The sequence below is a fragment of the Streptomyces sp. NPDC006743 genome (assembly GCF_040703815.1).
Taxonomy (GTDB): Bacteria; Actinomycetota; Actinomycetes; order Streptomycetales; family Streptomycetaceae; genus Streptomyces.
The window spans coordinates 1-112,272 of the sequence record NZ_JBEYJA010000003.1 but is presented as its reverse complement, the minus strand read 5'-3'; the positions used below and the strand labels follow the sequence as shown (position 1 = coordinate 112,272).

Below are 112,272 nucleotides of genomic sequence, written 5' to 3'. Positions count from 1 at the left end.
GACGGCGCCGTCCGCGAGATCGCCGGCTGGATCCTCGGCCCCTCCCTCGATTCCCTCCCCCAGTAAGGAAACCCCCTCATGAGCACCAACTCCCGTCTGCGCACCTTCGGTTCGCGCGAGGTCGGCCCCGGCAGGCCCGTCTACATCTGCGGTGAGATCGGCATCAACCACAACGGTGAGCTGGAGAACGCCTTCAAGCTCATCGACGTGGCCGCCGAAGCCGGCTGCGACGCCGTCAAGTTCCAGAAGCGCACCCCGGAGATCTGCACCCCCCGCGACCAGTGGGACATCGAGCGGGACACCCCCTGGGGCCGGATGACCTACATCGACTACCGCCACCGCGTGGAGTTCGGCGAGGACGAGTACCGCCAGATCGACGCGTACTGCAAGGAGAAGGGCATCGACTGGTTCGCCTCCCCGTGGGACACCGAGGCCGTCGCCTTCCTGGAGAAGTTCGACGTCCCCGCCCACAAGGTGGCCTCCGCCTCCCTGACCGACGACGAGCTGCTGCGCGCCCTGCGCGCCACCGGCCGCGCGGTCATCCTGTCCACCGGCATGTCCACCCCGAAGCAGATCCGGCACGCGGTCGAGGTCCTCGGCTCCGACAACATCCTCATGTGCCACGCCACCTCCACCTACCCGGCGAAGGCCGAGGAACTGAACCTGCGCGTGATCAACACGCTGGAGAAGGAGTTCCCGAACGTCCCGATCGGCTACTCCGGCCACGAGACCGGCCTGCAGACCACGCTCGCCGCGGTCGCCCTCGGCGCCGCCTTCGTCGAGCGCCACATCACCCTGGACCGGGCGATGTGGGGGTCCGACCAGGCCGCCTCCGTGGAGCCGCAGGGCCTGACCCGCCTCGTCCGCGACATCCGCACCATCGAGGCCTCGCTCGGCGACGGCGTGAAGAAGGTCTACGACTCCGAGCTGGGCCCGATGAAGAAGCTGCGCCGCGTCACCGGTGTCGTGGCCGAGGCGGAGATCGCCGCGGCGGCGGGCGAGCCGGTCGCGGTGTGAGGCCGAGCCCGTCCAGCCCCTCACCCTCACGCGACGGAACGGTCGTACGCCGATGAGCCCCCGCGCCGGCACCGCCGGCCCCGCTTCCCCCGGCACCCCGCCCCCCACCCGCACGCTCGCCTTCGTCGAGAGCCCGGTCCAGCTCCTGAACGTCCTGGAGTGGGCGCACGCGCACGGCCTCTCGGCCCCGGCCCGGCGCCCGGCCACGGAGGACGGCCACAGCCCGCCGCCCGCGTCCGCCGGGCCCGTCCGGGGCCTGCTCACCCTCGTCGTGCTGGCCCCCACCGACCCGATGACCCGGGGCCAGCTGCGGCGCATGGCGGAGCTGGCCCGGGACGAGGGGCACGAGGTGCGGTGGGAGGAGGCGCGGGGCGGGGCGTCGGCGCCGTTCCAGACCGTCGGCGGGCTGGCGGGGGAGCTGCGGCGGGCGGAGCGGGTGGTGATGGGGGACCCGTTCTCCCGCTACGTGCAGCTGCTGCTGACGATCACGAAGGCGCGTGACCTCGTGGTCGTGGACGACGGCACGGCGACCATGGAGTTCACCGCCCAGCTCAGCCGCGGCGAGCGGCTGGTGCGCTGGCACCGCAAGGGCGGCCGGCCCGGCCCCCGGGACCTGCTCTTCGCCCCGGTGTCCGCCGCCGCCCGCCGCCGCCTCGCCCCCGGCGCCGGCCGGGGCGGGCGGCGGGTGGAGGTCTTCTCCTCCATGCCGATCGACGCCGTCCCGGACGGGGTGAGCGTCACCGCGAACCGGTTCGTGTGGACCCGGGCCCGCTTCGGGCCGCCCCGGGTCACCGCCGGCGCGGACCTCGTGGGCACCTCGCTGGTCGAGACCGGCGTGGTGGACGGCGACCGCTACCTCGCCGCCGTCCGCGCGCTGGCCGAGGCGCACGGCGCCACCCGCTACTTCGCGCACCGCCGCGAGAGCGCGGAGAAACTGCACCGGCTGGCGGTGGAGACCGGCCTGGAGGTGGTCCGTCCCGAACTGCCCCTGGAGCTCATAGCCCGCCGCGGCCCCATCGGCCGTACGGTCCTCAGCTTCCCCTCCACGGTCGTGCACACGCTGCCGCTCGCCCTGGCCGGCACCGGCGTCCGCGTGACCGTCTGCGACATCGACCCGAGCTGGCTGACGGCGACGGCCTCGCCGCGCGCCGAGGGCTTCCTGTCCGGGGTGACCGGGACGGCCCCCGACGTGCACCGCGTCACGAGCGCGGCCCTGCCCGACCGGACGGCGCCCCGAGCCCCGTAGCGGCCGGTGTCCGGGGCCCGCCGGGCCGCCGGAACGTCCAGCAGGCGAACATTTCGGGCGTGATCCGGACGGTACGTGGTATGTCTGGAGGAAAGAACAAAAGACGTACGCTCGGCCGCTCAAGGCGGGCGAGTGTACCCATCCCCGCCGACACCTATGCGCCGACGGTCGGTCATTCTTTCCCCTGACGGGCTGAACTTTTGTTGATCGAGGGGTAGTTGACCGGCCCGGCGTCATACCCTTCAGAGGGTGAACCAGCTGATGTCCCCAGAGTCCGAGGCCGACCATCCCGCGGAGACCGCCCTTCCCGGCACCCTGCCGGAGGCACTGTTCGCCGAGCTCGTCGCGTTCCGCCGCGACCTGCACATGCACCCCGAGCTAGGCAACCAGGAGTTCCGTACCACCGCCGCGATCAAGGCGCGGCTCGAGAAGGCGGGACTCAGGCCCCGCGTGCTGCCCTCCGGGACCGGACTCGTCTGCGACATCGGCAGGGAGCCCGGCGACGACACGGGCATCGGGGAGGACGCCGGGGACGGCGACGGCGCCCGCGACATGCTCGCGCTGCGCGCCGACATCGACGCGCTGCCGATCCCGGACACCAAGAGCGAGTCCCCCTACCGCTCGACGGTGCCCGACCGCGCCCACGCCTGCGGCCACGACGTGCACACCACCGTCGTGCTCGGCGCCGGACTGGTCCTCGCCGGTCTGCACCGCGAGGGGCTGCTGCCCCGGCCCGTGCGGCTGGTCTTCCAGCCCGCCGAGGAGGTGCTGCCCGGCGGTGCCGCCGAGGCGATCAAGGCCGGCGTGCTCAGCGGCGTGAGCCGGATCATCGCCGTGCACTGCGACCCCCGAGTGGACGCCGGGATGATCGGCCTGCGCCAGGGCGCCATCACCTCCGCCTGCGACCGCCTCGAGGTCTCCCTCGACGGCCCCGGCGGGCACAGCGCCCGGCCGCACCTGACGACCGACCTGGTCACCGCCGCCGCCCGCGTCGTCACGGACGTGCCCGCGCTCGTCGGCCGCCGGATCGACACCCGCGCCGGGCTCGCCGTGACCTGGGGGCGGATCGAGTCGGGCCACGCCCCCAACGTCATCCCGCAGCACGCCGAGCTGGCCGGCACCGTGCGCTGCCTGGACATCAACGCCTGGCGGCACGCCCCCGACATCGTGGTCGCCGCGATCGACGAGGTGGCCAACCTGCACAAGGCCAAGTCGGAGATCAACTACGTGCGCGGGGTGCCGCCGGTCGTCAACGAACCGGTGGTGACCGAACTGCTGCGTGAGGCCATGACGGCACGGCGCGGCGCGGACTCCGTGGAGGGCACCGAGCAGAGCCTGGGCGGCGAGGACTTCTCCTGGTACCTGGAACAGGTCCCCGGCGCCATGGCCCGCCTCGGCGTCCGCACCCCCGGCGAACGCACCCTGCGCGACCTGCACCAGGGCGACTTCGACGCCGACGAGTCCGCGATCCGGGTGGGCGTGGAACTGTTCACGGCGGCGGCACTGCTGCACCCGACCCACTGATCGGCCGCGCCCGCCGCACTGAACGGCCGCGCCCGCCCACGGGACGGGTGCGCCGGCGTGCTGAGCGGGCGCGTCCGGCCGAGCGGGTGGGCCGGCGCGCGGCGCGGGCGGGCCGATGGGCTGAGCAGTCGCATCGCATCCGGGAGCACTGAGCGTGCGCGAGCACCCCGGGCCGCACCCCGGCCCGGACCGAGCGCGTCCGCGTCGCCGCCCCCGCCCCGGACCCGGCCGCACAGGAAACGCCCGCCCCGCGCGCCCGGGCCGGTGCCGCCGCGTGGTCCGCGGCCGGGGGAGCGTGCCTCCCGGCGCCTCCACCGAACCCCTCCGCCCCTCCGCCCCGCCGCTGCCGCGACGGCGGTTTCCGGCCACGGTGGTGTCGTCCGGCGGAGGCCGGCGGCCGCTCCCCGGACGGGCCCGGAACCCGCGCGCACATGCGCGGGACCCGGCGTTCAGACGCCGTTTGCCTCGAATCGATAACGGCTTTGGAAGAGGTCTTTTTCTGACATCTACGCGCGTTACGATGCCGAGGCCGACGCCGCCAGGGCGTCTCGGCTCGAGCACCGCAACGGTGCTCACATCAAGCGCCGACACGGCGCTCAGGTCAGGTGAAGGAGCCTTCCCGTGCGCCGGGTTGCCAAGCTTTCCGCTGCGTGTATCGCCTCCGCAGCACTCGCACTGACTGCCACCGCCTGTGGCAGCACCTCCTCCGACAGCGCCGGCTCGTCCTCGTCCTCGGGCGACGGCGGCAAGGGTGTCAAGATCGGTCTCGCCTACGACGTCGGCGGCCGTGGTGACCGGTCCTTCAACGACTCCGCCGCGCGCGGTGCCGACAAGGCCGAGAAGGAGTTCGGCGGTTCCGTCAAGGAGCTGACCGCCAAGACCTCCGACACCGAGGCCGACCGCGAGCAGCGCCTGTCGGACCTGGCGGACGCGGGTTACAACCCGATCGTCGCCGTCGGTTACGCCTACGCGCCCTCCATGACCAAGGTCGCCGCGAAGTACCCGAAGACCACCTTCGGCATCGTCGACTCGGTCGTGAACGGCAAGAACGTCGACAGCATCACCTTCACCGAGGAGCAGGGCTCCTACCTCGCCGGTGTCGCGGCGGCGCTGAAGACGAAGAAGGACCACGTCGGCTTCATCGGCGGCGTCGACGTCCCGCTGATCAAGAAGTTCGAGGCGGGCTTCGTCCAGGGCGTCAAGGAGACGAACCCCAAGATCAAGGTCGACACCCAGTACCTGTCCCACGGCTCGGACACCTCCGGCTTCGCCAGCCCCGACAAGGGCAAGGAGGCCGCGCAGGGCATGCTCGACAAGGGCGCCGACGTCATCTACACGGCGGCCGGCTCCTCCGGCAACGGCGCGATCGAGGCCGTCAGCGGCGCCAAGGGCGCCTGGGCCATCGGCGTGGACTCCGACCAGTTCAACATCCCGGGTCTGGCCAAGTACAAGAACTCGATCCTGACGTCGGTCGTCAAGAACGTCGACGTCGGCGTCTACGACCTCATCAAGTCCGTGCGCGACGGCAAGCCGCTGGCGGGCAACAACGTCTACTCCCTCGCCAAGGAAGGTGTCTCGCTGTCCACCAGCGGGGGCTTCCTGACCGACATCCAGCCCAAGCTGGACGCCGCGAAGAAGAAGATCGTCGACGGTCAGACCAAGGTCAAGACCACCCCGTGACCTGACGGTCCCGGTCGGTCGTCGGATCTCGGCTCGGCGGGGGGTGCCCGCTCCGGCACCCTTCGCCGAGCCATAACAATGTGTCAACTCTACGCGTGTAGCACCGAGTTGCCGCGCTAGCGTCGCCGACGCCTGCCCTCCCCTACGCAGCCCCTTTCCCCGAGGAGAGTGCGCCATCAACGCGTCCAGCCCTCCCGCTGCCGTCGAACTGCGCGGCATCACCAAGCGTTTCCCCGGCGTCGTCGCCAACCGCGACATCGACATCACGGTCCGCACGGGCACCGTCCACGCACTGTGCGGTGAGAACGGCGCCGGCAAGTCCACCCTGATGAAGATCCTCTACGGCATGCAGCAGCCGGACGAGGGCACCATCACGGTCAACGGTGAACAGGTCGTCCTCAGCAATCCGGGTGACGCCATCGCCCGCGGCATCGGCATGGTCCACCAGCACTTCATGCTCGCCGACAACCTCACCGTCCTGGAGAACGTCGTCCTGGGCGCGGAGAAGCTGCACGGCATCGGCGGCCGGGCCCGCGCCCGGATCAAGGAGATCTCCGACGCCTACGGCCTGGGCGTCCGCCCGGACGTGCTGGTGGAGGAGCTGGGCGTCGCCGACCGCCAGCGCGTGGAGATCCTCAAGGTCCTCTACCGCGGCGCCAAGACCCTCATCCTGGACGAGCCGACCGCCGTGCTCGTGCCGCAGGAGGTCGACGCGCTCTTCGACAACCTGCGCGAGCTGAAGGCCGAGGGCCTCACCGTCATCTTCATCTCCCACAAGCTGGGCGAGGTGCTCTCCGTCGCCGACGACATCACCGTCATCCGGCGCGGCACCACCGTGGGCACGGTCGAGCCGGGCGAGACCACCCCCCGCCAGCTCGCCGAGCTGATGGTCGGCAGCGAACTGCCCACCCCGGCGACCGAGGAGTCCACCGTCACGGACGTCCCCCTGCTCACCGTGGACGGCCTGCGCCTGACGCAGACCGACCTGGACGGCATCGAGCGGGTCATCCTGGACGACGTCTCCCTCACCATCCGCAAGGGCGAGGTCCTGGGCATCGCCGGTGTCGAGGGCAACGGCCAGTCCGAGCTGGTCGAGGCGATCATGGGCATCCGCAGGCCCGACACCGGCACCATCACGCTCGACGGCGCCGACATCTCCCGCACCTCGACCCGCGGCCGCCGCCAGGCCGGCATCGGCTACGTCCCCGAGGACCGCCACCGCCACGGTCTGCTCCTGGAAGCGCCGCTGTGGGAGAACCGCATCCTCGGCCACGTCGCCGAACGGCCCAACTCGCGCGGCGCCCTCCTCGACATCAAGGCCGCCCGCGCCGACACGGAGCGGATCGTGCGGGCCTACGACGTCCGCACCCCCGGCATCGAGGTCACCGCGGCCTCGCTGTCCGGCGGCAACCAGCAGAAGCTGATCGTCGGCCGCGAGATGAGCCACGACCCCAAGCTGCTCATCGCCGCCCACCCCACCCGCGGCGTGGACGTCGGCGCCCAGGCGGCCATCTGGGACCACATCCGCGAGGCCCGCCGCGAGGGCCTGGCCGTGCTGCTGATCTCCGCGGACCTGGACGAGCTGATCGGGCTCTCCGACACCCTGCGGGTGATGTACCGCGGACGCCTGGTCGCCGACGCCGACCCCGCCACGGTCACCCCCGAGGCGCTGGGCTCCGCCATGACGGGTGCCGCCGCCGGCCACCTGGAGCAGACAGAGGACGACGTGCGATGAACAAGCTGACCTCACGCATCGACAAGGAGCGGCTGCTCCTCGGGATCGCGGCACCGCTGCTGGCGGTGGTCGCCGCGCTCGTCGTCACCACACTGGTGATCCTCGCGACCGGCAAGAACCCCGCCGACGCGTTCAGCGACATGATCACCTACGGTTCGGCCAGCGACAGCCAGGTCTACATCCTGAACAAGGCGACGACGTACTACCTTGCGGGCGTCGCGGTGGCCGTCGGCTTCCGGATGAACCTGTTCAACATCGGTGTCGACGGCCAGTACCGGCTCGCCGCGTTCGTGGCCGCCGTCCTCGGCGGCGCGCTGAGCGCGCCCGGCTGGATCGCCGTCCCGCTGATCATCCTCTGCGCGATGGCGACCGGCGCCCTGTGGGCGGCCATCGCCGGCATCCTGAAGGTGACCCGGGGCGTCAGCGAGGTCATCGCGACCATCATGCTGAACTCGATCGCCACCGCGGTCATCGCCTACCTGCTCCAGCCCGGGAAGCTCGGCGAACTCCAGCAGGGCGGCACCCTCGTCTCCACCAAGCCGCTGCCGAAGTCGTCGTACTTCTTCGGCTTCGACACCGGCGCGGCCGGCGAACTGTGGGGCTTCATCGTCATCGCCGCGCTCGTCGGCGTCGCCTACTGGTTCGTGCTCGGCCGCACCCGGTTCGGGTTCGACCTGCGCACCGTCGGCCAGTCCGAGAGCGCGGCCGCCGCGAGCGGTGTGTCGGTGAAGAAGATGGTCGCCACCAGCATGGTCATCTCGGGAGCGGTGGCCGGTCTGATCGGCATGCCGACCCTGCTCAACGACAGCCACCAGTTCAGCAACGACTTCCCGGCGGGCATCGGCTTCACCGGCATCGCCATCGCGCTGCTCGGCCGCAACCACCCGATCGGCATCGCGCTCGGCGCCCTGCTGTGGGGCTTCCTGGAGCGCACCACGAACCACCTGGAGTTCCAGGGCTACGACAAGGAGATCCTCGGCGTGATCCAGGGCGTCATCGTCCTGTGCGTCGTGATCGCCTACGAGGTCGTCCGCCGCTACGGCCTCAAGCGCCAGCAGCAGCGGGTCGGCGCCGAACTCGCCGCCCAGGCCATCGCTCCGAAGACGAAGCAGGAGGTGGCGGGATGACTGCCACGATGACTGACGCGCCGCCGCCCGTGGCGCCCAAGGCGGACAACGGCTCCCGGCGGTCGGGCCGCTCCTTCGGCCAGATCCTCATGCTCGTCGCCGGCGCCCTGCTGCTCGTGGCCGCCGTCCGGGTGATCACCGGCGCCGACCAGCTCGACTCCGCCGGACAGGTCGGCGCCGCACTCGGCCTCGCCGTCCCGATCGGCCTCGCCGGCCTGGCGGGCCTGTGGTCCGAGCGGTCCGGCGTGGTCAACATCGGCCTCGAGGGCATGATGATCCTCGGCACCTTCGGCGCGGGCTGGGTCGGCTGGCAGTCCAGCCCGTGGCTCGGCCTGCTGTGCGGCATCGGCTTCGGTGTCCTCGGCGGTCTCGTGCACGCGGTGGCGACCGTCACCTTCGGCGTCGACCACATCGTCTCCGGTGTCGCCATCAACCTGCTGGCGCTCGGCGCCACCCAGTACCTCGCCAAGCTGTTCTTCGCCGACGGCAAGGCCGCCGACGCGGGCGGCAACCCCAAGCAGTCCCCGCCCGCGGACGCCCTGCCGCACGTCACCGTGCCCGGCCTCTCCGACGGCCTCGTGTCGCTGGAGAAGCACCACTGGTTCCTGGTCTCCGACCTCGCCGGCATCATCGGCGGCCTGGTCACCAACCTGTCCGTGGTGACGATCCTGGCCGTGCTGCTGTTCGCCGGCAGCTGGTGGGTGCTGTGGCGCACCCCGTTCGGTCTGCGGCTGCGCTCCTGCGGCGAGAACCCGGTCGCCGCCGAGTCCCTCGGCGTCAACGTCTACACCTACAAGTACGCGGCCGTGGCCGTCTCCGGCGGCCTCGCGGGCCTCGGCGGCGCCTTCCTCGCCCTGGTCACCTCCCACACCTACCTGGAGGGCCAGACCGGCGGGCGCGGCTACATCGGCCTCGCAGCGATGATCTTCGGCAACTGGCGTCCCGGCGGCCTCGCGATGGGCGCGGGCCTGTTCGGCTTCTCCGACGCGCTGCAACTGCGCAACGGCGGCGAGACCGTGCACGCGCTGCTGCTCCTGCTGGTCGTGCTGCTCGCCGCGCTGGCCGGCTGGAAGCTGTACCGCAAGGCGCTGGTGCAGGGTGTGGTCAGTGCAGTCATGGCCGTCCTCGTCCTGCTGTGGTACCTGTTCACGGACGAGGTGCCGAGCGACTTCGTCGGCGCCACCCCGTACGTCGTCACCCTGCTGGTGCTGTCGCTGTCGGCGCAGCGGCTGCGGATGCCCAAGGCGGACGGACTGCGCTACCGGAAGGGACAGGGCAAGTGACACCGGACGCGACGACCGTCGACTGGGACGCCCTGCGCGAGCAGGCGCGGGCGGCGATGAGCCGGGCCTACGCGCCCTACTCGGGCTACCCGGTCGGCGTCGCCGCCCTGGTCGACGACGGACGCACCGTCACCGGCTGCAACGTCGAGAACGCCTCCTACGGGATCGGCCTGTGCGCCGAGTGCGGTCTGGTCTCGCAGCTGCAGAACACCGGCGGCGGCCGGCTGACCCACTTCACCTGCGTGGACGGCAACGGCGACATCCTCGTGCCGTGCGGGCGCTGCCGCCAGCTGCTGTACGAGTTCGGCGGGCCGGACCTGCTCCTGGAGACCCCGGCGGGCATCCTGCCGCTGTCCGAGATGCTCCCGCAGGCCTTCGGGCCGGACCATCTCGCCAAGTAAGCCCCGTGCGGCCCCCCGGCGCCCACCGCGGCGCCGGGGGGCCGCACCCTTGGGAACCCCCTTCGCACCCTGGAAGGAAGCGAACGCCATGGCCATGGACGCCATCTCCGTCATCCGCACCAAGCGGGACCGCGGCGGACTCAGCGACGAGCAGATCGACTGGGTCATCGACGCGTACACCCGCGGGGAGGTCGCCGACGAGCAGATGTCCGCGCTCGCCATGGCCATCCTGCTCAACGGCATGGACCGCCGGGAGATCGCCCGCTGGACCGCCGCGATGATCGCCTCCGGCGAGCGGATGGACTTCTCCTCGCTGTCGCGGCCCACCGCCGACAAGCACTCCACCGGCGGCGTCGGCGACAAGATCACCCTGCCGCTGGCCCCGCTGGTCGCCGCCTGCGGCGCGGCCGTCCCGCAGCTGTCGGGCCGCGGTCTCGGCCACACCGGCGGCACCCTGGACAAGCTGGAGTCGATCCCCGGCTGGCGCGCCCTGCTGTCCAACGAGGAGATGCTGTCCGTGCTGGACGGCGTCGGCGCGGTGATCTGCGCGGCCGGTGACGGCCTCGCGCCCGCCGACAAGAAGCTCTACGCACTGCGGGACGTGACCGGCACGGTCGAGGCGATCCCGCTGATCGCCTCCTCCATCATGTCCAAGAAGATCGCGGAGGGCACCGGTTCGCTGGTCCTGGACGTGAAGGTCGGCTCCGGCGCCTTCATGAAGACGATCGGGGACGCCCGTGAACTGGCGTCCACCATGGTCGGTCTCGGCACCGACCACGGTGTGCGGACGGTCGCGCTGCTGACGGACATGTCGACCCCGCTCGGCCTGACGGCCGGCAACGCGCTGGAGGTCCGCGAGTCCGTGGAGGTCCTGGCGGGCGGCGGGCCGGCGGACGTCGTCGAACTGACCCTGGCACTCGCCCGCGAGATGCTGGACGCGGCCGGCCTGAAGGACGCCGACCCGGCCAGGGCCCTGGCCGACGGCTCCGCGATGGACGTCTGGCGCCGCATGATCGCCGCGCAGGGCGGCGACCCGGACGCGCCGCTGCCCACGTCGAAGGAACAGCACGTGATCAAGGCCGCCTCCGCCGGCGTCCTCACCCGCCTGGACGCCTACGACATCGGCGTGGCCGCCTGGCGGCTGGGCGCGGGCCGCGCCCGCAAGGAGGACCCGGTGCAGGCGGCGGCGGGCGTGGAACTCCACGCCAAGCCCGGCGACCCGGTCACCGCGGGCCAGCCCCTGCTCACCCTGCACACGGACACCCCCGAGCGTTTCGAGTACGCCCTGCAGGCCGTGGCCGGCTCCTACGACATCGCACCGGCCGGCACGGACTTCACCGCGTCCCCGGTGGTGCTGGAGCGCATCGCCTGACCCGCCGCTCCGTACCCGGCCGAACGGGTCCGGTGGACCGCCACCGGACCCGTTCGGCATGTCCGGCACCGGCCGCGGTCCGCCGGTTGCTCACCCCAGCAGCGCGGCCACCGCCACCAGGACCGGCACCGCCAGCACCGTCGACAGCAGGATCGACTCGCGGGCCAGGGTCTCACCGACCTGGTAGCGCCCGGCGTAGGTGAACAGGTTCTGCGCCGCGGGCAGTGCCGAGGTCACCACCACGTCCAGCAGGGCGGCGCCGTGCATCCCGAACAGGCCCGCCGCCAGGGCCCAGGCGGCCACCGGCTGACCCACCGACTTCAGCGCCACCGACAGCAGCACCGGATGCCGCTCCCGTCCCCGGCCCGGGGCCGCGCTGCCGCGCAGGGCGATGCCGAAGGCCAGCAGGACGGCCGGGACCGACATGTGGGCGATCAGCGTCAGCGGCTCCATGACCGGGCCGGGGACGCGCACCCCGCTCGCGGAGACCAGGACGCCGCTCAGCGCGCCCACCGCGACCGGATTGCGCAGCGGCGTGAGCAGCCGCCGCCACAGCGGGCCCTTCTCGCCCGCGCCGGACAGGTCGAGCACCGTCAGCGCGACCGGCGTGACGACGATCTGCTGGAACAGCAGGACCGGCGCCACCAGCGAGGCGTCACCGAGGACGTACGCGGCGATCGGGATGCCCAGGTTGCCGGAGTTGACGTAACTGGAGCACAGGGCGCCGATGGTGGTGCGGCCCACGCCCCAGTGCCGTACGACACCGACCACCGTGAACACGCCCGCTGCCGCCGCCGTGCTCATCGCGGTCACCAGCAGCCGGCTGGAGAAGACCACCGACAGGTCGGCCCCCGCGAGCGTCGTGAACAGCAGGGCCGGGGTGGCGACCTGGAAGGCCAGCCGGGTCAGCACCTCGCGGCCCTGGTCGCCGAGCGAACCGCGCCGCCCGAGCACGTAACCGACCGCGATGACGACCGCGATGACCGCGAACCCGGTCAGCACCCCCTGCACAGGGCCCCCTCGGCGGACGGGAGACCGGCGCGTATCCGGGATTGCGGGGGCGGGGCTGATCGTCGGCGCATGCCGCCCACCCTCCGGGGCGGCGGCGGAGCGGGTCAATGTGATCTCCGCCGGGGCCCGGCGCGTCAGCGGCGGGGTCCTCCGGCAGCCGCTGCGGCAAGGGCGTGCCCACCTCCGGCGTCTGCTCACGCCCGGCGCGCGACGGCTCGCCGGCGGGGGCCGGCCGATGAGTTCCGCCGGGCCCGCCGGTCTACCCGACGTGGATGCCCAGACACCCGCCGTGCTCGTGCTGCCCGGCCCCGTCGCACGTGAGGAGGTGGCCGGGCTCTGCGCCGACGTGCGGTCGCTGCTGCAGGCCGGACCGGCCGCGGTCGTCGTCTGCGACGTCGGCGGGCTCGGGCCGCCCGGACTGGCGGCCGTCGACCTGCTGGCGCGGCTCCAGCTCGCCGCCCGGCGGGCCGGCGGCCGGATCCGGCTGCGCGACCCCGATCCCGCGCTACCCGCCCTGCTGGACCTGGTCGGCCTCGCCTTCGAGGTGGAGGGGCAGCCCGAAGAGCGGGAACCACCGCTGGGTGTCCAGGAAGCAGTGGAACCCGGTGATGCGGCCCGCTGAGATCTCCAGGACCTGCACGGCCCACGGGGCGAACCCGCCCTTGTCCGGGTCCGGCTTGTACTGGGCGAAGGCGGGCAGGCCGTTGGCCTCGACCGGCACCAGCCGGGAGTTCGCGCAGGCCGCGCCCATCGTCGTCATGAAGCCGGTGATGTCCGCCGGGCCGGTGAGCCACAGGTCGAACGGCGGCATCGTCATGATCGCGTCCTCGTGCAGCAACGCGGTCAGGGCCGTCATGTCGTACCCCTCGAACGCCTTCACGTAGCGCTCCAGGAGCTTTCGCTGCTCCTCGTCCAGCGGGTCGGACACGTCGGCGCGGGCACCGGCCTCCTCCCGCTCGGCGAGCGTGGCGCGGGCCCGCTGGAGCGCGCTGTTGACCGAGGCGACCGTGGTGCCGAGCAGCTCGGCGACCTCGCTCGCCTTCCAGGCCAGCACCTCCCGCAGGATCAGCACGGCCCGCTGCTTGGGCGGAAGCTGCTGGAGCGCGGCCATGAAGGCCAGCCGTACGGACTCCTTGGCGACCGCCGCCTCCGCCGGGTCCTCGACGGCGGGCAGCACCCGGCTGTCCGGCACCGGCTCCAGCCACGTGTTGTCGGGGCGGGGCGCCAGGGCGGCCCGGGCCAGCGGCGTCGACTCGGTCAGGTCCATCGGTCTGGCCCGCTTGCCGCCCGCCGTCAGCATGTCCAGGCAGACGTTGGTCGCGATCCGGTACAGCCAGGAACGGAGGCTGGAGCGGCCCTCGAACCGGTCGTGGCCGCGCCAGGCGCGCACCATCGTGTCCTGGACCGCGTCCTCCGCCTCGAAGGACGAACCGAGCATGCGGTAGCAGTAACCGGTCAGCTCGACCCGGTACTTCTCCAACTGCATGTCCAGGTCCGCCGGCGCCGCCGTCCCGTTGCCCATCGTCGTCCACCCACCCCTGTGGCCGTCCCGTCCGGGTGCGTCGTCGCACCCGGCACTCCGGAAGCTACCGCAGCCCACTGACAATGGCCCGCGGACTCGGAGAAACGGCAGGCCGGAGGGGGTCGGCGCGGGACCGGTCGCCGCGGGACCGGCCGGCGCGGCCGGCGGCTACGCGGCCGCCGGCCCGGGGCGCCCGCCCCGCGCGGCCGACCGCCGGGCCGCCCGCGAGCCGAGCACCGTGATCGTCACGACCCCCGCGACCGCCAGCAGTCCCACACCGACGGTCCCGCTCCAGCCCTGGGCGTGGAAGGCCGTCGCGCCGACCGTGCTGCCGACGCTGGAACCGATGTAGTACGCCGACTGGTAGAGCGCGGAGGCCTGCGCGCGGCCGTGCGTCGCGGTCCTGCTGACCGCCGAGGAGGCGACCGCGTGACCGGCGAAGAAGCCCGCGGTGATCAGGACCAGGCCCAGCAGGACGAACGCCACCGAGTCCGTCAGGGACAGCAGCAGACCCGCGGCCGTGGTCCCGCCCGCCAGGTACAGGGCGCCCCGGCGGCCCAGCCGGCCCACCAGCCGGCCGGCCGTGGAAGCCGACACCGTGCCCACCAGGTACACCAGGAAGATCGACCCGATGATGCCCTGCGGGAGCGAGAACGGCGCCTCGGTCAGGCGGTACCCGATCACCGTGTAGACGCCGCCGAACACCGTCATGAACAGCGCGCCGATCGCGTACAGGCGCCGCAGCAGCGGGTCGGCCAGGTGGTCGCGGACCGTCCCGGCCAGCACGCGCGGGCGCAGCGAGCCCGGCGTGAAGTGGCGCGGCGCCGGGAGCAGCACGCGGAAGGCCACCGCGCACCCGACCGCGATCACCCCGACGATCCCGACGGCGACCCGCCAGCCCCACTCCTGGGCGACCCAGCCGGTGATGACCCGCCCGCTCATCCCGCCGACGCTGTTGCCCGCGACGAACAGACCGATCGCGGTGACCAGCGCCTTGGGGCGGACCTCTTCGGCCAGGTACGCCTGCGCCGAGGCGGGCAGTCCGGCCAGCGCGGCCCCCTGCAGGGCCCGCAGCGCCACCAGCGCGCCCAGCGACGGGGCGAAGGGCACCAGCAGGCCGACCACCACCGCGACCGCCAGCGACGCCGTCATCACCGTGCGCCGCCCGAAGCGTTCCGAGAGCGCGCTCATCGGCAGGACGAAGAGCGCCAGACCCCCGGTCGCCGCCGCCACCGTCCAGCTCGCCTCGCTCGCCGCCACCCCGAACTCCCCGGAGATCAGCGGGAGCAGGGCCTGCGTGGAGTACAGCAGGGCGAAGGTGGCGACCCCGGCGAGGAAGAGCGCGAGGCTCATCCGGCGGTAGCCGGGGCCGTCCGGCGCCATCCGGGAGTCGGCGGCGGGGGAAGCGGCGGGCGCGCCGGAAGTGGCGGCGCGGGCGGCGGGAGAGGCGGCGGGGGCGGCGTTCGCGGCGTCCACGGCGGTGGACGCCCCGGTATCGGCGGGAGACATGCTTCGACGGTAGGAACCCCGCGTTCATCCGTCCAATGCACACACTCGCCATAATCGTTCCCATGGTGCATCAGCGGAGGTCACAGCGGCGCGTGTCACCGTCCGGTGACACAGAAGTCATGCGCGGGAACGGTGAGGAGGAGGTCGCGCGGCTGCTCGCGCCGCGGCTCGCCTACTTCGCCGGTGTCGCCCGCACCGAGCACGTGACGCGCGCGGCGCAGGAGATGCGGGTCCCGCAGTCCACGCTGTCACGGGCCATGGTCCGCCTGGAACAGGACCTCGGCGTCGACCTGTTCGCCCGGCGCGGCCGGACCGTGTCCCTCACGCCCGCCGGACGCACCTTCCTCGGCTCCGTCGAACGCGCCCTCGCCGAGGTCCGGCGCGCCGCCGAGGAGGTGCGCGCCGACGCCGACCCGGCCACCGGCAAGGTCGCCTTCGGCTTCCTGCACACCATGGGCGCCGAGACCGTGCCCGGCCTCCTCCAGGCCTTCCGCGCCGACCACCCCCGCGTCCGCTTCAGCCTCGTGCAGAACTACGGCGAGGCCATGCTGGAGCGGCTGCGCGCGGGCGAACTCGACCTCTGCCTGACCTCACCCGTCCCCGACGCCCCCGACCTGGTCGCCCGGCGCCTGGACGAGCAGAAGCTGCGCCTGGTCGTCCCCGCCGACCACCGGCTCGCCGGCCGCCGCCGCATCCGGCTCGCCGAGGCCGCCGAGGAGACCTTCGTGACCCTGGAGCCGGGGTACGGCATGCGCCGTATCGCGGACGCGCTGTGCCGGGAGGCGGGCTTCACCCCGCGGATCGCCTTCGAGGGGGAGGAGACGGAGACGCTGCGGGGCCTGGTGGCGGCCGGGCTCGGGGTTGCCCTCCTCCCGCCGCCCGCCGTGCCCCGGCCGGGCGTGGCCGAACTGACGGTCACGGCGCCGCGCGCGGTGCGCGAGATCGGCGTGGCCTGGCTGGAGGGCCACCCGGACACACCGCCGGTGGCGGCCTTCAAGAAGTTCCTGCTCTCCCGGCGGGGCAGACTGCTGCCGTAGCCGGTGCCGTCAGGGGCCCGCGCGCCGACGCGACGGGCAGTGCCCCGTTCCGGCGCGCGCGGGCGCGGCGGCCGGGCGGAGGGGCCTGGCCGCGACGGTCCGGTGGCCGGGCGGGCCGGTTCCCGCCGCGACGGTGCGGTGGCCGGGCGGGCCGGTTCCCGCCGCGACGGTGCGGTGGCCGGGCGGTGCGGCCTCGGCCACGACGGTGCGGTCACTGCCGCAGCGTCTTCCCGAACCCCGCCGCCAGCGGCATCCGCAGCCCCAGCGGCGGTGGTGCCGCCAGCGCGTCCCGCACCGGCCGCGACAGGTCCCGGCCGAACAGCGCGCCCATCACGAAGTTCGCGGTGAGCGCGGCCACTTCGTCGCGGTACTGCCGTAACCCGTGCCCGTCGGCGTGGACCTCGAACCGGCACACGTCCCGGTTCGCCTTCTTCGCACGCTCCGCGAAGCGGAAGGACAGCTCGGGGTTGGTGCGTTCGTCGTTCGTGCCGTGCACGACCAGCACCTGCCGGCCGGCGAGCTGCTTCACCGGTTCGGGCGAGGCGGCGACGTCGTCCTCGGGCAGCCAGGGGGCGATCGCCACCACCGAGTTGACGGCCTCGTGCCCGGCCGCGTGCAGGGCCGCCCGGCCGCCCATGTCGAGACCGGCCAGACACACGGGGACGTCTCCGTAGCGCCGTACGGTCTCCTCCACGGCCCAGGCGGCGTCGTGCGCGAGGTGCGCCTCGCTGCCGTTCCAGCCGTGGTAGCGGTAGTGCACCACGTGGGTCGCCAGGCCGTCGGCGCGGCCCACGCGGGCCAGCCGGCGCCCCAGGGCGCGCACCGGGGCGGCCGTCAGGGCGTGGGGTCTGCGCGCGGACACCTCCCGGCCCGCCGGGAGCAGCAGCACCGCTCCGCTCACCGCGGTCGGCTCCGGGCCGAGCGTCCTCCCCAGCCGGGCCGTGCGAACCGGCGTCGCTTGCTGTGCCATGACAGAACAGTGTCAGAAGGCCGGGTGTACGCGACCCGTCCGTGCGGTCACCGTTACGTATCGGCGTGGATGTGTGGATGTACGGACGGGTACCGGCCACCCGAGCGGACGCCCCCCCCACGGCGAGGTGCGTACGGCGAGGACGCACGGCGGTACGCGCGGGACGCCGGTGTGCCGCCTACGGCTCTCTCTACGCGCGTAGGAGTTAGAGTGCGGAAATGACGAGCCAGCCTGCCCTTGCGGGGAGTGCCCCGAGCCGTGACCAGATCCGCCGCGCGCCCAAGGTCCTGCTGCACGACCACCTCGACGGCGGGCTGCGCCCGGCGACCGTCGTGGACCTGGCCCGTGCCGCCGGCTACGCGGACCTGCCCGAGACCGATCCGGACAAGCTCGGCCTGTGGTTCCGCGAGGCCGCCGGCTCCGGCTCGCTGGAGCGGTACCTGGAGACCTTCTCCCACACGGTCGGCGTGATGCAGACCCGCGACGCGCTCGTCCGGGTCGCCCGCGAGTGCGCCGAGGACCTCGCCGCGGACGGTGTCGTCTACGCCGAGGTGCGCTACGCCCCCGAGCAGCACCTGGAGGGCGGCCTCAGCCTGGAGGAGGTCGTCGAGGCGGTCGACGAGGGCTTCCGGCAGGGGGAGAGGGCCGCCCGCGCGGACGGCCGCCGCATCCGGATCGGCGCCCTGCTCACCGCCATGCGGCACGCGGCCCGCTCCCTGGAGATCGCCGAACTCGCCGACCGCTACCGGGACTCGGGGGTCGTCGGCTTCGACATCGCGGGCGCCGAGGCCGGTCACCCGCCCACCCGGCACCTGGACGCCTTCGAATTCCTGAAGCGGGCCGACAACCACTTCACCATCCACGCCGGGGAGGCCTTCGGGCTGCCCTCCATCTGGCAGGCGCTGCAATGGTGCGGCGCCGACCGGCTCGGCCACGGGGTGCGGATCATCGACGACATCCACGTCCGCGAGGACGGCAGTGTCGAACTCGGCCGGCTGGCCGCCTACGTCCGCGACAAGCGCGTCCCGCTGGAGCTGTGCCCCAGCTCCAACCTCCAGACCGGAGCCGCCGTCTCCTACGCGGAGCACCCGATCGGTCTGCTGCGGCGCCTGCACTTCCGCGTCACGGTCAACACGGACAACCGGCTGATGTCCCACACCAGCATGAGCCGGGAATTCGAGCACCTTGTCGACGCATTCGGTTACACGCTCGACGACATCCAGTGGTTTACCGTCAATGCGATGAAATCAGCGTTCATTCCTTTCGATGAACGACTGGCCATGATCAATGACGTGATCAAGCCGGGGTACGCGGCCCTGAAATCCGAATGGCTGTTCCGCCAGACCGCCCCCACCAGGGGTTCTTCGACTCACGAGGACTGATTGAAGAGAAAGTGCGGGCCGGGCCGGGTGAAACGGTTTTGTCACCCGTTGGGATTTTGATGTTTGCGGTGCGACACCCGACATGTTTACGGTCGAGGACCGCTCAGTCCCCCCGTCTTCCAGTCAAGGACGCATTTTCATGAAGCAGTCTGCTGTCAAGACCCTCGGTGTCGCCGCCCTCGGTGCCGCGTTCGCCGCGGCCGGCGCGGGTGCCGCGAACGCCGCGCCCGCCGCCCCGGACGCCGGCCAGGCGCTGGGCACCGTCAGCAAGGCGCTCCCCACGGAGAACGTCACCAAGACGCTGCCGGGGGCCGGTCAGGCACTGGACCAGGCCAAGCCGGCCGTCGCGACGGGCCTCGCCGCGGCCCAGCCGGTGGTCCAGAGCATGCTGGAGCACGGCCCGACCGCCCCGGTCGCCGGCCTGCTCGGCGGACTGCCCGTCAACGGCCTGCCCACGCACGGCCTGCCGGTGAACGGTCTGCCGCTGGGCTGAACCGCACCCGCTCGACGGCTTCGCCGGTACGCCGCCGGGGCGCACCCCTTGGTCCGGGGTGCGCCCCGGCGGCGTCCGGTCACCGCGGCTACCACGCCGTGCGGGCCGCCTTGTCCTCGGCGGGCAGCAGGATCCACAGCGCGATGTAGAGCAGGAACTGCGGGCCCGGCAGCAGGCAGGACAGCAGGAAGATCACGCGCATCGTCGTCGCGGAGGTGCCGAAGCGCCGGGCCAGCGCGGCACACACTCCGCCGATCACGCGGCCGTTGGTGGGGCGGGAAAGGGCGCTCATCTCGGTGCCTCCGTGGACTGTCGGTGCGGAGCCTCCCCGTCGGCGGCCCCGTCTGACCACCACGCTACGGAGACGAAGGGGGCAAAGCGTCGCTCCACGGGGCGATCCCGACCCTGGGAATCGTCGGGGTCCGCCCCTGAGAGGTGTCCTCCTGACGTACCGCCCACCCGTCGCGCCGCTCTGCCCCGCGGCGCAGCAGGGCGCGTGCCGCGGGGACGACCGCGAGGTGGGCGAGGGCCACCCCGGCGGTGTTCAGGAGCAGGGTGTCGACGTCCACCACCCGCCCGGGCACGCCGGTCTGCAGCAGGGCGATCCCCAGGGACACCAGGGCGCCGGCGGCGGTCGTACGGACCCCGGACGCCACCGGGGAGACGGCCAGGACCCTGCCGTGCACGAGCGGCAGCAGCACTCCCAGCGGGGCCAGCAGCACCAGCCCCTCCCCGATGCGCCGGACCGCCTCGGTGCCGCCCAGCGCCAGGTCGGCGCGGATCGTGGTGAGCGGCCGCAGATTCGCCGGCATCACCCACGGGACGTCCAGCGGCCGCAGCATCAGCCAGGCGACGAACGCGAGATGGGCGACGAGGAGGACACCTCCTGTCACGCGGACGCGGAACGCGGCGCTGCCGCCGATGGAGCCTTGAAGCTGCACGCCCCCCAAGACGCGCCCCCTCGCACGATCGGTTCCGGAAAACCCGTCTCCCGCCCCGATGAGTCCCACACCACACGGCCTGCGGCCACCGGACCCGCGCGCCACGGCGGGCGGCGGGACACCGGGGCGCGAGAGCCACGGGCGGCCGGGGCAGGGGCACCCCGGGCGGCCGGGCCGCGACCGGAGCCCGGCCGGGCCCGGCGCGGTGCGCACGGCCCGGGCGGCCCGGGCAGGGGGTCAGGCGGGGGTGACGTCCGCCGACGGGGGTCTCGTCGTGCCGGGGCGGGAACGGAGGTCGTCCGTGCACTCGTAACGGTGCAGGCGGTCCTCGGCGGGGCCGCCGAGGACCACCGAGCCGTCGCCCTCGGCCGCCGCCGAGTCGGACAGCGTGCAGACGATCTGCGCGAGCGCGTAGGGGTCGAGACGGCCCGGCGCGGTGCTCAGCCGCAGGCTGTCCTCGGGGTCCTTCGGGCGCGGCCCCGACACGGTCAGACCGGCCGGGACGTGCGTGGTGTACCCGGCCGCCTTCTCACTGGCCGACGGCGGCGCCGCGAGCTGGCTCAGCAGGCCCTGCGCCACGATCAGCCGCCGCCGCGCGTCCGCCGTGCCCTCCGGCACCGGCACCACCCGGTCCACGGTCACCAGCGACGAGCCGCACAGCAGGAACGCCTGCACCGGCACCCCCCGCGAGGTCTGCGTGGCCAGGTCGGGCTGGGACAGCGAGCACGGCACCCGGGAGGGTGCCCCGCCGAAGTCCGTGGGCACCCCCGTGGGACGGATGCCGCACCCGGCGAGCAGCAGGGCCAGGGCGGGCAGTGCCAGCAGCGGCCGGTGGGCGGACGTCCAGCGTCCGCGGGTTCCGCGCGCCCTCACCGGGCACCCCCCTTCGTGCCACCGGCCGCGCCGGTGCCCTCGCCGTCGCCGCTTCGGTCCCCGGCGCCCTCCGCGCCCTCCTCGGTGAGCGCCGAGGCGTCCCGCGGCAGCCGCAGCGTGAACACCGCACCGCCCTCGGGCGAGTTGGCCGCGGTGATGTCACCGCCGTGGATGTGGGCGTTGTTGAGGGCGATGGACAGCCCCAGTCCGCTGCCCTCCGAACGCGGCCGGGACGCGCTCGCCTTGTAGAACCGGTCGAAGACGTGCGGCAGGACGTCCTCGGGGATGCCGGGGCCGTGGTCGCGTACCTGGATCACGATCTGCGCGTCCTCCTCGGTCTCCCCGGCCGACTCCCGCACCGACACCCGCACCGGCGAACCGCCGTGCTTGAGCGCGTTGCCGATCAGGTTGGCGAGGATGACGTCGAGGCGGCGCGGGTCCAGCCGGGCGTGCAGGCCGCGCTCGGCGTCCAGCTCCACCGCGTCCAGCCAGGCCCGCGCGTCGATGCACGCGGTGATCTGGTCGGCGAGGTCCACGTCGTCCAGCACCAGCCGGGCCGTGCCCGCGTCGAAACGGGTGACCTCCATCAGGTTCTCGACCAGGTCGTTCAGCCGCCGCGTCTCGCTGACCACCAGCCGTACCGCCGGTTCGATCATGGGATCGATGCCGCCGCCCTCGAACTCCAGCTCCTCCTCCAGCACCTCCGTCACGGCGGTGATGGCGGTCAGCGGCGTCCGCAGCTCATGGCTCATGTCCGCCACGAAGCGCCGGGACGCCTCGTCCCGGGCCGCCATGTCGGCGACCCGTTTCTCCAGCGCCTCGGCCGCGTTGTTGAACGTCCGCGAGAGATCGGCCAGTTCGTCCGTGCCGGACACCCGCAGCCGGGTGTCGAGCCGGCCCTCGCCGAGCCGCCGCGCGGCGACACCGAGCCGGTGCACCGGCTTCAGCACGGTCGTCGCGGCCGCCTGCGCGAGCAGCGCCGCCCCCACCAGCGCCAGCGCGGTCGCGATCCCCAGCGACCAGGCCAGCGAGTTGAGGTCCTTGGCCTCCGGCTCCAGCGACTTGAGCATGTAACCGGTCGGACCGCCGCCGATCACCCTGGTCCCGGCCACCAGGTACGGCGTGCCGTGCTCGGTGACCCGCTGCCAGTACAGGTGGTACGCCGAGGTGTTGCCCGAGGAGAGCGACTGCTCCTTGTTCACGGCGGTCCGCAGCGTCTTCGGCACGTCCTGGAGCGAGAAACCGCTCAGCCCGCCCGAACTGGCGTACACCGCGCGGCCGTCCGTGTCCTGGCCGACCAGCAGCACACTGAACCGCTGGCTGCTGCCCGCCATCTGGCCGGCGGTGTGCTGCAACTGGTCCTGCGAGGGGTGCACCGGCAGCGTGCCCGCCCGGTTCTGCATCTCCTGCCGGAAGTCCCGCAGCACGGCGTCCTGCGCGCGCGTCAGCACCGCCTCACGGTTGAGCCAGTACGCGATCCCGGACGCCGAGACGGCGGCCGTCAGCGCCACCAGCGCGAAGACGACGACCAGCCGCAGCCGCAGACTGGTGAACCGCCACCTGGACAGCACTCCCTTGCGTCCCGCGGACCAGCCGCCGGACCCCCCTTGCTCCTTGGTCACTGAGGCGCGTCCAGGCGGTAACCGACCCCGCGCACGGTCCGGATCAGCGTCGGCGACGACGGCACGTCCTCCACCTTGGCCCGCAGCCGCTGCACACAGGCGTCCACCAGCCGCGAGTCACCGAGGTAGTCGTGCTCCCACACCAGCCGCAGCAACTGCTGCCGGGACAGCGCCTGACCGGGCCGCCGGCTCAGCTCCAGGAGCAGCCGCAGCTCGGTCGGGGTCAGCTGGAGGTCCTCGCCGTTCTTCGTCACCGTCATGGCCGCGCGGTCGATGACCAGGCTGCCGAAGGCCGCCGCGTCGTTCGCCTCCCGCTCACCGCGCCGCAGCACGGCCCGGATCCGGGCGTCCAGCACCCGCCCCTGCACGGGTTTGACGACGTAGTCGTCGGCGCCGGACTCCAGGCCCACCACCACGTCGATGTCGTCGCTGCGCGCGGTGAGCAGGATGATCGGCAACTGGTCCGTGCGCCGGATGCGCCGGCACACCTCGAACCCGTCGATGCCGGGCAGCATCACATCCAGCACGATCAGGTCCGGCCGCTGCTCGCGCAACAGCTTCAGACCGTCCTCACCACTGGCAGCGGTGGCCACCCGGTGTCCCTGGCGCGTCAGTGAGAGCTCCAGGGCCGTCCGGATGGCGTCGTCGTCCTCGATCAGCAACAGGGAAGGCACGGGCCTCATTCTGGCCCATGCGGGGCCGGGGTTTCGACACCCGTACGGCTCTGTACGGACCGGCCGGCGACTTGAGGCCCTGTGACAGGTCTGTGACAGTCGGCGGACACGGCCATGAAGTGCCCCGGGCAGGATTTTCGACACCAGCAAGGAATGATCCGAACACCAGAGGTCCACCGACGGGGGGCGCGAGATGAACACGCTGCACGGCACCAGCACCAGCGCAGTGGTCACGCGTCTGCACGACGTGACCCGCGGATCGGAGAAGACCGGTGCGGCGGGGGCGCGGGGATGCGCTCGCGGCACCGGGCGTCAGCACACCGCGTACATGACGGTGGTCGACGCGCACACGGGGGAGAACGGGGGAACCGCGTACGGGGAGGCCTCGGGGGAGCGGTGCAGCCCGTCGGAGGCGGAGTTCACCGCCTACGTCCAGGAGCGCCGCGCCTCCCTGTACGCCACCGCCTACCACCTCACCGGTGACCGTTTCGAGGCCGAGGACCTGCTGCAGAGCGCGCTGTTCTCGACCTACCGGGCGTGGGACCGGATCAGTGACAAGGCGGCCGTCGGCGGATACCTCCGCCGCACCATGACCAACCTGCACATCAGCGCCTGGCGGCGCCGCAAGCTCAACGAGTACCCGACCGAGGAACTGCCCGAGACGCCCGGCGACACGGACGCGATGCGCGGCACCGAACTGCGCGCCGTCCTGTGGCAGGCGCTCACCCGGCTGCCCGAACTCCAGCGCACCATGCTGGTCCTGCGTTACTACGAGGGCCGCACGGACCCGGAGATCGCCGACATCCTCGGCATCAGCGTCGGCACGGTGAAGTCCAGCATCTGGCGCTCGCTGCGCCGGCTGCGCGACGACGAGGTCCTCAGCTTCGGCCGTGACCACGAGGAGTCCTTCGGCGAACTGGTCGCCTGACCGGCCCGCCGCAGGCTGGGGGGGGAACGGGGGAAGCAGGGGGAAAGGGGGACCCACGGGGGAAGTGGGGAACCCACGGGGGAAACAGGGGAAAAGGGGAACCCACGGGGGAAGTGGGGAACACGGGGGAGCGGGGCTGGAGGGCCGGGGGGTCCGTCCAGTCCCGCTTTCGCGCGCCCACCCGGCCGCTGTCCGGCCGTCGCAGCGCCGCTGTCCGGCCGCCCTTGCGTTCGCCGCCGGTCCCTCGTTACGCCGTCGTTCGCCTCGGCATCCGGTGTCCGACCACTGTTACGCCGGCCGTCCGAGTCGGCGTTCGCCCTCCGGCCGTCGCAGCGCCGTCGTCCGGCCGCCCTTGCGTCGCCGCCGGACCGTCGCAGCGCCGTCGTCCGGCCGTCGTCACGCCGCCGTCCGCGTCGGCATCCGGCGGCCCGCCGCCGCGGCCGCCAGCCGTCCCAGCGCCTCGTCCCGGCCGCAGGCGTGCGCGCCCAGGGAGACCTGGCGGGCGACGATCGCCCGCTCCGCGCGCATCAGCCGCCAGCCGCGGCGCAGCAGGAACGGCACCGACTTGCGGCCCTCCCGCAGATCACGCAGGAAACGGCGCCGGAAGGTCGTGACCGGGCCCCGGGTCAGGCACAGCGCGTCGGCCAGCACGCCCCGTTCACGGCAGCGCTCCACGATCTCCGCCGCGAAGACGCCCTCCGCGACGAACAGCGGCGTACGCCCGATGTGCAGCGTCTCCTCACCGGTGCGGGCGCTGCGCCCGAGGTCGTACACCGGTACGCCCGTGGAGCCCGTGGCGCACAGCCGGGTGATCGCCTCGACGGCGACGTCGGCGTCCCACGAGGCGGGATGGTCCCAGTCGATGTCCGAACTCCCCGCCACCAGCGGCAGCGTCGGGTCGTCGCCCTCCTTGTAGAAGTCGTCGAGACGCAGCACGGGCAGCCCGGAACGGGCGGCGACCAGGGACTTGCCGGAACCCGAGGGGCCGCACAGCAGCACGACACGGGCGGGGGACGGGGGATGAAGGCTCACGGAACACCAGTTTGACGCATGGCGGCCTTCCTGCCGAGCCCGCGGGTCGGCTTTGGCGGGTGGCTCGTGTCTCAACTACCCTGTGCGCTGTTTCCGTTACTCAGTGCATCAGAAGGTGGCACCAGAAATGGCCCGACACGCGTCCGCGTCCGTTCCCCGTCCCACCGTCCGGCGCGTGCTGATCGCCGTGGCGACCGCCGGCGCGGCCCTGGGCGCGGGCGCCTCCACGGCCGCGGCGGAGAGCCTCCCGGTCCTGAACGGCGAGTACCAGACCGGCTCCGTCGGGAAGATCGACCCGCAGGCGGGACTGCGGGCGCTGACGGGCACGGTCGGCTACGTCACCGGTCCGGTGGCCGGTCTCAAGCCGAACCCGCTGGCGGGCACCGGCGTCGACCCGCTGGACAACGGGGTCGGCACCAAGCTCGCCGACTTCCAGCCGCTGACCTCGCAGATGCTCACCCACCCGGTGGCGCAGGCCCCGTCGGTCGGGAGCATCCCCGTGCTGGGGCAGGTGCTCGGCGCGGTGCGCTGACCGGCCGGCGCTCCCGACGACGCGGAGAGCCGCGCCTTCCCCGGACGGAGGGAGGGCGCGGCTCTCGTCCGTGCGGCCTGGGCCGGTCGCCACGGCGCTGCCGGTGCCGTCAGTACGACGAACCCGAGGCGCCGAGCGAACCGGTCGGGTGCCAGACCGTCTTCGTCTCCAGGAACGCCGTCATGCGGTCGGTGCCCGGCGTCGCCGACCAGTCGTCCACAGGCTGTGGACGCAGGACGCGCTTGAGGTTGTCCGCAGCCGCGATCTCCAGCTCCTTCGCCAGCGCCTCGCCGGCGCCCGCGAGGTCGATCGCGTTGACGTCCTGGTGCGCGGCGAGCGGCGCCGCGATCTCCGCCGTACGGCCGGAGAGCACGTTGACCACTCCGCCGGGCAGGTCGGAGGTGGCCAGCACCTCGCCCAGGGAGAGGGCCGGGAGCGGGGACCTCTCGCTCGCGACCACCACCGCCGTGTTGCCGGTGGCGATCACCGGGGCGATCACCGAGACCAGGCCCAGGAAGGACGACTCCTGCGGGGCGAGGACGGCCACCACACCGGTCGGCTCGGGCGAGGAGAGGTTGAAGAACGGGCCCGCGACCGGGTTGGCGCCGCCGGTCACCTGGGCGATCTTGTCGGTCCAGCCCGCGTACCAGACCCAGCGGTCGGTCGTGGCGTCCACGACCGCCGCCGCCCTGGACTTCGACAGGCCCTCCGCGTCGGCGACCTCGCGCACGAACTGCTCGCGGCGGCCCTCCAGCATCTCGGCGACGCGGTACAGGATCTGGCCGCGGTTGTAGGCGGTCGCGCCCGACCAGGCGCCGAACGCCTTGCGGGCGGCCACCACCGCGTCCCGGGCGTCCTTGCGGGAGGACAGGGGCACGTTCGCCAGCCAGTTGCCCTTCGCGTCGCTCACCTCGTACACCCGGCCGCTCTCGGAACGCGGGAACTTCCCGCCGACGTACAGCTTGTAGGTCTTGAAGACGGAGAGTCGCTCAGTCTTGTCGGTCTTATCGGACATCGAGGTACGCCTCCAGGCCGTGGCGGCCGCCCTCGCGGCCGAAGCCCGACTCCTTGTAGCCGCCGAACGGCGAGGCCGGGTCGAACTTGTTGAACGTGTTGGACCAGATCACGCCCGCGCGGAGCTTGCCCGCGACGGCGAGGATCCTCGACCCCTTCTCGGTCCAGATGCCGGCGCTCAGGCCGTACTGGGTGTTGTTCGCCTTGGCGACCGCCTCGTCCGGCGTGCGGAAGGTCAGGACCGACAGCACCGGGCCGAAGATCTCGTCCCGGGCGATGGTGTGCGCCTGCGTGACGTTCGTGAACAGCGTCGGGGCGAACCAGTAGCCGGAGGAGGGCAGTTCGCAGGCCGGGGACCAGCGCTCGGCGCCCTCCGCCTCGCCCCGCTCGGCGAGCGCGGTGATCCGGGCCAGCTGTTCGGCGGAGTTGATCGCGCCGATGTCCGTGTTCTTGTCCAGCGGGTCGCCGAGACGGAGCGTGCCCAGGCGGCGCTTGAGGGAGTCCAGCAGTTCGTCGTGGACCGACTCCTGGACCAGCAGCCGCGAGCCCGCGCAGCAGACCTGGCCCTGGTTGAAGAAGATGCCGGTGACGATGCCCTCGACGGCCTGGTCGACCGGGGCGTCGTCGAAGACGATGTTGGCGCCCTTGCCGCCCAGTTCCAGCGTGAGCTTCTTGCCCGTGCCGGCGACCGTGCGCGCGATCTCCTTGCCGACGGCCGTGGAGCCGGTGAAGGCGACCTTGTTCACGTCCGGGTGCGCGACGAGCGCGGCGCCCGCCTCGCCGTAGCCCGGGAGGATGTTGACGACACCCTTGGGCAGGCCCGCCTGGCGGCAGATGTCCGCGAAGAAGAGGGCGGACAGGGGGGTCGTCTCGGCGGGCTTGAGGACGACCGTGTTGCCGGTCGCGAGCGCCGGGGCGATCTTCCACGCCAGCATCAGGAGCGGGAAGTTCCACGGGATGACCTGGCCGGCCACGCCGAGGGGCCGCGGGTTCGCGCCGAACCCGGCGTGGCCGAGCTTGTCGGCCCAGCCCGCGTAGTAGAAGAAGTGCGCCGCGACCAGCGGGAGGTCCGCGTCGCGGGTCTCCTTGATCGGCTTGCCGTTGTCCAGGGTCTCCAGGACGGCCAGCTCACGGCTGCGCTCCTGGATGATCCGGGCGATGCGGAACAGGTACTTGGCGCGCTCGGAGCCCGGCAGCGCCGACCACTTCTCGAACGCCTTGCGGGCGGCCTTCACCGCGCGGTCGACGTCGGCCTCGCCCGCCTGGGCGACCTCGGAGAGGACCTCCTCGGTGGCGGGGCTGACCGTCTTGAAGACCTTGCCGTCGGCCGCGTCCGTGAACTCGCCGTCGATGAACAGGCCGTAGGAGGGGGCGATGTCGACGACCGAGCGGGACTCGGGAGCCGGTGCGTACTCGAATGCGGATGCCATGGTGATCAGTCCACCGTCACGTAGTCGGGGCCGGAGTAGCGGCCGGTGGCCAGCTTCTGACGCTGCATCAGCAGATCGTTCAGCAGCGAGGAGGCGCCGAAGCGGAACCAGTGGTTGTCCAGCCAGTCCTCGCCCGCGGTCTCGTTGACCAGGACCAGGAACTTGATGGCGTCCTTGGAGGTGCGGATGCCGCCGGCCGGCTTCACGCCCACCTGCACACCGGTCTGCGTCCGGAAGTCGCGCACCGCCTCCAGCATGAGGAGCGTGTTGGCGGGGGTCGCGTTGACCGCGACCTTTCCGGTGGAGGTCTTGATGAAGTCCGCCCCGGCGAGCATGCCGAGCCAGCTGGCGCGGCGGATGTTGTCGTACGTCGACAGCTCGCCGGTCTCGAAGATGACCTTCAGACGGGCGGCCGTCCCGCAGGCCTCCTTCACGGCGGTGATCTCGTCGAACACCTTCAGGTACCTGCCCGCGAGGAACGCCCCGCGGTCGATGACCATGTCGATCTCGTCCGCGCCCGCCGCGACGGCCTCGCGCACGTCGGCCAGCTTCACGTCCAGGGCGGCGCGGCCCGCGGGGAAGGCGGTGGCCACCGAGGCGACCTTGACGCCCGAACCGGCGACGGCCTCCTTGGCGACGGCCACCATGTCCGGGTAGACGCAGACCGCGGCCGTGGTGGGGGCCGTGCGGTCCGTCGGGTCGGGATGGACCGCTTTGGCGCCGAGCGCCCGGACCTTGCCCGGGGTGTCCGCGCCTTCCAGCGTCGTCAGGTCGACCATCGAGATCGCGAGGTCGATGGCGTACGCCTTCGCGGTGGTCTTGATGGAACGGGTGCCGAGCGAGGCGGCGCGCGCCTCGAGGCCGACCGCGTCGACGCCGGGCAGCCCGTGCAGGAAACGGCGCAGCGAGCTGTCGGACGCCGTGACGTCGGAGAGCGGCGGCGCGGAGGGTGCAGTCGTGGGCATGGTCACCAGGTGAGCATATCTACGCGCGTAGCGGCTGTACACCCCCGGCGGTGTGGGGCGGGGCACCTGGGGGGAGGGGGCGGGGAGGAGGGGGCAGGGGGGAGCAGGAGGCGGGCGGGTGGCGGGTCGGGGAGTGAGGGGCGGTCTGCGGGCTGGGGTGGTTGCTCGGCGGTGGTGGGTGCGGTGGCGGGGTGGCTGGACGGAGGCGGTCCGCGGGTGGGGTGGTTTCGGTGGTGGGGCGGCTGCCGGGTGGTGGTGGGCGGCCGGAGGGAGGCGGTGCGCGGGGTGGGCGGTCGCCCGTGTGGGGGCGGCGTGGTGCGAGGGGCGGGGTCGGGCACAATCGGGGCCATGACGACGCCCGAGCACGAGTCCCCCGCGCCGCAGCCGCCGGCCCCCGAGTTCCAGGACCGGGTCCGCCGGTCGTCCGGCGCCATCGGGGGCGGTGTCCTCCTGCTCGCCATCATCCTGTGGCTGGGTCTCGACGCGATGTTCAGCGGCAGCGGCCGCACGCCGTGGCTGGCGCTGGCCGGGATGATCCTCACCGTGCCGCTCGTGATCGCCTTCACCTTCCGGCCCGCCGTCTACGCCGACGGCGACCGGCTGCGCGTACGCAACCCCTTCCGCGTGATCGTGCTGCCCTGGAGCCAGGTCGCGGGCCTGCGCTCGGGGTACTCCAACGAGGTGATCGCCGCGTCCGGCGCGAAGTACCAGCTCTGGGCCGTGCCCGTCTCGCTGCGGGCGCGCAAGCGGGCGGCCCGGCAGGAGGCGCGGGCCGCCGCCGCGGGGGAGCCCGGGGCCACCGGCCGCGGCGGGCTCTTCGGCCGGGGAGCCGTCGGCGGGCTCGGGGGTCTCGCGGGGGGCGCCCCGAGGACCGGGGGCACCGCGGGCGCCGGCGGCCCCATCCGGGCGGAGGGCGACCAGTTCATGAACGACCTGCGCGAACTGCAGGAGTCCCGCGCGCACGCCGAGAGCGCGCAGGGCGAGGTGACGGTCCGCTGGGCCTACGAGATCGCCGGGCCCGCGCTGGCCGGTGCGGTGGTCCTGGCGATCCTGCTGGCCGTGGGCTGACGGGCCGGCCACCGAGCCCCGGTACGGCGCGGCGGGCCCCGGCTCCGGCCGGGGCCCGCTTTCCCGTCAGATGCCTGCCGCCGCCGACAGGTCGCGCTTGATCGCGGCCAGCAGCTCGGCGGCCTTCTCCCGGGCCGCCGGGAGGCCCGCGTGGTCCGCCACCGGGACCACCACCTCCAGGTAGCACTTCAGCTTCGGCTCCGTGCCCGACGGGCGGACGATGACCCGGGCGCCGTCCAGGGTGTAGCGCAGGCCGTCGGTCGCCGGCAGCTTCTCCGTGCCCTGCGTCAGGTCCTCGGCGCGGGTGACGGGCAGGCCCGTCAGCGCGGTCGGGGGCTGCTCGCGCAGGCGGCGCATCGCGTCGGCGATCAGGGAGAGGTCCTGCACGCGGACCGAGAGCTGGTCCGTGGCGTGCAGGCCGTGCTCCACCGCGAGGTCGTCGAGGAGGTCCAGGAGGGTGCGGCCCTCCTCCTTGAGCCGGGAGGCCAGCTCCGTGATCAGCAGGGCGGCGGTGATGCCGTCCTTGTCCCGTACGCCCTGCGGGTCCACGCAGTAGCCGAGGGCCTCCTCGTAGCCGTAGCGCAGGCCCTCCACGCGGGCGATCCACTTGAAGCCGGTGAGGGTCTCCTCGTAGGGCAGGCCCGCCTTCCGGGCGATGCGGCCGAGCAGGGAGGAGGAGACGATCGACTCCGCGAAGGTGCCGTGCGCGCCGCGGGCGACCAGGTGGGCGGCGAGCAGCGCGCCCACCTCGTCGCCGCGCAGCATGCGCCAGTGCGCGCCGTCCTTCACGGCCGCCGCGCAGCGGTCCGCGTCCGGGTCGTTGGCGATGATCAGGTCCGGGCCGGTCTCGCGCGCCTTGGCGAAGGCCAGGTCCATCGCGCCGGGCTCTTCCGGGTTGGGGAAGGCGACCGTCGGGAAGTCCGGGTCCGGGTCGGCCTGCTCGGCGACCAGGTCGGGCGCGGGGAAGCCCGCGCGGGCGAAGGCGGCGAGCAGGGTCTCCTTGCCGACGCCGTGCATCGCCGTGTAGACGGTGCGGGCCGTGCGGGGGGAGCCCTGGGCGAGGACGGCGTCCGTACGGGCCAGGTAGGCCTCCAGGACGTCCTCGCCGAGCGTCTCCCAGCCGGTGTCGGGGCGGGGGACCGCGGTGAGGGTGGTGATCGCGTCGATCTCCGCCGCGATCTCCGCGTCCGCGGGCGGGACGATCTGGGAGCCGTCGCCCAGGTACACCTTGTAGCCGTTGTCCCGGGGCGGGTTGTGGCTGGCGGTGACCTCCACGCCCGCGACCGCGCCGAGGTGGCGGACGGCGAAGGCGAGGACGGGGGTGGGCAGGGGGCGGGGGAGCACGGCCGCGCGCAGGCCGGCGCCGGTCATGACGGCGGCGGTGTCGCGGGCGAAGTCCGCCGACTTGTGGCGGGCGTCGTAGCCGATGACGACGAGGCCGGCCGTGTCGGTCCCGTGGGGGGTGCCGTGCTTCTTCAGGTACGCGGCGAGGCCGGCGGCGGCGCGGATGACCACGGAGCGGTTCATGCGCAGGGGGCCCGCGCCCAGTTCGCCGCGGAGGCCGGCGGTGCCGAACTGGAGGGTGCCGGCGAAGCGTGCCGTCAGCTCGGCCGTGTCGCCCGCCTCGATGAGCGCGGCGAGTTCCGCGCGGGTGTCCGCGTCGGGGTCCTCGGCGAGCCATGCCTCGGCCCGGGCCATGAGGTCGTCGTCGTGCACGTCGGGTCAGCCTCTCGTGTCGTCGGTGGTGCGGGGTGCCTGCGGTGCGCTGTGCGGTGGGGTGCGCGGTGCGTGGTGTGGCTTGCGGGGGGCTTGTGAGGGGTGGTGCCGGGGGTGCGGGGTGCCTGCGGCGGCCCGTGCGGGGGGTGGGGGTGCGCGTAGCGCGTGCGGGGGGGTGGGTGGGGCGGGGCCGCGCCGGGGGGTGTCCGTCCTCGGAACGGCGCGGAATCGGTCACTTGTTCACAGTGCCCGGGTTGACGCGCCAACCGCTGCGGGCGGACACCCCCCGGCACGTCCCCTCCCCGCCGTGCGCGGCTGCGGGCAGGACCTCCCCGGCCTCCGCCTCCGCCGTCGTGCCCGCGGGGCACGGGGGCTTCGGGTCCTCGCCGTCGTGCGTGGGTGCGGGCAGTGCCGGCGCGCGCCTCCGCCTTCGGGCGCGGCGCCGTCGGCGTTCGCTCGCCGTGGGCCCCCGCCCTCGTGCGTGGGGCTACAGGCGGTCCAGGACCTGGGCCAGCAGGGAGCCCATGCGGGTGGCGCTGTCGCGGCCCGCCTGGAGGACCTCCTCGTGGTTGAGGGGTTCGCCCGTCATGCCGGCGGCGAGGTTGGTCACCAGGGAGATGCCGAGGACCTCGGCGCCGGCCTCGCGGGCGGCGATCGCCTCCAGGACCGTGGACATGCCGACCAGGTCCGCGCCGATGACGCGGGCCATGCGGATCTCGGCGGGCGTCTCGTAGTGCGGGCCGGGGAACTGGGCGTAGACGCCCTCCTCCAGGGTGGGGTCGACCTCCTTGCACAGGGCGCGCAGGCGCGGGCTGTAGAGGTCGGTCAGGTCGACGAAGTTGGCGCCGACGATCGGGGAGGTGGCGGTCAGGTTGATGTGGTCGCTGATCAGGACCGGCTGGCCGGGGCGCATCCCTTCGCGCAGGCCGCCGCAGCCGTTGGTGAGGATCATCGTCTTGACGCCGGCCGCGACGGCGGTGCGCACGCCGTGGGCGACGGCGGCCACGCCGTGACCCTCGTAGTAGTGGGTGCGGCCCAGGAAGACCAGGGCCCGCTTGGAGCCCGTGCTGTACGAGCGGATCCTGCCACCGTGGCCCTGGACCGCCGGCGGCGGGAAGCCGGGCAGCTCGGTGACCTGGAACTCGGCGTCGGGGGTGCCCAGGGCGTCGACGGCCGGTGCCCAGCCGGAGCCCATCACGAGGGCGACGTCGTGGGTCTCCGCGCCGGTGAGTTCCCGCAGGCGCGCGGCGGCGGCGTCGGCGGCGGCGTAGGGGTCGCCCTGGATGTCGTCCGGAAGAAGAGATGCGTTCACGCGGACGAGGGTAGCCGGAATTCGCCTACGCGCGTAGATGACGGAGCTCACGGGAACGGGATCGTTGCCTTGTCGTTTCCGACAAGGCCCCCGTCCCGGGGTCTCAGCAGGGACGCTTGCGCAGTTCCATCACGTAGTCGTGCGGGGCTCCGGCGGACTCGGCGGCGTCCGCGATCTCGCCCAGGTAGCGGGCGGAGGGCAGACCGCCCTCGTACGCGTCGAGGACGTACGTCCAGGCCTTCTCCTCACCCTCCAGGGTGTGCACCCGCACCCGCGTGCGCCGGTAGATGTCCAGGCCGACGCCCTCCCAGCGGTCCAGGGACTCCTCGTCCATCGGGGCGATGTCGTAGAGGGCGACGAAGACCTGGGAGATCGGGTCCTCGACCAGGGTCGCCAGCGCGCCCTCCCAGCCCAGCTGCTCGCCGCCGAAGGTCAGCCGCCAGCCGTTCAGCCAGCCCGTCGCGCGCAGCGGCGAGTGCGGAGCGCGGCGGGACATCAGCCGCGCGTCGAGATTGCCGGCGTACGCGGCGTAGAGCGACATGCGTCGAAGGGTACGGCAGCGGCGCGGGCGGCTCATCCGGGGCGGAAGCCGTCTCCCGCACCCGGCGGTGCCCCCGGGGAGGAGCACCTTGAGGAGTGCGGGACAATGGAGTACGTGACTCGGATCGTGATCATCGGTGGCGGACCCGGCGGATACGAAGCGGCGCTGGTGGCCGCTCAGCTCGGCGCGGAGGTGACCGTCGTCGACTGCGACGGTCTGGGCGGAGCGTCGGTGCTGACCGACTGCGTGCCGTCGAAGACCCTGATCGCCACGGCCGAGGTGATGACCACCTTCGACTCCTCGTACGAGGAGCTGGGGATCATCGTGGCCGACGACACCCCGCCGCTGGAGCAGGCCGCCCGGGTCGTCGGGGTCGACCTGGGCAAGGTCAACCGGAGGGTCAAGCGGCTCGCGCTCGCCCAGTCGCACGACATCACCGCGTCCGTGACGCGCGCGGGTGCCCGGGTCATGCGCGGCCGCGGACGGCTCGAGGGCATGCAGGCCCTGGACGGGTCGCGCAAGGTCGTCGTCACCACGGCCGACGGCAGCGAGGAGACGCTCACCGCGGACGCGGTGCTGATCGCGACCGGCGGCCACCCGCGCGAGGTGCCCGACGCGCAGCCCGACGGCGAGCGCATCCTCAACTGGACCCAGGTCTACGACCTCACCGAGCTGCCCGAGGAACTCATCGTGGTGGGCTCGGGCGTCACCGGCGCCGAGTTCGCGGGCGCCTACCAGGCGCTGGGCTCCAAGGTCACGCTGGTGTCCTCCCGCGACCGCGTGCTGCCCGGCGAGGACCCGGACGCGGCGGCCGTCCTGGAGGACGTCTTCCGGCGCCGCGGCATGAACGTCATGGCCCGCTCGCGCGCCGCCGCGGCCAAGCGGGTCGGGGACCGGGTGGAGGTGACGCTGGCCGACGGCCGGGTCATCACCGGTTCCCACTGCCTGATGGCCGTCGGCGCCATCCCCAACAGCGCGGGGCTCGGCCTGGAGGAGGCCGGCGTCAGGCTGCGCGACTCCGGGCACATCTGGACGGACAAGGTGTCGCGGACGACCGCCCCGGGCGTCTACGCGGCCGGTGACGTGACCGGTGTCTTCGCGCTGGCGTCGGTGGCGGCGATGCAGGGACGTATCGCCATGTACCACTTCCTCGGCGACGCGGTGGCCCCGCTGAACCTGAAGACCGTCTCCTCCAACGTCTTCACCGATCCTGAGATCGCCACCGTCGGCTACAGCCAGGCCGACGTGGACGCCGGCAAGATCGACGCCCGCTGTGTGAAGCTGCCCCTGCTGCGCAACCCGCGCGCCAAGATGCAGGGCATCCGGGACGGCTTCGTCAAGATCTTCTGCCGTCCGGGTACGGGCATCGTGGTCGGCGGTGTGGTCGTGGCGCCGCGCGCCTCGGAACTGATCCACCCCATCTCGATCGCCGTCGACAACAACCTGACGGTCGAACAGATCGCGAACGCCTTCACCGTGTACCCGTCTCTGTCGGGGTCGATCGCCGAGGTGGCCCGGCAGCTGCACGGGCGCAAGTCGGCCGGCGAGGCGTGAGGGCGGCGGGGACGGCTCCGGCCTGCGGCCGGATCCGACTCCCCGCCCTGCACGGGGAGTTGCGGACCATGCGCGCGGCATAGGCGCATGGACTGCGGCTTATACCACTCCGCGTGCCACCTTGCGAACAACTTCTGTTATTCGGTGCAAACTGCTGAAAGCAGACGGTCGCTGGGGTTACTGTCAGTTTCGTGTTCGCTGCTGAACGTCGCCAACTCATCCTCGAAATGGTGCGAGCGAACGGTGCGGTGTCGCTCCGTGAACTCGCCCGTGTCGTCCAGACCTCCGAAGTGACCGTACGGCGGGACGTGCGGGCACTGGAGGCGGAAGGACTCCTCGACCGCCGGCACGGTGGTGCGGTACTGCCGGGCGGGTTCACCCGTGAGTCCGGCTTCCCGCAGAAGTCGCACCTCGCGACCGCCGAGAAGACGGCCATCGCCGACCTCGCCGCGGGTCTCGTCGAAGAAGGCGAGGCCATCGTCGTCGGGGCCGGTACGACCACGCAGGAGCTGGCCCGCCGGCTCGCCCGGATCCCCGGGCTGACCGTGGTCACCAACTCGCTGCTGGTCGCCCAGGCCCTCGCCCACGCCAACCGCGTGGAGGTCGTGATGACCGGCGGCACGCTGCGCGGCTCCAACTACGCCCTCGTCGGGTCGGGTGCCGAGCAGTCGCTGCAGGGGCTGCGGGTGTCCAGGGCGTTCCTGTCGGGGAGCGGGCTGACCGCCGAACGCGGGCTGTCCACCTCCAACATGCTGTCGGCCTCCGTCGACCGGGCCCTCGTCCAGGCCGCCGCGGAGGTCGTCGTCCTCGCCGACCACACCAAGCTGGGCGCGGACACCATGTTCCAGACCGTCCCGACGGAGTTCATCACCCGGCTGGTGACGGACGAGCCGCCCGCCCACGACGACCGCGCGGGCACCGAACTGCAGGCCCTGGCCGACCAGGGCGTGCAGATCGCGGTGGCCGGTCCGGCGGGAAACCCCGTGGGCGAGCAGGCTCCGGCCCGCGGTGAGCGCCGCCGGGACGTCCCGCTGCCCGGCCCGCGCCGCGGCCAGGTCACGGGCCCGGCCGCCACCCTGCGCGCCACGGGGCTGGGCGGCCAGGACCAGTCGGCGGGTGCCGAGCGGGCGGCCCGGGTCGCGGACCTGCGGCGCCGGTGAGCGCCCCCGGGACCGGAGGCCGTGAGGCCGCCTCCGGTCCCGGGCGGCCGTCGGCGGCTGCCGCCGGCGGACCCTCGCACGACAGGCGCCCGGCCACCCGCTCGTCGCGGGCGGCCGGGCGCCTGTGGTGTGCCGCGGGTGTCAGTCCTTGATCTCGCAGATCGCGGCACCCGAGGTGAGGGAGGCGCCGACCTCGGCGGTGAGTCCCTTGACGGTGCCGTTCTTGTGGGCGTTGAGGGGCTGCTCCATCTTCATGGCTTCCAGGACGACGATCAGGTCGCCCTCCTTGACCTCCTGACCCTCCTCCACGGCGATCTTGACGATCGTGCCCTGCATCGGGGAGGCGAGCGTGTCACCGGAGGCGACGGGCCCGGACTTCTTCGCCGCGCGGCGCTTGGGCTTGGCGCCCGCGGCCAGGCCGGTGCGGGCCAGGCTCATGCCGAGGGAGGAGGGCAGGGAGACCTCCAGGCGCTTGCCGCCGACCTCGACGACGACCGTCTCGCGGCCGGTCTCCTCGTCGGCGTCCGTGTCGGCCGCAGCGGTGAAGGGCTTGATGTCGTTGGTGAACTCGGTCTCGATCCAGCGGGTGTGGACCGTGAAGGGGTCCTCGGAGCCGGTCAGTTCCGGGGCGAAGGCCGGGTCGGTGACGACCTTGCGGTGGAACGGGATCGCGGTGGCCATGCCCTCGACCTGGAACTCCTCCAGGGCGCGGGAGGCGCGCTCCAGGGCCTCCTTGCGGGTGCGCCCGGTGACGATCAGCTTGGCCAGCAGGGAGTCCCAGGCCGGGCCGATCACGCTGCCGGCCTCGACACCGGCGTCGAGGCGGACACCGGGGCCCGTGGGGGCGTCGAAGCGGGTGACGGTGCCGGGGGCGGGCAGGAAGCCCCGGCCCGGGTCCTCGCCGTTGATGCGGAACTCGAACGAGTGGCCGCGCAGCTGCGGGTCGCCGTAGCCCAGTTCCTCGCCGTCGGCGATGCGGAACATCTCGCGGACCAGGTCGATGCCGGCGACCTCCTCGGTGACCGGGTGCTCGACCTGGAGGCGCGTGTTGACCTCCAGGAAGGAGATCGTCCCGTCCTGGCCGACGAGGAACTCGCAGGTACCGGCGCCTTCGTAGCCGGCCTCCTTGAGGATGGCCTTGGAGGCGCGGTACAGCTCGGCGACCTGGGCCTCGCTCAGGAACGGCGCCGGGGCCTCCTCGACCAGCTTCTGGTGGCGGCGCTGCAGGGAGCAGTCGCGGGTGGAGACCACCACGACGTTGCCGTGCTTGTCGGCCAGGCACTGGGTCTCGACGTGGCGCGGGCGGTCGAGGTACCGCTCGACGAAGCACTCGCCGCGGCCGAAGGCGGCCACCGCCTCGCGGACCGCCGAGTCGTACAGCTCGGGGACCTCTTCGAGGGTGCGGGCGACCTTGAGGCCGCGGCCGCCGCCGCCGAAGGCCGCCTTGATGGCGATCGGCAGGCCGTGCTCCTCGGCGAAGGCCACGACCTCGTCGGCACCGGAGACCGGGTCGGAGGTGCCGGCGACCAGGGGGGCGCCGGCGCGCTGGGCGATGTGCCGGGCGGCGACCTTGTCACCGAGGTCGCGGATGGCGTGCGGCGGCGGGCCGATCCAGATCAGGTCGGCGTCCAGTACGGCCTGGGCGAACTCGGCGTTCTCCGAGAGGAAGCCGTAGCCGGGGTGGACGGCGTCCGCGCCGGACTCCTTGGCTGCCTTGAGGACCTTGTCGATGTCCAGGTAGCTGGTGGCGGGGGTGTCACCGCCCAGGGCGAACGCCTCGTCAGCGGCGCGGACATGCAGAGCGTCCCGGTCCGGGTCCGCGTAGACGGCCACGCTCGCGATCCCGGCGTCCCGGCAGGCCCGGGCCACGCGGACAGCGATTTCGCCACGGTTGGCGATGAGCACCTTGCGCACGATTGAGGCTCCCTCCTTGAAACAAGCCGAGTTTAGGGACTGCCGACACGGCACTTCGACCCGTCCCCAATGGTGAGCTTGCCCACACGGAGCGTGATTCGAGGCTCGCTCGACCCGCGAAAGCCCTAGTCGCACCTCGGTACGCAGGGCTCCTGCGGAAAACCCTAGCCCCACGGTGTGGTCAAGGTCTCTGTGAGGGCGTGCTGCGGCCCACTTCGTTTCTTTGTGGAGTCCCTACGAATGGCCCAATGAATCTTTGCCCTCGGCAGAACCCTTGTCCCCAGGTTTACCCGTTAGTAGCGTTCGCGCTGTCTGAGGGTACTGGCGGTAACAGGGCTCCGGGTGGAGCGGCGGTCGGAAGTGGGTGGAACCGGTGGTGCGCAGACCGGTGGCATGGGTCGTGGCGGTCGTGCTCTTCGCGGAGGCGCTCGGCTTCGCGGCGGTGAACTGGCTCCTCGGTGAGGTAGTCCACCGGCAGCGGATGTCCCTGGCCGGTCTGGACTCGAACGTGATGTCGACGTCCTCGAAGATCGGCGGAGTGGTCTTCGGCCTCTACCTCGCCCTGTGCGCCCTGGTCGCCCTGCTCGTCGCCGTGCGCGGCCGCCGCCCGGCCGGGTTCGGGCGGGTGCTGCTGATCAGCGCGGCCGTGGTGCACGCGCTGCTGGGCGCCTTCGCGTGGGGTCTGCTGGGCTGGACGGCGTTCCTGGCCATGATCGTCGTACTGGCGCTGATCGTGCTGCTCCTGATGACCTACGACCAGGGGGAGGCGGAGGAGGAGCGGCCCGGGCCGCGGCCGGACGCGCCGGCGAGCGGCCCCCGGGGCGGCCCGCACGGCTCCTCTCCAGCCGCCCCTGGCGCCGAGCCCACGGCCTCCTGAGCGGCCCGCTCAGCTCTCCCGGGGCGGCGCCCACAACGCGGTGATGCCCACGCCCAGTTCCCCCAGCAGCCGGCGCACCAGGGGCAGGCTGAGGCCGATGACGTTGCCGTGGTCGCCGTCGATGCCGTCGATGAAGGGGGCCGAGCGGCCGTCCAGGGTGAAGGCGCCGGCCACGTGGAGGGGCTCGCCGGAGGCGACGTACGCGGCGACCTCCTCGTCGGTCGGCTCGCCGAAGCGGACCACGGTGGAGGCGGTGGCCGAGGTGTGGCGGCCGGTCGCCGTGTCCCACACGCAGTGCCCGGTCTGGAGCGTGCCGGCCCGGCCGCGCATCGCCTTCCAGCGGGCGACGGCCTCCTCCGCGTCGGCGGGCTTGCCGAGCGCCCGGCCGTCGAGGTCGAGCACCGAGTCGCAGCCGATCACCAGGGCGCCCTTGACCTCCGGGCGGGCCGCCACCACGGAGGCCTTCGCCTCGGCGAGGGCCAGCGCCAGCTCGGCGGGGGTGGGGGCGGTGATCGCGTCCTCGTCGACCCCGCTCACGATCACCTCCGGGTCCAGCCCGGCCTGCCGGAGCAGCCCGAGCCGGGCGGGGGACTGGGAGGCGAGCACGAGTCGGCGGCGCGGCTGGTCAGTCATGCGGTCAGGGTATCGGCGGGGCCCGCGCTCGCGCTCACCTCAGCCCGATCGCGAACATCGCCACCACCATGGCCAGCGCCATGAGAACACCGAGCCGCCGCAACATCGCCTGCATGTCGCGCAGTTCCTTCGGAGGCTCGTTCTCGGGGTCGGACCACAGCATTCCTCGATGGTCCGGCCGGGGACGGGGCCGGCGCCTGAGTACGCGTACTCAAGTTGGTGCCGGGCCGCCCGCGCGGTGCCCGCGGACGGTGCCGGGCCGGTCCCGGCGGTCAGCTGGGCCAGTACGTCCGTGACCAGGCCGCCGGGCCCGGGCGGGGGGTGCGGTGGGCGGCGAGGCGGGACGGGTCGGCCCAGGAGTCCCGGGGGCCGGGCGCGCCGGACGGCTGGACGGCCGCCGCCGCGGCGCGCGCCCGGACCACCGCCAGTGCGGCGGCCAGCTCCTCCGGGGTGGGGTTGCCTCGTAGGACCTTGATGGTCACAGCGGCTCCTTACAGGGCTCAGAGGGGGATGTTGCCGTGCTTCTTCGGAGGCAGGGATTCCCGCTTGGTGCGCAGTTGACGCAGGCCGCGGACGATGTGGGCCCGGGTGTCGGACGGCATGATCACGGCGTCCACGTAACCGCGTTCGGCGGCGACGTAGGGGTTGAGCAGCGTGTCCTCGTACTCCTGGATCAGGCGGGCGCGGGTGGCGTCGGCGTCGTCACCGGCGTCGGCGATGGTGCGGCGGTGCAGGATGTTGACCGCGCCCTGGGCGCCCATGACGGCGATCTGGGCGGTGGGCCAGGCCAGGTTCAGGTCCGCGCCCAGGTGCTTGGAGCCCATCACGTCGTAGGCGCCGCCGAAGGCCTTGCGGGTGATGACCGTGATCAGCGGGACCGTCGCCTCGGCGTAGGCGAAGATCAGCTTGGCGCCGCGGCGGATGATGCCCTCGTGCTCCTGGCCGACACCGGGCAGGAACCCGGGCACGTCCACGAAGGTGAGCACCGGGATGTTGAAGGCGTCGCAGGTGCGCACGAAACGCGCGGCCTTCTCGGAGGCGTCGATGTCCAGGCAGCCGGCGAACTGCATCGGCTGGTTGGCGACGATGCCCACCGGGTGCCCCTCGACGCGGCCGTAGCCGGTGAGGATGTTCGGGGCGAACAGCGGCTGCGTCTCGAAGAACTCGGCGTCGTCCAGGACGTGTTCCACGACGGTGTGCATGTCGTAGGGCTGGTTCGCCGAGTCCGGGACGATCACGTCCAGCTCGCGGTCCTCGTCGCTGACCGTCAGATCGGCCTGCTCGGGGAAGGCGGGCGGCTCGGAGAGGTTGTTGGACGGCAGGTACGACAGCAGCTGCTTGACGTACTCGACGGCGTCCTTCTCGTCGGCGGCCATGTGGTGGGCCACGCCCGAGGCGGAGTTGTGGGTGCGGGCGCCGCCCAGCTCCTCGAAGCCGACGTCCTCACCGGTCACCGTCTTGATCACGTCCGGGCCGGTGATGAACATGTGGCTGGTCTGGTCGACCATGACCGTGAAGTCGGTGATCGCGGGCGAGTACACCGCGCCGCCCGCGCACGGGCCCACGACCAGGCTGATCTGCGGGACGACACCGGAGGCGTGGGTGTTGCGGCGGAAGATCTCGCCGTAGGCGCCGAGCGAGGCCACGCCCTCCTGGATGCGGGCGCCGCCGGAGTCGTTGATGCCGACGACCGGGCAGCCGGTCTTCAGCGCGAAGTCCATCACCTTGCAGATCTTCTGCCCGTACGTCTCGCCCAGCGCGCCGCCGAAGACGGTGAAGTCCTGGGAGAAGACGGCCACCGGACGCCCGTCGACCGTGCCGTAGCCGGTGACCACACCGTCGCCGTAGGGCCGGTTCGTCTCCAGACCGAAGTTCGTGGAGCGGTGCCGGGCGAACTCGTCCAGCTCCACGAACGAGTCGTCGTCCAGCAGGAGTTCGATCCGCTCACGGGCCGTCAGCTTGCCCTTGGCGTGCTGTTTCTCCACGGCCCGCGCCGAACCAGCGTGCGTCGCTTCCTCGATGCGCCGCTGGAGATCCGCGAGTTTGCCCGCGGTGGTGTGGATGTCGGTCTCTTGGCGCTCTTCCGGCTCGGACATCGGGATCGCGGCTCCCTGCCTGCTCAAAAGGGGGGACGGTTACTCATCCGTAGACTAATGGGGCCCCCACCGTTCGGCAGTGCGGCGTTTCCCACACCTAGGGTGGGTTGCATGACGCCGCGAGATGCAGCAGACGACAGCCACGGCAAGCCCGGCGACCCGGCGCGGGGAAGCCGCTGGTCCGACCTCGACCGCCCGCCCCTGAACGTCGCGGCACTGCGCCGCGGACTGGTGCGCGAGGGCGGCCTGTGGTCCGAGGTGCGGGTGGTGCAGCGTACCGGTTCCACCAACGCGGACCTGGTGGCCCGGGCGGAGGCGGGGGAGGCGGCCGAGGGCGCCGTCCTCGTCGCCGAGGAACAGACCGCCGCGCGCGGCCGCCTGGACCGCCGGTGGAGCGCCCCGGCCCGCTCCGGGCTGTTCTTCTCGGTGCTGCTGCGGCCGGCCGAGGTGCCGGTGGCCCGCTGGGGCTGGCTGCCGCTGCTCACCGGCGTGGCGGTCGCCGCCGGACTGTCCCGCTCCGCCGGTGTCGACACGGCGCTGAAGTGGCCCAACGACCTGCTGGTGACCGTCGGCCACGAGGAACGCAAGGCCGGCGGCATCCTGGCGGAAGGGGCCGGGGACGGCGGGGTGGTCCTCGGCGTCGGCATCAACGTCACCCTGCGCGAGGACGAACTGCCCGTCCCGCAGGCGGGCTCCCTGGCCCTGGCCGGGGCCGTGAGCACGGACCGCGACCCGCTGCTGCGCGCGGTGCTGCGCTCGCTGGAGGAGTGGTACGGGCGCTGGCGGGAGGCGGGGGGCGACCCGGCCGCCGCGGGTCTGCAGGAGACGTACGCGGCGGGGTGCGCGACCCTGGGACGTAAGGTGCGGGCCGAGCTGCCGGGTGACCGTTCGGTGGTCGGTGAGGCGGTCGCGGTGGACGGCGACGGCAGGCTCGTCCTGGCCACGGAGAACGGCGTGCAGGAGCCGGTGGGCGCGGGCGACATCGTCCATCTGCGGCCGGCCTGAGCGGGAAGGGGGTGCGGGACGGGCGGGCGGCCCCGGCGCGCCTGCGCCCCGCCGCCGAGGCGGGCGGCCGGCGCACGGTCCCGCGGCCCCTGGACGGCCGGCGCGCGAGGCGGGTGGTCCCGCCGCCGGGCGGGCGACGGCCCAGCTCAGCTCCCTGCGCGGACCGCTGTGACGGAGTGAGCTGGCGCACACCTGCCGTAGAGTTGAGGCCGGTCGATACCTGACCGTGACAGATCGGAAGGGCAGCAGGCGTGACCGTCGACGACACGGGCTCGGGTGCGCAGGACGCGGACGGCCGGGTGGACCCCCACGCCGCCGACTCCGGCGAGGACCCGCTCGCGCTCCGTCTCGAACAGCTCATCCTGGGCGCGGAACGGCGCTACACCCCCTTTCAGGCGGCCCGCAGCGCCGGTGTCTCCATGGAACTGGCCTCGCGCTTCTGGCGGGCCATGGGCTTCGCCGACATCGGCCAGGCCAAGGCGCTGACCGAGGCCGACGTCCTGGCGCTGCGCCGGCTCGCCGGTCTGGTCGAGGCCGGGCTGCTCAGCGAGGCCATGGCCGTGCAGGTGGCCCGGTCCACGGGACAGACCACCGCCCGGCTGGCCGAGTGGCAGATCGACTCCTTCCTGGAGGGGCTGACCGAGCCGCCCGAGCCGGGCATGACGCGCACCGAGGTGACGTACCCGATCGTCGAGCTGCTCCTGCCCGAGCTGGAGGAGTTCCTCGTCTACGTCTGGCGGCGGCAGCTCGCCGCCTCCGCCGGGCGGGTCGTGCAGGTCGCCGACGACGAGGAGATGGTCGACCGGCGCCTGGCCGTGGGTTTCGCCGACCTCGTCGGCTTCACCCGGCTGACCCGCCGGATGGAGGAGGAGGAGCTGGGCGAGCTGGTCGAGGCCTTCGAGACGACCGCCGCCGACCTGGTGGCCGCGCGCGGCGGGCGGCTGATCAAGACGCTCGGTGACGAGGTGCTGTACGCCGCCGACGACGCGGGCACGGCGGCGGACATCGCGCTGCGGCTGGTCGAGACCATGGAGAACGACGAGACGATGCCGGAGCTGCGGGTCGGGATGGCGTTCGGCACGGTGACCACCCGAATGGGCGATGTGTTCGGCACGACCGTCAACCTCGCCTCCCGGCTGACGTCCATAGCCCCGCGTGACGCCGTGCTCGTCGACAGCGCCTTCGCCGAGGAACTGATCCGCACGGGCGATTCCCCCGCCTCCGAGGCGCAGGCGGCCGAGGCCGCTCAGGCCGCGGAGAAGGAGGGCGAGGAACCGCCGGTGTACCGCTTCGCCCTGCAGCCGACCTGGCAGCGGCCGGTGCGCGGGCTCGGCGTGGTCGAGCCCTGGCTGCTGACCCGCCGGGCCGAGCCGACGCCGTGAACGGGGTCGGGGGCTGAGGGCCGGGTTCTGCGCGCCGGGCTCTGAGTCCCGGGCTCTGAGTCCCGGGCTCTGTGTGTTCTGTGCTGGGGTCAGGTCGGGGGTGTCCCGTGCGGGGAGTCGGGCCGTGAGCGGTCTGCGCCGAGTCTCAGGTGCCGGGTGCCGGGTGCCGGGTGCCGGGGGTGCCGGGCGGCGGGCGGCGGGTCGCGGTGTGCCGGTGTGCGTCAGCCGAGGCCGATGCACACGCCGATGACCGGGATGCACAGGTCTCCGTCGCTGCCGCTGCCCGCGCCGCCCCCACCGGACGACGGCGGCGAAGGTGCCGGCGTGCGGGTGCTCGGCGCGGGTGCCGGTGTGGAGGGGTGGGGCGCCGGGGCGTGGGACGTGCCCGCCGGCGCGGACGGGTGAGCGGGAGCGCCCGGCGCAGGCGTGGTCCCGGGACGGTGTGACGCGGGGCCCGCCGCGGCGGCGCCCGCCGCCTGCGCCGGGCCGGTGGACGGGACCGGTCCCGTGCCGTACCCGGGGGCGGGCGGTGCGGGAGCGGTGCCCGGGGCCGCCGCGGCGCCGACGCCGCCCATGGGGAGCGCGGCGGAGGGCAGGGCCGACGGCCCCTTCCCGGCCCTCGCGGTGCCGGTCGCGGTGAGGGCGGCGCCGGACGACGGGGCGGCCGTCGTCCCGCCCTGACCGGGGTGCCGGAAGGGCTCCGCCTCGGCGGTCCCCGGACCGCCGTGCCCGTACTCCGGGGCTAGGCGTACGAGGCTCAGCACACCGGCGGCGAGGGCCAGCGCGCTCGCGGTGAACAGCGCCTTGCGTGGCCGGCGCCGTCGGTGCCGCCCCCGCAGGCGCGGGCCCCGGAAGGAAGCGCGGCGGGCGGATCCGTCAGGGGCGGCATCACGGGGATCTGCGGCGCCGGGGGCGCCGTCGCCCGGGTCTGTGCGGTCGGGGGTGCTGCCTCCCGGGCCTGTGTTACCGGGGGCGCCGTCTTCGGGGGCTGGGCTGTCGGGGGCGCCTTCTCCTGGGCCTGTGCGGTCGGGGGTGCTGCCCCCCGGGCCCGCGTCACGGGGGGCGCCGTCTTCGTGGGTTGGGCTGTCGAGCGTGCCTTGCCCCGGCCCTGTGCGGTCCGGGGCGCCGTCTTGCGGGCCTGGGGCGCCCGAGGTGCTGCTCCCCGGGTCCCTGTCGGCGTCGCGGTCGCCGGTGGTTATGGCGTCCTGCCGTGCGGTGCCGGTCGTGTCCGTCCTCATCGCGCTCCTCCCCGATGCGCTCGCGCCCCCCGTTGCGCCGTGGCGGACGCACGTTATGCGGTGGCGCAGGGGTTTCACGCCGGTCGGCCGGAATGTCACTCGAACGGGGTGCCGGGTCTCGACAGGCAGCCCCTTCCCCCCGTACCGGCGCGGCTGAGATGATCGGAGCGGTGATCTGTTAACCCGCGTTAACCGGAGGGTGTCATGAGCGAGGAGCGGTTCGGGGAGTTCGTGCTGGTACGGCGGCACGGCCATGTCGCGGAACTCGTCCTCGACCGGCCCAAGGCCATGAACGCCGTGTCGACGGACATGGCCCGGTCGATCGCCGGGGCGTGCGCGGCGCTCGCCGCCGACCCGGAGGCGCGCGTGGTCGTCCTGTCCTCCTCGCACGAGCGGGCGTTCTGCGTCGGGGCCGACCTCAAGGAGCGCAACTCCTTCACCGACGCCGACCTGCTGCGGCAGCGGCCGGTGGCGCGCGGGGCGTACACCGGCGTACTGGAGCTGCCGATGCCGACCGTCGCCGCGGTGCACGGATTCGCGCTCGGCGGCGGGTTCGAGCTGGCGCTCTCCTGCGATGTGATCGTGGCCGACCGTACGGCCGTGGTCGGGCTGCCGGAGGTGTCGGTGGGTGTGATCCCCGGCGGCGGCGGCACGCAATTGCTGCCCCGGCGGGTCGGCGCGGCGCGTGCCGCGGAGCTGATCTTCACCGCGCGGCGGCTGGAGGCGGCCGAGGCGCGCGACCTGGGGCTGGTGGACCTGCTGGTGGAGGAGGGCCGGGACCGCGAGGAGGCGCTGGAGCTGGGGGCCCGGATGGCGGCGAACTCGCCGGTGGGACTGCGTGCGGCCAAGCGGGCGCTGCGGCTGGGGCAGGGGCTCGACCTGCGAGCCGGTCTGGAGGTCGAGGACGCGGCCTGGCGTTCGACGGCCTTCTCGGCGGACCGTGCGGAGGGCGTCGCGGCCTTCAACGAGAAGAGGGCCCCGCGCTGGCCGGGTGAGTGAGCCCTTCCCCGCGCGTTCTTCCTTCCAGGCCCGTTGCTCGCGCGCCGGTTCCTTGGGCGCCCGTCCCGTCCGGACGGTCCCGGGCGGGTCCGTCCCTTCCGGGTCCGTCCGTGCCGGGCGGTCTCCGCGGGTTCTGCCGCCGGGATCACCGCACCGGGTCCGTCCGTGGTCGTGATCACGGCCTCTGTCAGCCCTACCGATGTCCCGAATCGGGTGAAACCTCCCTAGCCTGGGGTGATGGGCGAGAACAGGCGACTGGCCGCCGTCGTGGCGTTGGCGCAGGGGATGGCCGCGGCGCACACGCCGCGGGAGTCGTGGCGGGCGGCGGCGCTCGGGGCGTGCCGGGCGCTGGAGGGCAGTTTCGCCGCGCTGTCGGTGTGGGAGCGCGAGCGCGGGCGGCTGCGGGTGCTGGTGAACGTGGGGGACCGGGCGCCCGAGGAGGAGGAGTTCCCGGAGGGGGAGGCGTACCCCGTGCACCAGTTCCCGGAGATCGCCGAGTTCCTGCACGAGCGGTGGGCCTCCGGCGGCGAGCCGGACGCGTGGGTGGAGACCGCCGAGGGCCCGGCGGCGGGACAGCCCGGCTACTGCCACCAGCGCGTCGCGGCGCTGCGCCGGCGCGGCCGCGGCTGCTGCGTGGTCGCGCCGATCGTGCAGCACGGCCGGGCCTGGGGTGAGCTGTACGTCGCCCGCCCGGCCGGCCGGACCGTCTTCGACCGGTCCGACGCCGACTTCGCCACGGTCCTCGCCGCCGTGGTGGCGGCGGGCCTCGCGCAGACGGAACGGCTGGAGGAAGCCCGCAGGCTGGCGTTCACGGACCCGCTCACCGGGCTCGCCAACCGCCGCGCCGTGGACGTACGGCTGGAGGAGGCGATCGAGCGGCACCGCGAGGACGGGGTCGTCGTCAGCCTCGTCGTCTGTGACCTCAACGGGCTCAAGCGGGTCAACGACACCCTCGGCCACGCGGTCGGCGACCGGCTGCTGGAACGATTCGGCTCGGTGCTGTCGCTGTGCGGGGCGACGGTGCCCGGCGCCCTCGTGGCACGGCTCGGCGGCGACGAGTTCTGTCTGCTCGCGGTCGGCCCGGCCGCCGACGAGGTGGTCAAGGCGGCCGACGAGCTGTGCCGGCGGGCGGCCGAGCTGGAGCTGGGGGAGGGCGTCGCCTGCGGAGTGGCGTCGACCGAGGACGCGATCGGCCCGGTGCCCTCGGCCCGCCGGCTGTTCCGGCTCGCCGACGCCGCGCAGTACCGGGCCAAGGCGCTGCGGGCGGACCGTCCGGTCGTCGCCGGCCGGGAAGGCCCCGCGGACCCGGTGGTCCGCCTGGCCGACGAGCCTCCGGCCGCCCCCGACGCCCCGGCCGAGCGGCGCCGCTTCCGGGGGCGCCGGCCCTGACCTGCCCCGGGCGGGGCGGCCCGGCGGCCGTGGTAAGGGTCACCCCCCGGACCCACTAGTGACATCTCCGCATTCACTGCGTACGCTCCTGAATATGGATATGCACACTGTGGTGGTGGGGACGTCGGGGGTCACCGCGTCCGACGTCCTCGCCGTGGCGCGCGACGGCGCGCGCGTCGAACTGTCCGGGGAGGCGGTGGCGGCCCTCGCGGCGGCCCGCGAGATCGTGGACGCGCTGGCCGCCAAGCCCGACCCCGTCTACGGCGTCAGCACCGGCTTCGGCGCCCTCGCGACCCGGCACATCAGCCCCGAACTCCGCGCCCAGCTGCAGCGCAACATCGTCCGCTCGCACGCCGCCGGCATGGGCCCGCGGGTCGAGCGCGAGGTCGTACGCGCCCTGATGTTCCTGCGCCTGAAGACCCTCTGCTCCGGGCACACCGGCGTCCGCCCCGAGGTCGCGCAGACCATGGCCGACGTCCTCAACGCGGGCATCACCCCGGTCGTGCACGAGTACGGTTCCCTCGGCTGCTCCGGCGACCTCGCGCCCCTGTCGCACTGCGCCCTCACCCTCATGGGCGAAGGCGACGCGGAGGGCCCCGACGGCACCGTGCGCCCGGCCGGCGAACTGCTCGCCGAGCACGGCATCCAGCCCGTCGAACTGCGCGAGAAGGAGGGGCTCGCCCTCCTCAACGGCACCGACGGCATGCTCGGCATGCTGGTCATGGCCCTCGCCGACCTCGACACCCTCTACAAGTCCGCCGACATCACCGCGGCCCTCTCGCTGGAGGCGCTGCTCGGCACGGACAAGGTCCTCGCCCCCGAGCTGCACGCCATCCGCCCGCACCCGGGCCAGGGCGCCTCCGCCGCCAACATGCTCGCCGTGCTCGCCGGCTCCCAGCTCACCGGGCACCACCAGGACGACGCGCCCCGCGTGCAGGACGCGTACTCGGTGCGCTGCGCCCCGCAGGTCGCCGGCGCCGGGCGGGACACCCTCGCGCACGCCCGTCTGGTCGCCGAGCGGGAGCTGGCCTCCGCCGTCGACAACCCGGTCGTGCTGCCTGGGGGCACCTCCCAGTCTTTCGGCACTGAGGGAGGGCGCGTGGAGTCCAACGGCAACTTCCACGGCGCCCCGGTCGCCTACGTGCTGGACTTCCTCGCCATCGCCGCCGCCGACCTCGGTTCCATCGCCGAGCGCCGCACCGACCGGCTGCTCGACAAGAACCGCAGCCACGGTCTGCCGCCCTTCCTCGCCGACGACGCGGGCGTCGACTCGGGCCTGATGATCGCCCAGTACACGCAGGCCGCGCTGGTCAGCGAGATGAAGCGGCTCGCCGTGCCCGCCTCCGCGGACTCGATCCCGTCCTCCGCCATGCAGGAGGACCACGTCTCCATGGGCTGGTCGGCGGCGCGCAAGCTGCGCACGGCCGTCGGCAACCTGACCCGGATCATCGCGATCGAGCTGTACGCCGCCGCGCGCGCCGTCGAGCTGCGCGAGGGGCTGGCCCCGGCCCCGGCCAGCCGCGCGGTCATCGACGCCGCGCGGGAGGCGGGCGTGGGCGGTCCGGGCCCGGACCGCTTCCTGGCGCCGGACCTGGCCGCCGCCGACGCCTTCGTGCGCGACGGCCGCCTGGTCGCCGCGGCCGAGACGGTGACCGGCCCCCTGCGGTGAGCCCGGCCCGGCCCGCTCCACCGGCCGGAGCGGGCCGGAGCCCCGGCCGGAGCGGAGACCGGCCGGAGCCCCGGGAGGGTCAGAAGCCGAGGCGTTCGCGGCGCACCGAGTAGACGACGAAGCCGGCGCCCGCCGCGAGGAAGAGCGACCCGCCGACGACGTAGGGAGTGGTGTCGACGCTTCCGGTGTCGGCCAGTTCCGTGCCGCCGGCGCCGGCCGCCCCGCCGGTGCCGTCCGTGCCGTCGGCGGTGGCGGTGTCCCCGGTGCCGGAGCCCGTCGCGCCCGCCCCGGCCGCGGCCCGGTCCGCCGTCGTACCCGCCGCGCGTCCCCGCTCCGTAGCGTGCGCCGTCGGCACCGCGTCGGCCACCGCTCTCGCCGGTGTGTCCCCCGACGCGCTCGCGGAGGGGACGAACCACAGGGCGCCCAGCAGGGTGCCCGCGGCGGTGGCGGTCAGGAGCGTACGGCGAGCGGTTGACACGGAATATCGATCCCCTTGTGGCACTGGCGAATTGGCCGTGTGGGGCGATGTTAGTGAAAGCCACGGGTCACGGGAAAGTCACGGGAGGTTTGACATGCGGCCGGCCCGAGCACGCCACCCGATCAGTAGCGCTTTGTGCTGATTCGCGCGCGCCATGAGGGCGCGGCGCCCCCTTGTGACCGAAGACACTGCCCCCGCACCGAGGGGCGCGCGGTCCGGCGCGTGCGGTCCGGCGGGGCGCCGGGCGGCCGCCGCCGGGGCCCGCCGCCGGCTCCGCGACCCCGCCGTGCGCGACCCCGCCCCCACCGGCCGTGACCCCGCCTTTCCGGGCCGGGGGCCCGGCGAGGATGATGGCAGGACCCTCGCGCGACCCCGCCCGCACAGCGCCCCCGTGCCCGCCCCCGCGGCCCGGCCGACGTGGCGAGGCACACACCGGGGCGGCCTGGGGAACGGGACGAAACGCTCGTAGCGTTGATGATTCGCGACGGGGGGTTCGAGGGGTCTCGGGGAATACGGCAACGATGGAGAAGCGTGTGATGACGAACAGCAAGCGGCGCAGGGCCATGATGGCCTCGTCCGCTCTGCTCGGCGGTGTTCTGGTGCTCTCGGCCTGCTCCGGCAGCAGCGACGCGGCCGGCGGGAACAGCGACGACAGCTCGCAGGCCACTGCGGACAAGGCCGCGGCCCAGCAGACGTCGGAGGCCCAGATCAAGATCACACCGGCGGACGGCTCCGACAACGCGTCCATCAACAACTCCGCCGCGGTCGCCGTGACCAAGGGCACGCTGACGGACGTCACCATGACCACCGCGGACGGCAAGGCCGTCAAGGGCCGGATATCGGCGGACAGGACGAGCTGGAAGCCGAGCGGCCCGCTCTCCCGTTCCACCACCTACAAGGTCGCCGCCACCGCCACGGACGCCAAGGGCCGCGCCGCCCACGAGAACGCCTCGTTCACCACCGTCGCCCCGGCGCACAGCTTCATCGGCACCTTCACGCCGGACAACGGCACCACCGTCGGCGTGGGCATGCCCGTCTCGATCAACTTCGACAAGTCGATCACCGACAAGGCGACGGTGCAGAAGCACATCACCGTCTCCTCCTCCAGCGGCCAGGAGGTCGTCGGGCACTGGTTCGGCGCCAACCGCCTCGATTTCCGCCCCGAGCAGTACTGGAAGGAGGGCTCCACCGTCACGCTGAAGCTCGACCTCGACGGCGTGCAGGGCGCCCAGGGCGTCTACGGCGTCCAGCAGAAGACGGTCACCTTCCACATCGGCCGCAACCAGGTCTCCTACGTCGACGCCAAGACCAAGCAGATGAAGGTCAAGCAGGACGGCAAGACGGTCAAGACCATCCCGATCTCCGCCGGCTCCCCCGAGCACACCACCTACGAGGGCGCCATGGTGATCTCCGAGAAGTTCACCCAGACCCGGATGAACGGCGCGACGGTCGGGTTCAAGGACTCCGACGGCAAGGGCGAGTACGACATCAAGGACGTGCCGCACGCCATGCGCCTGACCAACTCGGGCACCTTCATCCACGGCAACTACTGGGGCGCCCCGTCCGTCTTCGGCAACGCCAACACCAGCCACGGCTGCGTCGGCCTGGAGGACGAGAAGGGCGCCAAGGACCCGAGCACGCCGGCCGCGTGGTTCTACAACCACTCGCTGCTCGGTGACGTCGTCGTCGTGCAGCACACCGGCGACAAGACGGTCTCCCCGGACAACGGCCTCAACGGCTGGAACATGAGCTGGTCCCAGTGGAAGGCCGGCTCCGCCGCCTGACCCGCCCTCAGCCGTCCCACCGGTGCCGCCCCTGGAGGGCGGCGCCGGTGTTCTCGTGAGGGGGAGGAAGCCGGGGCGGGGCCGGGCCGCTCTCCGTGCGAGCCGCGCGCCCGGTCCGCCCGGCCGCCGGCCGCCGGCCGCCCGGTCCGCCCGCCCGGCGTCACGCCGAGGGCGCCGGGCTCCCGCTCCCCGTCCGGGTCGCGTCCGCACCCCAGCTGGCCAGCAGGCGCAGCGACTCCGCGGACGGGGAGCCGGGCTCGGCGTGGTAGGCCACCAGCGACTGTTCGGCGTCGTCGGCCAGTTTGAAGGTCTCGTAGCGCAGCGCCAGCTCACCGACCAGGGGGTGGCGCAGGCGCTTGACGCCGTGGCTCTTCTCCTTGACGTCGTGAGTGGCCCACAGGCGGCGGAAGTCCTCGCTCTTGACGGACAGTTCACCGACGAGGGCCGACAGCCGCGGGTCGTCCGGGTAGCAGCCGGCCTCCATGTGCAGTGCGCACACGATGTCGATCGCCTTCTGCTCCCAGTCGACGTAGAGGTCCCGGGTGTCGGGGTGCAGGAAGACCATGCGGGCCCAGTTCCGCTCGGCGGCGGGCAGCCGGGACCAGTCGCCGAAGACGGCCGCCGCCATCGGGTTCCAGGCCAGCAGCTCCGCGCGCCGCCCCACCACGTACGCCGGGACGGTCTCCATCGTGTCGAGCAGCTGCCGCAGCGAGGAGCGCACCTGCTGCGTCGGCGCCGTCTGCTTCTTCTTGTGCTTGGGCTTGGCCAGATGGGTCAGGTGGGCGTGCTCGGCGTCGGTCAGGCGCAGCGCGCGGGCGATGGAGTCCAGCACCTCCGCGGAGACGTTGCGGCCGTTGCCCTGTTCCAGGCGGGTGTAGTACGCCACCGAGACGCCGGCCAGCTGGGCCAGCTCCTCGCGGCGCAGACCGGGCACCCGGCGGTGGCGTCCGTAGTGCGGCAGGCCCACGTCCTCCGGCTGGAGCCGGGCCCGGCGCGTGCGCAGGAACTCGCTCAGCTCGGCACGCCGCTCCAGCCCCGCACCGGCCCCGGCGCGCGCACCGGTCTCCACGCCGGCCCCGGCGCGCGCGCCGGTCCGCGCGCCGCCTTCCGCCGCGGCCGTTTCGCGCTTTTCGTCCATACGTCCAGTATCCCTGGTCCTACGCACCGCATCCTGCCCCCGCCAGTGGTAGGCACGGCGGACGTACGCAGAACCGTGGTCTGGGCGGTCGGCCCGCCAGGAGGCACGCTGGACGACGTGCCCGGCCGGAAGGCAGCCGGGCACGCCAACCGCTAGGAGACCCCTCGGCATGACCACTGTCGCCGCATACGCCGCCCCCGCAGCGAAGGCGCCGCTGGAGCGCACCACCATCGAACGCCGGGCAGTCGGCGAGTTCGATGTGCTGATCGACATCAAGTTCGCCGGTATCTGCCACTCGGACATCCACCAGGCCCGCGAAGGCTGGGGCCAGGCGATCTTCCCGATGGTCCCCGGCCACGAGATCGCGGGCGTCGTCTCCGAGGTCGGCCCCGGCGTCACCCGGTACGCCGTCGGCGACCGCGTCGGCGTCGGCTGCATGGTCGACTCCTGCCGCGAGTGCGACAACTGCGCCGCGGGCCTGGAGCAGTACTGCCTGCGCCGCCCGACCTGGACGTACAACGCGGTGGGCAAGGACGGCGAGCCGACCTACGGCGGCTACTCCGAGAAGATCGTGGTCGACGAGAACTACGTCGTCCGCATCCCCGACGGCCTGGCCCTGGACGTGGCCGCGCCGCTGCTGTGCGCCGGCATCACCACGTACTCCCCGCTGAAGCACTGGAACACCGGCCCCGGCAAGAAGGTCGCCGTGGTGGGCTTCGGCGGCCTCGGTCACATGGGCGTCAAGATCGCCCACGCGCTCGGCGCGGAGGTGACCGTCCTGTCCCAGTCCCTGCGCAAGCAGGACGACGGTCTGCGCATGGGCGCCGACCACTACCACGCCACCAGTGACCCGGCGACGTTCGAGAAGCTCCAGGGCTCCTTCGACCTCATCCTGAACACGGTCTCGGCGCCGCTCGACTTCCCCGCGTTCCTGTCCCTGCTGCGCACGGACGGCGCGCTGGTGAACGTCGGCCTGCCCGAGGAGCCCGTGCAGATCCCGCTCTCCGCCGTCGCCGGAGGACGGCGCAGCCTGAGCAGTTCCAGCATCGGCGGCATCGCCGAGACCCAGGAGATGCTTGACTTCTGCGCCGCGCACGGCCTCGGCGCCGAGATCGAGCTGATCGGGGCGGGGGAGATCAACGAGGCGTACGAGCGGGTACTCGCCAGCGACGTGCGCTACCGCTTCGTGATCGACACGGCGACGATCTGAGGCACCCGGCGCCGCCCGGTCCCGCGCGCGCGTGGTGACCGGGCAGGCGCGCGTCAGTGCGGCAGGGTCGCCGGGCTGCCGCCGTTGGCCTCGTAACCGGCCACCGCCAGGGCGCGGTAGACGGCGAACTCCGCCGCCGGGTCCTCGGACAGCGTCCAGGGCAGGGCGCCGACGTGGCCGTCGACGTGTACGAGCTGGTTCATGGCCTCCGCCCAGCGTTCGGAGCGGACCAGGAAGAAGATGAGCAGGTGGCGCACGTGCGCTGCCATCGGGTCGCCGGGGCGGGCCGAGTGGAGGGCGTGCAGGGCGCCGTGGACCGCCTTGGTGACGACCTCGCTCTGGTAGAAGCCGCGGACCAGGTTCACCTCGGGAAGGTGCTCGAAGACCGCGAACAGCGGCATCGCGGCGAGCAGCGAGCCGCGCGGGGCGCGGGCCGCGGCGGCCTGGGCGAACTCCATCGCCAGCTGCCGCGAGCCGTGCCACTTCTCGCACCAGTAGTGCAGCGCGGCCAGGTGGGCGCCCATGTGGGCCGGGGCGCGGTCGAGGATCTTCAGCCAGAGCTGCTCGAACTCCGGCCGGGAGTAGGAGAGTCCGCGCGCCACCGACAGCTCGATGATGTAGGGGACCGGATCGCCGGGTGCCAGCAGCGCGGCCTCGCCGCACGAGACGCGGGCCTCCTCCATGATGATCCGGAACTCGTCCGTCCCCGGCGTCGACGTCCGCCACGCCTGCTGCACCAGGAACTCGGCGTGCACCGCCGCGCCGCCCGCGTCCTTGGGGGACTGCGCCCGCCACACCCGCAGCCACTGCCCGCCGGGCGTCTCGCTGACCCCGCCCGGACGCTGCTGGAGTTCCAGCGCCGCGGCACCGGCGAAGGCCTGGACGCGCTGCCAGCGCAGCTCGCCCTCCGCCTCGGTGCCCGCTAGCAGCTGGGAGGCGGCGTGGTGGTCCTGGGTGCGCTGCACCAGGTCCAGCACGTCCAGCAGGTCCTGGTCGGGACCGGGCATGCGGACGTCCAGCTCCTCCTGCCGTACGAACCCGTAGTCCGCCGGGTCCGCCGCGTCCGGGTGCCCCGGCGGGACCTGCTCGATGACGCCCCGCCTGCGCCGCAGGAAGGGGAGCAGCACGAAGCTCAGCAGGACCAGCGCCGTCAGCACCCAGAGAATCTCCATGCCTCAAGCGAACCAGACGGCGCCGGCAATTGGCCAACCTGCGCCCGGACCTGTGGAAAACCCCGCGCGCCCGCCGTCCCGCGCCCGGGCGCCGGGAGCACTACCCTCGGCCCCATGAGCGACGAGCACATCAGTCAGCACTTCGAGACCCTCGCGATCCACGCGGGCAACACCGCCGATCCCCTCACCGGCGCGGTCGTCCCGCCGATCTACCAGGTCTCGACCTACAAGCAGGACGGCGTGGGCGGTCTGCGCGGCGGTTACGAGTACAGCCGCAGCGCCAACCCGACCAGGACCGCCCTCGAGGAGAACCTCGCCGCCCTGGAGGGCGGCCGCCGGGGCCTCGCGTTCGCGTCCGGACTGGCGGCCGAGGACTGCCTGCTGCGGACGCTGCTCGCCCCCGGCGATCACGTGGTGATCCCGAACGACGCCTACGGCGGCACGTTCCGCCTGTTCTCCAGGGTCGTCTCCCGCTGGGGCGTGGAGTGGTCGGTGGCCGACACCAGCGACCCGGCCGCCGTACGGGCCGCGATCACCGAGCGGACCAAGGTGGTGTGGGTGGAGACCCCCTCCAACCCGCTGCTCGGCGTCACCGACATCGCCGCCGTCGCCCAGGTCGCCCGGGACGCCGGTGCGAAGCTCGTCGTGGACAACACCTTCGCGACGCCGTACCTGCAGCAGCCGCTGGCGCTGGGCGCCGACGTCGTCGTGCACTCGCTGACCAAGTACATGGGCGGCCACTCGGACGTCGTCGGCGGCGCGCTGATCGTGAGCGACGCCGCACTCGGCGACGAACTGGCGTACCACCAGAACGCCATGGGCGCCGTCGCCGGTCCCTTCGACTCCTGGCTGGTGCTGCGCGGCACCAAGACCCTCGCGGTGCGCATGGACCGGCACAGCGAGAACGCCGCCAAGGTCGCCGACATGCTGTCCCGGCACCGGCGCGTGACGCGTGTCCTGTACCCGGGGCTGCCCGACCACCCCGGTCACGAGATCGCCGCGAAGCAGATGAAGGCGTTCGGCGGCATGGTCTCCTTCCGGGTCGAGGGCGGCGAGGAGGCGGCGGTGGAGGTCTGCAACCGGGCCAGGGTGTTCACCCTCGGTGAGTCCCTCGGCGGCGTCGAGTCCCTGATCGAGCACCCGGGGCGCATGACCCACGCGTCCGCCGCGGGCTCCGCCCTGGAGGTCCCCGCGGACCTGGTCCGCCTCTCCGTCGGCATCGAGAACGTCGACGACCTGCTGGAGGACCTGCAGCAGGCCCTCGGCTAGTACGCCGGTCCGCCGGCCACCTGTTCACCGCCGGCCGCCGGCCGGTGAACAGGTGGCCCGGTGATCAGACGGCCCGGTGGTCGCAGGCCCGGCGGCCCGCCGGCCCGGCTTCACCAGTCCGTCACGGGCGGGGTCGTCTGCGAAGGCGGCTGTGCCCAGGGGCGGGCCGTCAGCGCCCACACGGTGAAGGCGACGGCCGCGGCGCACAGCAGCAGCCACAGGGCGCGGCGGGCGAGCGTACGGCGGCGCAGCATGCGGGCGCCGCGGCGCACGGCGGCGTCGTACAGCCCGGCGGGCACCTGGGGCTGTGTCTGCTCCAGGATCCGCCGTACGGCCGCCTCGCGCTCCACTCTGTTCACCACGCCCCCCGTCGTCCGCCGGTGCCGGTCACGGCTCGTCTGCGCTCGCGCGCCTGTTCGATCTCGGTGCCCCGTTCCGTGCGCCCGGCGGGGACGGGCGGTCCGCCCCGGCTACGACGGGGCCACCTTCGGGCCGCGTACGGCGGGGGCGGCGCGCGCGGGCGCGTGCGTGAGCGCGGCGATCGCCCGGTCGCAGATCACGCGGACCCGTTCGGTGGGCAGACCGAGCAGGGCGGCGGCCTGCTCCTCGGCGACGCCTTCGTACAGCCGCAGGACGACGACCAGGCGTTCCTGGGCGGAGAGGGCGGCCAGGGCGCCGGGCGGGGCGGGACGGCCACGGCCCCGCACGCCGTGCCGGTGCCAGGCCTCCCGGGCGAACCGGGTCGCCAGCGACTGCCGGGCCCGCTCGTAGGGGTCCTCGCCGCGCAGCCGGTCCCAGCACGCGTACGTGTGCGCGAGGGACAGGGTCAGCAGGCGCCGCGCGCGCGGGTTGTCCCGCGGTGCCTCCGCGGTGAGCAGGGTGGCGGCGTGCAGCAGCCGCCCGGCGGCGCCCGCGACGAACGCCTCGAACTCCCGGGCCCGGCGCGCGCCGGGGGACGCCTGCCGCTCTCGCACCGCGCCTCCTGCCGACGGCCGTCGTGGGAAGGGGGACCACGGCCGTGACGGGACGCGAGAAACCGGTGCGGCCGGACCCCCGGGTCTCATATCAGGCCAGGGGCGGCCCGTCGGTCAAGAGCCGTGCGGACGGCATGTGGCGCCGGGGGCGGCCCCGCACGAGCGTGCCCGGGCCCCGGCGCGCACCCGGGCGGCGGTCAGGACGCCGGTCCCGCCTCCCGTGCCGCGCCGCCCTGCGGCGCCTGGCGGCCGGAGAGCGCGTGGTTGAAACGCGTCAGCAGGGAGCAGAAGGCCGCGCGCTCCTCGGGCGTCCAGTCCTCGGTCAGCTCGGCCATCAGCCGGCGCCTGGAGGTGCGGACCTCCTCCAGCCGCGTCAGCCCGCGCGGGGAGAGCTGGAGCACCACCGCCCGCCCGTCCTCGGGGTGCGAGGTCCGCTTCACGAGCCCGGTGTCCACGAGCGGCGCCACCTGACGGGTGACCGTGGAGGAGTCGATGCCCATGCTCGCGGCGAGCGCCTTGACGCCCATCGGGCCTTCCTTGTCGAGGCGGTTGAGCAGCAGGTAGGCGGCGCGGTCCATGGAGTTGCGGACCTGCCCCACCCCGCCGAGCCGGGTCTGTTCCGCACGGCGGGCGAACAGCGCCACCTCGTGCTGGAGGGTTTCGAGGAGACCGGTGTCACCGACGCTCGTCATGTCCATCGACATTTCAGGTGTTGTGGGCATGGCCGGAGGCTCACTTCTGACGGGCTGCTGGGTTGGGGGACAGGGTACGCGGCCGGACGGCGGGGCGTACCGGCGCTGCGCGAACCGGTCTCGCAGGTTGGTCACGGGCGACCCGGCGCGGTCGTGAACTGCGAGACTTCCATCATGAGCTACGGCACGGCTGAGTCCTTCCCGCCCGTCACGCTGGACGATGTGCGCGGCGCCCAGAAGATGCTCTCGGGCGTGGCGCGGGTGACCGCCATGGAGAGCAGCAGGCACCTGTCCGAACTCGCGGGCGCGCCGGTCCTCCTCAAGTGCGAGAACCTTCAGCGCACGGGGTCCTTCAAGCTGCGCGGCGCCTACGTGCGGATCGCCGGCCTGCTGCCGGAGGAGCGCGCCGCGGGCGTGGTGGCCGCGAGCGCGGGCAACCACGCGCAGGGCGTCGCCCTGGCCTCGCAGCTGCTCGGGGTGCACGCCACGGTGTTCATGCCCAAGGGCGCCCCGCTGCCGAAGATCAGCGCCACCCGGGGCTACGGCGCCGAGGTGCGCCTGCACGGCCAGGTGGTCGACGAGACGCTGGCCGCCGCGCAGGAGTACGCCGCCGAGACCGGCGCGGTCTTCATCCACCCCTTCGACCACCCGGACGTCATCGCGGGGCAGGGCACCGTCGGACTGGAGATCCTGGAGCAGTGCCCGCAGGTGCGCACGATCGTCGTCGGCATCGGCGGCGGCGGGCTCGCGGCCGGGATCGCGGTCGCGGTGAAGGCGCTGCGGCCGGACGTGCGGATCATCGGGGTGCAGGCGGCGGGCTCGGCGGCGTACCCGCCCTCGCTGGCGGCGGGACGGCCGGTGGCGATCGGCAGCCCGACGACGATGGCCGACGGCATCAGGGTCGGGCGGCCGGGCGACGTGCCGTTCGGCATCGTCTCCGAACTGGTGGACGAGGTGCGCACGGTCGGCGAGGACCAGCTGTCCGCGGCCCTGCTGCTCCTGCTGGAGCGGGCCAAGCTGGTGGTGGAGCCGGCCGGGGCCAGCCCGGTGGCGGCGTTGCTGTGCGCCGAGGGGGGAGAGGGCGCCGAGGAGGCCTTCGAGGGGCCGGTCGTGGCGGTGCTCTCCGGCGGCAACGTCGACCCGGTGCTGCTCCAGCGGGTCCTGCGGCACGGGATGGCGGCGCAGGGCCGCTACCTGGCCGTCACGCTGCGGCTGACGGACCGGCCCGGCGCCCTGGCCACCCTGCTCGGGGTGCTGTCGGCGGTCGACGCCAACGTCCTGGACGTCAGTCACGTACGGACCGACCCGCGGCTCGGGCTCACGGAGGCCGAGGTGGAGCTGCACCTGGAGACGAAGGGGCAGGCGCACTGCGCCGAGGTCGGCCAGGCCCTGCGCGAGGCCGGCTACACGGTCATCGTCTGAACCGCCGCCGTCCCGCGGCCCGCGCCGGCCTGCGCGGCGGTCACGAGTACAGCCGCGGCGCCGGGCGGCGTCGCCGGGGCGGCCGTGCCGGGCGGGACCGCGCCGGGTGCGGCCGCCGCCCCGCGCCGGGTACGACGAAGCCCCCCGCGCCCGGCGGGGCGTGCGGGGGGCCGGTCTCCGGGACGGGTGCGCGTCTCCGGTGCCGCGTGCGCGGTCAGCCGTTGTACGGCTCGGCCTTGAGGATCGTCACCGAGGCCTTCTTGCCGTTCGGCAGCTCGTACTCCGCGTCCTCGCCGACCTTGTGGCCGATCACGCCGGAGCCGAGCGGCGACTGGGGCGAGTAGGTCTCGATGTCGGCGCTCGCGTACTCGCGCGAGGCCAGCAGGAAGGTCAGCGTGTCGTCCTCGTCACCGTCGAAGGCGATCGTGACGACCATGCCGGGCGCGACCGCGCCGTCCGCGGATGCCGGGGCCTCGCCCACCTGGGCGTTCTCGAGGAGCTGGGTCAGCTGGCGCACGCGGAGCTCCTGCTTGCCCTGCTCCTCCTTGGCCGCGTGGTACCCACCGTTCTCGCGCAGGTCGCCCTCCTCGCGCGCGGCCGCGATCTTGGCTGCGATCTCGGTGCGCGCGGGACCAGTAAGGTACTCAAGCTCGTCCTTGAGCTTGTTGTACGCCTCCTGGGTCAGCCAGGTGACGTTCTCGCTGGTCTGGGTCACAGGTGCTCCTCGTCGGTACTGGGAATACAAAGCATCGCCCTACCCAGAAGAATGGTCCCTCATGGATGGGCGAAACCACGAGCCTAACAATTCAGGGGCGAAAGGGGGAGGACATAAGCCATCTAAATTGCGTCAACGCAGGTCAGCGGTCGTGTATTCCGGTAGGAGCGCGGGTGTGGCCCCGCCCGGACCGCGTCAGTCGGCGTGGCAGCCCAGCAGCTCGCCGGTCGTCCCCCGGGCCGTGGTGCGCAGGGTGAGGACCTTGTCGACCTGCTTGGCGCGCTGGTCGAAGCGGAAATCGGCCCGGCCCACCTCGGTGCCGTCGGCCGCCTGCGAGCGCAGCGTGCAGTAACCGCGCGCCCCGGCGTCCTTGTGCACCTCCAGGTGGATCTGCACCGCGTCGTCCGACGCCTGGAACGAGACGACCTGGGCGCTGATCTTGTTCTGCCCCACGTAGTGGTAGGCGAAGTAGCCGATCAGGGCGAGCAGCAGGGCCCCGAGGACGGCACCGGCGATCTTGAGTTTGCGGTCGGCGCGTTCGTCCGGGGAGCGGCCGTAGCGGCCCTCGGGCAGCCGGGTGCTCGCCGTACTCATGATCGTCCTCTCGGCAGGGGCGGGACGGTCGTCCCGCGAGGGGCCCCGGAGCCCCGCTCCGGAATTATTCGCCCCCCGATTCGGTCACTATAGAAGCCCCGGACCGCCGCTCGGCCGCCACCCCGCACCGACGGGGCACCGGCGCGGCGGCCGTGCAGCGCCCGACGACGCCGGGCACCGACTTGACCTTGAGGAATGAGCCTTGACTGACCAGCTGCGACTGATGGCCGTGCACGCGCATCCCGACGACGAGTCGAGCAAGGGCGCGGCCACCATGGCGAAGTACGTGTCCGAGGGGGTGGACGTGCTGGTGGTGACCTGCACGGGCGGAGAGCGCGGCTCCATCCTCAACCCCAAGCTCCAGGGCGACACGTACATCGAGGAGCACATCCACGAAGTGCGCAAGAAGGAGATGGACGAGGCGCGCGAGATCCTCGGCATCAAGCAGGAGTGGCTCGGCTTCGTCGACTCCGGCCTGCCCGAGGGCGACCCGCTGCCGCCGCTGCCCGAGGGCTGCTTCGCCCTGGAGGACGTCGACAAGGCCGCCGGCGAGCTGGTGCGCCAGATCCGCTCCTTCCGCCCGCAGGTGATCACCACCTACGACGAGAACGGCGGCTACCCGCACCCCGACCACATCATGACCCACAAGATCTCGATGGTGGCGTTCGAGGGCGCGGCGGACACCGAGAAGTACCCCGAGGAGGAGTACGGCCCGGCGTACCAGCCGCTCAAGCTGTACTACAACCAGGGCTTCAACCGCGCGCGCACCGAGGCGCTGCACAAGGCCCTGCTCGACCGCGGCCTGGAGTCCCCCTACGGCGAGTGGCTGGAGCGCTGGGAGAAGTCCGGCCACAAGGACCGCACGCTGACCACCCACGTCCCCTGCGCGGACTTCTTCGAGATCCGCGACAAGGCGCTGATCGCCCACGCCACGCAGATCGACCCCGACGGCGGCTGGTTCCGGGTGCCGATGGACGTCCAGAAGGAGGTCTGGCCGACCGAGGAGTACGAGCTGGCGAAGTCGCTCGTGGACACCTCCCTGCCCGAGGACGACCTCTTTGCGGGCGTCCGGCAGCACTGAGGGACAATGCCTGACATGAGCGCAAGCGCGAGCCTGGCAACGACGCATCTGGTCACCCTGGCCGAGTTCGACAAGAACAAGGTCACCCCCGGCGTCCTCGGTTTCATCGTCTTCGCGGTGATGGCCCTGGCGGTGTGGTTCCTGATGAAGTCCATGAACCGCCACATGGGCAGGGTGGACTTCAAGGAGGCCCAGGAGGCCGACCAGAACCCCACGGGCAAGGGCGGCCCCGGCCGCGCCCACCCCTCCGAGGGCTGACCTGCCGCCCAGCGGGTGATTCCGCCCACCCCACCCGGGGCGCGGAGTCACCCTCCGTCATGCCCGCGCACGCCCGCGCGCCGCTGCCTCACCCCCGCGCCGGTGCCGCCTGCACGCCCATCACCTCACGGGCGTGCCGGTCCGGGACCATGCCCAGGCGCCAGGCCTGCCAGCCCGCCTCCAGGCTCACACCGCGCTCCAGGACGAGCCGGTACGCCTCGATGCAGCCCTCCAGCTTCCGGTCCCGCAGCGGATGGCCGGCCCGGGCCAGCGCCGCCAGGTCCTCCTGAGCGACCGCGGTACCGACCTCCACACCGCCGGGCGCCGCGAACGGCAGCAGCGTGCAGCGCAAGAAGCGCGCCCAGTCCTCGCCGCGCCGGTCGCCGTAGGAGGAGAACAGCGCCAGCGCCTCGTCGCACAGCGCGAGGGCCTGCGGGGTGCGGGCGTTGCCCGCGTCGACCACGGCCAGCTCCAGGCACGTCCAGGCCTCGCCGTGCGCCACCCCGATGCGCTGGAAGTCGGCGCGCGCGTCCACCAGGAGCTGACGGGCGAAACCGGAGTTGCGCAGCGAGCCGGTCTGCGCCGCCCGCTGGTCGCGGGTGACCCGGGCCGAATGGTGGCGGGCGCAGGCCAGACCGTAGACGTCGCGCATCCGGGAGAACATCGTGCGGGCCCGTTCCAGCTCGCGCACCGCCTGGTCCAGGCCGCCGGTCTCCTCCAGCGCCTGCCCCAGGTAGTACAGCGTCCACGCCTCACCGCGGGCGTCCTCGTTGTCGCGGTGCCGGGCGGCCGCCCCGCGCAGCGCCTCCACCGCCTCCGCGGTCTCCCCGGCCAGCAGCCGGGCGCGCGCCAGCTGCGTCAGCGCCCACGCCTCGCCGCGGGCGTCGCGGGTGCGGCCGTACCGCTCCAGGGCCTCGCCCAGGTGCGCCTCCGCCTCCTCCACGTCGCCCTGGCGCAGCGCGAGCTGGCCCAGCTGGAAGTGCGCCCACGCCTCGCCGTGCACGGACCCGCCCTCACGGTGCAGCACCAGGGAACGCGTCAGCAGGTCCAGCGCCTCGGCCAGGTTGCCCCGGTCGCGCTCCACGGCCGCCAGCGCGTGCATCGTCCACGCCCGGTCGGTCGCCAGCTCCGGCACGTCCTGCAACGCCATCGCCTCGCGCAGCCGGGCCGCGGCCTCGGTCAGGGCGCCCTGGTGGTGCAGGGTGATGCCGAGCGAGTTCAGCGCGCGGGCCGCGCCCGCCTCGTGGTGCGCCTCGCGGTACAGGTCGACGACGGAGGCCAGCGTGGCGCGCGCCTTGTCCAGCTCGCCCAGCTGCCGGGCCGCGATGCCGGTGCGCCACTGCACCGAACGGACCAGCAGCCCCTGGTCGACGGCCTGGGTCAGCTCGCTGATCTCACCCAGCCGGTACAGGTCGCCGCGCAGCAGGCAGTAGTCGCACAGCGCACCCAGCAGGTTCAGGACGGCCGCCTGGTCCACGTCCTCCGCGTGCCGCAGGGCCGCCGTGATGAAGCTGGACTCGTCGTCCAGCCAGCGCAGCGCCTCGTCCAGGGAGGTGAAGCCGTGCGGGCTGAAGCGGTCCGAGCGGGTCGAGTTGTTGCCGTCGACCAGGCGCAGCACCGAGTCGGCCAGCTCGGCGTAGTTCCCGATCAGCCGCTCCTGCGCGGCCGTCCGCTCGGCGGGGTCCTCCTCGTCCAGCAGCCGCGCGTGGGCGAAGGACCGCACCAGGTCGTGCAGCCGGTGGCGGCTGCCGCGTACGTGGTCGACCAGACCGGCGCGGGCCAGGGCCGTCAGGTGCCGGGTCGCCTCCGCCTCGTCCGTGGCGAGCAGCGCGGCCGCCGCCGCGGCGCCCAGCGAGGCGCGGCCCGCCAGGGCGAGCCGCCGCAGCAGCCGGCGGGCCGGTTCCGTCTGATCGGTGTAGCGCAGCCACAGGACCCGCTCGACGGGATCCACCGGGCCGTACGCCGCGAGGTCCGTGGCCAGCCGGCGCGGCGAGCGCGGGCCGAGGGCGGAGCCCGCGATCCGCAGCGCCAGCGGCAGCCCGCCGCACAGCGCGCGGATCCGCTCGGCGGAGTCCGCGTCGTAGGGACCGGATGTGTCCTCGGCGGCGGCGCCCAGCAGCTCCTCGGCGCCCGCCTCGTCCAGGGCCTCGACCGGAAGCTGGTACACCCAGGCCGGCAGGTCGGCGGGCAGCTCCAGCGGGGTGCGGGCGGTGACCAGGACCAGGCCGTCGGAGCGCTCGGGCACCAGGGCGGCCACCTGGGCGGCGTCCGAGGCGTCGTCCAGCACGATCGTCACCGGCAGCCCCGTCAGATGCTGGTCGTACAGCTCGCCCAGCCGCTTGACCTGCTGGTCGGGCGAGGAGCGGTCGCGGAACAGGAGCTGCTCGCGGGGCGCGCCGAGCCGGTTCAGCAGGTGCAGCAGCGCGTCACGGGTGGTCAGCGGCGGCTCGTCGGCGCTGTCCCCGCGCAGGTCGACGACGACCGCGCCGCGGAACTGGTCGCGCAGCTCGTGCGCCGCGCGGACGGCGAGGGTGGAGCGGCCGGAGCCGGGCGCGCCGTGCAGGACGACGACCGTCGGCCGGGTCTCGGAGTGGGCGCGGGCCGCCTGCACCCACTGCCGGATCCGCGCCATCTCCTGCCGGCGCCCGGCGAACACACCGTCCGGCTCGGGCAGTTGCCCGAAGGACTGCTCCAGCACGCTGCGCCTGCGGGCCGCCGCGCTCTTGTCCGCGCCGCGCAGCCGGGGCGCCGCCTTCTTCGGCGCGGCGGAGGCGGTGAGCACGCGCTGCTGGTCCAGGAACGGCCGGATGCCGCGCACCTCCAGGGCGGTGAGCCACTGCAGCCGCAGCTGCTCGGCGCCGCCGGGCTGGCCGGCCGCGCCCGCCCGCCGGTGGGCCGCCGGCAGATGCGCGGCGCCCACCTTGACGACGGTGGCGGCGGCGCCCGCCACGGCGGCCACGGCACCCGCGCCGAGCGCGGCGCCAGCCCCGGTGCCGAGCGCCACGTCGCCCACGGCGGCGGCCAGCGCGGCAACCACCGCGACCATCAGGGGAGTTCCGGCGCCCTCGCGCGCGTAGCGCTGCCCGAAGGTCAGCTGCCCGGCCGCCGCCTCGTCCAGCGCCCGGGTGTACGCCTCGTACTCCTCCTGGGCCGGCCGGGCGAGGACGTCCAGCGCGGCCTTGGCGCGCGACAGCAGCACCCCGCCGTCCACCCGCCCGCCCGACCGGCGCACCTCCTCCTCCACGGCCCGGGCGAGCAGCCGTTCGGCCTCCGCCCGATGAGCGTCCCGCATGTCCCGTCCCCCTCCGGCGGCAACTCCTGTGCCTACGAGTGTCCTTCGGGCGGGGCGCGAGCGCGAGGGGGTGGCGATCACTGGCGCCGTCTTCGTGACTTTCGTAAGACTCGCTCGTTTTTATGACTGTCGATCTGATGGTCGGAAGGGAGAACGTGAACGACGTTCCTACGCACTGGCGGAGCGAACTCCTCGACGTCGCCTCCTACGCCCGGATATCCGAGGATGTCCGGCAAAGGGACGGTCACGGAGTCCGCCACCAGCTGCGGATCAATGAGCGCACGGCGCACGAGCACGGTTGCCGGGTGGTGGCCGCCTACGTCGACAACGGGCGCTCCGCGTCCAAGGAAGGCATGGCGCGGCCCGGGTTCGATCGGTTGCTCGAGGATCTGGTGCGGGGGCGGACAGCCGAGGGCCAGGAGGTACACGGAGTCGTCTGTGTCGCCGACGATCGCCTGTATCGACGCCCCGAGGATCTGGCCCGATTCTTCGCCGCCCTGACAAGCCGGCCCGGCCGGGTGTACCTCGATCCGAGTGGTTTCAGGGATCCGTACACGCACGAGGGCCTGCTGCAGGCGGTGCGGTCACTCGAAGCGGCGGTCACGGAAACACGGCTCAGGAGCGACCGGGTGCTGAACTGGCACTGGGCCCGTGCCATCGAGGGCGTGCCGCACAGCGGGCCGCGGCCCTTCGGATGGCGGGAGGACAGGACCACCCGGCACCCCCAGGAGGCAGCCTTGGTCGAGCAGGCGATCGACGAGCGGGTCGCCGGAAAGGCGGTCCGGGCGATCGCCCGGGAGTGGTTCGACCTCGGCGTCACAGGAACCCGGGGTGGCAGGCCCAATGGGCAGACCGTCACACAGGTCATCACAGCGCCCAGGGTGTGCGGATACCGGTCCAGCCGGGGGCGGCTGTTGCTGGTGCCGGAGACGGGGGAACCCGTGACGGGGAGCTGGGAACCCATCGTGGCGCCGGACCGGTGGCAGGCGGTGTGTGCGACGTTCTCACCCGGCAGCTTGTACCTGCACAGGGGTAGCGGGACTCCCCGACGCACAGACGAGCGACGCCCCGCTCCCCGGCACCTGGCCACCGGCTTCCTGCGCTGCGGCGCGCAGCGGACCGATGGCACGTTGTGCCACGGCCCTCTGAGCGCGCAGAAGGGCAGGAGCCGCAGGAGTCTCTACGTCTACTCGTGCCGGTCCTGTCAGCGGTGCAGCATCAGCGGTCCACTGGCAGATGAGGCTCTTGAACGACTTCTGCTCTCCGGATCACCGGCAGGGCCGCGCTTGACGGAGGACACGCGCGGACGCTGGAAGTCCGGCGAGCTGGCGGAGAGGCGGCAGATCGCCGGATCAGTCCTCGTGCACTGCGCCGTCCAGCCGGGTGTGAAGGGGAAGCAGGAGTGGGACTTCTCCCGGCTCGCCCCCGTCTGGCGCTGAGCCGGCCGGGGCGACGGGTCTCCTGGGGACGAAGCGCAGGTCGTTCTGCGACCTGCCGCCCCTGTCGGGCAGGATGGGACCATGCCGAATCGACTGGCTCAGGAAACCTCTCCCTATCTCCTCCAACACGCCGACAACCCCGTCGACTGGTGGCCGTGGTCGTCTGAGGCGTTCGAGGAGGCGCGGCGGCGTGGTGTGCCCGTGCTCCTGAGCGTCGGCTATTCGAGCTGCCATTGGTGCCATGTCCTGTCGGCGGAAAGCTTCGAGGACGAAGCGGTCGCCGCCTATATGAACGAGCACTTCGTCAGCGTCAAGGTCGACCGGGAGGAGCGGCCCGATGTCGACGCCGTCTACATGGAGGCCGTGCAGGCGGCCACCGGGCAGGGCGGCTGGCCGATGACCGTGTTCCTGACGCCCGACGCCGAACCGTTCTACTTCGGCACCTACTTCCCGCCCGTGCCCCGGCAGGGGATGCCGTCCTTCCGGCAGGTGCTGCAAGGCGTGCGGCAGGCCTGGGAGACCCGCCGGGACGAGGTCACCGACGTCGCCGGGAAGATCGTCCGCGACCTCGCCCAGCGCGAGATCGACTACGGCGGTACGCGGACCCCGGGCGGCGAGGAGCTGGGGCAGGCGCTGCTCGGGCTGACCCGCGAGTACGACCCGCAGCGCGGCGGGTTCGGCGGCGCGCCGAAGTTCCCGCCCTCCATGGTGATCGAGTTCCTGCTGCGCCACCACGCCCGCACCGGCTCGGAGGGCGCCTTGCAGATGGCCCGGGACACCTGCGAGCGGATGGCCCGCGGCGGCCTGTACGACCAGCTCGGCGGCGGCTTCGCCCGCTACTCCGTGGACCGCGACTGGGTCGTGCCGCACTTCGAGAAGATGCTGTACGACAACGCGCTGCTCTGCCGGGTCTACGCCCACCTGTGGCGCACCACCGGCTCGGAACTGGCCCGCCGCGTGGCCCTGGAGACCGCCGACTTCATGGTCCGCGAACTGCGCACGGAGCAGGGCGGTTTCGCCTCCGCGCTCGACGCGGACAGCGACGACGGGCAGGGACGGCACGTGGAGGGCGCCTACTACGTGTGGACGCTCGAGCAGTTGCGCGAGGTCCTCGGTGACGAGGACGCCGAACTCGCCGCCCAGTACTTCGGCGTCACCGAGGAGGGCACCTTCGAGCACGGCGCCTCCGTCCTCCAGCTCCCCGTCCGCGAGGGCGTCCACGACGCCGAGCGCATCGAGGCGGTCCGCCGCCGTCTGTCCGCGGCGCGCGCCCGGCGGCCCGCGCCCGGCCGGGACGACAAGGTCGTCGCCGCCTGGAACGGTCTCGCGGTCGCCGCCCTCGCCGAGACCGGCGCCTACTTCGACCGTCCCGACCTGGTGGAGGCCGCCCTCGGCGCCGCCGACCTGCTCGTACGGCTGCACATGGACGAGCACGCCGGGCTGACCCGCACCAGCCGGGACGGGCACGCCGGGGAGAACGCCGGGGTGCTGGAGGACTACGCGGACGTCGCCGAGGGCTTCCTCGCGCTCGCCTCGGTGACCGGCGAAGGGGTCTGGCTCGACTTCGCGGGCCTGCTCCTCGACCACGTCCTGACCCGGTTCACCGACCCGGAGTCCGGCTCCCTGTACGACACCGCCACCGACGCCGAGAAGCTGATCCGGCGCCCCCAGGACCCCACCGACAACGCGACCCCGTCGGGCTGGACGGCCGCCGCGGGCGCCCTGCTCGGCTACGCGGCGCACACCGGTTCGCAGCCGCACCGCGCCGCCGCCGAACGGGCGCTGGGCGTCGTCCAGGCGCTCGGTCCGCGCGTCCCGCGCTTCGTCGGCTGGGGTCTGGCCGTGGCCGAGGCGGCGCTCGACGGGCCGCGCGAGGTGGCGGTCGTCGGGCCGTCCCCGGCCGACGAGCGGGCCCGTGCCCTGCACCGTACGGCGCTGCTGGCGCCCGCGCCCGGTGCCGTCGTCGCCTACGGCACCGAAGGCAGCGACGAGTTCCCGCTGCTCGCCGGCCGTCCCCTGCTGGGCGGCGGGCCCGCCGCGTACGTCTGCCGCAACTTCACCTGCGACGCCCCGACCGGCGACCCCGAGCGGCTGCGCGCGGCGCTGGGCGGGTGAGGCGCCTGCGTCAGGAGGTGAAGGCGAGGATGAGGATCGCCAGCAGCGCCTGGGCGGCCCACTGGAGGACGGCGGCCCCGGCGCGGGCAGAGGCCCGCCGGCGGGGGAGCACCAGCGCGGCCACGCCGGCGGCGGCGGAGGCGAAGAACAAGCCGTAGAGGACGCCTCCCCCGCCCTGGTGGCAGCCCTGGGTGGAGTCGCCGTACATCAGGCACTGCGTGCCGTGCTCGGTGGAGAGGGCCAGCAGCCGGCAGCCGACGACCATGGGCACGAGCAGGCCCAGGCCGACGGCGGCCCACACCGTGCTGGTGGTCCCGGGCTCCCCGGCTGCCGCGTTCCGTGTCGTCGCTGTCATGGCTCCAGCCAACCGGAGCGGGCCGCCGCGCTGATCGGTGCGCGTACTCAGCTCCCCTGCGCGCGCGTACTCATCGCCTGTTCCACGATCGCCGCCAGCTGGTCGTGGTGGGCGCCCTTCCAGTACGCGCGTCCGCAGGCGCGGCACTGCGCGAAGACGTCGTAGGTGCGCTGGGTGCCGTGTGCGAGCTGGTCGGCCACCTCGTCCTTGGTGGCCGCTCTGAGCAGGCCGTTGCAGGCGGTGCAGCGGGTCCAGGGCCGCAGCTCGGGGTGGAAGCGGCCGAGGACGTCGCGGAGCTGGTCGTCGGGGCGGGTGCTGTAGACGAAGGCGCCCGCCCACAGTTCGCGGCGGCGCAGCAGGCCGCGGTCGCGGCTGAGCAGGACCCGCTTCTCGGCCGCCGAGCGGGCGGCGAGGGCGGGGTCGCCGATGTCCGTCGACTCGTACGCCGTGTCGACGCCGAGGAGGCGCAGGCGGCGGGCGAGGGTGCCCAGGTGCACGTCGAGGAGGAACCGCAGGGGTGCGCCGGGGACCCGCTGGGGGCGTTCGACGGCGCGCACCCGCACGGCCTCGCCGGCCCGCGGGACGTGCGCGGCGGGCACCTCGCGGCCGTCGACCAGCAGCGTGCCGACCTCGGTGAGGGGGACGCCGAGGGATTCGACGACGTGGCCGAGCGAGGAGACTCCGTCGGTGACGACCGCGGTGGCGCCCCGGCGGCGGGTGTGCGGGACGAACACGTGCAGGCCGGGGGCGAACTCGACGTGGATCTCGGGACCGTTCACCTGGTCAGGATGGCACGCGGGCCCGCCGGTGCCTCAGCGGTTTTCCGGGGGCAGGCCGTGTTCGAGGACGGTGAGGGTGCGGTCGACGAGGTCCGCGAGGTCGTCGCGGTGGCCCCGCTCGGCCCAGAACAGGACGGTCTCCGTCAGCGCGCCGACCAGGGACATCGCCCAGGCCCGCACCTCCAGGCTTTCCGGGTCGCGGCCGGTGCGCTCGGCCGCGGCGGTGCAGAGCAGATGGCCGGTGACCGACATGCTCTCCATCATCCGCGAGCGCACCGCGGGCACCTCGGCCATCAGCCGGGTGCGCAGCCGCGACACCTCGGCGTCCGGGTCCACGCCGCGGCCGACGGCCGTGTGCAGCACATGGCGGACGGAGCGGGTCCAGGGCTCGTCGGCGGGCCGGGCGCGCAGTTCCCGGGCCAGCAGCGGGTCCCACTCGTCGGTGAGGACGATGTCCTCCTTGGTGGGGAAGTACCGGCAGACGGTCGACGGGGAGACCTCCGCCCGTTCGGCGATCTGCTCGATCGTGGTGGCGTCGTACCCCTGCTCCCGGACCAGCGCGTACGTCGCCGCGCGGATCGCCTCACGGGTCCTGATCTTCTTCCGCTCGCGCAGGCCGAGCGGGGGGCGGCCGGCGGGCGGGGCGGGTGCGGCGGGGGAGGCGGGGGAGTGTGCGGCCGTCATGGGCCCATTGTCCGGCACGGGGCCCGCCCCGGCCGCGGCCGGCGGTGGCCGGCCCGCGCCCGCCGGGGCGGGCGCCGTGTGCCGGGGCGGTGGCTATCCGTGCTGGTAGGCGACGAGGGAGATGCCCACGTAGTGCACGGCGAAGGCGGCCAGCGTGAGGGAGTGGAAGACCTCGTGGAAGCCGAACCAGCGGGGGGAGGGGTTGGGGCGTTTGATGCCGTAGACGATGCCGCCCGCGCTGTAGAGCAGGCCGCCGGCGATCACCAGGACCAGGACGGCGATGCCGCCGCTGCGCATGAAGTCGGGCAGGAAGAAGACGGCGGCCCAGCCCATCGCGATGTAGCACGGGGTGTAGAGCCAGCGCGGGGCGCCGACCCAGAAGACGCGGAAGACGATGCCCGCGGCGGCCGCCGCCCAGATGCCCCACAGCAGCCACTGGCCCTTGCCGCCGGGCAGGAGCAGCAGGGTGAGCGGCGTGTAGGTGCCCGCGATGATCAGGAAGATGTTCGCGTGGTCCAGGCGGCGCAGGACTCCGCCGAGGCGGGGGCTCCAGTTGCCGCGGTGGTAGAGCGCGCTCACGCCGAAGAGCAGGCAGGCGGTGAGGACGTAGATCCCGCAGGCGATCCGGCCCCGGGTGGAGTCGGCGAGCGCGGTGAGCACCAGGCCCGCTATCAGCACGGCCGGGAACATTCCGAGGTGCAGCCAGCCGCGCAGCTTCGGCTTGACCGGATGCGGCAGGGAGAGCGCGGCCGGACCGCGGCCACCGGCCGGCGTGTCCAGGGGCGCGTCGGAGGCGGACGCAGTCATGCGCCGCATGGTACCCACCTCCCGGTAAGTCACGCGTCAGCGCAGGGGACGGAATGCGGCGATCGCGGCCGAACCGGGCGAACGCAAAAAGTCCTTCAGCCGAAGTCAACGCGGACGCAAAGAACCCCGGAAAACCGTGGGATTCCTCACCCTGCTCACCTGTGCGGCCCTCTGGACAGATGGGCGCGTGCGTCGGATGATCAAATGAGTGCGGTCGGCACCGGATGAGCGGCTACGAAGCATCCGGGTCGCAGCCCCCACGGGGCGACAAGACAAAAAACCCCTCATTTAGGAGCAATCGTGGCGCGCGACATCGCGGCTCCCCCCGTCCTCCCGACCAACCACAAGGACCTGATCTCGTGGGTCGACGAGATCGCGGAACTCACGCAGCCGGACAGGGTGGTCTGGTGTGACGGATCCGAGGCCGAGTACGAGCGACTGTGCGGGGAGCTCGTCCAGAAGGGCACCTTCCGGAAACTCGACCCGATCAAGCGCCCCAACTCCTACTACGCGGCCTCGGACCCCTCCGACGTGGCCCGCGTCGAGGACCGTACGTTCATCTGCTCCGCGAAGGAGGAGGACGCCGGCCCCACCAACCACTGGAAGGCCCCCGACGAGATGCGGGAGATCTTCCGGGGCCGGGGCGGCGAGGGCGGGATCTTCCGCGGCTCCATGAAGGGCCGGACGATGTACGTCGTCCCGTTCTGCATGGGCCCCCTCGGCTCCCCGCTCTCCGCGATCGGCGTCGAGATCACCGACTCCGCCTACGTCGCCGTGTCCATGCGCACCATGACCCGCATGGGACAGCCGGTCCTCGACGAACTCGGCGACGACGGCTTCTTCGTCAAGGCCGTGCACACCGTGGGCGCCCCGCTGGAGGAGGGCCAGGAGGACGTCCCCTGGCCGTGCAACTCCACCAAGTACATCTCGCACTTCCCCGAGGACCGCGAGATCTGGTCCTACGGCTCCGGCTACGGCGGCAACGCGCTGCTCGGCAAGAAGTGCTACGCCCTGCGCATCGCCTCCGTCATGGCCCGTGACGAGGGCTGGCTCGCCGAGCACATGCTGATCCTCAAGCTCACCCCGCCCACCGGCGAGGCCAAGTACGTCGCCGCCGCCTTCCCCAGCGCCTGCGGCAAGACCAACCTCGCCATGCTGGAGCCGACGATCTCCGGCTGGACCGTGGAGACCATCGGCGACGACATCGCGTGGATGCGGTTCGGCGAGGACGGCCGCCTGTACGCGATCAACCCGGAGGCCGGCTTCTTCGGCGTCGCGCCCGGCACCGGTGAGCACACCAACGCCAACGCGATGAAGACGCTGTGGGGCAACTCGGTCTTCACCAACGTCGCCCTCACCGACGACGGCGACGTGTGGTGGGAGGGCATGACGGAGGAGACCCCGGCCCACCTGACCGACTGGAAGGGCAACGACTGGACGCCCGAGTCCGGCACCCCGGCCGCGCACCCCAACGCCCGCTTCACCACCCCCGCCGCCCAGTGCCCGATCATCGCGCCGGAGTGGGAGGACCCCAAGGGCGTGCCGATCTCGGCGATCCTCTTCGGCGGCCGCCGCGCCAGCGCCGTGCCGCTGGTGACCGAGTCCTTCGACTGGAACCACGGCGTGTTCCTCGGCGCGAACGTCGCCTCCGAGAAGACCGCCGCCGCCGAGGGCAAGGTCGGCGAGCTGCGCCGCGACCCGTTCGCCATGCTGCCGTTCTGCGGCTACAACATGGGCGACTACATGGGCCACTGGATCGAGGTCGGCAAGGACAAGGACCAGTCCAAGCTGCCGAAGATCTACTACGTGAACTGGTTCCGCAAGGACGACCAGGGCAGGTTCGTCTGGCCCGGCTTCGGCGAGAACAGCCGCGTGCTGAAGTGGATCGTCGAGCGCCTGGAGGGCAGGGCGGAGGGCGTCGAGACCCCCATCGGCATCCTGCCGACCGAGGCGGCGCTGGACACCGACGGCCTGGACCTGTCCGCCTCCGACCTGAAGTTCCTGCTCACCGTCGACAAGGACGTGTGGCGCGAGGAGGCCGCGCTGGTCCCCGAGCACCTGAACACCTTCGGTGACCACACGCCCGAGGAGCTGTGGGAGCAGTACCGCGCGCTGGTCGAGCGCCTGGGCTGACCCGCCCGCCCCCCCAGAACTCCGCGGCCGACCGCGACCTGCCCTGACCTGCACAGTCGCTCCGGTCGGCCGCGGCAGGACCCGGTCAGGGGCCGGCCCCGCACAACGGCGTGCGGGGCCGGCCCCTTCCGTGTGCCCTCACCCGTTCGGCCCAGTCGGCCGTATGGCCGGGGCGGCCGCGGGTACCCGGGAGTCCTCCCGGTGAAGGAGGGTGATGAGGGCATGGCTGGAGACGGTGACTTCTACAAGCACGACCGTCCCGACAACCCGGACCTGGCCGAGGACCGCCCGCGCGGCGGCGGCCCCGAGGAGCCGCAGGGGCGCGGCAACTGGCCGGTCTGGATGGTCGTCCTGGCGATCCTCGTGCTGTTCGTGCTCTTCGTCGTGATCTTCGGCTGACGGTGGGTCTTTGGTTGACGCGAACGCGTCACGTGGCTGCGGTGCCGGGGGCGCCGTACCGCTGGGACGCGCGCCGGCGCGCGGTCTACAGCGCGCGCTGGAGCAGGAGGGTGTCGAGCCGGCGGCCGTGCTTGTACCCCACCCCGGTGAGCCGGCCCGCCTCGGTGAACCCGAGGCGGCGGTGCAGCGCGGCCGACGCCTCACCGCCCGGCTCGGCGACGACCGCGATCATGCGCTGCGCCCCGGCGTGCGCGCACCCGTCGATCAGCGCGCCCAGCAGGGCGGCGCCGAGCCCGCGACCGGTGGCGTCCGGGGCGAGGTACACGGTGTCCTCGACCGTGTGCCGGTACGCCGGCTTGGGGCGGTACGGACCGGCGTACGCGAAGCCGAGGACGCGGCCCGCCTCTTCGGCGACCAGGAACGGCAGCCCGCGGGCGGCCAGTTCGGCGCGCTTGGCCTCCCAGTCCTCCAGGGATCGGGGCGTCTCGTCGAAGGTGGCGACGGTGTGCAGGGCGTAGTGCCCGTAGACGGCGGCGACCGCGGGGAGATCGGCGGGGCGCACGGGCCGGACGGCGGCGCCGGGAACGGCCGCGTCTTCTCTCTCGCCTGACACGTCTTCTCTCTCCCGCCGGGGTGCGGACACGGCATCGTGTGGCCTGCGGCCCGTGGTCCAGGGGCCGCGACGGCAGGCGAAGTGTAGGGCACCCGGTCCGCGCGTCGCTGCGGGTGCGCGCGGACCGGGGCCGTCGGTGGAGCCCTCGGCGGGGGCTACTGGGCGGCGCCACTCAGTTCCTGGGCGTTCCCCCGGGGCTCCCGCCCGTGCGGCTCGCCCGGCGCCGTCGCCTGCGCGGCGGCGTGCGCGTCCATCCGCTCGGCGGCCAGGATGGCCGCCGCCGTGTCCGCCCGGGAGGCGGCGACGACCAGGGCGCGGCCCGCGAGCGCGTGCGCCCGCCGGTGCAGCGGACCCGGATCGGTGACCGCTGCCACCGAGGCGCGGACCGGGGCGCGGCCGCCGCGCAGCCGGGTCACCTGGGCGGCGAGCCGTTCGGCCGCCGCGTCCAGCCCGGCCTCCGGGGCCAGGGTGCGCAGCTCGTCCGTGACGGCGAGCAGGGCCGCGAGATGGCCGGCGAGCTGGATGTCCAGCTCCTCCTCGCGGGAGCGGTGGGGGAAGTCGGAGGTGGTGCCGGCCATCGTGCTGTGGACCGACTTGCCGCGGATCGGTTCGTACATGGGACGGCCTCCTGTGCTCTGACAGAAAGCATCCTACATTAGAACCCGTCTAAAGTTGAGTCGGGTCGCGGAACCGGACCGTAGGCGCACCGAGCGTGAGCGTCAGACCTGGCTGTAGCCGTCCAGGAAGGTGCCGATCCGGGTCACCGCGTCGCGCAGGTCGCCGGCCGTGGGCAGGGTGACGACGCGGAAGTGGTCGGGTTCGGGCCAGTTGAAGCCCGTACCGTGCACGACCATGATCTTCTCGCGGCGCAGCAGGTCGAGGACCATCCGCCGGTCGTCCTTGATCTTGAAGACCTCGGGGTCCAGGCGCGGGAAGAGGTACAGCGCCCCCTTGGGCCGTACGCAGGTCACGCCCGGGATCTGTGTGAGCAGTTCGTGGGCGGTGTCCATCTGCTCCTTGAGCCGGCCGCCGGGCAGGACCAGGTCGTTGATGGTCTGCCGCCCGCTGAGGGCCGCGACCACGCCGTGCTGCCCCGGCATGTTCGCGCACAGGCGCATGTTCGCCAGGATGGTCAGGCCCTCGATGTAGGAGTCGGCGTGGGCGCGCGGGCCGGAGACCGCCATCCAGCCGACCCGGTAGCCCGCCACCCGGTACGCCTTGGACATGCCGTTGAAGGTGAGGGTCAGCAGGTCCGGGGCGACGGAGGCCGTCGGGGTGTGGGTGGCGCCGTCGTAGAGGATCTTGTCGTAGATCTCGTCGGAGCAGACCAGCAGGTTGTGCCGGCGGGCGATGTCGGTCAGTCCCTTGAGCACGGCCGGGTCGTAGACCGCCCCGGTCGGGTTGTTCGGGTTGATGATCACGATCGCCTTGGTGCGGTCGGTGACCTTGCGCTCCACGTCGGCGAGGTCGGGCATCCAGTCGGACTGCTCGTCGCAGCGGTAGTGCACGGCGGTGCCGCCGGACAGCGAGACGGCGGCGGTCCACAGCGGGTAGTCCGGCGCCGGGACGAGGACCTCGTCGCCGTCGTCGAGCAGGGCCTGCATGGCCATCACGATCAGCTCGGAGACGCCGTTGCCGATGAAGACGTGCTCGACGTCGGTCTCGATGCCGAGCGTCTGGTTGTGCATGACGACCGCGCGGCGGGCGGCCAGCAGGCCCTTCGCGTCGCCGTAGCCGTGGGCCGTGGAGACGTTGCGGAGGATGTCCTCCAGGATCTCCGGCGGGCATTCGAAGCCGAACGCGGCCGGGTTGCCGGTGTTCAGCTTCAGGATGCGGTGACCGGCCGCCTCCAGCCGCATCGCCTCCTCGAGCACCGGCCCCCGGATCTCGTAACAGACGTTGGCGAGCTTGGTCGACTGGATCACCTGCATGTATGGGAGCTTACGGCCGGGTAACGCCCGGTGGCTCGTGTTTTCCGCCACTTGAGACACGCGTCGGGGCCGCGGCCGCGGATTCCGGCCGAGGGATGACCCCATGACGGCGGGACGGGTCCTTGTCGGGGCCCGCGCGCCGCCATCACAATGCGCATGACAAGACAGGCGGCCGGAAGATCTCCGGTCGCTCATGTCCGCAGAGGGGACCCCCACATGAACAAGCCTCTCCTGGCCGCGCTCGCGACCCTGGTGATCACCGGGGCGGGTGTGGCACCCGCGGCGGCGGCGCAGACCACGAGCGCCGCGCCCGCCTCCGCGAAGGCGGCCCAGAGCAGCGCGCAGGCGACGCCCGGCCACGCGCAGACGGCGCCCGCCGCCAAGGCCGTCGACTTCGCCGGCACCGTGGCGCTGAGCAACTGCTCCGGCTCCGTCATCCGCTTCCCCGCCTCCGCGGACAGCGACCCGGCGCTCGTGCTCAGCAACGGCCACTGCCTGGAGACCGGCTTCCCGGCGCCCGGCGAGGTCATCGTCGGCCAGGCCTCCAGCCGCTCCTTCGGGCTGCTGAACTCGGCGGGCTCCCAGGTGGCGACGCTGCGCGCGAGCAAGGTCGTCTACTCGACGATGACCGACACCGACGTCACGATCTACCAGCTCACCCGCACCTACGCGCAGATAAAGAGCTCCTACGGCATCAGCCCGCTCACCGTCAGCGACGCCCACCCGGTCGCCGGCACCGCCATCAAGGTCGTCTCCGGCTACTGGAAGCGCACCTACAGCTGCGCCATCGACGGCTTCGTCTACCGCCTCAAGGAGGGCGGCTGGACCTGGAAGGACTCCGTCCGCTACACCTCCGCCTGCAACACCATCGGCGGCACCTCCGGCTCGCCCGTCATCGACACCGCCACCGGCAAGGTGGTCGCCGTCAACAACACCGGCAACGAGGACGGCGAGCGCTGCACCGAGAACAACCCCTGCGAGGTCGACCAGAGCGGCAACGTCACCGTCCGCCAGGGCATCAACTACGCCGAGGAGACCTACCAGATCCCGGCCTGCTTCACGACCGGCAACCGGCTGGACCTGAACGCCGCCGGCTGCGTCCTGCCCAAGCCGTAGCCCCCCGGGGCGGGCGGTCACGCCTGGGTGCGGCGGACCGCCCGCCCCGCCAGGACGTCCGTGCGCCGCCCGTCCTCGATCACGAACCGGCCGTCGATCAGGACGTGGGGGATCCCCGTCGGCAGCGCGCGCGGCTCCTCGAAGGTCGACCCGGCCGCCACCGTGGCCGGGTCGAACAGCACCAGGTCGGCGCGGTGGCCCTCCCGGACGACGCCCCGGTCCGCCAGCCGCAGCCGGGCCGCCGGGCGCGAGGTGAGGTGCGCGACGCACTCCTCCAGGGACAGCACCCCCAGCTCCCGTACGTACCGGCCGAGGTACTGCGGGAAGGTGCCGTAGGCACGCGGGTGCGGCTTGGTGCCCTGGAGGATGCCGTCGGAACCGCCGGTGTGCACCCGGTGGCGCATGATCGCCCGCACGTTCTCCTCGTGGCCGACGTGCTGGAGGATCGTGGTGCCGAGCCCGTCCTCCACCAGGAGGCGGCGGGCGACGCTCCAGCAGCTCTCGCCGCGCCGGGCCGCCGACTGGGCCACCGTGAGCCCGACGTGCCCGGCGAGCGCGGGGTCGCTCACCCCGGAGATCTCGATCGTCTCCCACTCCACCGGCACCCCGTGGCAGCCGTCCGAGCCGGTGACCTCCAGGTGGTGGCGGATCCGCTCGGCGGTCGCCTCGTCGGCGAGCCGGCCGAGGATCCTCTCCGGGCCGCCCTCGCTCGCCCAGCTCGGCAGCAGCGCGACCAGGGTGGTGCAGCCCGGCGTGTAGGGGTAGGTGTCGAGGGAGATGTCGGCGCCCGCCGCGAGCGCGTCGTCGAGCAGCGCCAGCAGTTCGGGCGCCCGGCCCTTGTTCGGGCCGAAGTTCATGGTGGCGTGCGCCAGGTGCAGCGGGCAGCCGGCCGCCCGGGTCAGGGCCACCATCTCCGCGTACGCCTCCAGCGCGCCCGCGCCGTAACTGCGGTGGTGCGGGCAGTAGTAGCCGCCGTGGCGCGCCACCACCCGGCACAGTTCGGTCAGTTCGGCGTCCTCGGCGTACATGCCGGGCGTGTAGGTGAGCCCGGAGGACATGCCGACCGCGCCCTGCTCCAGGCCCTCGGCGACCAGCTGCCGCATCCGGTCCAGCTCCCGCGCGGTGGCCGGGCGGTCCTCCCAGCCGACCGCCAGGGCGCGCACGGTGCCCTGCGGGATCAGATAGGCCGCGTTGACGGCGATGCCCCGGCCGTCGAAGCCGTGGTCGAGCCGGTCCAGGTACTCGCCCACCGAGCGCCAGGAGAAGTCGATGTCGTCGCCGTGGCCGTTCCACCCGGTGATCGCCCGGCGGACCTCGGCGAGCGTCCGGTCGTCGACCGGGGCGTACGAGAGGCCGTCCTGCCCGATCACCTCCAGGGTGACGCCCTGGGCGGCCTTCGCGCTGTGGTCGGGATCGCGCAGCAGGGCCAGGTCGCTGTGGGCGTGCATGTCGATGAAGCCGGGGCAGAGGACCAGCCCCTCGGCGTCCAGCTCGCGCCGGGCGCGGGGCCGTGCGCAGCCGGCCGCCGCGGCCTCCTTGACGATCGACACGATCCGGCCGCCCCTGATCGCCACGTCGGCGCGGTAGGAGGGTGCGCCGGTGCCGTCCACGACGTCCGCGTCCCGGATGACGAGGTCGGTGAGGTCGGCGAGTTCGACCGGATCCATGGGTGACTGCCTTTCCTGACTCCTCGGAGTCCTGCCTCTAGAAGAACGTACGGATGTAGTCGACGACCGTGCCGTCCGCCTCGGCCACCGGGATCAGCTGCCACTTGTCGAAGGACGTGCACGGGTGGGACAGGCCCAGGCCGATCCAGTCGCCGACCGCGAGGTCCGCCTCCGGGTCCGTGCCCAGCCAGGTGTGCTGGTCGGACAGGCCGGTCACGGTGATGCCGGCCGCCGGGCGCTCGGTGCCCCCGCGCCGGACCACCTGGGCGAGCGGCAGGTCCAGGTCGTAGGCCGCGTCCCGCTTGCCCGCGTTGGCGAAGGCCTGCCCGCCGTCGGGCCGGGAGACGACCTGCGCCCACAGGCGGAAGGCGGGCTCCAGGGCGCCCTCCTGCGGCACCCGGTTGAACGGCGTGATCTCGCGGTAGTGGCCGTCGTCGTGCGAGACGTAGGCGCCCGAGCGCAGCAGCTTCAGCACCGGCCGGGACAGCCCGGGGATCTCCGCGAACACCTCGGCGACCGCGTCGAACCAGGCGCTGCCGCCCGCGCTCACCACGATCTCCTCCGCCCCCGCGAAGCGGCCCGCCCCGTCGAACTCCACGGCGAGGCCGACGAGCCGGCGCAGCCACGCCCGCACCCGCTCGGGGTCGGCGCGCGGCACCTCGCCCTCGTACCCGGCGACCCCGGCCAGGCGCAGGGTGTCCGTGGCGGCGACCGCGTCGGCGACCGCCGCGCACTCCGCCTCGGTACGCGCCCCGGTGCGCGCGCCCTCGCCCGCGCCCAGCTCGACCACCACGTCGAGCGGACGCCCGGCGCCGGCCTCGCGCAGCACCGCGTCCATCAGCTCCACCCCGCGCACGGAGTCGACGTAGCAGACGAGGCGGAAGGAGGGGTCGGCGGCGAGTTCGGCGGCACTCCAGCGCAGCGCGGCCGGGTCCACCAGCTCGTTGGCCAGGAAGATCCGCCGGAACCCGAAGGCGCGGGCCACCCGCACCTGGTGCGGCACGGCCAGGGTGATGCCCCACGCGCCGTGCTCGAGCTGCCGCTGGAAGAGCCGCGGCGCCATGGACGTCTTGCCGTGCGGGGCGAAGGCGAGGCCGTGCCGGGCCGCGTAGGTCTCCATCAGCTTCAGGTTGTGCTCCAGGCGCTCGGCGGACAGCGCGAGCACGGGCGTGGTGAAGCCGCCGGTGAACAGGTTGCGGCGCTCGGCCGTCAGCTCGCCGACGGTCAGGCCGTCCGCGTCCGGCGGGAGCCCCTTGAACCGGTGGTCGACCCGTTCCTCGGCCAGGCGTGCGAGCGCCTCGGTGTCCATGGACCCTCCTGATCTGGTGCGTTGCAAAATATGCAACGTGCATTGCACGGACCGCTTAATGCTGTCTAACATCTCGGCCACGCGAGGTCAACGAAACGCCCCGCACCCCCGCACCCCCGCACCGAGGAGCTACGAGCATCGTGACCGGCACCGGACCCCGCAATGGCACCGACGACGTGGACGTCGTCGCGCTCGGCGAGTCCATGGTCACCTTCCTGCCCTCCCGCCCCGGCCGCCTCGCCGACGTCCCCTCCTTCACCCGCGCCATCGGCGGCGCCGAGTCCAACGTGGTCTGCATGCTCGCCGCCGCCGGACACTCCGCCCGCTGGGTGAGCCGGGTCGGCGCCGACGGCTTCGGGGACCACCTGGTCGAGACGATCGGCGCGTACGGCGTCGACGTGACCTTTGTGGCACGCGACCCCGACCGCCCCACCGGGATCTACTTCCGCACCGCGGGCGACCGGGCCACCGACGCCCACGAGGTGGCCTACTACCGGGCCGGCTCGGCGGCCTCCGCGATGGCCGCCGGCACCGTGGAGGCGGCGGCCCTGCGCGCCTGCCGGATCCTGCACCTGTCCGGCATCACGGCCGCCCTGTCCGCCGACTGCCTCGGCCTGCTGCGCGAGCTGACCGCCCCCCGCCCCGGCCGCCCCCTGGTCTCCTTCGACGTCAACTTCCGGCCCGGCCTGTGGCGGGACGCCGAGGGACCGCGCGTGCTGCTGGACCTGGCCCGCGGCGCCGACCTCGTCTTCGTCGGCGAGGACGAGGCCGAGGCCGCCTGGGGCGCCACCGGCGGCCCCGGCGCCATCCGCTCCCTGCTGCCCGAACCGGCGGTCCTCGTCGTCAAACAGGGTGCCGAAGGGGCCACCGTCTTCCACCCCGGCGGCAGCACCTCCGTCCCCGCCCTGCGCGTGGACGTCGTCGCGCCCGTCGGCGCCGGGGACGCCTTCGCCGCCGGATTCCTCTCCGCCACCCTGCGCGGCCTGCCCGTACGCGACCGCCTCCGGCACGGCCACCTCATGGCCGCCGCCGCCCTCACCGTCCCCGGCGACCTCGCGGTCCCCGCCGCCCGCGACCACGCGGACCGGCTGGCCGCCCTGGACGAGGCCGCGTGGGGGAGACTTCGACTCGGCCCCGGCTGGACACGCACCGCTGAAGGGGCCGAGAAGGAGGTACGTACGCCATGAGCCAGACCGTCGACCGCGCACTGAGCATCCTGCCGCTGCTCGCCGAGGGCCCCGCCGACCTGGGACAGGTCGCCGACCGCCTCGGCGTCCACAAGTCCACCGCGCTCAGGCTGCTGCGCACCCTGCACGAACACGGTCTGGTCTACCGCCAGTCCGACCAGCGCTACCGGCTCGGCGCGCGCCTGTTCTCCCTCGCGCAGGAGGCGATGGAGAACCTCGACATCCGCGAGATCGCCCACCCCCACCTGCTGCGCCTCAACGAGACCTGCGGCCACACCGTGCACCTCGCCGTCTACGAGGAGAACGAGGTGCTGTACATCGACAAGGTCGACAGCCGCTACCCGGTGCGCATGTACTCGCGGATCGGCAAGCCCGTCGCGATCACCGTCGCCGCGGTGGCCAAACTGCTGCTGGCCGACCTGCCCGAGCCCGAACGGCGCGCCATCGCCGACAAGCTCGACTACCCCCTGTACACGGCCCGTTCGACCCCCAGCGCCACCGCCTTCCTGAAGGAGCTGGCGACGGTGCGCGAACAGGGCTGGGCCACCGACCTCGGCGGCCACGAGGAGTCCATCAACTGCGTCGCCGCCCCCATCCGGGGCGCCGACGGCCGGGTGGTCGCCGCGATGTCGGTCTCCGCGCCGAACGTCGTCGTCACCGCCGACGAACTCCTCACCCTGCTCCCGCTGGTGCGCCGTACCGCGGACGCCATCAGCGGCGAGTACTCCGGGAGAACCCCCGTACCCACCCCCGCAACCACACCGGACAGGGACACCGCATGACCGAGAAGACCGCGCTCACCCCGAAGACCCACACCGTGCCGCCCGCCAAGTTCTCCCACGGGGTGAAGAAGGGCAACATCCTCCAGGTCGCCGGCCAGGTCGGCTTCCTGCCCCACGAGGAGGGCAAGGCCCCCACGCCCGCCGGCCCCACCCTGCGCGAGCAGACCCTGCAGACCCTCGCCAACGTCAAGGCGATCCTCGAAGAGGGCGGCGCGAGCTGGGACGACGTGATGATGATCCGCGTCTACCTCACCGACGTGGACCACTTCGCCGAGATGAACGAGATCTACAACGCCTACTTCGAGGAGCAGGGCCTCACCCAGCCGCCCGCCGCCCGCACCACGGTCTACGTCGGTCTGCCCGCGGGACTCCTCATCGAGATCGACGCGCTCGCCGTCCTCGGCTGACGCCTCCCCCCCTCGCACCACCGCACGTCCCCGCCCGGCGCGGCGCCCGTCCCTTCGGGTGCCGCGCCGCGCTCCTCCCTGCCCGAAAGCTGTATGTACTTACGCAGAGGACCCCCGTATGTCCCACCCGCTCGCCGCGGCAGCCCCGCAGACACCCCCGCACACCGGCGGCCTGCTCCTCCTCGTCGACGGCACCACCGGCCTGCTGCTGGTGGCCGGGATCGGCATCGCGCTGCTGCTGTTCCTGATCATCAAGGCGCGGCTCCAGCCGTTCGTCGCGCTGCTGGCCGTCTCCATAGCCGTCGGCCTGCTGGCCGGCCTGTCGGTCACCGAACTCTTCGGCACCGTCCAGCGCTCGGACGCCGTCTCCACCATCGAGTCCGGGATGGGCGGCATCCTCGGCCACGTCGCCGTCATCATCGGCCTGGGCACCATGCTCGGCGCGATCCTGGAGGTCAGCGGCGGAGCGGAAGTCCTCGCCTCGCGCCTGCTGGGACTCTTCGGCGAGCGACGCGCCCCCCTCGCCATGGGCCTGACCGGCCTGATCTTCGGCATCCCCGTCTTCTTCGACGTCGGCATCTTCGTCCTCGCGCCGCTCGTCTACGCCGCCGCCAAGCGGGGCGGCAAGTCGGTCGTCCTGTACTGCATGCCGCTGCTGGCGGGCCTGTCCATGACCCACGCCTTCCTGCCGCCGCACCCCGGCCCGGTGGCCGCCGCCGGACTGCTGCACGTGCAGCTCGGCTGGATCATCCTCATGGGCGTCGTCTGCGGCATCCCGGCGGTGCTGGCCGCCTGGGCGTACTCGGCGTGGATCGGCAAGCGCGTCTTGGTCGAGGTGCCGCAGGACATGGTCGAGGCGGCCGAGGAGGCCAAGCGGGCCGTCCTGGCCGAGCAGCGGGCCTCCGGGGTGGAGCCGCGGGAGACGCCGGTGCCGCTCGGCGCTGTCCTCGGCATCATCGGCACCCCGCTGGTCCTGATCGTCGCGGCCACCTTCTCCTCCATCGCCCTCGCACCGTCCACCGGACGGTCGGTGATCGAGTTCTTCGGCCACCCGTTCGTGGCGCTCACCATCGCCCTGGTGCTGGCCTACTACCTGCTGGGCATCCGCCGCGGCTGGTCGCGCAAGTCGCTGGAGACCGTCTCGACCGCCTCGCTGAAGCCGGTCGGCAACATCCTGCTGGTCGTCGGCGCGGGCGGGGTCTTCGGTGCCGTCCTCAAGGCCAGCGGGGTCGCCCAGGCCCTCTCGGACACCTTCAACGGCGTGGGCCTGCCGGTGATCGTGCTGGCGTACCTGATCTCGGTGGTGCTGCGGGTCGCGCAGGGCTCGGCGACGGTGGCCATCGTGACCACGGCGGGCATCGTCGCCCCGCTGCTGTCCGAGGGGCACCACTCCCAGGCCTTCGTGGCGCTGGTCATCATGGCGATCTCCGCCGGCTCGATCTTCGCCTCGCACGTCAACGACGGCGGCTTCTGGATGGTGGCGAAGTACTTCGGCATCAGCGAACGGGACACGCTGAAGACCTGGACGGTCCTGGAGAGCGTGCTGTCGCTCGCGGGCTTCGCGGTGGCGGCGGTGGTGAGCCTGTTCGTGTGAGCGGCGCCCGGGCGTCCGGTCGGTGCCCGGGGGCCCGGGCGGTGCCGGTGCGTCCTGGCGGTGCCTGTTCGGGTGAGCGGGCGCCGGACGGGCGTACGGCCGTCCGTGCCGCCGCGGACCGCGAGTTGTAGGGGTCTGATAACGAAGTAGGGGCTGGCTGTCCCCGGCACAGGATCGTCGACCATACTGCCCGCTGTGGAGCAGCGCATAGGTTCGAGCAGCCAGCCCCTGAAGAGCGAGCCCGTGAAGGGCGCCGGATTCGACCCGGCGTTCGTCCCCGGCCTCACCGCGCCCGCGCCCGCCCCGGGCGCGGCGGCGGAGGAGCCGGAGCGGACACCCGCGGCGGACGGGGCCGCCCCGAAGGCCGCGGCGCCGGTCGCGGACGCCGCCGGGGAGGAGTCCGCCGCCGAGGCCGGGGCCGACGAGAGGGCCGCCGAGGAGGAGGTCCCCGACGGGCCGGTCTTCGAGGCCGCCGACCGCCGCGCCCGGATCGTCGCCGACCACCGGGGCGTGCGCCTGGCCCTGGACGACCAGGAGTGCGAGTTCCGCTGGGACGAGATCGGAGCCGTGGAGACGGCGACCGCGCGCTTCGGCAAGCGGTTCACCGTCGTCGTCCACACCCCCGACCGCCGCTGGTACCCCATCGAGATCGAGGCCCCGGCCCGGTCCCGCTTCAGCGTGTGGGAGACGGAACTGGACGCCGTGCTCGACGCGTACTTCGAGGACGGCGAGGCGGAGAAGGCCGGGGCGGCCGACTCCGCGGACGACTCCGAGGCCGCCGCTCCGGCGGACGAGGACTGACGGCCGGCTGAGCGGCGGGCGGCCCCGGCAGACCGCCGGGGCCCGCCCGCAGCGCGGCCTCAGCCGAGCGTCAGCCACTTCGGGTCGGTGGCGATGCGCTCCAGCTGCTTCAGGGTGAGCGCCGGCGCCTCCCGGGTGGCCGGGGTGTTCTGCGTCCCGGCGTTGAAGGCGCTGATCACCACGCGGCGGCCGTCCGGACGGATCGTGTCCACGGTCCACATGACGATCCCGTCGATGCCCTTCTCCCCGGGCTGCCGGTGCACGGCGACCTTGGTGCCGTCGGGCAGGGTCCGGGCGTCCGGGCCGAACAACTGGTTCTCGACGTCGCGCATGTCGGGCTGCACGTTGATCTGGACCATGCTCCGGCCCCGGCCGTCGTCGACGACCACGTATCCGAAGCCCGGGTCCGCCGACCCCTTCGCGACGACCTTCAGGCCGTGCGGCACCATGCGGGCGAGCGTCGCCGAGACCGAGCCGGCGCGGGCGGGCGGTGCGGCGTTCGTCCGGGGATCGACGGGCACGGCAGCGGCCAGGGCGAGCCACTCGCGCGCGCTGACCAGCTTCTTCAACGCCTCACTGCCGAGCGGTGGTTCCTCACGGGTGACCGGCGCGTCCTTCTCCGCGGCGGCGTTCCACTCCTGCACGCCGACGTGCACGCCCTGGGGCGTGACGAGGTCGGCGGTCCACAGCTTGGTGCCACCGCGACGGTTCGGGTACTCGTACCCCTTGAGGATCACGAGCGAGGAGCCGTCGGCCTGCTTCGTGGCGGAGCAGGCGTCGTAGGCGATGAACACCGGGTCGGGGCACTGGGCGTCCTGGCGGGCCTCCTCGGTCCCGGGCTTCAGCCGGGTCAGCGAGACGGAGACGGCGGCCTTGCCCCGCCCGTCGTCGTAGACGACCTGGGCGTAGGGGGCCACGCTGTTCCCGGCGACCGGGGTGTCCGTGCCGCGCCCCTGCTCGCCGCTGAACCGGCCCGCGGGGAGCAGCTTCTTCAGGGTGCGGACGAAGTCGTCGGCGGACACGGAGGCGGCGGAGGTGTCCGTGTGGGTGCGGGCGGAGGGGTGGGTGGCCGCCGCCTCCCGCTGCCGCGGGCCGTCCCCGGGGCCGCCCGGCAGGAGCAGGGCGCCGCCGAGCCCGACGAGGGCGACCCCGGCGACCCCGCCCGCAACGGCGGCCCGGCGCCGTGACCTGAGCCGCCGCCCGCGTGTCTCGCCCCGCGCGACGAGCGACTCCCGGTCGGCCTCGAACCGTGCGCCCGTGTCCCGCAGGACGTCGGCGAGCTGCCCCTCGAAGGGGTCGTGATCGGGGACGGACATGGCGAACCACCGCTTCCTGCACCGTGATGGACGTGAAGTGACGTGACGTGATCTGACGTGGTGTGACGTGGTGTGACGTGGATCGATGTGAGGGGGTGTGAGGGGGTGTGAGGTGACGTGATGGGGGCGTGGGAGGACGTGAGGTGGCGCGCCGGGTGAGCGGGCCGCGCGGGGCGCCGGTCAGCGGCCCGCGTGCTCGCTGAGGGAGTCGCCGAGCAGCACCCGCAGCCGGGCCAGCGCGCGCACGCAGCGGGTGCGCACGGCGGCGGAGCTGGTCTCCATCACCGTGGCCGTCTCCTCGACGCTGCGGTCCTCCCAGTAGCGCAGGACGACCACGGCCCGGTCCTTGGCGGAGAGCTGCCCGAGAGCCTCCAGCAGGGTCAGCCGCAGCGGCGCGTCACCGCCCGGGTCCGGTCCGGCGATCTCGGGGAGCACGTCGGTGGCTCGTTCCCTGCGGCTGCTGTGCCGGCGCTGGTGGGCGAGGAAGACCCGGGTGAGCACGGTCTGCACGTACCCGGCCGGATTGCCCACGCGGCAGACGCGCTTCCAGCGCACGAACACCCGGCCCAGCGCCTCCTGGACGAGGTCCTCGGCGAGGTGGGTGTCGCCCCCGGTGAGCAGGCAGGCCGACCGGTACAGATGCCCGGCCCGCGCCGCCGCGAACTCCGGGTACCCCTCGTCCCCGGCCTCGTCGCCGCCGCCCCACCGCATACGCCCCCCCTGTGGCTCCCGCGCCCTCCTGCGGCGCCCTCACCTCATTGATGCGGTGAGCCACCCGGAATGTTTCACGCGGCGGCGCAACGGTCCACGGGAGCGGGAGCGGGAACGCAAGCGGGAGCGGGAGCGGAAGCGGAAGCCGGGCACGGGGCCGGGACCGGGGCACGGGAGCTGGAGGCCGGAACGGTTCGCGGGGGCCGGACACCGGAAGGGGGCACGAAAAAGTGCGGCGCCGTCGGTGACGGCGCCGCACTGCGAGGGGATCAGGTCACGGTCACGGCATCGCGTGCACGTGCGCGCCCACCGAGTTGGACCAGGCGTTGCCCGCCGCCGCGTCCCAGTTGGTGGACCAGGTCATCGCGCCGCGCACGTCGGGGTAGGCCTTCGAGGGCTTGAAGGTGCCGCAGTTGGTGAGCTTCGTCAGGCAGTCCAGGGCGTTGTTGACCAACGTCGGGGAGACGTAGCCGCCGCCGGCGCCGCTCGGGGAGGCGGGCAGGCCGAGGCCGACCTGGGAGGGCGCGAGGCCGCCTTCGAGCTGGATGCAGGCGAGGGCGGTGAGGAAGTCGACCGTGCCCTGCGAGTAGACCTTGCCGTCGCAGCCCAGCATGGAGCCGCTGTTGTAGTACTGGGTGTTGACGACCGTGAGGATGTCCTTGATGTTCAGGGCCGTCCTGAAGTAGCCGGCGGACGTCGACTGCATGTCGATGGTCTGCGGGGCCATGGTGATGACCAGGTTCGGGCCGGCCTTCGCGGACAGCGCGCGCAGCGCCTGCGTCATGTAGGTCGGGTTGAGGCCGTTCTCCAGGTCGATGTCGACGCCGTCGAAACCGTACGTCTGCATCAGGGAGTAGACCGAGTTCGCGAAGTTCGCCGCCGACGCCGAGTCGCCGACCGACACCGTGCCCTTCTCGCCGCCGATCGAGACGATGACCTTCTTGCCGGCCGCCTGCTTGGCCTTGATGTCGGCCTTGAACTGGTCGGCCGTGTAGCCGTTCAGGCCCGCCGAGTCGAGGTTGAAGGTGACCGCGCCGGGCGTGGTCGTGGCGTCGGCGAAGGCGACCGCGATGATGTCGTAGGCCGCGGGGACGTCGGAGATCTTCTGGACGGTCGCGCCGTTGTTGAAGTTCTGCCAGTAGCCCGTCACCGCGTGCTTGGGCAGACCGGTGCCGCCACCGCCGCCGGTCCCCGCCGTCGTGGCGGTCACCGCCGCGGACTTCGCCGACTCGCCCGCCGCGTTGGTCGCGGTGACCTGGAAGGAGTACGCGGTCGAGGCCGTCAGGCCGGTCACCGTCGCGGAGGTGCCGGTCACCGCCGCCACCTTGGTGCCGTCGCGGTAGACGTTGTAGCCGGTGGCGTTCGTGACGGTGTTCCAGGACAGGGAGACCGAGGACGAGGTGGTGGCGCCCGCCGTGAGGCCGGCCGGGGCCGCCGGGACCGTCGGCGCCGGGTCACCGCCGCCGCCCCCGTCGGGCCCGGAGACCGACAGGTCGTCCGCGTAGTAGGCCGCCTGGCCGTACCAGCCGTGCAGGTAGACCGTCACCGAGGTGGTCGAGGAGCCGGTGGTGAAGGTGGTGGAGAGCTGCTTCCAGGCCGTCGTGTCGGGCGTCCACGTCGAGACGTCGGTGGTGCCCGTGCCGGTGGCGCCCAGGTAGGTGTACCCGCCCTGGACCCAGGCGCTCAGCGTGTAGGTCGAGTTGGGTCTGACCGCCACGGTCTGGGTGCACTGGGCGTTGTCCTGCCCGGCCGGGGTGGCCTTCAGCGCGGCCGTACCGGCGTGCACGGGCGAGGAGACGGTCGTGCCGCTGCCGGCCGAACAGGTCCAGTTGCTCAGACCCGCCTCGAAACCGGCGTTCTTGGCGTTGTTGACGTCGGCCGCCGATGCCTGGCCGATGCCCGCGAGGGAGAGGGCGAGGGCTGCGGTGACGGCTCCGGACCAGATGCCGAGCGGCCGAAGCCGTCGGGTGCCGGGCGTGCCTGGGGCGCGGTCCACTGGGGCCTCCGGGGAGAGGAGAGGGAAGGGGAGACGGGGAGGGAGAGGGGGAGAGAAGCGGGGAAGGGATCGGGCGGGGAGTCCGGGGGAGTCCCGGGGGGAGAGAGTCATGAACTGCTGTGCCGCCGTTGGTCGTACAAGTTGGTCCAGACCAATTGCGTTGTCAAGAGGTCCAGACCAAAATCGCGTCCCTCGCTCCGGCCGGTCCGGGTCAACGGACCGGCGGCCCGCCACGCTTTCGGGCCCGGTCGCAAGGGACAACCTGCCCCGTTTTGACGTGACTTGTGCGACCGCAGTTGCCACGGAGCTGACGAATCGCTGTTCTCCGGTCACAGGGGCGTGGTTACAGTGCTCAAGTAGTCACGCAGTGAAGTCAACTCGGTGCGCCGGAGGAACGACGGCGGCCCGACAGGCGGCAGACGGGGAGCTGGCGTGTCAACTGCGATCGCTGTGACCGGCGCGGACATGGCACTGCCCGCGCAGGACGAACGGACCGTGCCCGCCGCCGTCCTGCCGGACCTGGACCGTGAACCGCTCGAACGGACGCTCGACGGCGTACGGGCCCTGCTCGACCAGCACAGCCACCTGATCGTCGTCTGCTCCCGCGCCCTGCCCGCGGCCGCTAAGCGCCGGCTGCACACGGTCCGCTCGCTGCTGGAGAGCGACCGCATCGCGCTCTTCCGCCCCGAGCTGCCGCCGCTCGCCGTCGCCGTCCTGGCCCGCCAGTTACGGCAGCTGGCCTCCTGCGACCTCAGCCCCGGCGTGCTCGCCTCCGCGGGCCGCCTGCTCACCCACTACGTCCACTGCGGAGCGGTCCTCAGCTCCGTCACCCGCCTCGACCGCGTCCCCGTCGATCTCAAGGCCCACGCCCGTTCCTGGGTGCCGGGCAGCCAGTTCGGCGTCGTCGCCCACCCCGTGCCGCACCTGGTGCGCATCGGCCCCGGAGCCACCCTGCCCGGACCGGACTTCGGCACCTGGATGCTCGTCGCCAAGGGGCAGCTCCAGTCCGACTGGATCGGCGCGCACCTCGCCCCGGCCTGGAAGGTGCTCGGCCTGCGCGAGGCCGCGCTGCCGGCCGAGTCCGCCGCCTGGTGGGGCACCGGAAGACTGATCGAGTTCTGCAGCTATCTGCCCGACCTGCCGGTCCTCTACCAGCTGGTCACCTCGGTGCGGCAGAGCGTGTGCCACTGGTGCGGCGTCGACGTCATCGGGGACCGCTGCGTCTTCTGCTCCGCCGTCCCGCCCGATCCCGGCGGCGGCCAGGAAGACGGGCGGCGGGGCGAGCACGCGAGCCCCGGGACGTACGCGCCGTACGGGACCGCCCCGTGAGCCGCACACCCGCAGGGTGAGCCCGCACCGCCGCCAGCCTCCGACATCCGCCGAGTCCGCCCGGACCCACCCCCCAACGAGGTCGTACGGTTCATGAACTCCCGTCAGCGCCGCGGCGTGATACTCCTGGTCCTGTCCGTCGTCTGCGCCCTCGGCGCGTTCGCGGGCGTGCTCTCCGTCATCGGCGACGTCAAGTCGAAGGTCGGCCCCGAGGTCACGGCGTACCAGCTGAAGGCCGACGTGCAGCCGTACACCCCGCTGGCCGCCGGCCAGTTCGAGAAGATCCGGATGCCCAAGCGGTGGCTGTCACCGAACGCGGTCACCGACCTCGGCCAGGTGCGCGGCAAGATCGCGGTCACCACCCTGCGCCAGGGCTCCCTGCTGCAGAGCGACATGATCGTGAACCAGCCCGCGCTGCGGCCCGGGCAGCAGGAGGTCGCCATCATGATCGACGCGGCCACCGGTGTGGCGGGCAAGATCACGCCGGGCTCCACTGTCAACGTGTACGCCACCTTCCCCGGGCAGCGGCAGGGCGACCCCGCGCAGTCGAAGATCATCGTGACCGGCGCCAGGGTCCTCGACGTCGGCCGGATCACCGCCCTCGACCCGAGCGCCGACAACCGCGACCGGCAGCCCACCGAGGCCGTCCCCATCACCTTCGCGCTCTCCACCATCGACGCCCAGCGCATCACCTACGCCGAGTCCTTCGCCCAGCGGGTCCGGCTCGCGCTGGTCGCGCCCGGCGGCGGCACCGACGTCCCGGCCAAGGACCGGACCTACGAACTCGCGAACGACAAGTGAGAGGCCCGCAGCCATGCCCACCAGGATCCTGCCGGCAGTCGGCGACGCGGACGCGGTCCGGTCCCTCACGACACTGCTCAGCCAGCTCCCCGACGCGGAGCCGGTGACTCCCGTCGCCGACTCCACGCAGCTCGTCGACACCCTCGCGCGCCTGGCCGCCGAATCCGTCGACGAACTGCCCGAGATCGTGGTCGTGCACGAGCGCGTCGGCCCCGTCCCGGCGCTCGAACTGGTCCGCGAGGTGGCCCTGCGCTTCCCGGCGGTCGGCGTCATCCTCATCACCTCCGACGCGAGCCCCGGCCTGTTCTCCGCCGCCATGGACTGCGGCGCGCGCGGACTGGTGTCGCTGCCGCTGAGCTACGAGGAACTGGCCAGCCGCGTCCAGGCCGTCGCCCAGTGGTCGGTGGGCGTACGGCGTCACCTCGGCCACGGCGGCGACGTGTTCCCCGGCGTCGGCGGGCGCCTGGTGACGGTGAGCGGGGCCAAGGGCGGCGTCGGGGCCACGCTGACCGCCATCCAGCTCGCCCTCGCCGCCCAGGCCTGCGGGCAGAGCACGGCCCTGGTCGACATGGACCTGCAGACCGGCGACATCGCCTCCTACCTGGACGTCCAGTTCCGCCGCTCGGTCGTCGACCTGGCCGCCATCAGCGACATCTCCCCGCGCGTCCTGGCCGACGCCGTCTTCCGGCACGACACCGGCGTCGCCCTGCTGCTCGCCCCCGGCGAGGGCGAACGCGGCGAGGAGGTCACCGACCGGGCCGCCCGCCAGATCGTCAGCGCCCTGCGCTCCCGCTACGAGGTCGTCGTCCTGGACTGCGGCGCACAGCTCGGCGGAGCGGGCGCGGCGGCCGTCGAGATGGCCGACACCGCCCTGCTCGTCACCACCCCGGACGTCGTGGCGGTGCGGGCGGCCAAGCGGACCGTGCGGATGTGGGACCGGCTTCAGGTCCGCAAGGCCGAGGAGACGACGGTCGTCGTCAACCGCCACACCCGCGCCACGGAGATCCAGCCCGCGCTCATCGGCAAGATCACCGGCACGGCGGTGGCCGGTACGACGGTCCCCGCGAACTTCAAGGAGCTCCAGGCCGTGGTCGACGCCGGCCGCCTCCACGAGCTGGACGCCCGCAGCACGGTGAAGCAGGCCCTGTGGGGCCTGGCCGGTGAACTCGGCCTGGTCAAGAGCCCGGTGGGCACCCACAAGGGCCACGGCCGGATGCGGGGCGACCGGGGCGCGGTCAGCTTCCGGCGGCGCAGGGAGGCGGGGGGATGAGCGGACGCAGGCGGGGGAGGGGACGGGCCCGGGGACGCTTATGGGGCGGCGCCCGGTCCGACAGCGGGCAGGTCGCCGTCGAGTTCCTGGGCATGGCGCCGACGATCATCATCACGCTGGTCCTGATGTGGCAGTGCGTGCTGCTCGGATACACCTTCACCCTGGCCGGGAACGCGGCGGACGAAGCCGTACGGGCGGGGACGGCGGCCACCGGGGACATGCAGGGGGCCTGTGAACGCGCGGGACTGGAGGACCTGCCGGGCGCGTGGCGGGACGGTGCCCGGATCGAGTGCGGCGGCCGGGGCACCGGCTTCGTCACGGCGACCGTGCACCTGGACGTCCCCGTCCTGCTGCCCGGCCTGATCGGCTTCCCGGTCCCGGTGACCGGTCACGCCGGTGCCGTGGAGGAGGTGAAGGACTGAGATGCCCCACGAGCGACGTACTGACGTGCCCGACGGGCTGCCGCCCCGCGCCCGACGTACTGACGAGCCTCAAGGGCTGCCCCAGGAGCGACGTGCCGACGTGTTCCACGCGCGACGTGCCGATGTGCTCCACGCGCCGTCCGGCGCCCGGCGCGCCGACGTGCTCCGCGGGCTGTCCCACGAGCGACGTGCCGACGTGCTCGGCGGGCGGGGGCGCCGGCCCCGCGATCACGGACAGGTCGCCATCGAGTACCTGGGGTTCATCCCGGTCCTGCTGCTGGTCGCGATGGCGGTCGTCCAGTTCGGCCTCGTCGCGTACGCCGCCCAGCAGGCCGGTACCGCGGCGCGGGCGGGGGCGCGCGCGGCCTCGCTCGGGCACGACGCGCAGGCGGCGTGCACGGCGGCGGTCAGCGGCGGACTCTCCGGACGCACCACCTGCGATCCCGCGCCCGGAGGCGACACGGTCACCGTCACGGCCACCGTGCGCATCCCCTCCGTCATCCCGCTGTGGGACCCGGTGGGCACCGTCCACAAGAGGGCCACCATGCCGCTCGACGACTCCCGCTCGACCCCTGACGAAGGACGAGGAGCCCCGCCCCCATGAGCCTGCGCGCACGCATCAACTCCCCCGAGGAGAACGGCAGCCGGGGCGAGGACGCCCACCTGGTCGCCTCCTACCGGACAAAGCTCCTGGAGGAGATCGACCTCGCGGAGATGGGCGCGCTCGCCCCGGCCGAGCGCCGGGTACGGCTGGAGCGGGTGCTCGGGCACATCATCAGCCGCGAGGGCCCGGTCCTGTCGACGGCCGAACGCTCCCAGCTGATCCGCCGGGTCGTCGACGAGGCCCTCGGCCTCGGCATCCTCGAACCACTGCTCGAAGACGCCTCCATCACCGAGATCATGGTCAACGGGCCCGACTCGATCTTCGTCGAGCGCGGCGGCCGGGTCGAACAGCTCCCGCTCCGCTTCGCCTCCCACGACCAGCTGATGCAGACCATCGAACGCATCGTCTCCACCGTCAACCGCCGCGTCGACGAGACGAACCCCATGGTCGACGCCCGGCTGCCGTCCGGCGAACGCGTCAACGTGATCATCCCGCCGCTCGCGCTGACCGGCCCCACCCTCACCATCCGCCGCTTCCCGCGCTCCTTCACCCTCCAGGAGCTGATCGGCTTCGGCTCGCTCGACGAGCCCATGCTCTACCTGCTCGCCGCGCTGGTGCAGGCCAGGTTCAACATCATCGTCTCCGGCGCCACCGGCACCGGCAAGACCACCCTCCTCAACGCCCTCTCCGGACTGATCCCCGAGAGCGACCGCATCATCACCATCGAGGACTCCGCCGAACTCCAGCTCCAGCAGGCCCACGTCGTACGCCTGGAAGCGCGCCCGCCCAACGTGGAGGGCCGGGGCCGCATCAGCATCCGCGACCTGGTGCGCAACTCGCTGCGCATGCGCCCCGACCGCATCGTCGTCGGCGAGGTCCGCGGCGGCGAGTCGCTGGACATGCTCCAGGCGATGTCCACCGGCCACGACGGCTCGCTGGCCACCGTGCACGCCAACAGCGCCGAGGACGCGCTGATGCGCCTGCAGACCCTCGCCTCCATGTCCGACGTCGAGATCCCCTTCCCCGCCCTGCACGACCAGATCAACAGCGCCGTCGACGTCCTCGTCCAGCTCACCCGCTTCGCCGACGGCGCCCGCCGCGTCACCGAGATCGCCCTGCTCGACAGCCACGGCGGCGAGCCGTACCGGCTGGCGACCGTGGCCCGCTTCGCCGCGCGTCCCATGTCCGCCGACGGCCGCATCCACGGCGCCTACGAGCACCACCCGCTGCCCCGCCGCGCCGCCGACCGCCTCTACATGGCGAGCCAGCCCGTCCCGCAGGCCTTCGGCATCGCCCAGTCCGCAGACCAACTGGCCACCCGGGAAGCCAGGTAGGAGCCCCCATGGACCTGAGCACCCTCGTCACCCTCACCACCGGCGCCGCCCTGCTGACCTGCGTCCTGGCCGTCCTCGGACTGCACGCCTACACCGCGGGCCGGGCCCAGCGGGCGGAACTCGTCGACCGGCTCGCCCTGACCAGCGGCGCTCCCCAGGGCCGCAGGCGCCGCTTCCGCTCCCTCGACCGCCGCCTGCGGCGCACCGCCCTCGGCCGCAGACTCGAACTGAGGCTGGCCGCCACCGGCCTCGACATCACCCCCGGCGAGTTCACCGCCTGCATGCTCGCCGTCGTCGCCGCCCTCTGGCTGATCGGCCAGGCCGCCCTCGCCCCCTTCTTCGGTCCGCTCGCCGGGCTCCTCGGCATCTGGGCGGCGGTGCAGTTCCTCAACTGGCAGCGTGCCCGACGCATCGAGAAGTTCATCAACCAGCTTCCCGAACTGGCCCGCATCCTGGCCAACGCCACCCAGGCGGGCCTCGCCCTGCGCACCGCCATCGGCATGGCCGCCGAGGAACTGGAGGCCCCCGCGGGCGAGGAACTGGCCAAGGTGGCCCACCAGCTGGCCCTGGGCGCGTCCATGGACGACGCCCTCGGTGAGCTGGCGGACCGGCTGCCCTCGCGCGAACTCGTCGTCCTGGTCACCACCCTGGTTCTCTCCAACCGGGCCGGCGGCCAGGTGGTGAGCGCCCTGCGCAACCTCACCGAGACCCTGGAGGAACGCAAGGAGACCCGCCGCGAGGTCCGCACCCAGCTCTCCCAGGTCAACATGACCTCGTACGCGGTGCCGGTGCTCGGCGTCGGCGCGCTCTTCCTGATGAACGGCGTCAAGGCGGGCGCCCTGGACCGCATGACGGGCTCACCGCTCGGCCAGGCGGCGGTGATCATCGCCTTCGCGCTGTACGCGGTCGGGTTCTTCCTCATCCGCCGGATGTCCCGCATCGACGTCTGACCGGTCGACGGCAGCGCCGGAAAGGAGAGGATCGACGATGGCATGGCTGCTCGCCCTCGGGATGGGCCTCGGTGTCTGGGGCGCCTTCGCCGGCATCCGCATGTACCGCGCGGACGCCCGGCTCCCCAGCGACCTCGCCCTCGCACTGGAGGTCGGCTCCACCCGCACCGGCGCGGTGGGCTCGCTCATCGACCGCATGGGCATGCGTTACGCCCCCGCCGTACTGCGCCTGATGGGCCCCAAGCTGGTCGCGCGCTACCGCCGCAAGATCGACCTGGCCGGCAACCCCGGCGGTCTGACCATCGACCGGTACGCGGCCCGCCGTGCGGTGTACGGCTTCCTGGGCGGCTTCGGCGGCCTGCTCTGCCTGCTGCGCGGCCAGTTCGTCGTCGCCCTGCTCCTCTTCGCGTTCGGTGCGTTCTGGACGGAGGTGGGCATCTGGTCGGCGATCCGCATCCGCCGGGACGTGATCGAACGGACGCTGCCCGACTTCCTCGACGTCCTCGCCGTCGTCGTCAGCGCGGGCCTCGGCTTCCGCCAGGCACTGGACCGGGTGGCCTCCCGCTACGAGGGCCCGTGGGCGGACGAACTGCGCATCACCCTGCGCCAGATGGACCTCGGCATGAGCCGCCGCGAGGCATTCGCGGAACTGCGCCGCCGGAACGACTCCGAACAGGTCGCGATGTTCGTCACCGCCCTCCAGCAGGGCGAGGAACTGGGCGCGCCGATCGTCGACACCCTCGTCTCGCTGGCCAAGGACATGCGCCGCACCGACGCGCAGAACGCCCGCCGCAAGGCCGCCCGCGCGGTCCCCAAGGCCACCATGATGATCACCACCTTCATGGTCCCGGCCACCCTCATCCTCCTCGGCGCGGGCCTGCTGTTGGGCTCCGGCGTGGACTTCGGCTCCGTCACGGGCAAGTAGGAGGACAGGTGGCCACGGACATGCCGTCCACACAGGAACACGTCCGCCGGCACGGCCCACGCCCCGCTGCGAAGCCGACACCGGAGCCCCTGCCGGCCGTCCCGGGGCCCCGGGTGCAGCCGGGGCCCCGGGTGCAGCCGGGGCCGGGGGAGGAGCGGGGGCCGCTGGAGCAGGCGGCCCTCGGCCCGATTCCGCGGATGCCCGCCGACCCGGCCCCGCAGGAACTCGCCTCCCCGGCCCCCCAGGGCCTCGCCGCTCCGGTCCCGCGGCACCCTTCCGCTCCGGCCGGTCCGGGCCTCCCCGCCACGGCCCCGCCCCGCCGGACCGCACCCGCAGGAACTCACCCTCCTGGACCGCCCCCTGCCGCACCCGCCCCGCAGGGCCTCGCCGCTCCGGAGAGGCTTCAGATCAGTGCCCTCCAGGCGATGTGCCGGCACGTCTTCGCCTTCCGGCTGGCGATGATCGCCCTCTCCGCCCCGGCCGCCCTCGTCCACGCCGCCCCCGGCCTGGCCGTGCGCCTCGTCGGTGCCGCGGTGGTCCTCACCTTCATGGGCTCCTACGTCCTCTTCCGGGACTGGGAACGCTTCGGCCCGCTGCTGCTGCGCCACCCCACCCTGCTCGCCCTGGACACCCTCTTCGGCGCGCTCCTGCTCGTCGCGGCCGGCCCGGACAGCACCCTGGCCTACGTGAGCGTCTGCACGCCCCTGCTCGCCGGTCTCGTCTACAGCTGGCGCGGCGCCGCGATCTTCGCCTCGCTCCAGTCCCTCATCCTGTTCCTCGTCTACGCCGCGACCAGGGAACTGCACGCCAACCTCGCCCAGTCCGCCCTCTTCCCCGGTCTGTGCGTCGTCGTGGGCGCGGCCGGCGCCACCCAGCGCACGCTGCTCCTCCGCTTCGGGGAGGCCAGCCGGACACTGACCGCGGTCCAGGCCCGCCTCGCCGTCAGCGAGGCCGTGAGCGCCGAGCGGGCCCGCCTCGCCCGGGAGATGCACGACTCCGTGGCAAAGACCCTGCACGGTGTGGCGCTGGCCGCCGACGGCCTGGCCCGCTCGGCCGGCGCGGACCGCCCGGACCCCGCCCTGATCCGGCAGCAGGCGGACCTCGTCGCCCGCTCGGCCCGCCGTGCCGCGGCCGAGTCACGCGCGCTGCTGACGGACCTGCGGTGCGAACACGACCCGAACCCGGACCCGGACCCGGGCGGCGGAAGAGACCTGCTCGCCGAACTCGGCGCGGAGGTGAGCGACTTCAGCGCCCGTACCGGTCTGCCCGCCACCTGCCTCCCGTCCGAGGCCGCAGCGACGGGAGGAACACCCCCGCCCCTGCCGCCCGCAGTGACGCGCCAGCTCCGCTCCATCGCGGCGGAGGCGATGGAGAACGCCCACCGCCACGGAGCGCCGAGCCGCGTCGAGGTGCGGGTGGCCCGCGACGGCGACCTGCTGCGCATCAGCGTCATCGACGACGGCCAGGGCCTGCCGCCGGGCATCACCATCGGACAACTGCGCCGCACCGGCCACTTCGGCCTGGTCGGCATGGCGGAGAGGGCAGCGGCGATCGGCGCCCGCCTGACCATCGGTCCGGGCCGCGACGCGAAGGGCACCGCGGTGTCCCTCGAACTACCGCTGGACACCCTGCCGCCCCGACCCCCGCCTCCCTCCCCTTGATCCCCGCCCTCCCCCCTGGACCCCCGCTCCCGCCGGCGGGCCCCCGGACCCCCAGCGAACCGCCCCCCTCACCCACCACTCGCGCCCACCCGAGAGGAGGCCCGATGCCGCACGAGACACCGCCGCGCCCGCCGTCGCCCCCGAACCCGGATCCCCACCGCCGCGCGCCCCTGCGGGTCGTCGTCGCGGACGACAACCCGGTGGTCCGGGCCGGTCTCACCGCCCTGCTCTCCGGCCGCGAGGACATCACGGTCGTGGCGGAGGCCGCGGACGGCCGTGAGGCCTGGGAAGCCACGTACCACCACCGCCCGGACGTCGTCCTCCTCGACGTCCGCATGCCCGGCGTCGACGGCATCTCCGCCCTGCCCCACCTGGTGCCGGTCGCCCCGGTGCTGATGCTCACCTACAGCGGCGAACCGGAGATCGTGCAGGAGGCCCTGCGCAGGGGCGCGGCCGGATACCTGGTCCACGGCGAGTTCACGGCCGGTCAACTGATCGACGCGGTCCGGGACATCAGCCAGGGACACGCCCACTTCACGTCGACGGCGACGGGAGCGCTGCTGGCCCAGCTGCGCCGCGGCCCGGCGCCCCCCGAGGGTTCCCTGCCGGACGGTTTGGGCGAGACGGATGCGAACGCACACGTTAAGGATCTCTCAACGACCCATAATCAGCGTGTCACTGCAGAAACCCTTTCGCAGATGCAATCATCTGTGAGACAGTCTTCCCCGGTCGACAGGTCGAGGTTCCAACTCAGCGCGAGGGAGGCGGAGATCATGGACCTCATCGCTTCCGGCATGACGAACCAGCAGATCGCCACCGCCTGCTTCATCAGCGAGAAGACCGTCAAGAACCACATCAACCGCATCTTCGCCAAGCTCCACAGCACCAGCCGCGCCGAGGCCGCCGCGAAGTGGCTGGGCACGGCCCCCGGCTCCGCGTCACGGGAAGCGAGGTGACCGGGATGCCGGTACGGATCTGGGCCCGGAATTGGGCCCACGGACCCTCGGCCACCCCGCCCGCCCGGCCGTACGGTGCCCCTGCCGCAACCGGCACCGCGCCCGAACCCGGAGGGGAACACCATGAGCGACCTGATGCTGAAGACCGTGGTGGCGACCAAGGTCCGCGTGAACGGCTGGAAGAACACCACCACCCGAGCGATGCGAGGCCGCGCCGGCGACAAGGGGCAGACGGCGGTGGAGTACCTGGGGATCATCGCGGTCGTGGTGGCGATCGTGCTGGCGATCACGGGAACGAGCATCGGCTCCACGATCCTGAACAAGATCACGTCACTGATCAACAAGGTAGGCAATTGACAGCAGCCGGACGCACGAGCGATGCGGGGCAGGCCTTCCCGATCTACATCACGGTGGTGGCGGGCCTGCTCTTCCTCGCGTTCGCGTACTTCGCCGTCGGCCAGGCAGCCGTGAATCGGAGCGGTGCTCAGACGGCAGCCGACGCAGCGGCGCTCGCGGCGGCACAGGACACCCGGGACCAGCTCGCGGCCGAGTGGGTGAAGGACGTACGTGACCCGGCCGAGTGGCAGAAAATCTTTGACGGCGGCGGTGACGGGATCAAACCCTCGTGCTGGCGGGCCTACGGACTCGCCCGGCAAAACGATGCTCAGGTGATCGACTGCGCGTCGAGCGGTCCCATGAGCTACACCGTCGACGTCCAAACCGATAAGACCATGGGCAAGTCGGTCGTGCCCCTGACCGAGAGCAAGCGCTCGAAGGCGCGGGCGACTGCTGTGATCGAGCCTCTGTGCGACGTCCCGCCACTGCCCGCGGATGCCCCGACCGACACACTGCCCCGGCTCACCTGCAAGGGCAACAAGTCCTGGGACGTGGATCCGAAACATCTCACCGATCTCCCCCAGCCGCATGACCTTTTCGATGTCCATCTGGCCGACTGACAAGCGAACGACGAGCGAAGAGGGATACCGAGCGATGAGTATTCGGTTCACTGCGCAGGCCCGCAGGGGGCTGATCGCGCTGGCGTTGGCGACAGGTCTGGTCATGGGGGTGACCAGTTGCGGGGGCGGTGGCGGCCACGACGGCAAAGCCCCGGACGCCTCCGCAGCGCCGTCGAAGACCAGTGGGTCGCAACCGAGCGCGCAGGAGGGGGAGTCCGGGGCACCGCTCGCGGAACTCAAGGGCGAAAACGGGCTGCTTCTTCAGATCACCACAGCGCAAAGGGACTCGGGTGGCTTTGTCACTGTGAACGGGCAGTTCAAGAACGACGGGTCCCAGTCACTGGTGATTCCGTCCGAGTTGCGCGGTGATGAGACCGAGATCCTCAAGCACGGCACGTCATTGGGCGGTGCCACCCTCGTCGACTCCCAGAGCAAGAAGCGCTATTACGTGCTGCGCGACACGGACGGCAGGCCACTGACGACAACGGGGCTCACAACGATCGAGTCAGGCCAGACCATCCCCGTCTTCATGCAATTCCCCGCCCCCCCGGCCGACACCACCGACGTGACCCTCCAACTCCCCACCTTCTCCAGCGGCACCGTCAAGATCTCCGGGTGAGGCGGCCACCATGACCCACACCCCACCCCGGCTCCCCCTCGCCCTGGGCGTCGTCGCCCTCCTGCTCGCCGCCGACCTCTGCGGAGCCGCCGCGGCCCGTGCCGACGGCACCGCCCCGAGTGTCCCGCCGGGCACCGAGTCCTCCGCCGCGCCCCCCGTGAAGGTCGACCCGAACGACCCGGACCTCAAGCTCCCGGAGGGGGCGACCCTCGCCGCGCCGAAGGTGCTCGACATCAAGTCGGTGGTCGAGGACCAGGGCGGCGAGGAACGCCGTGAGGACACCAACACGGACGTGACGTTCGCGCTGCAGGCCGAGGTGCTGTTCGCCAAGGACAGCGCGAAACTCAGCGACCAGGCCAGGTCCCGCATCGACGCCATCGCCCAGGAGATCAGGAAGCAGAACGCCTCCCAGGTCCGGGTCTTCGGCTTCACCGACAACCTCGGCACCCACGAACACGGCGTCGTCCTGTCCAAGCAGCGCGCCAACGCCGTCCAGGACGTCCTCTCCCAGGAGCTGAACGATCCTGCCCTCACCTTCGACGTGCGCGGCTACGCCGAGGACTACCCCATCGCGGACAACGCCACGGAGGACGGCCGCAAGAAGAACCGCCGAGTGGAGGTCACCTTCCCGCGCACCCAGAGCTGACCGCACCCACAGCTGACCGCACTCGGACCTGACTGCCGGCCACCGCCGGGACGCGCGTCGCCCGCACGGTGATCTCCGCGACGGGCGCTCAGTCCGGGTGAACGAGCCCGGGGCCTCCGGCAGGGAGATCCGCCTCCACCGTCACCCGCACCCCCGCCCGCACCCCCCACCGCGCCATCGCCCCCGCCGCCGCCTCCAGGACGTGCCGGGAGCGGAGGCGGGGCCGGCCCAGGCGGCCCGGCCGCATCGTGACGACGGCCAGGACCCGCAGGCCGCGGTCGAGGTAGGCGACGTCGATGGGGATACGCATGCCGAACGTGTGGATGCTGCCCGCGGGGGAGAGGAGGAGGGCGCCGTCGACGGCGTCGCGGCCGAGCAGCCCGCGCGTGCGGGCCCGGTAGGACGTCGCCAGTTCGAGAGGGACCGTCACCGCCGTCGCACCCGCCTCCCCGTGGTCCTCTCCCGCTCCGTCGCCCGCACCCCCGGGCACGAGCAGCCGGCCTCGTCCGTCCCGCCAGCGTCCTGCCATGCCGGGCCGCCTTCCCGCTCCGCCGCGACGTGTCCGGCCGACCGTATCCCCCAGCTGGAGGCCCCGCCATGGGCGCGTCAGGGGCCCGCCATGGGTACGCCGCCGACACGCCCTGGGCCCGTGAGTCCGGAGACCCTGGGTCCACGGGCCCATGCCGTACCACCCGGCCTCCCGCTAGGGTCCCCGCGTGCGCGTACTCCTGATCGTCGTCGCCGTCCTGTGGGGCACGGGCGCCGGGCTGCTGGTGCCCCGGGCCGCGCACCGCCTGTCGGTGGCCGCGGGTGAGCCGTGGCGGGCGGAGTGTCCCGGCGGTCACGCGATCACCGGGGTGTTCGGCGGCTGGTTGGGTCCCGCCCGCTGCATCTCCACCGCACCCCACACCCACCCCGCCCCGCTCGCGCCCCACGGCAACCCGACCCCGCCCGCACCCCCAGAAGCCGCACCTCGAACAGCCACCCACGCCCCCCAGGAACCCAACCCCACCGCACCCCCCGAACCCGCACCCGCCCCCCACAAAGCCGCAGCGAGCGGCGCCCCCCACACCACCACGCCTCGCAACTCCACCCCCACCCCTCCCACCGCCACCCCCCAAGCCCCCGTCTCCCGAACACCCCACCCCACCCCCGTCCCCAACTGCGCCGCATACGGCCCCAGCACCCCCCTCGTCACCGCCGTCACCGTGCTCGTGTGCGGCGTCCTCGCCGCCGCCACCGGGCCGCACCCCGAGGCGGCGGTCTGGCTGCTCGCCGCGCCGGCCGGCGTCCTGCTCGCGCTCGTCGACCACCGGGTCCACAGGCTCCCCGACGTCCTGACCCTGCCGCTGGCCGCCGCGACCGCGGCGCTGCTGGGCGTCGCCGCGCTCGCACCCGCCGCCTCCGGTTCCTGGCCGGGGGCACTGCTCGGCGGTCTCGCGCTGGGCGCCTGCTACTTCGCGCTCTTCCTCGTCAACCCGGCCGGCCTGGGCTTCGGTGACGTCAAACTGGCGCTCGCGCTGGGCACGGCCCTCGGCTGGTACGGCTGGCCGGTGCTGGTCACGGGCGGCTTCGCCGGGCTGTTCTACGGAGCCGTGTACGGGCTGGGGCTGATCGTGCTGCGCGGGGCGGGGCGTGGCGCGACGATGCCGCTGGGGCCGTTCATGATCGGCGGGGCGTTCACGGGAGTGCTGCTGGGGGCGGCTGCCGTGGCATGAGGCGGGCGGGACGTGGGGAGGAAGGCGGCATGACCGGACTCGGCGTCGTCTTCCGCCCCCAACTGCCCCCCGAGCGGCTGCGTTCGATCGCTCGCCTCGCCGACGAGGCGGGACTCGAGGAACTGTGGCTGTGGGAGGACTGCTTCCTGGAGGGCGGGATCTCCACGGCCGCCGCCGCCCTGGCCTGGACGGAGCGGGTCCGGGTCGGCGTCGGCCTGCTGCCCGTGCCGTTGCGCAACGTCGCCGTCACCGCGATGGAGGCGGCCACGCTGCACCGGCTCTTCCCGGGCCGCGCCCGGCTCGGTGTCGGACACGGCGTGCAGGACTGGATGGGGCAGGTCGGGGCGCGCGCCGAGTCCCCGCTGACGCTGCTGCGCGAGCACCTGACCGCACTGCGCGCCCTGCTGGGCGGTGAGCGGGTCACCACGGACGGCCGGTACGTCCGGCTGACCGACGTGGCCCTGGACTGGCCGCCGCCCGCGGGCAGCGACGTCCCGGTCCTCGCCGGTGCCACCGGGCCGCGCACGCTCCGCCTGTCCGGTGAGGCGGCCGACGGCACGATCCTGACCATCGCCACCTCCGCGGAGGGGGTCCGCCGGGCACGCCGGCTCATCGACGAGGGCCGCGAGGCCGCGGGCCGCGACGACCCGCACCGCGTCGTCGTCTACCTGCTGGCCGCCACCGGCCCCGACGCCGAGCGACGGCTGCGGGCCGAGCTGGCCGCGGAGGGGCTGTCGGCCGTCCCCGGCCTGGGGGTCGCCGGAGACGCCCAGGACGTCGCCAAGGCCGTGTCGGTGCTCGCCGACGCCGGTGCCGACACGGTGGTCCTCCAGCCGACGGCCGGCGAACCCGACCCGGAGGGCTTCGTCCGGTTCGCCGCCGGGCAGGTGCGCCCGCTGGTGTCCTGACGGCGCGGGACCGCGCGGAGCGGCAGCCGGCGCCGGGCGGAGCGGCCGCCGGCGGTAATCCGGCGGCGGTCCAGGCCCGTACCTGGGAAGATCGCTGCCATGCCAGACCGTCAGCACCGTACGTTCGAGGACCTCGTGGCCGAAGGGGCCGCCGCGCCCACCGAGGGGTGGGACTTCTCATGGTTCGCGGGGCGCGCCACCGAGGAGCGGCCCTCCTGGGGGTACGCCGTGTCGGTGGCCGGCCGGCTGGCCACCGCGGAGGCCGTCCTCGACGTGCAGACCGGGGGAGGGGAGGTGTTCGGCTTCGCCCTCGGCCGGGCCGCCCGCGTCCCGGCGCTCCTGGCCGCCACCGAGGGGTGGCCGCCCCACGTGGCCAAGGCCACCGAACTGCTGCGCCCGCACGGTGTCGTGGTCGTCGCCGCGGACGAGGACGCGCCCCTGCCGTTCGCCGCCGGCGCCTTCGACCTCGTCGTCAGCAGGCACCCCGTCCGCCCGCACTGGACGGAGATCGCCCGCGTGCTGCGCCCCGGCGGCACGTACTTCGCCCAGCACGTCGGACCGGCCAGCGTCTTCGAACTCGTCGAGTACTTCCTGGGCCCGCAGCCCGAGGAGGTCCGCCGGGGCCGCCACCCCGAGCAGGAGCGGGCGGAGGCCGAGGCGGCCGGTCTCGACGTGGCCGCCCTGCGCTCCGAGCGGCTGCGCACGGAGTTCCACGACATCGCGGCGGTCGTGCACTTCCTGCGCAAGGTGGTCTGGATGGTCCCCGGCTTCACGGTGGAGGCGTACGAGCCCCGGCTGCGGGAGCTGCACGAGCGGATGACCGCCGACGGCCCGTTCGTGGCGCACAGCACCCGCCATCTCTTCGAGGCCCGCAAGCCGCGCTGAGGGACCCGTGGCGGCCCCGCGGCGCTCCGCGGCAGTCACAGTTTCCACATCGTTATCGCTTTCCCCTCCCGTCACTGCTCCGTCTGGCGTAAGTTCAGACCAACGAAATTCGCGTGAGCAAAGCCGCGCGGGTGGCATCGCGCAGTGGAGGGGGCTGCGCGGCGCCGAGCCCCCTGATGGCGGCCGCCGTGTCCCGGCCCGCCGCAGGCCGCCCCGAGCGCCTCCGGCGTCAAGCGGACGTGAACGGCGGGGTCGCCCGGGAGGGGTAAGCGAGGACAACCCGCCGCACGCCCCTCAGATGGCGCAAACCCTGCACATCCTGTCTCATTCGGCCGAATTTCCCTGTGGATTCGCTGTGATCCGGCCATGACCGACCAAGGAATGGCAGGTTCCGCACTCGTCGGCCCGTCGCCAGGTGATTCCGGAGAGTAGTTGTGGCGCGCTGATGCACGCAGCATCACTTACGAAGGGTTATGGTGGAAACCCCCCCTCGGGCCGGTCCGTCTCCCCCCCACGGACCGGCCCGTTTTTCTTTCCGCTTCCGTCCGCCCCCTCCGCCCCCTGGCGCCGGTGCCCGTGCGCCGCGGAGCGCGGGTCCGCCGGGGGCCGGACGCCGGGGCGCGCGGGACCGCCCGTTGGGGGACCCTGGGGGTGCCGGGGGTAGGCTTCGCCCCGGGGACCGCCATACGGACGAGGCCGCCGCACGGGCAGGGAACGCCCCGGCCGCGCCTGTCCGATCCATACGGAGGGGCTGACGAACACGTGAACCTGCGCGACAAGCTGCGCAGCCTGCTGGTCAGGCTGTACGCGCGCCGGGTGGAAGGCCACCTGGACCACGCTCAGGTGCCCAAGCACATCGGCGTCATCATGGACGGCAACCGCCGCTGGGCGAAGGCCTCGGGTTCCACCACCGTGCACGGACACCGGGCCGGCGCCGACAAGATCGAGGAGTTCCTCGGCTGGTGCACCGAGACGGACGTCGAGGTCGTCACTCTCTGGCTGCTGTCCACGGACAACTTCGACCGGCCCCAGGACGAGCTGGTCCCGCTGCTCGGCATCATCGAGGACGTCGTCCGCTCGCTGGCCGCCGACGGCCGCTGGCGCGTGCACCACGTCGGCACCATGGACCTGCTCCCCTCCGGCATGCAGGCCGTCCTCAAGGAGGCCCAGGAGGCCACCGCCGACGTCCAGGGAATAGTGGTCAACGTCGCCATCGGGTACGGCGGGCGCCAGGAGATCGCCGACGCCGTGCGCTCCATGCTGCACGACGCCCACGACCGGGGCGTGTCCATGGAGGACCTCGCCGAGGCCGTCGACGTGGAGATGATCGGCCGGCACCTCTACACCCGGGCCCAGCCCGACCCCGATCTGGTCATCCGCACCAGCGGCGAGCAGCGGCTGTCCGGATTCATGCTCTGGCAGACCGCGCACTCCGAGTACTACTTCTGCGAGGTCTTCTGGCCGGCCTTCCGCAAGGTCGACTTCCTGCGCGCGCTGCGCGACTACGCGGCCCGCCACCGCCGCTACGGCGGCTGACCGGGGCGGACGGCCCGCGGTGCCCGTACCCGCCTTCACGAGGAGTTCATCCGTGCGCCGTGCGACGCTCCTGCATGGCGGTGCGTGTTCGAGGGCATAACCCAGGCAGGTCGACACCCGAACCCCGGGTGTCGGATCTCAGCGGGCGGCTCGGGGCCGTCCGCCCGGGAGGCCCGTTGCACCAGCCCGACCGTGCGGTCACAGTGCGGACGAAGACGTGGAGGGCCGGTTCCCGGCCCGCACATCGCGGCCGGCGACCGGCCCCGATGCCCCCACCCTCCCGGCCCGGCATCCACCTCGTCGCTCCCCGACCTCATCCGAGGGGGTACGTCCTTCCGTGGTGACCAGCACAAAGCGCCACAAGCCAGACCGGCGCACCTACGTTCTCGACACCAGTGTCCTGCTGGCGGACCCGAACGCCCTGACCCGCTTCGACGAGCACGAGGTCGTGCTCCCCATCGTCGTGGTCACGGAGCTGGAGGCCAAGCGGCACCATCCCGAACTCGGCTACTTCGCCCGGCAGGCCCTGCGCCTGCTGGACGACTACCGGGTCCGGCACGGTCGCCTCGACGCCCCCATCCCGATCGGGGACCTCGGCGGGACGGTCCGGGTCGAGCTGAACCACTCGGACCCCAGCGTGCTGCCCACCGGCTACCGCCTGGGGGACAACGACTCGCGCATCCTCGCGGTCGCCCGCAACCTGCAGGCCGAGGGCTACGACGTCACCGTCGTCTCGAAGGACCTGCCGCTGCGGATCAAGGCGTCCTCCGTGGGGCTCCTCGCCGAGGAGTACCGGGCGGAACTCGCCATCACCGACGCCTCCGGCTGGACCGGCATGGCCGAACTCACGCTGCCCGCCGAACAGGTGGACATCCTCTTCGACCAGGGGCACCTCCACGTCCCCGAGGCCGCCGGGCTGCCCGTGCACACCGGGCTGACGATCCATTCGGAGCGCGGCAAGGCGCTGGGGCGTGTCACCCCCGACGGTGCCGTGCGCCTGGTGCGCGGGGACCGGGAGGCGTTCGGCATCAAGGGCCGCAGCGCCGAGCAGCGGATCGCGCTCGACCTGCTCCTCGACCCGGACGTCGGGATCGTGTCGATGGGCGGCCGGGCCGGCACCGGCAAGTCGGCGCTGGCGCTGTGCGCGGGCCTGGAGGCGGTGCTGGAGCGCCGTCAGCACCAGAAGGTGATGGTCTTCCGCCCGCTGTACGCGGTCGGCGGGCAGGAGCTGGGCTATCTGCCCGGCACCGAGGCGGAGAAGATGAGCCCGTGGGCGCAGGCCGTCTTCGACACGCTGTCGGCCGTCACCTCGCGCGAGGTCATCGAGGAGGTCACCGCGCGCGGGATGCTGGAGGTGCTGCCGCTCACGCACATCCGCGGCCGGTCGCTGCACGACGCGTTCGTCATCGTGGACGAGGCGCAGTCCCTGGAGCGCAACGTCCTGCTGACGGTGCTGTCCCGGATCGGCGCGGACTCGCGGGTGGTGCTCACCCATGACGTGGCGCAGCGGGACAACCTGCGGGTGGGCCGCTACGACGGTGTCGTCGCCGTGGTGGAGAAACTGAAGGGGCATCCGCTCTTCGCGCACGTCACGCTGACCCGGTCCGAGAGGTCGCAGATCGCCGCCCTGGTGACCGAAATGCTGGAGGACGGGCACCTCTGACCCTCGTTCGCACAAATGCTCCACTTGGGGGCATGTATGCGGGAGTTGGCGCCGTCCGGCAAAGGCCGAGAGCCTAGCCGGGCGGCGCCGTCGCGCGTGGGCCTTTCCCGGAAACCCGTGGGCCGAACGTGGTGTGAGCTTTCCCACGCAACTCGGAATTGCCTCTCGGCGTTCGGTTACGGCAGAGTCTCATTCCTGTCAGGCCCCGCATACGACACAGCTGTGCCCCCAGCGGCGTAGCGCCCCCCGAGCATCACCCTCAACTCCATAACGGCGTCGTATGCCGCCCGAAGCACCACGCGGCTCTCCCGTCACGGGAGTTGTCCACCGGGCCCGTGCCTCCGTGACCCGTAGTTGGGAGGCCAGTGCCAGGGGCACGATCGCGTCCGCGAGGGTCACCGAAGCGGGCGATGCTGGAAGGAAACCGTGTGAGCCGGATCTCGGTCCGGGGACTCGCAGTGGCCTCCGCCACCGCGGTCACCGCCGTCGGAAGCGTCGTGGGTGTTGCCTCGGGCAGCACCGCGCAGAACAACGACGCCGAAGCGATGGCAGCCGACGCCACCCTCCTCGCGGACATCCCGGTGGGCCAGCAGGCCCCCGTGCAGACCGCGTCCCTCACGCAGCAGGCCGACGCCCAGGCGATCGCCGCGGACGCCAGCGCCAAGAAGGACGCCGAGGAGGCGGCCCGCAAGGCGGCCGCCGAGACCGCGATCGCGAAGAAGGAGGCCGCCGAGAAGGCGGCCAAGGAGGCGAAGGAGCGGGAGGAGCAGAAGAAGGCGACCACCCGCAGCACGCGGGACGCCTCCGACTTCCCCGTCCAGGGCTCCTACACCGTGGCCCAGGTGCAGGCGATCGCCCGGCAGATCGTGCCGAGCGGTCAGTTCCAGTGCTTCAGCAACATCGTGAACCACGAGTCCACGTGGAACTACCAGGCGGTCAACCCCTCCTCGGGCGCCTACGGCCTCGTCCAGGCGCTGCCCGCGGGCAAGATGGCGTCCGCGGGCGCCGACTGGCGGACCAACCCGGCCACGCAGATCAAGTGGGGTCTCAACTACATGAACGTCCGCTACGGCAGCCCGTGCGACGCCTGGTCGTACTGGCAGGTGAACCACAACTACTGAGCCGCCCGGCGTGCTCAACCCCGCGCAGCCCCTCCCCGTCCTAGGGGGAGGGGCTTTTGCCATGTAGCGTCTGTCGGAACGACTCCAGGGGGCGTGGTGGTCAAGGACGGGGGAAGAGGACGGATCATGTCGCGAGTTCCAGGGTGGCTCGGCCGGCTCGGTGCCGGACTGACCGAGATGGGTGAGCGGTTGGACGAGCGTCGCGCCGAGGTGGAGAAGGACCACTCCGGTGCCGGGCCGGAGCCGTCCGCGGACCCGGTGGTGCCCGTCGATCACGTGACCGTCGTCCCCGCCCGTCCCGACCCCGCGCAGGCCGTGCCCTGGGGGGTGCGGGTGGCCGCCGAGGCCGGCTGGCGCGTCCTCGTCCTCGCCGGCACCGTCTGGGTGCTGATGAAGGTCATCAGCGCCGTGCAACTGGTGGTGCTGGCCTTCGTCGCCGCGCTGCTCATCACGGCCCTGCTCCAGCCCACGGTGGCCCGGCTGCGGCGCCACGGGCTGCCGCGCGGACCGGCCACCGCGCTCACCGCGATCCTGGGCTTCGTCATCATGGGTCTGATCGGCTGGTTCGTGACCTGGCAGGTCATGGAGAACATCGACAACCTCTCCAACCAGATCCAGGACGGCATCGACGAACTGCGCAAGTGGCTGCTGAACAGCCCCTTCCACGTCACCGACAAGCAGATCAACCAGATCGCCAAGAGCCTGCGGGACGCCATCGGCGCGAACACCGACCAGATAACGTCCGCCGGTCTGGAGGGCGTCACGGTCATCGTGGAGGCCCTGACCGGGATCCTGCTGACGATGTTCTCGACGCTGTTCCTGCTCTACGACGGGCGGCGGATCTGGGAGTGGACGCTGAAGCTGGTGCCGGCGGCGGCCCGTCCGGGCGTGGCCGGGGCCGGCCCGCGCGCGTGGCGCACGCTGACGGCGTACGTGCGCGGCACGGTGATCGTGGCGCTGATCGACGCGATCTTCATCGGCCTCGGGATCTACTTCCTGAACGTGCCGATGGCGGTGCCGCTGGCCGTGTTCATCTTCCTGTTCGCCTTCGTCCCGCTGGTCGGCGCGGTGGTGTCGGGCGCGCTCGCGGTGGTCGTCGCGCTGGTCACCCAGGGCGTGTTCACCGCCGTGATGACGCTGGTCGTCGTGCTCGCCGTCCAGCAGATCGAGGGGCACGTCCTCCAGCCGTTCATCCTCGGCCGGGCGGTGCGGGTGCATCCGCTGGCGGTCGTCCTGTCGGTCGCGGCGGGCGGCATGATCGCGGGGATCGGCGGCGCGGTGGTGGCCGTGCCGCTGGTCGCGGTCACCAACACGGTGGTGGGCTATCTGCGCCAGTACTCCCGGGAGGCGGCGCTGCGGCAGGCCCGGCCGCGGGCGGCCGCGCCGGCGGCAGGAGCCGCCGCGCCGGGTACGGCACCGGCGGCCGGCACGGAGGCGGACGCGGCACCGGTGGCGGCGCCCGCCGCGGCCGCACCGCCGGACGCGGGGCCGCCCGAGCCGCCGGCGCCCACCGAGGAGACGTAGCCCGAGCCGGACGGCGCCGCCGGGGCCCGGCCCGGGATCCTGGTGTCCCGGGCGGGCGAGGCGGTCCTCACCGGCGAGGCGCACACCACCGCGGCGGGCACCCGCGCGGACCTGGACGGTCAGTGAGGACGGAACCCGGGACGGCGCGCCGGCCCTGCACCGGACACGCGGCCTCCTAGGCGGTGAGTGGCCCCGCCGCACGGGCGGCACCACCCCGGTGTCCCGCCCCGGCGACGCGGGAGGGGCCCCGCCCATGCTTGGGTTCTAACGGTCCTCGCAACACCCGCGATCTGTGGGAGTTGCGAGGACCGTGGCCGTTGGGCGCGATGATCTTTCGGGGCTGCGGGAGCG

General features: G+C 73.1%; 106 protein-coding genes (1 of these 106 only partly in view). 63 read left to right on the top strand and 43 right to left on the bottom strand.

The genetic code is table 11. The features are described from left to right. From ABZ719_RS03580 to ABZ719_RS03535, 10 genes are all read left to right on the top strand, one after another. Positions 1-66: the 3' portion of an N-acylneuraminate cytidylyltransferase gene (locus ABZ719_RS03580; protein ID WP_366723593.1), read on the top strand. The gene continues 1,410 nt to the left of window position 1, outside the view; only the last 66 of its 1,476 coding nucleotides appear in the window; the start codon falls outside the window, past its left edge; the stop codon is at positions 64-66. Between the two features lie 12 nt (positions 67-78). Further along, positions 79-1,017, top strand: a complete 939-nt coding sequence (locus tag ABZ719_RS03575) for an N-acetylneuraminate synthase family protein (RefSeq protein ID WP_366723592.1) — start codon at positions 79-81, stop codon at positions 1,015-1,017. 52 nt (positions 1,018-1,069) lie between these two features. Next, positions 1,070-2,263, top strand: a complete 1,194-nt coding sequence (locus ABZ719_RS03570; protein WP_366723591.1) for a hypothetical protein — start codon at positions 1,070-1,072, stop codon at positions 2,261-2,263. Between the two features lie 261 nt (positions 2,264-2,524). After that, positions 2,525-3,787 carry an amidohydrolase gene (locus ABZ719_RS03565; RefSeq protein WP_366723751.1) on the top strand — a complete coding sequence of 421 codons (1,263 nt, stop codon included), beginning with the start codon at positions 2,525-2,527 and terminating at the stop codon, positions 3,785-3,787. A 621-nt stretch (positions 3,788-4,408) separates the two neighbouring features. Continuing rightward, positions 4,409-5,467 carry a BMP family ABC transporter substrate-binding protein gene (locus ABZ719_RS03560; RefSeq protein ID WP_366723590.1) on the top strand — a complete coding sequence of 353 codons (1,059 nt, stop codon included), beginning with the start codon at positions 4,409-4,411 and terminating at the stop codon, positions 5,465-5,467. 175 nt (positions 5,468-5,642) lie between these two features. Continuing rightward, a complete protein-coding gene (locus ABZ719_RS03555) occupies positions 5,643-7,202 on the top strand; it encodes an ABC transporter ATP-binding protein (RefSeq protein WP_366723750.1) in 1,560 nt (519 codons plus the stop codon). Further along, positions 7,199-8,329, top strand: a complete 1,131-nt coding sequence (locus ABZ719_RS03550) for an ABC transporter permease (RefSeq protein WP_366723589.1) — start codon at positions 7,199-7,201, stop codon at positions 8,327-8,329. Before ABZ719_RS03555 ends, ABZ719_RS03550 begins: the two co-directional genes overlap by 4 nt. Further along, positions 8,326-9,612 (top strand): ABC transporter permease, encoded by a 1,287-nt coding sequence (locus tag ABZ719_RS03545; protein WP_366723588.1) that lies wholly within the window; start codon positions 8,326-8,328, stop codon positions 9,610-9,612. Before ABZ719_RS03550 ends, ABZ719_RS03545 begins: the two co-directional genes overlap by 4 nt. Continuing rightward, positions 9,609-10,013: a cytidine deaminase gene (locus ABZ719_RS03540; protein WP_366723587.1), complete on the top strand. Its 405-nt coding sequence runs from the start codon at positions 9,609-9,611 to the stop codon at positions 10,011-10,013. Before ABZ719_RS03545 ends, ABZ719_RS03540 begins: the two co-directional genes overlap by 4 nt. An 88-nt stretch (positions 10,014-10,101) precedes the next feature. Continuing rightward, a complete protein-coding gene (locus ABZ719_RS03535) occupies positions 10,102-11,385 on the top strand; it encodes a thymidine phosphorylase (protein ID WP_366723586.1) in 1,284 nt (427 codons plus the stop codon). Between the two features lie 90 nt (positions 11,386-11,475). On the opposite strand, the gene ABZ719_RS03530 is transcribed toward ABZ719_RS03535, so the two are convergent. Continuing rightward, positions 11,476-12,396 (bottom strand): AEC family transporter, encoded by a 921-nt coding sequence (locus ABZ719_RS03530; protein ID WP_366723585.1) that lies wholly within the window; start codon positions 12,394-12,396, stop codon positions 11,476-11,478. Between the two features lie 235 nt (positions 12,397-12,631). Between ABZ719_RS03530 and ABZ719_RS03525 the strand changes: the two genes are divergently transcribed. Beyond that, a complete protein-coding gene (locus ABZ719_RS03525; protein WP_366723584.1) occupies positions 12,632-13,018 on the top strand; it encodes an STAS domain-containing protein in 387 nt (128 codons plus the stop codon). On the opposite strand, the gene ABZ719_RS03520 is transcribed toward ABZ719_RS03525, so the two are convergent. Both ABZ719_RS03520 and ABZ719_RS03515 read right to left on the bottom strand, forming a co-directional pair. Beyond that, a complete protein-coding gene (locus ABZ719_RS03520; protein WP_366723583.1) occupies positions 12,902-13,918 on the bottom strand; it encodes a sigma-70 family RNA polymerase sigma factor in 1,017 nt (338 codons plus the stop codon). The two genes, ABZ719_RS03525 and ABZ719_RS03520, sit on opposite strands and share 117 nt — an antisense overlap. Before the next feature lie 168 nt (positions 13,919-14,086). Further along, positions 14,087-15,427 carry an MFS transporter gene (locus tag ABZ719_RS03515; protein WP_366723582.1) on the bottom strand — a complete coding sequence of 447 codons (1,341 nt, stop codon included), beginning with the start codon at positions 15,425-15,427 and terminating at the stop codon, positions 14,087-14,089. A 62-nt stretch (positions 15,428-15,489) separates the two neighbouring features. Between ABZ719_RS03515 and ABZ719_RS03510 the strand changes: the two genes are divergently transcribed. Then, positions 15,490-16,464 carry a LysR family transcriptional regulator gene (locus tag ABZ719_RS03510; RefSeq protein WP_366723581.1) on the top strand — a complete coding sequence of 325 codons (975 nt, stop codon included), beginning with the start codon at positions 15,490-15,492 and terminating at the stop codon, positions 16,462-16,464. A 211-nt stretch (positions 16,465-16,675) separates the two neighbouring features. Here ABZ719_RS03510 and ABZ719_RS03505 read toward each other — a convergent pair whose 3' ends face one another. After that, positions 16,676-17,434, bottom strand: coding sequence for an alpha/beta hydrolase (locus ABZ719_RS03505; RefSeq protein WP_366723580.1), 759 nt, complete (start codon positions 17,432-17,434; stop codon positions 16,676-16,678). A gap of 218 nt (positions 17,435-17,652) precedes the next feature. Here ABZ719_RS03505 and ABZ719_RS03500 point away from each other — a divergent pair, with 218 nt between their 5' ends. Beyond that, entirely contained in the window at positions 17,653-18,816 is a 1,164-nt protein-coding gene (locus ABZ719_RS03500) for an adenosine deaminase (protein WP_366723579.1), read from the top strand. Positions 18,817-18,955: 139 nt separating this feature from the next. Next, on the top strand, positions 18,956-19,309 hold the full coding sequence (locus ABZ719_RS03495) for an ATP-binding protein (RefSeq protein WP_366723578.1): 354 nt from the start codon (positions 18,956-18,958) through the stop codon (positions 19,307-19,309). 88 nt (positions 19,310-19,397) lie between these two features. Here ABZ719_RS03495 and ABZ719_RS03490 read toward each other — a convergent pair whose 3' ends face one another. From ABZ719_RS03490 to afsQ1, 5 genes are all read right to left on the bottom strand, one after another. Beyond that, a complete protein-coding gene (locus ABZ719_RS03490) occupies positions 19,398-19,601 on the bottom strand; it encodes a PspC domain-containing protein (protein WP_366723577.1) in 204 nt (67 codons plus the stop codon). 64 nt (positions 19,602-19,665) lie between these two features. After that, the gene (locus tag ABZ719_RS03485) at positions 19,666-20,250 is read right to left on the bottom strand and encodes a VanZ family protein (protein WP_366723576.1); all 585 of its coding nucleotides are present in this window, start codon (positions 20,248-20,250) and stop codon (positions 19,666-19,668) included. A gap of 237 nt (positions 20,251-20,487) precedes the next feature. Beyond that, positions 20,488-21,123, bottom strand: a complete 636-nt coding sequence (locus ABZ719_RS03480) for a hypothetical protein (protein WP_366723575.1) — start codon at positions 21,121-21,123, stop codon at positions 20,488-20,490. Beyond that, positions 21,120-22,745, bottom strand: a complete 1,626-nt coding sequence (locus ABZ719_RS03475; protein WP_366723574.1) for a HAMP domain-containing sensor histidine kinase — start codon at positions 22,743-22,745, stop codon at positions 21,120-21,122. The genes ABZ719_RS03480 and ABZ719_RS03475 overlap by 4 nt, the downstream gene beginning before the upstream one ends. Next, complete coding sequence (afsQ1, locus tag ABZ719_RS03470) at positions 22,742-23,419, bottom strand: two-component system response regulator AfsQ1 (protein WP_158679181.1); 678 nt, start codon at positions 23,417-23,419, stop codon at positions 22,742-22,744. Before afsQ1 ends, ABZ719_RS03475 begins: the two co-directional genes overlap by 4 nt. 193 nt (positions 23,420-23,612) lie before the next feature. On the opposite strand from afsQ1, the gene ABZ719_RS03465 reads away from it, so the two are divergent. Next, positions 23,613-24,347, top strand: a complete 735-nt coding sequence (locus ABZ719_RS03465; RefSeq protein ID WP_366723573.1) for a SigE family RNA polymerase sigma factor — start codon at positions 23,613-23,615, stop codon at positions 24,345-24,347. A gap of 396 nt (positions 24,348-24,743) precedes the next feature. Here ABZ719_RS03465 and ABZ719_RS03460 read toward each other — a convergent pair whose 3' ends face one another. Beyond that, on the bottom strand, positions 24,744-25,346 hold the full coding sequence (locus ABZ719_RS03460; RefSeq protein WP_366723749.1) for a uridine kinase: 603 nt from the start codon (positions 25,344-25,346) through the stop codon (positions 24,744-24,746). Positions 25,347-25,506: 160 nt separating this feature from the next. On the opposite strand from ABZ719_RS03460, the gene ABZ719_RS03455 reads away from it, so the two are divergent. Beyond that, the gene (locus tag ABZ719_RS03455) at positions 25,507-25,911 is read left to right on the top strand and encodes a hypothetical protein (RefSeq protein WP_366723572.1); all 405 of its coding nucleotides are present in this window, start codon (positions 25,507-25,509) and stop codon (positions 25,909-25,911) included. Between the two features lie 109 nt (positions 25,912-26,020). On the opposite strand, the gene ABZ719_RS03450 is transcribed toward ABZ719_RS03455, so the two are convergent. The 3 genes from ABZ719_RS03450 to deoC are packed head-to-tail and all read right to left on the bottom strand — an operon-like array spanning position 26,021 to position 29,320. Beyond that, complete coding sequence (locus ABZ719_RS03450) at positions 26,021-26,926, bottom strand: aldehyde dehydrogenase family protein (RefSeq protein WP_366723571.1); 906 nt, start codon at positions 26,924-26,926, stop codon at positions 26,021-26,023. Further along, complete coding sequence (locus ABZ719_RS03445; RefSeq protein ID WP_366723570.1) at positions 26,916-28,355, bottom strand: aldehyde dehydrogenase family protein; 1,440 nt, start codon at positions 28,353-28,355, stop codon at positions 26,916-26,918. Before ABZ719_RS03445 ends, ABZ719_RS03450 begins: the two co-directional genes overlap by 11 nt. Positions 28,356-28,360: 5 nt before the next feature. Further along, positions 28,361-29,320: a deoxyribose-phosphate aldolase gene (deoC, locus tag ABZ719_RS03440; RefSeq protein ID WP_366723569.1), complete on the bottom strand. Its 960-nt coding sequence runs from the start codon at positions 29,318-29,320 to the stop codon at positions 28,361-28,363. A gap of 348 nt (positions 29,321-29,668) precedes the next feature. Here deoC and ABZ719_RS03435 point away from each other — a divergent pair, with 348 nt between their 5' ends. Then, a complete protein-coding gene (locus ABZ719_RS03435) occupies positions 29,669-30,388 on the top strand; it encodes a PH domain-containing protein (RefSeq protein WP_366723568.1) in 720 nt (239 codons plus the stop codon). Positions 30,389-30,454: 66 nt separating this feature from the next. On the opposite strand, the gene ABZ719_RS03430 is transcribed toward ABZ719_RS03435, so the two are convergent. The 3 genes from ABZ719_RS03430 to ABZ719_RS03420 all read right to left on the bottom strand — a co-directional run bounded on the left by ABZ719_RS03430 (position 30,455) and on the right by ABZ719_RS03420 (position 33,957). Further along, the gene (locus ABZ719_RS03430) at positions 30,455-32,086 is read right to left on the bottom strand and encodes a phospho-sugar mutase (RefSeq protein ID WP_366723748.1); all 1,632 of its coding nucleotides are present in this window, start codon (positions 32,084-32,086) and stop codon (positions 30,455-30,457) included. Positions 32,087-32,591: 505 nt separating this feature from the next. After that, the gene (locus tag ABZ719_RS03425; protein WP_037861396.1) at positions 32,592-33,416 is read right to left on the bottom strand and encodes a purine-nucleoside phosphorylase; all 825 of its coding nucleotides are present in this window, start codon (positions 33,414-33,416) and stop codon (positions 32,592-32,594) included. A gap of 103 nt (positions 33,417-33,519) precedes the next feature. Then, a complete protein-coding gene (locus ABZ719_RS03420; RefSeq protein ID WP_366723567.1) occupies positions 33,520-33,957 on the bottom strand; it encodes a gamma-glutamylcyclotransferase in 438 nt (145 codons plus the stop codon). A 105-nt stretch (positions 33,958-34,062) separates the two neighbouring features. Between ABZ719_RS03420 and ABZ719_RS03415 the strand changes: the two genes are divergently transcribed. Both ABZ719_RS03415 and ABZ719_RS03410 read left to right on the top strand, forming a co-directional pair. Continuing rightward, positions 34,063-35,511 carry an NAD(P)H-quinone dehydrogenase gene (locus tag ABZ719_RS03415; protein ID WP_037861393.1) on the top strand — a complete coding sequence of 483 codons (1,449 nt, stop codon included), beginning with the start codon at positions 34,063-34,065 and terminating at the stop codon, positions 35,509-35,511. 191 nt (positions 35,512-35,702) lie between these two features. After that, complete coding sequence (locus ABZ719_RS03410; RefSeq protein ID WP_078884273.1) at positions 35,703-36,671, top strand: DeoR/GlpR family DNA-binding transcription regulator; 969 nt, start codon at positions 35,703-35,705, stop codon at positions 36,669-36,671. A 141-nt stretch (positions 36,672-36,812) separates the two neighbouring features. On the opposite strand, the gene ABZ719_RS03405 is transcribed toward ABZ719_RS03410, so the two are convergent. Further along, positions 36,813-38,585, bottom strand: a complete 1,773-nt coding sequence (locus ABZ719_RS03405; RefSeq protein WP_366723566.1) for a biotin carboxylase N-terminal domain-containing protein — start codon at positions 38,583-38,585, stop codon at positions 36,813-36,815. Between the two features lie 373 nt (positions 38,586-38,958). On the opposite strand from ABZ719_RS03405, the gene ABZ719_RS03400 reads away from it, so the two are divergent. Beyond that, complete coding sequence (locus tag ABZ719_RS03400) at positions 38,959-39,462, top strand: hypothetical protein (protein WP_366723565.1); 504 nt, start codon at positions 38,959-38,961, stop codon at positions 39,460-39,462. Between the two features lie 9 nt (positions 39,463-39,471). Here the strand turns inward: ABZ719_RS03400 and ABZ719_RS03395 are convergent, their stop codons facing one another. The 4 genes from ABZ719_RS03395 to ABZ719_RS03380 all read right to left on the bottom strand — a co-directional run bounded on the left by ABZ719_RS03395 (position 39,472) and on the right by ABZ719_RS03380 (position 42,191). Continuing rightward, positions 39,472-40,095, bottom strand: a complete 624-nt coding sequence (locus ABZ719_RS03395; RefSeq protein ID WP_366723564.1) for a nucleoside triphosphate pyrophosphatase — start codon at positions 40,093-40,095, stop codon at positions 39,472-39,474. A 34-nt stretch (positions 40,096-40,129) separates the two neighbouring features. Beyond that, on the bottom strand, positions 40,130-40,258 hold the full coding sequence (locus ABZ719_RS03390; protein ID WP_267883417.1) for a hypothetical protein: 129 nt from the start codon (positions 40,256-40,258) through the stop codon (positions 40,130-40,132). Between the two features lie 109 nt (positions 40,259-40,367). Further along, positions 40,368-40,577, bottom strand: a complete 210-nt coding sequence (locus ABZ719_RS03385) for an acyl-CoA carboxylase epsilon subunit (RefSeq protein ID WP_366723563.1) — start codon at positions 40,575-40,577, stop codon at positions 40,368-40,370. An 18-nt stretch (positions 40,578-40,595) separates the two neighbouring features. After that, complete coding sequence (locus tag ABZ719_RS03380) at positions 40,596-42,191, bottom strand: acyl-CoA carboxylase subunit beta (protein ID WP_366723562.1); 1,596 nt, start codon at positions 42,189-42,191, stop codon at positions 40,596-40,598. 111 nt (positions 42,192-42,302) lie between these two features. Here ABZ719_RS03380 and ABZ719_RS03375 point away from each other — a divergent pair, with 111 nt between their 5' ends. From ABZ719_RS03375 to hutH, 6 genes are all read left to right on the top strand, one after another. Then, on the top strand, positions 42,303-43,196 hold the full coding sequence (locus ABZ719_RS03375) for a biotin--[acetyl-CoA-carboxylase] ligase (protein ID WP_366723561.1): 894 nt from the start codon (positions 42,303-42,305) through the stop codon (positions 43,194-43,196). Between the two features lie 251 nt (positions 43,197-43,447). Next, positions 43,448-44,578, top strand: a complete 1,131-nt coding sequence (locus ABZ719_RS03370; RefSeq protein WP_366723560.1) for an adenylate/guanylate cyclase domain-containing protein — start codon at positions 43,448-43,450, stop codon at positions 44,576-44,578. Positions 44,579-44,833: 255 nt separating this feature from the next. Continuing rightward, positions 44,834-44,983: a hypothetical protein gene (locus ABZ719_RS03365; RefSeq protein ID WP_366723559.1), complete on the top strand. Its 150-nt coding sequence runs from the start codon at positions 44,834-44,836 to the stop codon at positions 44,981-44,983. A gap of 1,037 nt (positions 44,984-46,020) precedes the next feature. After that, a complete protein-coding gene (locus ABZ719_RS03360) occupies positions 46,021-46,815 on the top strand; it encodes an enoyl-CoA hydratase-related protein (protein ID WP_366723558.1) in 795 nt (264 codons plus the stop codon). A gap of 237 nt (positions 46,816-47,052) precedes the next feature. Further along, complete coding sequence (locus ABZ719_RS03355; protein ID WP_366723557.1) at positions 47,053-48,204, top strand: GGDEF domain-containing protein; 1,152 nt, start codon at positions 47,053-47,055, stop codon at positions 48,202-48,204. A 100-nt stretch (positions 48,205-48,304) separates the two neighbouring features. Then, positions 48,305-49,873: a histidine ammonia-lyase gene (gene hutH, locus ABZ719_RS03350; protein ID WP_366723747.1), complete on the top strand. Its 1,569-nt coding sequence runs from the start codon at positions 48,305-48,307 to the stop codon at positions 49,871-49,873. 79 nt (positions 49,874-49,952) lie between these two features. Here hutH and ABZ719_RS03345 read toward each other — a convergent pair whose 3' ends face one another. Then, entirely contained in the window at positions 49,953-50,351 is a 399-nt protein-coding gene (locus tag ABZ719_RS03345; protein ID WP_366723556.1) for an LAETG motif-containing sortase-dependent surface protein, read from the bottom strand. A 521-nt stretch (positions 50,352-50,872) separates the two neighbouring features. On the opposite strand from ABZ719_RS03345, the gene ABZ719_RS03340 reads away from it, so the two are divergent. Further along, positions 50,873-52,135 (top strand): Ig-like domain-containing protein, encoded by a 1,263-nt coding sequence (locus ABZ719_RS03340; protein WP_366723555.1) that lies wholly within the window; start codon positions 50,873-50,875, stop codon positions 52,133-52,135. 160 nt (positions 52,136-52,295) lie between these two features. Here ABZ719_RS03340 and ABZ719_RS03335 read toward each other — a convergent pair whose 3' ends face one another. Beyond that, positions 52,296-53,273 carry a helix-turn-helix transcriptional regulator gene (locus ABZ719_RS03335; protein ID WP_366723554.1) on the bottom strand — a complete coding sequence of 326 codons (978 nt, stop codon included), beginning with the start codon at positions 53,271-53,273 and terminating at the stop codon, positions 52,296-52,298. Positions 53,274-53,442: 169 nt separating this feature from the next. On the opposite strand from ABZ719_RS03335, the gene ABZ719_RS03330 reads away from it, so the two are divergent. Beyond that, positions 53,443-54,483, top strand: coding sequence for an NAD(P)-dependent alcohol dehydrogenase (locus ABZ719_RS03330; protein WP_366723553.1), 1,041 nt, complete (start codon positions 53,443-53,445; stop codon positions 54,481-54,483). A 53-nt stretch (positions 54,484-54,536) separates the two neighbouring features. Here the strand turns inward: ABZ719_RS03330 and ABZ719_RS03325 are convergent, their stop codons facing one another. Further along, positions 54,537-55,655 carry a hypothetical protein gene (locus ABZ719_RS03325; RefSeq protein WP_366723552.1) on the bottom strand — a complete coding sequence of 373 codons (1,119 nt, stop codon included), beginning with the start codon at positions 55,653-55,655 and terminating at the stop codon, positions 54,537-54,539. 114 nt (positions 55,656-55,769) lie between these two features. On the opposite strand from ABZ719_RS03325, the gene ABZ719_RS03320 reads away from it, so the two are divergent. Next, positions 55,770-56,924 (top strand): cystathionine gamma-synthase, encoded by a 1,155-nt coding sequence (locus ABZ719_RS03320; protein ID WP_366723551.1) that lies wholly within the window; start codon positions 55,770-55,772, stop codon positions 56,922-56,924. Positions 56,925-57,034: 110 nt separating this feature from the next. On the opposite strand, the gene ABZ719_RS03315 is transcribed toward ABZ719_RS03320, so the two are convergent. The 3 genes from ABZ719_RS03315 to ABZ719_RS03305 form a co-directional block, all read right to left on the bottom strand. After that, on the bottom strand, positions 57,035-57,283 hold the full coding sequence (locus ABZ719_RS03315) for a hypothetical protein (protein WP_366723746.1): 249 nt from the start codon (positions 57,281-57,283) through the stop codon (positions 57,035-57,037). A 111-nt stretch (positions 57,284-57,394) separates the two neighbouring features. Beyond that, the gene (locus tag ABZ719_RS03310) at positions 57,395-57,898 is read right to left on the bottom strand and encodes a sigma factor-like helix-turn-helix DNA-binding protein (RefSeq protein ID WP_366723550.1); all 504 of its coding nucleotides are present in this window, start codon (positions 57,896-57,898) and stop codon (positions 57,395-57,397) included. 197 nt (positions 57,899-58,095) lie between these two features. Then, on the bottom strand, positions 58,096-58,620 hold the full coding sequence (locus ABZ719_RS03305) for a MarR family transcriptional regulator (RefSeq protein ID WP_366723549.1): 525 nt from the start codon (positions 58,618-58,620) through the stop codon (positions 58,096-58,098). A gap of 144 nt (positions 58,621-58,764) precedes the next feature. Between ABZ719_RS03305 and ilvA the strand changes: the two genes are divergently transcribed. After that, positions 58,765-60,012, top strand: coding sequence for a threonine ammonia-lyase (gene ilvA / locus ABZ719_RS03300; RefSeq protein ID WP_366723548.1), 1,248 nt, complete (start codon positions 58,765-58,767; stop codon positions 60,010-60,012). Positions 60,013-60,226: 214 nt separating this feature from the next. On the opposite strand, the gene greA is transcribed toward ilvA, so the two are convergent. After that, positions 60,227-60,727, bottom strand: coding sequence for a transcription elongation factor GreA (gene greA / locus ABZ719_RS03295; protein WP_366723547.1), 501 nt, complete (start codon positions 60,725-60,727; stop codon positions 60,227-60,229). 195 nt (positions 60,728-60,922) lie between these two features. Next, the gene (locus ABZ719_RS03290) at positions 60,923-61,321 is read right to left on the bottom strand and encodes a DUF4307 domain-containing protein (RefSeq protein WP_366723546.1); all 399 of its coding nucleotides are present in this window, start codon (positions 61,319-61,321) and stop codon (positions 60,923-60,925) included. Positions 61,322-61,544: 223 nt separating this feature from the next. Between ABZ719_RS03290 and mca the strand changes: the two genes are divergently transcribed. Next, entirely contained in the window at positions 61,545-62,402 is an 858-nt protein-coding gene (mca, locus tag ABZ719_RS03285) for a mycothiol conjugate amidase Mca (protein WP_366723745.1), read from the top strand. Positions 62,403-62,408: 6 nt separating this feature from the next. Beyond that, positions 62,409-62,660 (top strand): hypothetical protein, encoded by a 252-nt coding sequence (locus ABZ719_RS03280; protein ID WP_366723545.1) that lies wholly within the window; start codon positions 62,409-62,411, stop codon positions 62,658-62,660. 88 nt (positions 62,661-62,748) lie between these two features. Here ABZ719_RS03280 and ABZ719_RS03275 read toward each other — a convergent pair whose 3' ends face one another. Beyond that, entirely contained in the window at positions 62,749-65,952 is a 3,204-nt protein-coding gene (locus tag ABZ719_RS03275; RefSeq protein ID WP_366723544.1) for a tetratricopeptide repeat protein, read from the bottom strand. A 122-nt stretch (positions 65,953-66,074) separates the two neighbouring features. Here ABZ719_RS03275 and ABZ719_RS03270 point away from each other — a divergent pair, with 122 nt between their 5' ends. Next, positions 66,075-67,391, top strand: a complete 1,317-nt coding sequence (locus ABZ719_RS03270; protein ID WP_366723543.1) for a recombinase family protein — start codon at positions 66,075-66,077, stop codon at positions 67,389-67,391. Positions 67,392-67,472: 81 nt separating this feature from the next. After that, on the top strand, positions 67,473-69,506 hold the full coding sequence (locus ABZ719_RS03265) for a thioredoxin domain-containing protein (RefSeq protein ID WP_366723542.1): 2,034 nt from the start codon (positions 67,473-67,475) through the stop codon (positions 69,504-69,506). Positions 69,507-69,516: 10 nt separating this feature from the next. On the opposite strand, the gene ABZ719_RS03260 is transcribed toward ABZ719_RS03265, so the two are convergent. The 4 genes from ABZ719_RS03260 to ABZ719_RS03245 form a co-directional block, all read right to left on the bottom strand. Then, positions 69,517-69,861: a hypothetical protein gene (locus tag ABZ719_RS03260; protein WP_366723541.1), complete on the bottom strand. Its 345-nt coding sequence runs from the start codon at positions 69,859-69,861 to the stop codon at positions 69,517-69,519. A gap of 47 nt (positions 69,862-69,908) precedes the next feature. Continuing rightward, positions 69,909-70,640, bottom strand: coding sequence for a Mut7-C RNAse domain-containing protein (locus ABZ719_RS03255; RefSeq protein WP_366723540.1), 732 nt, complete (start codon positions 70,638-70,640; stop codon positions 69,909-69,911). 33 nt (positions 70,641-70,673) lie between these two features. Continuing rightward, positions 70,674-71,324 (bottom strand): TetR family transcriptional regulator, encoded by a 651-nt coding sequence (locus ABZ719_RS03250; protein WP_366723539.1) that lies wholly within the window; start codon positions 71,322-71,324, stop codon positions 70,674-70,676. A 93-nt stretch (positions 71,325-71,417) separates the two neighbouring features. After that, positions 71,418-72,131 (bottom strand): hemolysin III family protein, encoded by a 714-nt coding sequence (locus ABZ719_RS03245; protein WP_366723538.1) that lies wholly within the window; start codon positions 72,129-72,131, stop codon positions 71,418-71,420. Positions 72,132-72,431: 300 nt separating this feature from the next. Here ABZ719_RS03245 and ABZ719_RS03240 point away from each other — a divergent pair, with 300 nt between their 5' ends. Next, positions 72,432-74,264, top strand: a complete 1,833-nt coding sequence (locus tag ABZ719_RS03240) for a phosphoenolpyruvate carboxykinase (GTP) (RefSeq protein WP_366723537.1) — start codon at positions 72,432-72,434, stop codon at positions 74,262-74,264. 222 nt (positions 74,265-74,486) lie between these two features. Continuing rightward, a complete protein-coding gene (locus tag ABZ719_RS03235) occupies positions 74,487-74,663 on the top strand; it encodes a membrane protein (RefSeq protein WP_037861344.1) in 177 nt (58 codons plus the stop codon). An 85-nt stretch (positions 74,664-74,748) separates the two neighbouring features. Here the strand turns inward: ABZ719_RS03235 and ABZ719_RS03230 are convergent, their stop codons facing one another. The 3 genes from ABZ719_RS03230 to ABZ719_RS03220 form a co-directional block, all read right to left on the bottom strand. Then, the gene (locus tag ABZ719_RS03230) at positions 74,749-75,225 is read right to left on the bottom strand and encodes an N-acetyltransferase family protein (protein ID WP_366723744.1); all 477 of its coding nucleotides are present in this window, start codon (positions 75,223-75,225) and stop codon (positions 74,749-74,751) included. A gap of 206 nt (positions 75,226-75,431) precedes the next feature. Next, a complete protein-coding gene (locus ABZ719_RS03225; RefSeq protein WP_366723536.1) occupies positions 75,432-75,893 on the bottom strand; it encodes a hypothetical protein in 462 nt (153 codons plus the stop codon). Between the two features lie 102 nt (positions 75,894-75,995). Beyond that, complete coding sequence (locus ABZ719_RS03220) at positions 75,996-77,207, bottom strand: pyridoxal phosphate-dependent aminotransferase (protein WP_366723535.1); 1,212 nt, start codon at positions 77,205-77,207, stop codon at positions 75,996-75,998. 216 nt (positions 77,208-77,423) lie between these two features. Between ABZ719_RS03220 and ABZ719_RS03215 the strand changes: the two genes are divergently transcribed. Next, positions 77,424-78,323: a serine protease gene (locus tag ABZ719_RS03215; protein ID WP_366723534.1), complete on the top strand. Its 900-nt coding sequence runs from the start codon at positions 77,424-77,426 to the stop codon at positions 78,321-78,323. A 17-nt stretch (positions 78,324-78,340) separates the two neighbouring features. Here the strand turns inward: ABZ719_RS03215 and ABZ719_RS03210 are convergent, their stop codons facing one another. After that, positions 78,341-79,990 carry a D-aminoacylase gene (locus tag ABZ719_RS03210; RefSeq protein WP_366723533.1) on the bottom strand — a complete coding sequence of 550 codons (1,650 nt, stop codon included), beginning with the start codon at positions 79,988-79,990 and terminating at the stop codon, positions 78,341-78,343. 37 nt (positions 79,991-80,027) lie between these two features. Further along, positions 80,028-81,299, bottom strand: coding sequence for an amino acid deaminase (locus ABZ719_RS03205; protein WP_366723532.1), 1,272 nt, complete (start codon positions 81,297-81,299; stop codon positions 80,028-80,030). 140 nt (positions 81,300-81,439) lie between these two features. On the opposite strand from ABZ719_RS03205, the gene ABZ719_RS03200 reads away from it, so the two are divergent. The 5 genes from ABZ719_RS03200 to ABZ719_RS03180 all read left to right on the top strand — a co-directional run bounded on the left by ABZ719_RS03200 (position 81,440) and on the right by ABZ719_RS03180 (position 86,070). After that, positions 81,440-82,486 (top strand): sugar kinase, encoded by a 1,047-nt coding sequence (locus tag ABZ719_RS03200; protein ID WP_366723531.1) that lies wholly within the window; start codon positions 81,440-81,442, stop codon positions 82,484-82,486. After that, positions 82,483-83,268 carry an IclR family transcriptional regulator gene (locus tag ABZ719_RS03195; RefSeq protein ID WP_366723530.1) on the top strand — a complete coding sequence of 262 codons (786 nt, stop codon included), beginning with the start codon at positions 82,483-82,485 and terminating at the stop codon, positions 83,266-83,268. The genes ABZ719_RS03200 and ABZ719_RS03195 overlap by 4 nt, the downstream gene beginning before the upstream one ends. After that, positions 83,265-83,675, top strand: coding sequence for a RidA family protein (locus ABZ719_RS03190; protein ID WP_366723529.1), 411 nt, complete (start codon positions 83,265-83,267; stop codon positions 83,673-83,675). The genes ABZ719_RS03195 and ABZ719_RS03190 overlap by 4 nt, the downstream gene beginning before the upstream one ends. Positions 83,676-83,793: 118 nt before the next feature. Then, the gene (locus tag ABZ719_RS03185) at positions 83,794-85,269 is read left to right on the top strand and encodes a gluconate:H+ symporter (RefSeq protein WP_366723528.1); all 1,476 of its coding nucleotides are present in this window, start codon (positions 83,794-83,796) and stop codon (positions 85,267-85,269) included. Positions 85,270-85,464: 195 nt separating this feature from the next. Continuing rightward, complete coding sequence (locus ABZ719_RS03180; protein ID WP_366723527.1) at positions 85,465-86,070, top strand: hypothetical protein; 606 nt, start codon at positions 85,465-85,467, stop codon at positions 86,068-86,070. A 59-nt stretch (positions 86,071-86,129) separates the two neighbouring features. On the opposite strand, the gene ABZ719_RS03175 is transcribed toward ABZ719_RS03180, so the two are convergent. The 3 genes from ABZ719_RS03175 to ABZ719_RS03165 form a co-directional block, all read right to left on the bottom strand. Beyond that, positions 86,130-87,386 carry a hypothetical protein gene (locus ABZ719_RS03175; protein ID WP_366723526.1) on the bottom strand — a complete coding sequence of 419 codons (1,257 nt, stop codon included), beginning with the start codon at positions 87,384-87,386 and terminating at the stop codon, positions 86,130-86,132. A 180-nt stretch (positions 87,387-87,566) separates the two neighbouring features. Then, positions 87,567-88,097, bottom strand: a complete 531-nt coding sequence (locus ABZ719_RS03170; RefSeq protein WP_366723525.1) for a SigE family RNA polymerase sigma factor — start codon at positions 88,095-88,097, stop codon at positions 87,567-87,569. Positions 88,098-88,377: 280 nt separating this feature from the next. Beyond that, positions 88,378-90,093, bottom strand: a complete 1,716-nt coding sequence (locus tag ABZ719_RS03165; protein ID WP_366723524.1) for a glycoside hydrolase family 18 protein — start codon at positions 90,091-90,093, stop codon at positions 88,378-88,380. Between the two features lie 465 nt (positions 90,094-90,558). Here ABZ719_RS03165 and ABZ719_RS03160 point away from each other — a divergent pair, with 465 nt between their 5' ends. The 14 genes from ABZ719_RS03160 (at position 90,559) to ABZ719_RS03095 (ending at position 102,566) form a co-directional block, all read left to right on the top strand. Continuing rightward, positions 90,559-91,422 (top strand): hypothetical protein, encoded by an 864-nt coding sequence (locus ABZ719_RS03160; RefSeq protein ID WP_366723743.1) that lies wholly within the window; start codon positions 90,559-90,561, stop codon positions 91,420-91,422. Between the two features lie 93 nt (positions 91,423-91,515). Further along, entirely contained in the window at positions 91,516-92,223 is a 708-nt protein-coding gene (gene cpaB / locus ABZ719_RS03155) for a Flp pilus assembly protein CpaB (RefSeq protein ID WP_366723523.1), read from the top strand. 13 nt (positions 92,224-92,236) lie between these two features. After that, positions 92,237-93,493, top strand: coding sequence for an AAA family ATPase (locus tag ABZ719_RS03150; protein WP_366723522.1), 1,257 nt, complete (start codon positions 92,237-92,239; stop codon positions 93,491-93,493). After that, positions 93,490-93,915: a pilus assembly protein gene (locus ABZ719_RS03145; protein ID WP_366723521.1), complete on the top strand. Its 426-nt coding sequence runs from the start codon at positions 93,490-93,492 to the stop codon at positions 93,913-93,915. The genes ABZ719_RS03150 and ABZ719_RS03145 overlap by 4 nt, the downstream gene beginning before the upstream one ends. Positions 93,916-94,111: 196 nt before the next feature. Then, positions 94,112-94,519 (top strand): TadE family protein, encoded by a 408-nt coding sequence (locus tag ABZ719_RS03140; protein ID WP_366723742.1) that lies wholly within the window; start codon positions 94,112-94,114, stop codon positions 94,517-94,519. Then, on the top strand, positions 94,516-95,853 hold the full coding sequence (locus tag ABZ719_RS03135) for a CpaF family protein (RefSeq protein ID WP_366723520.1): 1,338 nt from the start codon (positions 94,516-94,518) through the stop codon (positions 95,851-95,853). Before ABZ719_RS03140 ends, ABZ719_RS03135 begins: the two co-directional genes overlap by 4 nt. An 8-nt stretch (positions 95,854-95,861) precedes the next feature. Next, positions 95,862-96,803, top strand: a complete 942-nt coding sequence (locus ABZ719_RS03130) for a type II secretion system F family protein (RefSeq protein ID WP_366723519.1) — start codon at positions 95,862-95,864, stop codon at positions 96,801-96,803. 37 nt (positions 96,804-96,840) lie between these two features. Continuing rightward, positions 96,841-97,728 carry a DUF5936 domain-containing protein gene (locus ABZ719_RS03125; protein WP_366723518.1) on the top strand — a complete coding sequence of 296 codons (888 nt, stop codon included), beginning with the start codon at positions 96,841-96,843 and terminating at the stop codon, positions 97,726-97,728. Positions 97,729-98,153: 425 nt separating this feature from the next. Next, entirely contained in the window at positions 98,154-99,389 is a 1,236-nt protein-coding gene (locus ABZ719_RS03120; protein ID WP_366723517.1) for a histidine kinase, read from the top strand. Positions 99,390-99,493: 104 nt separating this feature from the next. Further along, positions 99,494-100,345, top strand: a complete 852-nt coding sequence (locus ABZ719_RS03115; protein ID WP_366723516.1) for a response regulator transcription factor — start codon at positions 99,494-99,496, stop codon at positions 100,343-100,345. A 123-nt stretch (positions 100,346-100,468) separates the two neighbouring features. Further along, on the top strand, positions 100,469-100,702 hold the full coding sequence (locus ABZ719_RS03110; RefSeq protein ID WP_366723515.1) for a hypothetical protein: 234 nt from the start codon (positions 100,469-100,471) through the stop codon (positions 100,700-100,702). Beyond that, positions 100,699-101,301, top strand: a complete 603-nt coding sequence (locus ABZ719_RS03105; RefSeq protein WP_366723514.1) for a pilus assembly protein TadG-related protein — start codon at positions 100,699-100,701, stop codon at positions 101,299-101,301. Before ABZ719_RS03110 ends, ABZ719_RS03105 begins: the two co-directional genes overlap by 4 nt. A gap of 34 nt (positions 101,302-101,335) precedes the next feature. Next, positions 101,336-101,920, top strand: coding sequence for a hypothetical protein (locus ABZ719_RS03100; protein ID WP_366723513.1), 585 nt, complete (start codon positions 101,336-101,338; stop codon positions 101,918-101,920). A 10-nt stretch (positions 101,921-101,930) separates the two neighbouring features. Further along, entirely contained in the window at positions 101,931-102,566 is a 636-nt protein-coding gene (locus ABZ719_RS03095) for an OmpA family protein (RefSeq protein ID WP_366723512.1), read from the top strand. A gap of 88 nt (positions 102,567-102,654) precedes the next feature. Here ABZ719_RS03095 and ABZ719_RS03090 read toward each other — a convergent pair whose 3' ends face one another. Next, positions 102,655-103,095, bottom strand: a complete 441-nt coding sequence (locus ABZ719_RS03090) for a DUF192 domain-containing protein (protein ID WP_366723511.1) — start codon at positions 103,093-103,095, stop codon at positions 102,655-102,657. A 187-nt stretch (positions 103,096-103,282) separates the two neighbouring features. Between ABZ719_RS03090 and ABZ719_RS03085 the strand changes: the two genes are divergently transcribed. The 7 genes from ABZ719_RS03085 to ABZ719_RS03055 all read left to right on the top strand — a co-directional run bounded on the left by ABZ719_RS03085 (position 103,283) and on the right by ABZ719_RS03055 (position 111,921). Continuing rightward, entirely contained in the window at positions 103,283-104,284 is a 1,002-nt protein-coding gene (locus ABZ719_RS03085; RefSeq protein ID WP_366723510.1) for an A24 family peptidase, read from the top strand. Between the two features lie 29 nt (positions 104,285-104,313). Continuing rightward, the gene (locus tag ABZ719_RS03080; protein ID WP_366723509.1) at positions 104,314-105,192 is read left to right on the top strand and encodes an LLM class flavin-dependent oxidoreductase; all 879 of its coding nucleotides are present in this window, start codon (positions 104,314-104,316) and stop codon (positions 105,190-105,192) included. A gap of 99 nt (positions 105,193-105,291) precedes the next feature. After that, positions 105,292-106,077, top strand: a complete 786-nt coding sequence (locus ABZ719_RS03075) for a class I SAM-dependent methyltransferase (protein ID WP_366723508.1) — start codon at positions 105,292-105,294, stop codon at positions 106,075-106,077. A 762-nt stretch (positions 106,078-106,839) separates the two neighbouring features. Then, positions 106,840-107,613, top strand: coding sequence for an isoprenyl transferase (locus ABZ719_RS03070; RefSeq protein WP_366723507.1), 774 nt, complete (start codon positions 106,840-106,842; stop codon positions 107,611-107,613). A gap of 337 nt (positions 107,614-107,950) precedes the next feature. Beyond that, a complete protein-coding gene (locus tag ABZ719_RS03065; RefSeq protein ID WP_037862025.1) occupies positions 107,951-109,276 on the top strand; it encodes a PhoH family protein in 1,326 nt (441 codons plus the stop codon). Positions 109,277-109,704: 428 nt separating this feature from the next. Beyond that, a complete protein-coding gene (locus ABZ719_RS03060) occupies positions 109,705-110,397 on the top strand; it encodes a transglycosylase SLT domain-containing protein (protein ID WP_199811682.1) in 693 nt (230 codons plus the stop codon). A 126-nt stretch (positions 110,398-110,523) separates the two neighbouring features. Further along, positions 110,524-111,921: an AI-2E family transporter gene (locus ABZ719_RS03055; RefSeq protein ID WP_366723506.1), complete on the top strand. Its 1,398-nt coding sequence runs from the start codon at positions 110,524-110,526 to the stop codon at positions 111,919-111,921. The last annotated feature ends 351 nt before the right edge of the window (positions 111,922-112,272 follow it).

What these genes read in the sequence shown, in the direction of transcription:
- ABZ719_RS03495 (WP_366723578.1), top strand. Translation starts at nt 18,956, where the DNA reads ATGAAGCAGTCTGCTGTCAAGACCCTCGGTGTCGCCGCCCTCGGTGCC.
- ABZ719_RS03215 (WP_366723534.1), top strand. Translation starts at nt 77,424, where the DNA reads ATGAACAAGCCTCTCCTGGCCGCGCTCGCGACCCTGGTGATCACCGGG.
- ABZ719_RS03355 (WP_366723557.1), top strand. Translation starts at nt 47,053, where the DNA reads ATGGGCGAGAACAGGCGACTGGCCGCCGTCGTGGCGTTGGCGCAGGGG.
- ABZ719_RS03250 (WP_366723539.1), bottom strand. Translation starts at nt 71,324, where the DNA reads ATGACGGCCGCACACTCCCCCGCCTCCCCCGCCGCACCCGCCCCGCCC.
- ABZ719_RS03550 (WP_366723589.1), top strand. Translation starts at nt 7,199, where the DNA reads ATGAACAAGCTGACCTCACGCATCGACAAGGAGCGGCTGCTCCTCGGG.
- ABZ719_RS03305 (WP_366723549.1), bottom strand. Translation starts at nt 58,620, where the DNA reads ATGCCCACAACACCTGAAATGTCGATGGACATGACGAGCGTCGGTGAC.
- ABZ719_RS03510 (WP_366723581.1), top strand. Translation starts at nt 15,490, where the DNA reads ATGGTGCATCAGCGGAGGTCACAGCGGCGCGTGTCACCGTCCGGTGAC.
- deoC (WP_366723569.1), bottom strand. Translation starts at nt 29,320, where the DNA reads ATGCCCACGACTGCACCCTCCGCGCCGCCGCTCTCCGACGTCACGGCG.
- ABZ719_RS03280 (WP_366723545.1), top strand. Translation starts at nt 62,409, where the DNA reads ATGCCTGACATGAGCGCAAGCGCGAGCCTGGCAACGACGCATCTGGTC.
- ABZ719_RS03125 (WP_366723518.1), top strand. Translation starts at nt 96,841, where the DNA reads ATGGCATGGCTGCTCGCCCTCGGGATGGGCCTCGGTGTCTGGGGCGCC.
- ABZ719_RS03455 (WP_366723572.1), top strand. Translation starts at nt 25,507, where the DNA reads ATGGCCCGACACGCGTCCGCGTCCGTTCCCCGTCCCACCGTCCGGCGC.
- ABZ719_RS03190 (WP_366723529.1), top strand. Translation starts at nt 83,265, where the DNA reads ATGACCGAGAAGACCGCGCTCACCCCGAAGACCCACACCGTGCCGCCC.
- ABZ719_RS03420 (WP_366723567.1), bottom strand. Translation starts at nt 33,957, where the DNA reads ATGTCGCTCTACGCCGCGTACGCCGGCAATCTCGACGCGCGGCTGATG.
- ABZ719_RS03145 (WP_366723521.1), top strand. Translation starts at nt 93,490, where the DNA reads ATGAGCGGACGCAGGCGGGGGAGGGGACGGGCCCGGGGACGCTTATGG.
- ABZ719_RS03175 (WP_366723526.1), bottom strand. Translation starts at nt 87,386, where the DNA reads ATGTCCGTCCCCGATCACGACCCCTTCGAGGGGCAGCTCGCCGACGTC.
- ABZ719_RS03490 (WP_366723577.1), bottom strand. Translation starts at nt 19,601, where the DNA reads ATGAGCGCCCTTTCCCGCCCCACCAACGGCCGCGTGATCGGCGGAGTG.
- ABZ719_RS03235 (WP_037861344.1), top strand. Translation starts at nt 74,487, where the DNA reads ATGGCTGGAGACGGTGACTTCTACAAGCACGACCGTCCCGACAACCCG.
- ABZ719_RS03570 (WP_366723591.1), top strand. Translation starts at nt 1,070, where the DNA reads ATGAGCCCCCGCGCCGGCACCGCCGGCCCCGCTTCCCCCGGCACCCCG.
- ABZ719_RS03545 (WP_366723588.1), top strand. Translation starts at nt 8,326, where the DNA reads ATGACTGCCACGATGACTGACGCGCCGCCGCCCGTGGCGCCCAAGGCG.
- ABZ719_RS03265 (WP_366723542.1), top strand. Translation starts at nt 67,473, where the DNA reads ATGCCGAATCGACTGGCTCAGGAAACCTCTCCCTATCTCCTCCAACAC.
- ABZ719_RS03330 (WP_366723553.1), top strand. Translation starts at nt 53,443, where the DNA reads ATGACCACTGTCGCCGCATACGCCGCCCCCGCAGCGAAGGCGCCGCTG.
- ABZ719_RS03335 (WP_366723554.1), bottom strand. Translation starts at nt 53,273, where the DNA reads ATGGACGAAAAGCGCGAAACGGCCGCGGCGGAAGGCGGCGCGCGGACC.
- ABZ719_RS03435 (WP_366723568.1), top strand. Translation starts at nt 29,669, where the DNA reads ATGACGACGCCCGAGCACGAGTCCCCCGCGCCGCAGCCGCCGGCCCCC.
- ABZ719_RS03465 (WP_366723573.1), top strand. Translation starts at nt 23,613, where the DNA reads ATGAACACGCTGCACGGCACCAGCACCAGCGCAGTGGTCACGCGTCTG.
- ABZ719_RS03055 (WP_366723506.1), top strand. Translation starts at nt 110,524, where the DNA reads ATGTCGCGAGTTCCAGGGTGGCTCGGCCGGCTCGGTGCCGGACTGACC.
- ABZ719_RS03270 (WP_366723543.1), top strand. Translation starts at nt 66,075, where the DNA reads ATGACTGTCGATCTGATGGTCGGAAGGGAGAACGTGAACGACGTTCCT.
- ABZ719_RS03090 (WP_366723511.1), bottom strand. Translation starts at nt 103,095, where the DNA reads ATGGCAGGACGCTGGCGGGACGGACGAGGCCGGCTGCTCGTGCCCGGG.
- ABZ719_RS03185 (WP_366723528.1), top strand. Translation starts at nt 83,794, where the DNA reads ATGTCCCACCCGCTCGCCGCGGCAGCCCCGCAGACACCCCCGCACACC.
- ABZ719_RS03220 (WP_366723535.1), bottom strand. Translation starts at nt 77,207, where the DNA reads ATGCAGGTGATCCAGTCGACCAAGCTCGCCAACGTCTGTTACGAGATC.
- ABZ719_RS03535 (WP_366723586.1), top strand. Translation starts at nt 10,102, where the DNA reads ATGGCCATGGACGCCATCTCCGTCATCCGCACCAAGCGGGACCGCGGC.
- ABZ719_RS03500 (WP_366723579.1), top strand. Translation starts at nt 17,653, where the DNA reads ATGACGAGCCAGCCTGCCCTTGCGGGGAGTGCCCCGAGCCGTGACCAG.
- ABZ719_RS03290 (WP_366723546.1), bottom strand. Translation starts at nt 61,321, where the DNA reads ATGAGTACGGCGAGCACCCGGCTGCCCGAGGGCCGCTACGGCCGCTCC.
- mca (WP_366723745.1), top strand. Translation starts at nt 61,545, where the DNA reads ATGGCCGTGCACGCGCATCCCGACGACGAGTCGAGCAAGGGCGCGGCC.
- ABZ719_RS03205 (WP_366723532.1), bottom strand. Translation starts at nt 81,299, where the DNA reads ATGGACACCGAGGCGCTCGCACGCCTGGCCGAGGAACGGGTCGACCAC.
- ABZ719_RS03380 (WP_366723562.1), bottom strand. Translation starts at nt 42,191, where the DNA reads ATGTCCGAGCCGGAAGAGCGCCAAGAGACCGACATCCACACCACCGCG.
- ABZ719_RS03275 (WP_366723544.1), bottom strand. Translation starts at nt 65,952, where the DNA reads ATGCGGGACGCTCATCGGGCGGAGGCCGAACGGCTGCTCGCCCGGGCC.
- cpaB (WP_366723523.1), top strand. Translation starts at nt 91,516, where the DNA reads ATGAACTCCCGTCAGCGCCGCGGCGTGATACTCCTGGTCCTGTCCGTC.
- ABZ719_RS03120 (WP_366723517.1), top strand. Translation starts at nt 98,154, where the DNA reads ATGTGCCGGCACGTCTTCGCCTTCCGGCTGGCGATGATCGCCCTCTCC.
- ABZ719_RS03095 (WP_366723512.1), top strand. Translation starts at nt 101,931, where the DNA reads ATGACCCACACCCCACCCCGGCTCCCCCTCGCCCTGGGCGTCGTCGCC.
- ABZ719_RS03135 (WP_366723520.1), top strand. Translation starts at nt 94,516, where the DNA reads ATGAGCCTGCGCGCACGCATCAACTCCCCCGAGGAGAACGGCAGCCGG.
- ABZ719_RS03170 (WP_366723525.1), bottom strand. Translation starts at nt 88,097, where the DNA reads ATGCGGTGGGGCGGCGGCGACGAGGCCGGGGACGAGGGGTACCCGGAG.
- ABZ719_RS03100 (WP_366723513.1), top strand. Translation starts at nt 101,336, where the DNA reads ATGAGTATTCGGTTCACTGCGCAGGCCCGCAGGGGGCTGATCGCGCTG.
- ABZ719_RS03575 (WP_366723592.1), top strand. Translation starts at nt 79, where the DNA reads ATGAGCACCAACTCCCGTCTGCGCACCTTCGGTTCGCGCGAGGTCGGC.
- ABZ719_RS03320 (WP_366723551.1), top strand. Translation starts at nt 55,770, where the DNA reads ATGAGCGACGAGCACATCAGTCAGCACTTCGAGACCCTCGCGATCCAC.
- ABZ719_RS03115 (WP_366723516.1), top strand. Translation starts at nt 99,494, where the DNA reads ATGCCGCACGAGACACCGCCGCGCCCGCCGTCGCCCCCGAACCCGGAT.
- ABZ719_RS03075 (WP_366723508.1), top strand. Translation starts at nt 105,292, where the DNA reads ATGCCAGACCGTCAGCACCGTACGTTCGAGGACCTCGTGGCCGAAGGG.
- ABZ719_RS03325 (WP_366723552.1), bottom strand. Translation starts at nt 55,655, where the DNA reads ATGGAGATTCTCTGGGTGCTGACGGCGCTGGTCCTGCTGAGCTTCGTG.
- ABZ719_RS03150 (WP_366723522.1), top strand. Translation starts at nt 92,237, where the DNA reads ATGCCCACCAGGATCCTGCCGGCAGTCGGCGACGCGGACGCGGTCCGG.
- ABZ719_RS03375 (WP_366723561.1), top strand. Translation starts at nt 42,303, where the DNA reads ATGACGCCGCGAGATGCAGCAGACGACAGCCACGGCAAGCCCGGCGAC.
- ABZ719_RS03365 (WP_366723559.1), top strand. Translation starts at nt 44,834, where the DNA reads ATGCACAGGTCTCCGTCGCTGCCGCTGCCCGCGCCGCCCCCACCGGAC.
- ABZ719_RS03445 (WP_366723570.1), bottom strand. Translation starts at nt 28,355, where the DNA reads ATGGCATCCGCATTCGAGTACGCACCGGCTCCCGAGTCCCGCTCGGTC.
- ABZ719_RS03195 (WP_366723530.1), top strand. Translation starts at nt 82,483, where the DNA reads ATGAGCCAGACCGTCGACCGCGCACTGAGCATCCTGCCGCTGCTCGCC.
- ABZ719_RS03130 (WP_366723519.1), top strand. Translation starts at nt 95,862, where the DNA reads ATGGACCTGAGCACCCTCGTCACCCTCACCACCGGCGCCGCCCTGCTG.
- ABZ719_RS03430 (WP_366723748.1), bottom strand. Translation starts at nt 32,086, where the DNA reads ATGGCCCGGGCCGAGGCATGGCTCGCCGAGGACCCCGACGCGGACACC.
- ABZ719_RS03525 (WP_366723584.1), top strand. Translation starts at nt 12,632, where the DNA reads ATGAGTTCCGCCGGGCCCGCCGGTCTACCCGACGTGGATGCCCAGACA.
- ABZ719_RS03565 (WP_366723751.1), top strand. Translation starts at nt 2,525, where the DNA reads ATGTCCCCAGAGTCCGAGGCCGACCATCCCGCGGAGACCGCCCTTCCC.
- ABZ719_RS03260 (WP_366723541.1), bottom strand. Translation starts at nt 69,861, where the DNA reads ATGACAGCGACGACACGGAACGCGGCAGCCGGGGAGCCCGGGACCACC.
- ilvA (WP_366723548.1), top strand. Translation starts at nt 58,765, where the DNA reads ATGAGCTACGGCACGGCTGAGTCCTTCCCGCCCGTCACGCTGGACGAT.
- ABZ719_RS03505 (WP_366723580.1), bottom strand. Translation starts at nt 17,434, where the DNA reads ATGGCACAGCAAGCGACGCCGGTTCGCACGGCCCGGCTGGGGAGGACG.
- ABZ719_RS03390 (WP_267883417.1), bottom strand. Translation starts at nt 40,258, where the DNA reads ATGCTGTGGTCCGACCCCGAGAACGAGCCTCCGAAGGAACTGCGCGAC.
- ABZ719_RS03515 (WP_366723582.1), bottom strand. Translation starts at nt 15,427, where the DNA reads ATGTCTCCCGCCGATACCGGGGCGTCCACCGCCGTGGACGCCGCGAAC.
- ABZ719_RS03210 (WP_366723533.1), bottom strand. Translation starts at nt 79,990, where the DNA reads ATGGATCCGGTCGAACTCGCCGACCTCACCGACCTCGTCATCCGGGAC.
- ABZ719_RS03080 (WP_366723509.1), top strand. Translation starts at nt 104,314, where the DNA reads ATGACCGGACTCGGCGTCGTCTTCCGCCCCCAACTGCCCCCCGAGCGG.
- hutH (WP_366723747.1), top strand. Translation starts at nt 48,305, where the DNA reads ATGCACACTGTGGTGGTGGGGACGTCGGGGGTCACCGCGTCCGACGTC.
- ABZ719_RS03415 (WP_037861393.1), top strand. Translation starts at nt 34,063, where the DNA reads ATGGAGTACGTGACTCGGATCGTGATCATCGGTGGCGGACCCGGCGGA.
- ABZ719_RS03450 (WP_366723571.1), bottom strand. Translation starts at nt 26,926, where the DNA reads ATGTCCGATAAGACCGACAAGACTGAGCGACTCTCCGTCTTCAAGACC.
- ABZ719_RS03395 (WP_366723564.1), bottom strand. Translation starts at nt 40,095, where the DNA reads ATGACTGACCAGCCGCGCCGCCGACTCGTGCTCGCCTCCCAGTCCCCC.
- ABZ719_RS03160 (WP_366723743.1), top strand. Translation starts at nt 90,559, where the DNA reads ATGGCACTGCCCGCGCAGGACGAACGGACCGTGCCCGCCGCCGTCCTG.
- ABZ719_RS03225 (WP_366723536.1), bottom strand. Translation starts at nt 75,893, where the DNA reads ATGTACGAACCGATCCGCGGCAAGTCGGTCCACAGCACGATGGCCGGC.
- ABZ719_RS03340 (WP_366723555.1), top strand. Translation starts at nt 50,873, where the DNA reads ATGGAGAAGCGTGTGATGACGAACAGCAAGCGGCGCAGGGCCATGATG.
- ABZ719_RS03110 (WP_366723515.1), top strand. Translation starts at nt 100,469, where the DNA reads ATGAGCGACCTGATGCTGAAGACCGTGGTGGCGACCAAGGTCCGCGTG.
- ABZ719_RS03245 (WP_366723538.1), bottom strand. Translation starts at nt 72,131, where the DNA reads ATGACTGCGTCCGCCTCCGACGCGCCCCTGGACACGCCGGCCGGTGGC.
- ABZ719_RS03520 (WP_366723583.1), bottom strand. Translation starts at nt 13,918, where the DNA reads ATGGGCAACGGGACGGCGGCGCCGGCGGACCTGGACATGCAGTTGGAG.
- ABZ719_RS03360 (WP_366723558.1), top strand. Translation starts at nt 46,021, where the DNA reads ATGAGCGAGGAGCGGTTCGGGGAGTTCGTGCTGGTACGGCGGCACGGC.